This is a genomic window from Klebsiella indica, from assembly GCF_005860775.1.
GTDB lineage: Bacteria > Pseudomonadota > Gammaproteobacteria > Enterobacterales > Enterobacteriaceae > Klebsiella > Klebsiella indica.
In genome coordinates, this window is the sequence record NZ_VCHQ01000018.1 from 1 (window position 1) to 115343 (window position 115343).

The 115343-nt window shown below is 50.7% G+C and carries 102 protein-coding genes, 1 tRNA gene, 4 pseudogenes and 2 riboswitches (1 of these 109 running past the window's edge); of the genes and pseudogenes, 54 read left to right on the forward strand and 53 right to left on the reverse strand.

Translation table 11 applies throughout. The features are described from left to right. Window positions 1-432: 432 nt before the first annotated feature. The 4 genes from htpX to FE839_RS14265 all read right to left on the reverse strand — a co-directional run bounded on the left by htpX (window position 433) and on the right by FE839_RS14265 (window position 5049). Window positions 433-1314 carry a protease HtpX gene (htpX, locus tag FE839_RS14250; protein ID WP_138361461.1) on the reverse strand — a complete coding sequence of 294 codons (882 nt, stop codon included), beginning with the start codon at window positions 1312-1314 and terminating at the stop codon, window positions 433-435. Between the two features lie 412 nt (window positions 1315-1726). Continuing rightward, window positions 1727-3760, reverse strand: a complete 2034-nt coding sequence (gene prc / locus FE839_RS14255; protein WP_138361462.1) for a carboxy terminal-processing peptidase — start codon at window positions 3758-3760, stop codon at window positions 1727-1729. 19 nt (window positions 3761-3779) lie between these two features. Continuing rightward, the gene (gene proQ, locus FE839_RS14260; protein ID WP_138361463.1) at window positions 3780-4454 is read right to left on the reverse strand and encodes an RNA chaperone ProQ; all 675 of its coding nucleotides are present in this window, start codon (window positions 4452-4454) and stop codon (window positions 3780-3782) included. A gap of 97 nt (window positions 4455-4551) precedes the next feature. Beyond that, window positions 4552-5049 carry a GAF domain-containing protein gene (locus FE839_RS14265; protein WP_138361464.1) on the reverse strand — a complete coding sequence of 166 codons (498 nt, stop codon included), beginning with the start codon at window positions 5047-5049 and terminating at the stop codon, window positions 4552-4554. A 132-nt stretch (window positions 5050-5181) separates the two neighbouring features. On the opposite strand from FE839_RS14265, the gene yebS reads away from it, so the two are divergent. The 5 genes from yebS (at window position 5182) to FE839_RS14290 (ending at window position 11221) form a co-directional block, all read left to right on the forward strand. Beyond that, the gene (gene yebS / locus FE839_RS14270; RefSeq protein ID WP_138361465.1) at window positions 5182-6465 is read left to right on the forward strand and encodes a membrane integrity lipid transport subunit YebS; all 1284 of its coding nucleotides are present in this window, start codon (window positions 5182-5184) and stop codon (window positions 6463-6465) included. After that, window positions 6434-9067, forward strand: coding sequence for a PqiB family protein (locus tag FE839_RS14275; protein WP_138361466.1), 2634 nt, complete (start codon window positions 6434-6436; stop codon window positions 9065-9067). The genes yebS and FE839_RS14275 overlap by 32 nt, the downstream gene beginning before the upstream one ends. A gap of 77 nt (window positions 9068-9144) precedes the next feature. Next, window positions 9145-10578, forward strand: coding sequence for a 16S rRNA (cytosine(1407)-C(5))-methyltransferase RsmF (rsmF, locus tag FE839_RS14280; RefSeq protein ID WP_138361467.1), 1434 nt, complete (start codon window positions 9145-9147; stop codon window positions 10576-10578). Window positions 10579-10694: 116 nt separating this feature from the next. After that, window positions 10695-10934, forward strand: a complete 240-nt coding sequence (locus FE839_RS14285; RefSeq protein WP_138361468.1) for a YebV family protein — start codon at window positions 10695-10697, stop codon at window positions 10932-10934. Between the two features lie 95 nt (window positions 10935-11029). Further along, window positions 11030-11221: a YdfD/YebW family protein gene (locus FE839_RS14290; protein WP_138361469.1), complete on the forward strand. Its 192-nt coding sequence runs from the start codon at window positions 11030-11032 to the stop codon at window positions 11219-11221. Here FE839_RS14290 and pphA read toward each other — a convergent pair. After that, window positions 11218-11871 (reverse strand): protein-serine/threonine phosphatase, encoded by a 654-nt coding sequence (pphA, locus tag FE839_RS14295; RefSeq protein WP_138361470.1) that lies wholly within the window; start codon window positions 11869-11871, stop codon window positions 11218-11220. The two genes, FE839_RS14290 and pphA, sit on opposite strands and share 4 nt — an antisense overlap. Before the next feature lie 164 nt (window positions 11872-12035). On the opposite strand from pphA, the gene FE839_RS14300 reads away from it, so the two are divergent. Together FE839_RS14300 and FE839_RS24675 are read left to right on the forward strand one after the other, a co-directional pair. Beyond that, complete coding sequence (locus FE839_RS14300; RefSeq protein WP_138361471.1) at window positions 12036-12980, forward strand: VirK/YbjX family protein; 945 nt, start codon at window positions 12036-12038, stop codon at window positions 12978-12980. 147 nt (window positions 12981-13127) lie between these two features. Continuing rightward, on the forward strand, window positions 13128-13271 hold the full coding sequence (locus FE839_RS24675) for an Ecr family regulatory small membrane protein (RefSeq protein WP_171034888.1): 144 nt from the start codon (window positions 13128-13130) through the stop codon (window positions 13269-13271). A 791-nt stretch (window positions 13272-14062) separates the two neighbouring features. On the opposite strand, the gene FE839_RS14305 is transcribed toward FE839_RS24675, so the two are convergent. The 3 genes from FE839_RS14305 to yobA are packed head-to-tail and all read right to left on the reverse strand — an operon-like array spanning window position 14063 to window position 15666. Beyond that, the gene (locus FE839_RS14305; RefSeq protein WP_171034889.1) at window positions 14063-14401 is read right to left on the reverse strand and encodes a YebY family protein; all 339 of its coding nucleotides are present in this window, start codon (window positions 14399-14401) and stop codon (window positions 14063-14065) included. Between the two features lie 16 nt (window positions 14402-14417). Then, the gene (gene copD / locus FE839_RS14310; protein ID WP_138361473.1) at window positions 14418-15287 is read right to left on the reverse strand and encodes a copper homeostasis membrane protein CopD; all 870 of its coding nucleotides are present in this window, start codon (window positions 15285-15287) and stop codon (window positions 14418-14420) included. A 4-nt stretch (window positions 15288-15291) separates the two neighbouring features. After that, the gene (yobA, locus tag FE839_RS14315; RefSeq protein WP_138361474.1) at window positions 15292-15666 is read right to left on the reverse strand and encodes a CopC domain-containing protein YobA; all 375 of its coding nucleotides are present in this window, start codon (window positions 15664-15666) and stop codon (window positions 15292-15294) included. A gap of 135 nt (window positions 15667-15801) precedes the next feature. On the opposite strand from yobA, the gene FE839_RS14320 reads away from it, so the two are divergent. Both FE839_RS14320 and exoX read left to right on the forward strand, forming a co-directional pair. Continuing rightward, the gene (locus tag FE839_RS14320; protein WP_138361475.1) at window positions 15802-16032 is read left to right on the forward strand and encodes a DNA polymerase III subunit theta; all 231 of its coding nucleotides are present in this window, start codon (window positions 15802-15804) and stop codon (window positions 16030-16032) included. A 78-nt stretch (window positions 16033-16110) separates the two neighbouring features. After that, window positions 16111-16770 carry an exodeoxyribonuclease X gene (gene exoX, locus FE839_RS14325; protein WP_138361476.1) on the forward strand — a complete coding sequence of 220 codons (660 nt, stop codon included), beginning with the start codon at window positions 16111-16113 and terminating at the stop codon, window positions 16768-16770. A 6-nt stretch (window positions 16771-16776) separates the two neighbouring features. Here the strand turns inward: exoX and ptrB are convergent, their stop codons facing one another. The 3 genes from ptrB to FE839_RS14340 all read right to left on the reverse strand — a co-directional run bounded on the left by ptrB (window position 16777) and on the right by FE839_RS14340 (window position 20135). Next, entirely contained in the window at window positions 16777-18837 is a 2061-nt protein-coding gene (gene ptrB, locus FE839_RS14330) for an oligopeptidase B (protein ID WP_138361477.1), read from the reverse strand. Between the two features lie 117 nt (window positions 18838-18954). Beyond that, entirely contained in the window at window positions 18955-19641 is a 687-nt protein-coding gene (locus FE839_RS14335) for a tellurite resistance TerB family protein (protein WP_138361478.1), read from the reverse strand. A gap of 146 nt (window positions 19642-19787) precedes the next feature. Next, window positions 19788-20135 (reverse strand): YebG family protein, encoded by a 348-nt coding sequence (locus FE839_RS14340; RefSeq protein ID WP_138361479.1) that lies wholly within the window; start codon window positions 20133-20135, stop codon window positions 19788-19790. Window positions 20136-20271: 136 nt separating this feature from the next. Here FE839_RS14340 and purT point away from each other — a divergent pair, with 136 nt between their 5' ends. After that, on the forward strand, window positions 20272-21450 hold the full coding sequence (purT, locus tag FE839_RS14345; protein WP_138361480.1) for a formate-dependent phosphoribosylglycinamide formyltransferase: 1179 nt from the start codon (window positions 20272-20274) through the stop codon (window positions 21448-21450). A 120-nt stretch (window positions 21451-21570) separates the two neighbouring features. On the opposite strand, the gene FE839_RS14350 is transcribed toward purT, so the two are convergent. The 3 genes from FE839_RS14350 to zwf all read right to left on the reverse strand — a co-directional run bounded on the left by FE839_RS14350 (window position 21571) and on the right by zwf (window position 25758). Continuing rightward, window positions 21571-22212 (reverse strand): bifunctional 4-hydroxy-2-oxoglutarate aldolase/2-dehydro-3-deoxy-phosphogluconate aldolase, encoded by a 642-nt coding sequence (locus tag FE839_RS14350; protein WP_138361481.1) that lies wholly within the window; start codon window positions 22210-22212, stop codon window positions 21571-21573. Window positions 22213-22249: 37 nt separating this feature from the next. Further along, the gene (gene edd, locus FE839_RS14355; protein ID WP_138361482.1) at window positions 22250-24061 is read right to left on the reverse strand and encodes a phosphogluconate dehydratase; all 1812 of its coding nucleotides are present in this window, start codon (window positions 24059-24061) and stop codon (window positions 22250-22252) included. 221 nt (window positions 24062-24282) lie between these two features. Continuing rightward, on the reverse strand, window positions 24283-25758 hold the full coding sequence (zwf, locus tag FE839_RS14360; protein ID WP_138361483.1) for a glucose-6-phosphate dehydrogenase: 1476 nt from the start codon (window positions 25756-25758) through the stop codon (window positions 24283-24285). A gap of 319 nt (window positions 25759-26077) precedes the next feature. Between zwf and FE839_RS14365 the strand changes: the two genes are divergently transcribed. Further along, complete coding sequence (locus tag FE839_RS14365; protein ID WP_171034890.1) at window positions 26078-26983, forward strand: MurR/RpiR family transcriptional regulator; 906 nt, start codon at window positions 26078-26080, stop codon at window positions 26981-26983. Between the two features lie 125 nt (window positions 26984-27108). After that, a complete protein-coding gene (gene pyk / locus FE839_RS14370) occupies window positions 27109-28551 on the forward strand; it encodes a pyruvate kinase (RefSeq protein ID WP_138361484.1) in 1443 nt (480 codons plus the stop codon). Window positions 28552-28624: 73 nt separating this feature from the next. On the opposite strand, the gene FE839_RS14375 is transcribed toward pyk, so the two are convergent. Beyond that, entirely contained in the window at window positions 28625-29959 is a 1335-nt protein-coding gene (locus FE839_RS14375) for a 2-hydroxycarboxylate transporter family protein (protein WP_138361485.1), read from the reverse strand. A gap of 424 nt (window positions 29960-30383) precedes the next feature. Between FE839_RS14375 and FE839_RS14380 the strand changes: the two genes are divergently transcribed. The 3 genes from FE839_RS14380 (at window position 30384) to dcuR (ending at window position 33861) form a co-directional block, all read left to right on the forward strand. Further along, window positions 30384-31331, forward strand: a complete 948-nt coding sequence (locus tag FE839_RS14380) for an AEC family transporter (protein WP_138361486.1) — start codon at window positions 30384-30386, stop codon at window positions 31329-31331. A 66-nt stretch (window positions 31332-31397) separates the two neighbouring features. Beyond that, window positions 31398-33083, forward strand: coding sequence for an NAD-dependent malic enzyme (locus FE839_RS14385; protein WP_138361487.1), 1686 nt, complete (start codon window positions 31398-31400; stop codon window positions 33081-33083). 61 nt (window positions 33084-33144) lie between these two features. Then, window positions 33145-33861: a two-component system response regulator DcuR gene (gene dcuR, locus FE839_RS14390; RefSeq protein WP_138361488.1), complete on the forward strand. Its 717-nt coding sequence runs from the start codon at window positions 33145-33147 to the stop codon at window positions 33859-33861. Between the two features lie 49 nt (window positions 33862-33910). Here dcuR and lpxM read toward each other — a convergent pair whose 3' ends face one another. From lpxM to znuA, 3 genes are all read right to left on the reverse strand, one after another. Beyond that, a complete protein-coding gene (gene lpxM / locus FE839_RS14395; RefSeq protein WP_138361489.1) occupies window positions 33911-34885 on the reverse strand; it encodes a lauroyl-Kdo(2)-lipid IV(A) myristoyltransferase in 975 nt (324 codons plus the stop codon). A 118-nt stretch (window positions 34886-35003) separates the two neighbouring features. Next, on the reverse strand, window positions 35004-36326 hold the full coding sequence (gene mepM / locus FE839_RS14400) for a murein DD-endopeptidase MepM (protein WP_138361490.1): 1323 nt from the start codon (window positions 36324-36326) through the stop codon (window positions 35004-35006). 15 nt (window positions 36327-36341) lie between these two features. Continuing rightward, the gene (gene znuA / locus FE839_RS14405) at window positions 36342-37286 is read right to left on the reverse strand and encodes a zinc ABC transporter substrate-binding protein ZnuA (protein ID WP_138361491.1); all 945 of its coding nucleotides are present in this window, start codon (window positions 37284-37286) and stop codon (window positions 36342-36344) included. 78 nt (window positions 37287-37364) lie between these two features. Between znuA and znuC the strand changes: the two genes are divergently transcribed. After that, window positions 37365-38117 carry a zinc ABC transporter ATP-binding protein ZnuC gene (gene znuC, locus FE839_RS14410; RefSeq protein WP_138361492.1) on the forward strand — a complete coding sequence of 251 codons (753 nt, stop codon included), beginning with the start codon at window positions 37365-37367 and terminating at the stop codon, window positions 38115-38117. Further along, window positions 38117-38902 carry a zinc ABC transporter permease subunit ZnuB gene (gene znuB / locus FE839_RS14415; protein ID WP_138361493.1) on the forward strand — a complete coding sequence of 262 codons (786 nt, stop codon included), beginning with the start codon at window positions 38117-38119 and terminating at the stop codon, window positions 38900-38902. Before znuC ends, znuB begins: the two co-directional genes overlap by 1 nt. Window positions 38903-38949: 47 nt before the next feature. Here znuB and ruvB read toward each other — a convergent pair whose 3' ends face one another. From ruvB to aspS, 6 genes are all read right to left on the reverse strand, one after another. Continuing rightward, a complete protein-coding gene (ruvB, locus tag FE839_RS14420; protein WP_138361494.1) occupies window positions 38950-39960 on the reverse strand; it encodes a Holliday junction branch migration DNA helicase RuvB in 1011 nt (336 codons plus the stop codon). Window positions 39961-39968: 8 nt separating this feature from the next. Further along, window positions 39969-40580, reverse strand: a complete 612-nt coding sequence (gene ruvA, locus FE839_RS14425; RefSeq protein ID WP_138361495.1) for a Holliday junction branch migration protein RuvA — start codon at window positions 40578-40580, stop codon at window positions 39969-39971. Between the two features lie 81 nt (window positions 40581-40661). Then, complete coding sequence (ruvC, locus tag FE839_RS14430) at window positions 40662-41183, reverse strand: crossover junction endodeoxyribonuclease RuvC (RefSeq protein ID WP_138361496.1); 522 nt, start codon at window positions 41181-41183, stop codon at window positions 40662-40664. 154 nt (window positions 41184-41337) lie between these two features. After that, the gene (locus FE839_RS14435) at window positions 41338-42078 is read right to left on the reverse strand and encodes a YebC/PmpR family DNA-binding transcriptional regulator (RefSeq protein WP_138361497.1); all 741 of its coding nucleotides are present in this window, start codon (window positions 42076-42078) and stop codon (window positions 41338-41340) included. 28 nt (window positions 42079-42106) lie between these two features. Continuing rightward, a complete protein-coding gene (gene nudB, locus FE839_RS14440) occupies window positions 42107-42550 on the reverse strand; it encodes a dihydroneopterin triphosphate diphosphatase (RefSeq protein WP_138361498.1) in 444 nt (147 codons plus the stop codon). Between the two features lies 1 nt (window position 42551). Then, window positions 42552-44339: an aspartate--tRNA ligase gene (gene aspS / locus FE839_RS14445; protein ID WP_138361499.1), complete on the reverse strand. Its 1788-nt coding sequence runs from the start codon at window positions 44337-44339 to the stop codon at window positions 42552-42554. 267 nt (window positions 44340-44606) lie between these two features. Between aspS and FE839_RS14450 the strand changes: the two genes are divergently transcribed. From FE839_RS14450 to crcB, 9 genes are all read left to right on the forward strand, one after another. Then, window positions 44607-45173: a hydrolase gene (locus FE839_RS14450; protein WP_138361500.1), complete on the forward strand. Its 567-nt coding sequence runs from the start codon at window positions 44607-44609 to the stop codon at window positions 45171-45173. 458 nt (window positions 45174-45631) lie between these two features. Next, a complete protein-coding gene (locus FE839_RS14455; RefSeq protein WP_138361501.1) occupies window positions 45632-46792 on the forward strand; it encodes a MalY/PatB family protein in 1161 nt (386 codons plus the stop codon). A gap of 11 nt (window positions 46793-46803) precedes the next feature. Beyond that, on the forward strand, window positions 46804-47991 hold the full coding sequence (locus FE839_RS14460) for a M20 metallopeptidase family protein (RefSeq protein ID WP_138361502.1): 1188 nt from the start codon (window positions 46804-46806) through the stop codon (window positions 47989-47991). 13 nt (window positions 47992-48004) lie between these two features. Further along, window positions 48005-49363: a glycoside-pentoside-hexuronide (GPH):cation symporter gene (locus tag FE839_RS14465; RefSeq protein WP_138361503.1), complete on the forward strand. Its 1359-nt coding sequence runs from the start codon at window positions 48005-48007 to the stop codon at window positions 49361-49363. A gap of 208 nt (window positions 49364-49571) precedes the next feature. Continuing rightward, a riboswitch (Fluoride riboswitch) is annotated at window positions 49572-49646 on the forward strand. Between the two features lie 42 nt (window positions 49647-49688). Further along, on the forward strand, window positions 49689-50651 hold the full coding sequence (locus tag FE839_RS14470; protein WP_138361504.1) for a manganese-dependent inorganic pyrophosphatase: 963 nt from the start codon (window positions 49689-49691) through the stop codon (window positions 50649-50651). Window positions 50652-50654: 3 nt separating this feature from the next. Continuing rightward, complete coding sequence (locus tag FE839_RS14475) at window positions 50655-51083, forward strand: adenine nucleotide alpha hydrolase family protein (protein WP_138361505.1); 429 nt, start codon at window positions 50655-50657, stop codon at window positions 51081-51083. 15 nt (window positions 51084-51098) lie between these two features. After that, entirely contained in the window at window positions 51099-52385 is a 1287-nt protein-coding gene (eno, locus tag FE839_RS14480) for a phosphopyruvate hydratase (protein WP_138361506.1), read from the forward strand. Between the two features lie 314 nt (window positions 52386-52699). Then, complete coding sequence (locus FE839_RS14485) at window positions 52700-53386, forward strand: 2,3-bisphosphoglycerate-dependent phosphoglycerate mutase (protein ID WP_138361507.1); 687 nt, start codon at window positions 52700-52702, stop codon at window positions 53384-53386. A gap of 24 nt (window positions 53387-53410) precedes the next feature. Next, complete coding sequence (crcB, locus tag FE839_RS14490; RefSeq protein ID WP_138361508.1) at window positions 53411-53785, forward strand: fluoride efflux transporter CrcB; 375 nt, start codon at window positions 53411-53413, stop codon at window positions 53783-53785. A gap of 48 nt (window positions 53786-53833) precedes the next feature. Here crcB and FE839_RS14495 read toward each other — a convergent pair whose 3' ends face one another. From FE839_RS14495 to nac, 6 genes are all read right to left on the reverse strand, one after another. Then, window positions 53834-55348 (reverse strand): MutS-related protein, encoded by a 1515-nt coding sequence (locus FE839_RS14495; RefSeq protein ID WP_138361509.1) that lies wholly within the window; start codon window positions 55346-55348, stop codon window positions 53834-53836. Next, window positions 55345-56883 carry a MutS-related protein gene (locus FE839_RS14500; protein WP_138361510.1) on the reverse strand — a complete coding sequence of 513 codons (1539 nt, stop codon included), beginning with the start codon at window positions 56881-56883 and terminating at the stop codon, window positions 55345-55347. Before FE839_RS14500 ends, FE839_RS14495 begins: the two co-directional genes overlap by 4 nt. A gap of 262 nt (window positions 56884-57145) precedes the next feature. Then, on the reverse strand, window positions 57146-57565 hold the full coding sequence (locus tag FE839_RS14505; protein ID WP_138361511.1) for a universal stress protein: 420 nt from the start codon (window positions 57563-57565) through the stop codon (window positions 57146-57148). Between the two features lie 74 nt (window positions 57566-57639). Then, window positions 57640-58074, reverse strand: coding sequence for a hypothetical protein (locus tag FE839_RS14510; protein ID WP_138361512.1), 435 nt, complete (start codon window positions 58072-58074; stop codon window positions 57640-57642). Between the two features lie 122 nt (window positions 58075-58196). Beyond that, a riboswitch (Fluoride riboswitch) is annotated at window positions 58197-58259 on the reverse strand. A 235-nt stretch (window positions 58260-58494) separates the two neighbouring features. Further along, window positions 58495-59436 carry a L,D-transpeptidase gene (gene ldtA / locus FE839_RS14515; RefSeq protein ID WP_138361513.1) on the reverse strand — a complete coding sequence of 314 codons (942 nt, stop codon included), beginning with the start codon at window positions 59434-59436 and terminating at the stop codon, window positions 58495-58497. A gap of 554 nt (window positions 59437-59990) precedes the next feature. Next, window positions 59991-60908 carry a nitrogen assimilation transcriptional regulator NAC gene (nac, locus tag FE839_RS14520; protein WP_138361514.1) on the reverse strand — a complete coding sequence of 306 codons (918 nt, stop codon included), beginning with the start codon at window positions 60906-60908 and terminating at the stop codon, window positions 59991-59993. A 330-nt stretch (window positions 60909-61238) separates the two neighbouring features. Here nac and FE839_RS14525 point away from each other — a divergent pair. From FE839_RS14525 to FE839_RS14535, 3 genes and pseudogenes are all read left to right on the forward strand, one after another. Next, window positions 61239-61314: transfer RNA gene (locus tag FE839_RS14525), tRNA-Asn, on the forward strand. Between the two features lie 161 nt (window positions 61315-61475). Next, window positions 61476-62725: pseudogene (locus FE839_RS14530) on the forward strand (tyrosine-type recombinase/integrase). Between the two features lie 495 nt (window positions 62726-63220). Continuing rightward, window positions 63221-63550, forward strand: coding sequence for an NIPSNAP family protein (locus FE839_RS14535; protein WP_171034891.1), 330 nt, complete (start codon window positions 63221-63223; stop codon window positions 63548-63550). 48 nt (window positions 63551-63598) lie between these two features. Here the strand turns inward: FE839_RS14535 and FE839_RS14540 are convergent, their stop codons facing one another. Continuing rightward, window positions 63599-64363, reverse strand: coding sequence for a sulfite exporter TauE/SafE family protein (locus tag FE839_RS14540; RefSeq protein WP_138361516.1), 765 nt, complete (start codon window positions 64361-64363; stop codon window positions 63599-63601). A gap of 125 nt (window positions 64364-64488) precedes the next feature. Beyond that, window positions 64489-65466, reverse strand: a complete 978-nt coding sequence (locus FE839_RS14545) for a hypothetical protein (protein WP_138361517.1) — start codon at window positions 65464-65466, stop codon at window positions 64489-64491. 216 nt (window positions 65467-65682) lie between these two features. Here FE839_RS14545 and FE839_RS14550 point away from each other — a divergent pair, with 216 nt between their 5' ends. Next, a complete protein-coding gene (locus FE839_RS14550) occupies window positions 65683-66552 on the forward strand; it encodes a LysR family transcriptional regulator (protein WP_138361518.1) in 870 nt (289 codons plus the stop codon). A gap of 131 nt (window positions 66553-66683) precedes the next feature. Here FE839_RS14550 and FE839_RS14555 read toward each other — a convergent pair whose 3' ends face one another. Both FE839_RS14555 and FE839_RS14560 read right to left on the reverse strand, forming a co-directional pair. After that, window positions 66684-67112 carry an aspartate/glutamate racemase family protein gene (locus tag FE839_RS14555; protein WP_138361519.1) on the reverse strand — a complete coding sequence of 143 codons (429 nt, stop codon included), beginning with the start codon at window positions 67110-67112 and terminating at the stop codon, window positions 66684-66686. A 55-nt stretch (window positions 67113-67167) separates the two neighbouring features. After that, entirely contained in the window at window positions 67168-67824 is a 657-nt protein-coding gene (locus FE839_RS14560) for a helix-turn-helix domain-containing protein (RefSeq protein WP_138361520.1), read from the reverse strand. Between the two features lie 130 nt (window positions 67825-67954). Between FE839_RS14560 and FE839_RS14565 the strand changes: the two genes are divergently transcribed. The 8 genes and pseudogenes from FE839_RS14565 to FE839_RS24885 all read left to right on the forward strand — a co-directional run. After that, window positions 67955-68872: a carbon-nitrogen hydrolase family protein gene (locus tag FE839_RS14565; RefSeq protein WP_138361521.1), complete on the forward strand. Its 918-nt coding sequence runs from the start codon at window positions 67955-67957 to the stop codon at window positions 68870-68872. Further along, a complete protein-coding gene (locus tag FE839_RS14570) occupies window positions 68865-69656 on the forward strand; it encodes an ABC transporter ATP-binding protein (protein WP_138361522.1) in 792 nt (263 codons plus the stop codon). The genes FE839_RS14565 and FE839_RS14570 overlap by 8 nt, the downstream gene beginning before the upstream one ends. Beyond that, on the forward strand, window positions 69653-70489 hold the full coding sequence (locus tag FE839_RS14575; protein WP_138361523.1) for an ABC transporter permease: 837 nt from the start codon (window positions 69653-69655) through the stop codon (window positions 70487-70489). The genes FE839_RS14570 and FE839_RS14575 overlap by 4 nt, the downstream gene beginning before the upstream one ends. 2 nt (window positions 70490-70491) lie before the next feature. Further along, complete coding sequence (locus FE839_RS14580; RefSeq protein ID WP_138361524.1) at window positions 70492-71502, forward strand: ABC transporter substrate-binding protein; 1011 nt, start codon at window positions 70492-70494, stop codon at window positions 71500-71502. A 9-nt stretch (window positions 71503-71511) separates the two neighbouring features. After that, a complete protein-coding gene (locus FE839_RS14585) occupies window positions 71512-71730 on the forward strand; it encodes a hypothetical protein (RefSeq protein ID WP_138361525.1) in 219 nt (72 codons plus the stop codon). Continuing rightward, on the forward strand, window positions 71727-73097 hold the full coding sequence (locus tag FE839_RS14590) for an amidase (RefSeq protein ID WP_138361526.1): 1371 nt from the start codon (window positions 71727-71729) through the stop codon (window positions 73095-73097). The genes FE839_RS14585 and FE839_RS14590 overlap by 4 nt, the downstream gene beginning before the upstream one ends. Next, window positions 73097-73981 carry a DMT family transporter gene (locus FE839_RS14595; protein WP_138361527.1) on the forward strand — a complete coding sequence of 295 codons (885 nt, stop codon included), beginning with the start codon at window positions 73097-73099 and terminating at the stop codon, window positions 73979-73981. The genes FE839_RS14590 and FE839_RS14595 overlap by 1 nt, the downstream gene beginning before the upstream one ends. Window positions 73982-74126: 145 nt before the next feature. After that, window positions 74127-74301 (forward strand): annotated as a pseudogene (locus tag FE839_RS24885) (flavin reductase); the annotation flags it as partial. Window positions 74302-74588: 287 nt separating this feature from the next. On the opposite strand, the gene FE839_RS25010 reads toward FE839_RS24885, so the two are convergent. Further along, entirely contained in the window at window positions 74589-74711 is a 123-nt protein-coding gene (locus FE839_RS25010) for a hypothetical protein (RefSeq protein ID WP_277753115.1), read from the reverse strand. Between the two features lie 285 nt (window positions 74712-74996). Here FE839_RS25010 and FE839_RS14610 point away from each other — a divergent pair, with 285 nt between their 5' ends. From FE839_RS14610 to FE839_RS14640, 7 genes are all read left to right on the forward strand, one after another. After that, window positions 74997-75338 carry a cupredoxin domain-containing protein gene (locus FE839_RS14610; RefSeq protein WP_138361528.1) on the forward strand — a complete coding sequence of 114 codons (342 nt, stop codon included), beginning with the start codon at window positions 74997-74999 and terminating at the stop codon, window positions 75336-75338. 4 nt (window positions 75339-75342) lie between these two features. Next, window positions 75343-76158, forward strand: a complete 816-nt coding sequence (locus FE839_RS14615; protein WP_138361529.1) for an FTR1 family iron permease — start codon at window positions 75343-75345, stop codon at window positions 76156-76158. Window positions 76159-76173: 15 nt separating this feature from the next. Next, complete coding sequence (locus tag FE839_RS14620; RefSeq protein WP_138361530.1) at window positions 76174-76692, forward strand: iron transporter; 519 nt, start codon at window positions 76174-76176, stop codon at window positions 76690-76692. Window positions 76693-76977: 285 nt separating this feature from the next. After that, a complete protein-coding gene (locus tag FE839_RS14625; protein ID WP_138361531.1) occupies window positions 76978-77925 on the forward strand; it encodes an RnfABCDGE type electron transport complex subunit D in 948 nt (315 codons plus the stop codon). A 305-nt stretch (window positions 77926-78230) separates the two neighbouring features. Then, on the forward strand, window positions 78231-78755 hold the full coding sequence (locus FE839_RS14630) for a phospholipase D family nuclease (RefSeq protein WP_138361532.1): 525 nt from the start codon (window positions 78231-78233) through the stop codon (window positions 78753-78755). Between the two features lie 628 nt (window positions 78756-79383). Beyond that, window positions 79384-80661, forward strand: a complete 1278-nt coding sequence (locus tag FE839_RS14635) for an MFS transporter (protein WP_138361533.1) — start codon at window positions 79384-79386, stop codon at window positions 80659-80661. Next, complete coding sequence (locus tag FE839_RS14640; RefSeq protein WP_138361534.1) at window positions 80658-81959, forward strand: BNR repeat-containing protein; 1302 nt, start codon at window positions 80658-80660, stop codon at window positions 81957-81959. The genes FE839_RS14635 and FE839_RS14640 overlap by 4 nt, the downstream gene beginning before the upstream one ends. Before the next feature lie 25 nt (window positions 81960-81984). On the opposite strand, the gene FE839_RS14645 is transcribed toward FE839_RS14640, so the two are convergent. After that, window positions 81985-82797: a helix-turn-helix domain-containing protein gene (locus tag FE839_RS14645; protein ID WP_138361535.1), complete on the reverse strand. Its 813-nt coding sequence runs from the start codon at window positions 82795-82797 to the stop codon at window positions 81985-81987. A 422-nt stretch (window positions 82798-83219) separates the two neighbouring features. Between FE839_RS14645 and FE839_RS14650 the strand changes: the two genes are divergently transcribed. Next, window positions 83220-84305 (forward strand): porin, encoded by a 1086-nt coding sequence (locus FE839_RS14650; RefSeq protein ID WP_138361536.1) that lies wholly within the window; start codon window positions 83220-83222, stop codon window positions 84303-84305. A 403-nt stretch (window positions 84306-84708) separates the two neighbouring features. On the opposite strand, the gene FE839_RS14655 is transcribed toward FE839_RS14650, so the two are convergent. Together FE839_RS14655 and FE839_RS14660 are read right to left on the reverse strand one after the other, a co-directional pair. Beyond that, on the reverse strand, window positions 84709-84930 hold the full coding sequence (locus tag FE839_RS14655) for an STN domain-containing protein (RefSeq protein ID WP_241675631.1): 222 nt from the start codon (window positions 84928-84930) through the stop codon (window positions 84709-84711). A 655-nt stretch (window positions 84931-85585) separates the two neighbouring features. Next, window positions 85586-86512 (reverse strand): LysR family transcriptional regulator, encoded by a 927-nt coding sequence (locus FE839_RS14660; RefSeq protein WP_138361538.1) that lies wholly within the window; start codon window positions 86510-86512, stop codon window positions 85586-85588. A gap of 102 nt (window positions 86513-86614) precedes the next feature. On the opposite strand from FE839_RS14660, the gene FE839_RS14665 reads away from it, so the two are divergent. Continuing rightward, window positions 86615-87643, forward strand: coding sequence for a zinc-dependent alcohol dehydrogenase family protein (locus tag FE839_RS14665; protein WP_138361539.1), 1029 nt, complete (start codon window positions 86615-86617; stop codon window positions 87641-87643). 111 nt (window positions 87644-87754) lie between these two features. Further along, a complete protein-coding gene (locus FE839_RS14670) occupies window positions 87755-88723 on the forward strand; it encodes a threonine ammonia-lyase (RefSeq protein ID WP_138361540.1) in 969 nt (322 codons plus the stop codon). Between the two features lie 191 nt (window positions 88724-88914). Here the strand turns inward: FE839_RS14670 and FE839_RS25120 are convergent. Then, window positions 88915-89025: pseudogene (locus FE839_RS25120) on the reverse strand (hypothetical protein); the annotation flags it as partial. Window positions 89026-89290: 265 nt separating this feature from the next. On the opposite strand from FE839_RS25120, the gene FE839_RS14680 reads away from it, so the two are divergent. Then, a complete protein-coding gene (locus FE839_RS14680) occupies window positions 89291-90223 on the forward strand; it encodes a nucleoside recognition domain-containing protein (RefSeq protein WP_138361542.1) in 933 nt (310 codons plus the stop codon). On the opposite strand, the gene FE839_RS14685 is transcribed toward FE839_RS14680, so the two are convergent. Then, window positions 90215-91756 (reverse strand): alpha/beta hydrolase, encoded by a 1542-nt coding sequence (locus FE839_RS14685; RefSeq protein WP_138361543.1) that lies wholly within the window; start codon window positions 91754-91756, stop codon window positions 90215-90217. The two genes, FE839_RS14680 and FE839_RS14685, sit on opposite strands and share 9 nt — an antisense overlap. Before the next feature lie 372 nt (window positions 91757-92128). Between FE839_RS14685 and FE839_RS14690 the strand changes: the two genes are divergently transcribed. Next, complete coding sequence (locus FE839_RS14690) at window positions 92129-93583, forward strand: AMP nucleosidase (protein ID WP_138361544.1); 1455 nt, start codon at window positions 92129-92131, stop codon at window positions 93581-93583. Window positions 93584-93879: 296 nt separating this feature from the next. Beyond that, the gene (locus FE839_RS14695; protein ID WP_138361545.1) at window positions 93880-95538 is read left to right on the forward strand and encodes a PucR family transcriptional regulator; all 1659 of its coding nucleotides are present in this window, start codon (window positions 93880-93882) and stop codon (window positions 95536-95538) included. Here the strand turns inward: FE839_RS14695 and FE839_RS14700 are convergent. The 7 genes and pseudogenes from FE839_RS14700 to FE839_RS14730 all read right to left on the reverse strand — a co-directional run bounded on the left by FE839_RS14700 (window position 95468) and on the right by FE839_RS14730 (window position 103670). Next, window positions 95468-96910, reverse strand: a complete 1443-nt coding sequence (locus FE839_RS14700; protein WP_138361546.1) for a sodium:solute symporter family protein — start codon at window positions 96908-96910, stop codon at window positions 95468-95470. The two genes, FE839_RS14695 and FE839_RS14700, sit on opposite strands and share 71 nt — an antisense overlap. Before the next feature lie 123 nt (window positions 96911-97033). Further along, window positions 97034-97984: a carbamate kinase gene (gene arcC, locus FE839_RS14705; protein WP_138361547.1), complete on the reverse strand. Its 951-nt coding sequence runs from the start codon at window positions 97982-97984 to the stop codon at window positions 97034-97036. Between the two features lie 8 nt (window positions 97985-97992). After that, complete coding sequence (locus tag FE839_RS14710; protein ID WP_138361548.1) at window positions 97993-98979, reverse strand: NAD(P)-dependent oxidoreductase; 987 nt, start codon at window positions 98977-98979, stop codon at window positions 97993-97995. A gap of 2 nt (window positions 98980-98981) precedes the next feature. Beyond that, window positions 98982-99836 carry a dimethylarginine dimethylaminohydrolase family protein gene (locus FE839_RS14715; RefSeq protein WP_171034893.1) on the reverse strand — a complete coding sequence of 285 codons (855 nt, stop codon included), beginning with the start codon at window positions 99834-99836 and terminating at the stop codon, window positions 98982-98984. A 23-nt stretch (window positions 99837-99859) separates the two neighbouring features. After that, window positions 99860-101368, reverse strand: a complete 1509-nt coding sequence (locus tag FE839_RS14720; RefSeq protein WP_138361550.1) for a YfcC family protein — start codon at window positions 101366-101368, stop codon at window positions 99860-99862. Window positions 101369-101520: 152 nt separating this feature from the next. Then, window positions 101521-102462: an ornithine carbamoyltransferase gene (gene argF, locus FE839_RS14725; protein WP_241675632.1), complete on the reverse strand. Its 942-nt coding sequence runs from the start codon at window positions 102460-102462 to the stop codon at window positions 101521-101523. A 250-nt stretch (window positions 102463-102712) separates the two neighbouring features. Continuing rightward, window positions 102713-103670, reverse strand: a pseudogene (locus FE839_RS14730) (DDE-type integrase/transposase/recombinase). Between the two features lie 856 nt (window positions 103671-104526). Here FE839_RS14730 and ompC point away from each other — a divergent pair. After that, entirely contained in the window at window positions 104527-105615 is a 1089-nt protein-coding gene (ompC, locus tag FE839_RS14735; protein ID WP_138361551.1) for a porin OmpC, read from the forward strand. Window positions 105616-105667: 52 nt separating this feature from the next. Beyond that, complete coding sequence (locus FE839_RS14740; RefSeq protein ID WP_138361552.1) at window positions 105668-106054, forward strand: GFA family protein; 387 nt, start codon at window positions 105668-105670, stop codon at window positions 106052-106054. 100 nt (window positions 106055-106154) lie between these two features. Here the strand turns inward: FE839_RS14740 and FE839_RS14745 are convergent, their stop codons facing one another. From FE839_RS14745 to FE839_RS14760, 4 genes are all read right to left on the reverse strand, one after another. Beyond that, window positions 106155-109226: an efflux RND transporter permease subunit gene (locus FE839_RS14745; RefSeq protein WP_138361553.1), complete on the reverse strand. Its 3072-nt coding sequence runs from the start codon at window positions 109224-109226 to the stop codon at window positions 106155-106157. Next, window positions 109223-110371, reverse strand: coding sequence for an efflux RND transporter periplasmic adaptor subunit (locus FE839_RS14750; protein ID WP_138361554.1), 1149 nt, complete (start codon window positions 110369-110371; stop codon window positions 109223-109225). The genes FE839_RS14745 and FE839_RS14750 overlap by 4 nt, the downstream gene beginning before the upstream one ends. A gap of 93 nt (window positions 110372-110464) precedes the next feature. Beyond that, on the reverse strand, window positions 110465-111646 hold the full coding sequence (locus tag FE839_RS14755) for a sensor histidine kinase (protein ID WP_138361555.1): 1182 nt from the start codon (window positions 111644-111646) through the stop codon (window positions 110465-110467). Further along, complete coding sequence (locus FE839_RS14760) at window positions 111643-112335, reverse strand: response regulator (RefSeq protein ID WP_138361556.1); 693 nt, start codon at window positions 112333-112335, stop codon at window positions 111643-111645. Before FE839_RS14760 ends, FE839_RS14755 begins: the two co-directional genes overlap by 4 nt. A gap of 128 nt (window positions 112336-112463) precedes the next feature. Between FE839_RS14760 and FE839_RS14765 the strand changes: the two genes are divergently transcribed. Next, window positions 112464-113252 carry a MipA/OmpV family protein gene (locus FE839_RS14765; protein WP_138361580.1) on the forward strand — a complete coding sequence of 263 codons (789 nt, stop codon included), beginning with the start codon at window positions 112464-112466 and terminating at the stop codon, window positions 113250-113252. 113 nt (window positions 113253-113365) lie between these two features. Here the strand turns inward: FE839_RS14765 and FE839_RS14770 are convergent, their stop codons facing one another. Together FE839_RS14770 and FE839_RS14775 are read right to left on the reverse strand one after the other, a co-directional pair. Further along, the gene (locus FE839_RS14770; protein ID WP_138361557.1) at window positions 113366-115339 is read right to left on the reverse strand and encodes a hydantoinase B/oxoprolinase family protein; all 1974 of its coding nucleotides are present in this window, start codon (window positions 115337-115339) and stop codon (window positions 113366-113368) included. After that, on the reverse strand, window positions 115329-115343 hold the 3' end of the coding sequence (locus tag FE839_RS14775; RefSeq protein ID WP_138361558.1) for a hydantoinase/oxoprolinase family protein. 2043 nt of this gene lie beyond the right edge of the window; only the last 15 of its 2058 coding nucleotides appear in the window; the start codon falls outside the window, past its right edge — the gene reads right to left on this strand; it ends in the stop codon at window positions 115329-115331. The genes FE839_RS14770 and FE839_RS14775 overlap by 11 nt, the downstream gene beginning before the upstream one ends.

Sequence of the window (115343 nt, forward strand, 5' to 3'; positions counted from 1 at the left end):
CCCCTGCACCCCCGGCATTGCGCTGAAAACCTGCCGCTCCGCGGTCCGCTCCACTCCGGCTTCATCTGGCGGACCGGACGGGACTCGACGTCCCTGTCTCGACCCGCCCTCTGGCCGCCGTCCTGGCGGCCAGTCCTGGATGCGCGCCTGCGTTCTCGCCAGGTTTCCTTGATGCGCCCAACCCCCATGCGGTGAGTCCGTTATTCGTCAGTGGCTTTTCAGAGGCTGAAAGTCATAAAAAAGTTATATCCTTTATATTTCAGCCCGTATCAGCTCAGTTAGTGAATCAACCGAATCAGATTTTCGTTTAAACCACCGATAATGCGTTTGCCACAGGCAAATAAAACAAAAGATAACACCGATGATTTGCTTAAGTGAACGGCATTAGGCCCGAAAGTTGCGGATTTTAGTGCCTGTTCCCGACGCGAAGCGTTATTTCAGATATTCTCCGCTACGCAGCGCTTCGATACGTTTATCCAGCGGCGGGTGCGTCATAAACAGCTCGCTCATAGATTTCGCTTTACCATTGATGCAAAACGCCATCATACTGCTGGCTTCCTGCGGCTCGTAGCTGGTTTTCAGTCGCTGCAACGCGGCGATCATCTTCTCACGCCCCACCAGTTTTGCTGAACCGGCATCCGCGTGGAACTCACGGTAGCGGGAGAACCACATAGTGATAATGCTGGCCAGAATACCAAATACCAGCTCCAGTACCGTGGCAACCGCGAAGTAGATCAGCGGGTTACCGTTGCTGCTTTCCCCTTCATCACGGTTGCCGCCGAGGAAACCGGCCGCAATCTGCGCGATAACACGCGAGATAAAGATAACGAAGGTGTTTACGATCCCCTGAATCAACGTCATGGTGACCATATCACCATTTGCTACGTGGCTGATTTCGTGGGCAATAACCGCTTCTGCTTCATCACGACTCATATTCTGCAACAGCCCGGTGCTCACGGCGACCAGAGACGCATCGCGACGTGCGCCAGTTGCAAAAGCGTTAATATCTGGCGCATGGTAGATAGCCACCTGCGGCATAGCGATTCCCACCTGCTGTGCCTGCTGTGCGACAGTATTCATTAACCAGCGTTCGGTTTCGTTACGCGGTTGCTCAATAACTTCTCCACCCACCGATTTTAGCGCCATCCATTTCGACATCAGCAGCGAAACGACAGAACCGCCAAAACCAAACAACAGCGCCATGATCAGCAGCCCGGTCATGCTGCTTGACTGAATTCCCGTCAGACTTAGCACCAGCCCGAATACCACCATCACTGCCAGGTTGGTCAGCAGGAAAAGCGCGATTCGCATCATAATTTTCTTTTAACCTCAATTTAACAAAACGCACTATGCGATTACCCACATGGTATGGGTAGAACACCAATTTTCAACTATCAGGGGCGGCTAAGTCACCAGAAAGACACAACTTTACATTTTGTAGCATCTTGCTGACGCCCGGAAGAGAGGTTGACATTTTGTTGAGATTAAGCAAAAAACATCCGGATCATGGTGCGAGCGAAACGCGCGATGCCGTTCACAGGCCACAGATCTACATGGGGAAAAATGCGCTTTTCGCCAAAGCACGGCAAGAAAAAGGATAATTACCCAGGCGAATAAACCGGCGTAAAATCCCGGAGAGCGACTGAACTGACCGACATTGTGCCCACAGGACGCGCAGCAGTGAGTGAAATGAAAACGGGCACAATCACTTGTGCCCGTTGTATGCTTATTTACCGGCTGGCGGTTCCTTTTCCAGATGAGCCAGGTCAAGCGCAATATCAACCGTTTCATCGAGATACGGATCCGGCTCCTGGTAATCCTTCGGTAAATCTTCCAGTTTCTTCAGTAACGGTTTGCCTTCCCGTTTCAAGCGATCGTTAATGCGCGCCAGACGAATCGCATCATCTTCCTCATTCTCCTTTTCACGCTTCGCGTAGTTCAGAGAAACGATGTTGCGGTTGTCTTTCATCGCGTTATAGCGCGCAATATCCTTGATGATGTACTGGAACTCTGGATCTTTCGCGATACGCTGATCGTGGAGCCTCCGCAGTTCCGGCTCAAACGGCGTCAGATCGCCATATTTCACATAGCTTGCGGCGTTGACGCTATCCCACGGCAGCGCGTTATCTTCATACTTCTCGCCGGTTTCGCGTTCTTCGGTACCGGTCGGCATCATAATATCCGGCGTGACGCCCTTACGCTGCGTACTGCCGCCATTGATACGATAGAATTTCTGAATGGTGTACTGTACAGAGCCCAGAGCCGGCCAGTCCGGACGCAGCATCTGATCGTAAATTCGGTTCAGAGAACGATACTGCTGGACGGTCCCCTTGCCGAAGGTCGGCTCACCGACGATCAGCGCGCGACCGTAGTCCTGCATCGCTGCGGCGAAAATTTCAGACGCCGAGGCGCTGAAGCGGTCAACCAGCACAACCAGCGGACCTTTGTAATACACCACACCGTCTGTATCGCTGTCTTCGCGTACCTTACCGTTGTTATCGCGTACCTGAACAATCGGACCGGATGGAATAAACAGGCCGGAAAGCGAAACCGCTTCGGTCAGCGCGCCACCGCCGTTACTGCGCAGGTCGATAACAATGCTGCTGACGTTCTGTTTCTCCAGCTTCTGCAGTTGCACCTTCACGTCATCCGTCAGGCCGACATAGAACCCCGGGATATCCAGCACGCCAACTTTTTCCTTGCCGACGGTTTTGACTGACATTTTCACCGCACGGTCTTCAAGGCGAATACGTTCGCGCGTCAAAGTGATAATACGCGTTTTCGCGCCTTTACCGGCAGGCAGAATTTCCAGACGGACCTTGCTTCCCTTCGGCCCCTTAATCAACGCGACGACATCATCAAGACGCCAGCCAATCACGTCAACGATGCTTTTACCCGGCTGTCCAACGCCAACAATGCGGTCCCCCACACTGAGCGCTTTGCTTTTCGCCGCAGGACCTCCAGCAACCAGAGAGTTGATCACCGTGTAGTCATCATCCATCTGCAACACTGCGCCGATACCTTCCAGAGACAGGCTCATTTCCGTGTTGAACTGCTCGGTATTACGCGGTGAAAGGTAGTTAGTGTGCGGATCGATCTCGCGGGCAAAAGCGGTCATTGCCAGCGAAAAAACGTCTTCGCTGTTGGTTTGCGCCAGACGACGAATGGCAAATTTGTAGCGACGGGTTAAGGTTTCACGAATCTCTTTATCGTTTTTGCCCGCCAGCTTCAGGCTAAGCTGGTCAAACTTCACTTTCGCATCCCACAGCGCGTTCAACTCAGCCTCGTTTTTCGGCCAGGGCGCCTTGCTGCGATCAAGATTGAAGGTGTCATTGCCGGTGAAGTCCATCGGACGCTCCAGCACCTTCAGCGCATACTGATAGCGCTCGAAACGCCGCTTCTGCGCCAGGTTATACAGATCGTAAAAGACATCCAGCTTGCCGCTGCGCAGTTCATCACCGATTTGGTCCTTCCTGGTGGCGAACTGCGCGACATCGCTGGCTAACAGCACATTGTGACTGTAATCAAGCAGATTCAGATAACGATCGAAAATTTTCGCCGAAAAGGCATTATCGAGATCAAACTGGCGGTAGTGAGAACGGGTAAAGCGCGATGTCACGCGCTCGCTCACCGTCGCATGCTGCGGCTCTTCTTTCAGCAAGGGGATTTGATCAATCCGGGTGATATCATCTATGGCGAACGCATGGCCTGCTATAACCAGCAGGCCCGCCAACGCGGTGAGCTTAAAGAATTTGTTCATGCCTGCCCCGGCCTCCGTTTCAGAACACCAGGTGTTCTGCGCGTACAATCATTGACATACCAGAAGTCAGCTGTACACGAACGCCATCTTTGGTGATTTCCAGGACGGTGGCGTCCATTGCATTATTACCGGCTTTCACCTTCAGCGCCTGACCTACGGTCAATACTGACACATCTGATACAGGGGTATGACGCTCTTCACGGGGTGCCCTGGCCACCGCCGGGCGCGGTTTACGCGATTGTTCAGCGCCTTCTTTGCGACGCATCTGAGGACGCGGTTTACGTTGACGGCGAGCGCCCTCTTCTGACTGACCTGCGGCGGCGGCTTCACGTTTTTTCGCCTGCTGGGCCTCACGCTGCGCCTGAACGCGGGCTTTTGCTTCTTCCAGTTGCTGGCGGGCATGAGCGACATGCTGCTCTTCCAGTTCGCCGCAAGGATTGCCGTCGAGATCGACGCGGACAGCGCCGGGTTTAACGCCGTACAGATAACGCCAGCTCGAAGTATAGAGACGCAAAGCAGCGCGAAGTTGGGTTTTACTGAGATTCATCTCTCCGCCAACACGTTCGACGAGATCCTGAAAAATACCGACTTTCAGGGGGCGCGCTTCCCCTTCAGCGCTAAAACACTGAGGAAAACGTTCGGCCAGAAACGCAATGACTTCTTTACTGCTATTCAACTTAGGTTGATTTTCCATGAAATTTCCTGATTACAACGGACGTCGCCAACAAGCCGCAGGCATGAACAGGCGTCATTATAATGACGCCATCGCTAAATGCTACGTTATCCGTTGATTATCCTGCGGCGTGGGTAAATATTTTTTGATAATCAGTCGCAGAAATGCATTTTTCAAGCTGCGCAACCAGTTCGGTAAGCCCCTGTTCATCTTCAGCGGTGAAACGAGAGTAGTCCGTACTATCAATGTCCAGGACGCCGATCACCTGATTACGCACCCGCAGCGGAAAGACGATCTCAGAATTACTGGCGGCATCACAGGCAATGTGTCCGTCAAACGCGTGCACGTCCGCTACGCGCTGCACGCGATTCTGTGCAACCGCAGTACCGCAGACACCGCGGCCAACCGGAATACGCACGCAGGCCAGCTTGCCCTGGAACGGGCCAAGAACCAGCGTATTGCCTTCAAGCAGATAGAAACCCGCCCAGTTCACATTAGCCAGCCGCTCAAACAGCAGCGCGCTGGTATTGGCCATCATCGCCAAAAAACTGCTTTCACCTGCCATTAACGCCTGAAAATCGCGGTTCAGATCCGCGTAAAATTCTGATTTGTTCATTATTTATTCGCTTAGTTGCCTGACTACCTGACACGTACACTCTAATAAAATAAGCTTTAAATGCGTTCATGCTCAAGATGAATTCATTCCTGGGTTAAGATAGAGAGATACACTCATTCACGCACGTTATAAATGCCACTAAAAATATCCCGGATTACGCCAGCGAAAAAGATCGTCGTCCACGCGGTAAGCGAGCCCATTCTGCACGCCCATTACCAGCGCTGCGCGCAGTGCGATCTGCTCTTCCACTTACCGGTCCTTAAAAGGAATCAAAGCGCATGGTGCCCTCGCTGCAACGCTAAAATCCGTGATGGTCGTGACTGGTCGCTCTCCCGGCTGGGTAGCATGGCTATCACCATGCTACTGCTAATGCCTTTTGCCTGGACCGAGCCGCTTCTCCATTTGCACCTGCTTGGTGTCCGTATTGACGCTAACGTACTTCAGGGGATCTGGCAAATGACCAGCCAGGGAGATCCGCTGACGGCAGCGATGGTGCTGTTTTGCGCTATCGTCGCGCCGGTTCTGCTGGTCGTCTCCATCGCTTATCTGTGGCTAGGTAACGTGCTGGGAATGAATCTGCGCCCGGTTTTGCTGATGCTGGAGCGGCTCAAAGAGTGGGTCATGTTAGACATTTATCTGGTCGGCATCGGCGTCGCCGCCATCAAGGTGCAGGATTATGCGTTCCTGCAACCGGGAATCGGGCTTATCGCGTTTATCTCCCTGACGTTGCTCAGTATCCTGACGCTCATTCATCTGAATGTCGAGGAGCTATGGACGCGTTTTTACCCCACTCGCCCGGCGCAGCAGCCGGATAGTCGCTTACAAGTTTGCCCTGGCTGCCATTATACCGGCCATCGCGATAACCGTGGCCGCTGCCGCCGCTGCCATACGCCTCTGCACCACAGGAAACCGCAGAGCCTGCAAAAGAGTTGGGCGGCGCTGCTTGCCTCGATGGTTTTTTTGATTCCGGCGAACCTGCTGCCGATATCGATTATCTACATCAACGGTACCCGCCAGGATGACACTATCATTTCCGGCATTATGTCGCTGGCGAACAACAACATCGCCATCGCTGGCGTGGTTTTTATTGCCAGTATTCTGGTGCCGTTCACTAAAGTTATTGTGTTATTTACGCTACTGCTCAGCATACAATTTAAATGCGAACAGGGGCTACGTACCCGCATCCGGCTATTGCGGCTGATTACCTGGATTGGTCGCTGGTCAATGCTGGATCTTTTTGTCATTGCATTAACCATGTCGCTAATCAATCGCGATCAGCTCCTCGCGTTTACGATGGGGCCCGCCGCGGTCTATTTTGGCGCCGCAGTGATATTAACTATCCTCGCTGTAGAATGGCTGGACAGCCGCTTACTTTGGGACGCACATGAGTCAGGAAACGCCCGCTTCGACGACTGAAGCCAAAATCAAAACTAAACGCCGCATCTCGCCATTCTGGTTACTGCCGGTCATTGCGCTCCTGATTGCCGGTTGGCTCATCTGGACCAGCTACCAAAATCACGGCACGACGATCACCATCGACTTCCAGTCAGCTAATGGTATCGTGCCGGGGCGCACGCCCATCCGCTACCAGGGGGTGGAAGTCGGCACGGTAGAGAATATCTCTCTGAGCAAAGATCTGAGCAAGATCGAAGTTTCAGCCAGCATCAAAGGGGATATGAAAGATGCATTGCGCAAGGATACACAATTCTGGCTGGTGACGCCGAAAGCCTCTCTTGCCGGCGTCTCAGGCCTTGATGCGCTGGTCGGCGGGAACTATATCGGCATGATGCCCGGCCAGGGCGATCCGGAAGATCACTTTGTCGCCCTCGATACCCAGCCGCAATACCACATTAATAACGGCGAGCTGATGATTCACCTCAAGTCGGCGGATTTAGGCGCGTTAACCAGCGGCTCACTGGTCTATTTCCGCAAGATTCCCGTCGGCCGGGTTTATGACTTCGCCATTAATCCCAACAATCAGGGCGTGACGATTGATGTTCTGATTGAACGTCGGTTCACCAATCTGGTGAAAAAAGACAGCCGTTTCTGGAACGTTTCCGGGGTTAAGGCAGACATCAGCTTAAGCGGCGCGAAAGTCCAGTTGGAAAGTCTTTCCGCGCTGGTTAACGGCGCTATTGCCTTTGATTCACCGAATAATTCGCCACAGGCCCAACAAAATAGCGACTACCGGCTATATGACGATCTGGCCCACAGCCAGCGCGGCGTCGTAATTAAACTGGAACTTACCGATGGCGCGGGACTCAAAGCGGGCTCCACGCCGCTGATGTATCAGGGCCTGGAGGTTGGTCTGCTTAGCAAGCTGAATCTGAATGCCGACGGGAAAGTGACCGGTGAAATGACTGTCGACCCGAGCGTCGTCGGACTGCTGCGTGAGAAGACATTGATTCAGATGAAAAAACCGAAAATTTCTCTGGAGAATCCTGATATCAGCGCGCTGTTGACCGGACCGACCTTCGAACTGATTCCCGGTGAAGGCGAGCCGCGCGACCACTTTGTGGTTCTGCCGGCCGATAAATCGCTGCTCGAAGAGCCGAATGTCGCTACGGTGACGCTGAACGCGTCGGAAAGCTATGGTATCAATGTCGGACAGCCGTTGATCCTGCACGGCGTGCAAATCGGTCAGGTGCTGGAACGCGAACTGCACGCCGATGGCGTAACCTTCCAGGTGGCCGTGATGCCGGAATATCGTTCTCTGATTCATGGCGACAGCAAATTCGTGGTCAACAGCCGTATTGATGTCAAAGTTGGCCTCGACGGCGTACAGCTCCTTGGCGCCAGCGCCAGCGAGTGGCTCAACGGCGGCATTCGGATTATTCCGGGCAGTAAAGGGGAGATGCAACGCCACTATCCGCTGTACGCTAATCAGGAAAAAGCGCAGGAAAACAGCCTGAGCGACGTGCCCACCACTACCCTCAGCCTCTCCGCAGAGACGCTGCCGGACATACAGGCAGGCTCCGTGGTGCTGTATCGTAAATTTGCGGTAGGCGAAATCATCAGCGTCCGGCCACGGAAAAACGCCTTTGAGATCGATATCCATATCCAGCCGGAATACCATCATTTGCTGACCAGCAACAGCGTATTCTGGGCCGAAGGCGGCGCCAAAGTTCAGCTTAACGGCAGCGGTCTGACGGTCCAGGCCTCCCCGCTTTCCCGCGCGCTGAAAGGAGCAATCAGTTTTGATAACCTCAGCGGCGCCAGTTCCGGCGCGCGTATCGATAATAAACGCATTCTGTATGCATCGGAAGCCGCCGCCCGTGCGGTCGGCGGACAAATCACCCTGCATGCGTTCGACGCCGGAAAAATGAAGGAAGGTATGCCGATTCGCTATCTGGGGATTGATATCGGCCAGATCCAATCATTGAATTTAATTACCGCCAAAAACGAAGTACAGGCGAAGGCCGTTCTGTACCCGGAATACGTTAATACGTTTGCCCGCGCAGGGACCCGTTTCTCCGTGATTACGCCGCAAATTTCCGCAGCCGGTGTCGAGAATCTCGATACCCTGTTCCAGGCCTATATCAACGTCGAACCCGGCCGTGGCGCACCGAGTCGTGATTTCGAAATTCAGGAAACCACGATTAGCGATTCACGTTATATCGACGGTCTGAGCATTATCGTGGAAGCCCCGGAAGCGGGTTCACTGGGTATCGGTACGCCGGTGCTATTCCGTGGGCTTGAAGTCGGGACGGTGACCGGTCTGACGCTTGGCTCAATGTCGGATCGGGTGATGGTGAAACTGCGCATCAGTAAACGTTATCAGTATCTGGTACGCAACAACTCCGTATTCTGGCTGGCTTCCGGCTATAGCCTCGATTTTGGCCTGATTGGCGGAGTGGTAAAAACCGGAACCTTTAATCAGTTTATTCGCGGCGGTATCGCTTTTGCGACGCCGCCGGGTACGCCGCTGGCGCCGAAAGCACAGGATGGCAAACATTTCCTGCTGCTGGAGAGTGAACCAAAAGAGTGGCGCGAATGGGGTACCGCTCTGCCACGTTAACACCAAAGGCTCCGGTGTCCGATGCCGGAGCCTTTATGGTAAACTGCGTCCCCTTATTTTGTTGTGGTGCGCACCTCGTGGCTCAAAACCCTGTCTATCTCCCTGAAGAATTCCTCGCTCAAATGCGTGCGGCGATGCCAGCGCATCTCTCTTTCGCTGACTTTATCGACGCCTGCCAGCGTCCGCTGCGCCGAAGCATTCGTGTCAATACGCTGAAAATCACCGTCGCTGACTTTTTGCAACGGGTTGCCCCCTACGGCTGGCAACTGACGCCAGTGCCCTGGTGCGAAGAAGGTTTTTGGATCGAACGCGAAGACACTGACGCCGTGCCGCTTGGCAGTACGGCGGAACATCTCAGCGGGCTGTTTTATATTCAGGAAGCCAGCTCCATGCTGCCGGTCGCCGCGCTGTTTGCGGACAATGAAATGCCGCAGCGAGTAATGGACGTCGCCGCCGCGCCGGGGTCCAAAACGACGCAAATTGCCGCACGGATGAACAATGAAGGCGGGATTCTGGCGAATGAATATTCCGCCAGTCGGGTCAAAGTGCTGCATGCCAATATCAGCCGCTGCGGTATCGGCAACGTGGCGCTAACGCATTTTGATGGCCGGGTATTCGGCGCCGCGCTGCCGGAGTGTTTTGACGCTATTCTGCTCGATGCGCCCTGCTCCGGCGAAGGCGTGGTGCGTAAAGATCCCGATGCGCTGAAAAACTGGTCGCCGGAAAGCAACGAGGAAATCGCACGAACCCAGCGTGAACTGATCGATAGCGCATTCCACGCGCTTCGCCCGGGCGGCACGCTGGTCTACTCCACCTGTACCCTGAACCGGCAGGAAAACGAAGATGTGGTCAACGGACTATTAGCCCGCTTCCCGCAGGCCGCGGAAGTGTTGCCGCTCGGTTCGCTGTTCCCGCAGGCTAACGAGGCGCTGACCGAAGAGGGATTCCTGCACGTCTTCCCGCAGATTTTTGACTGCGAAGGCTTCTTTGTCGCCCGACTGCGTAAAACCGCCGCCATCGAACCACTCCCCACTCCCGGCTATAAGGTTGGCAAATTTCCGTTCACCCCGCTGAAAAATCGTGAATCTGCCGCCGTTACCGCCGCTGCCGCCGCTATTGGCCTGCGGTGGGACGCCAGCCATACACTCTGGCAGCGTGATAAAGAAATCTGGCTGTTTCCCCGGGCGCTCGACGCATTATTTGGTAAAGTTCGTTTCTCCCGTATCGGGATTCGTCTTGCCGAAACGCACAATAAAGGCTACCGCTGGCAACATGAAGCGATTATTGCCTTTGCCGCGCCAGCTGCGCCTTTTGAACTGACCCAGGCCGAGGCGGAAGAGTGGTATCGCGGTCGCGACATCTACCCTGAAACGCTCCCGCTGCAGGACGATGTCATTGTCACTTTTCAGGGCGCGCCGCTGGGACTGGCGAAAAAAGTGGGATCGCGTTTAAAAAATAGCTATCCCCGCGAACTGGTCCGCGACGGGAAGCTGTTTAGCGGCAAGTCGTGATGCGGCGCATAAAAACCGCATTTTTTCACTGGCGGTTTTCGCACGTTTGTCTACGCTGAAAAATGTCGGCCCTTGACTGGTCGTACCACAATTCAGCAGATAAACGGGGTTAATTTATGACTAAAACCAGCGTACGTATCGGCGCGTTTGAAATCGATGACGCCGAACTGCATGGCGAACAGCAGGGAGAGCGAACGTTAAGCATTCCCTGTAAATCCGATCCGGATTTATGCATGCAACTTGATGCATGGGACGCAGACACCAGCATACCCGCCATACTTGATGGCGAACATTCCGTCCTCTACCGTAAGCACTATGACCGCCAGTCCGACGCCTGGGTCATGCGCCTTGCCTGATCCAATGAACCCGTCGCCTCAGACGGGTTATTTGTTCCCCCTTAACCTGACATCTCCTACACTTATTCATATGTTTTCTCAGAGATGAGGGCAGAATGTTTGCCTTAGTGCTGTTTATTTGCTACCTGGATGGCGGCTGCGAAAACATCGTCGTGGATGTTTACGATAACGAACGGCAGTGTATCAACGCGATGAACGATCAGCGGATACGCCACGGCGGCTGCTTTCCTGTAGAAGATTTTATTGATCGTTTCTGGCTTCCCGCCCGCGAATACAGCGACTTTTAACCTGCCTGCTGTAGCGCCACCAGGGTTAGCGCCCCACCAAACACCGCCCCGGTGTCAATATAGTGCTGGTTATCATAGTCATAGCGCCGTTTAAGCGGCGTATGACCGAACCAGAAATGGTCCGCGCCGGTCATCGCGTGGTGACGCCCGGCCAGATGGTTGTTAAGGCGTTGCCGATTCCACAATACCTGCAGCTCATCCACCGGCTGCTGCCAGCAATACACCGCTGCCGGATAATCAGCATGGGCAATCACATGCACCTGCTCGCCGCTGTGAAGTTCAATAATCAGCGGCAGACGGCGGCAACGGCCAATCATCTCCGCGAGCCGCCGCCGCTGGTTCGGCGAACTTTGCCTGTACCAGTTTCCGCCGTTCATCTCCCAGAGCATCATGTCGCTGCTCGCCAGCGCCTCCAGCGCCATCTGCTCATGGTTTCCGCGCACCGCGTAAAACCAGCGGCAGCCCAGTAAATTCAGACACTGCGCACTTTGCGGCCCGCGATCGATCAGATCGCCTACCGAGAGAAGCAGATCCTGGTAAGGGTTAAACTTTCGCTCACGCAGCGCAGCAACAAGCGGCGTAAAGCAGCCATGCAGATCGCCGACCAGCCAGATATTACGCCACGCGGAACCGTCAATGCGCTGATACATATTTCATCCTCCTGGCATAATGACGGGGAAATTACTCCACTTCCCGCCGATAATCTTTACACCTCAATCAATTTTAAACGAAAACAAAATATAGTTCGCCAGGACATTAAGCTCATCACGCTATATCCATAGAATACAGGCCAGATAACAACGAGGTATTCACCGTGACGGATAACAGCCTGCATTCAGCTAATGTCGTTGAACGACATCAAAATCTTATTGCCGACCTGGTAATGGGCCGACTGACTCCCGCGCCGATCTGGCTCAAACGTCATTACCGGCTTAAGTTTTTGCTGCGCACGGCTTTATTTTATGCGCCAACGCGCGATATGCTGGATAATTTGTCAGCGCGCGCGGACTTCAACCAGCTCCTCTCCGCCCAGGGAACCTTGCCGGGAAAAGTCCATCGCCAGTATTTGATTCGCGGATTCAGCGCTCGCCAGCGTGCGCAGGCAATCATTAGCCACTATCAGTTTATCGATTCACTCCCCGGTTCACGTCTTGCCTGCGCGATGACCTCGGCAAAAGAGATGCCGCTGCTTATACTCACAGGCAAAGATGATCACCGGTTTACCCTCTCCGCCTCCTCGGCGGGAAAAGCGGAGCGCGAGGGAGAGACGACCCTGTGGCTGCACGATAGCGATCAAACCCTGCTCGCCAGCGCCACCTTCAGCGTTATCCGCCAGCAGGCGCAATGGCAATTGATCATCGGCGGTCTACAGGGCCCGCGCAGTCATATCCCCCATGAGGTCATTAAACGGGCGACTCGCGCCTGCTATGGTCTGTTTCCGAAACGTTTACTGCTGGAGTTCATCTGGCTGCTGGCCGCGCATTGCAACATTCAGCGCATTTACGGGGTGAGCGATAACGGTCACGTTTTCCGTGCGCTACGCTACAGGCTGAGCAAAGGACGCCACTTTCACGCCAGCTACGATGAGTTCTGGCAATCTATTGAGGGTATTGCGGATGGGGATCTGTGCTGGCGTTTACCGCTCCGGCTGGAAAGAAAGAAACTGGAAAATATTGCCAGTAAGAAACGCGCCGAATATCGCCGTCGCTTCCAGTTGCTGGACGATATGGCTTCCCGGATGACGAGGCTCATGGATTAACATGACACGCCAGCGCGCCCCCGCCATCCTTAACAGTGCCTGTTCCACAGGATAAATGCCGTTTGGTGTCGCGGCGTTTGCATCCGTTACGAGGTTTTCGTTACTATCATGACTTCATTGCACGCTTCCCGAGCACCTATTGCCGTTATGAGCAAAACAGAAATCCTCCTTCTGGCTATCCTGTTGACTATTTTAGCCTCTGCGCTCTGGTTTATTCTTAGCAATGAAATCTGGATCCTGGTGAGTTATCTCGAAAGCTGGCTATATCCGACTTTTGTGGCGCCAGAATAAAGGCCCTGTGGCAATTTGTATGCCCGCCGTATCCTGCCGTACCGTTCGGGTAGTAAACACCCTGATGAAATAACCGCATGAAGTGTTAACGCATTTTCCTGTCCGCTGTTTTATTTGTCATACAAATGTGTATACTGAGCGACTTCCGATGTTGGCCCATAAACTTCACCTGCACTATGGGCCTGATTACGTGCAGGTGTTTTCTTTTCTTCTTAACTCTTTTTAGTCAGTTTTTTGTTGCAATGCTGTCCAGGGTTCACTTACAAATTCTCACCTTGCCTCTCCCCGCCGGTAAAACAAAAAGCAACATGAGAAATCACGCCTTTTCGCAGCAAAACTGCGCGTTAATCCGCCAAATCGAAGACCATTAACAAACCACCGAAGGATGGTCTGCTCTCAAGAATTCCCCATGCTCACAGAATATCCGCACTCTCACGGCGCGGAGCAGAGTATGGTCAGACCGAATACGGATATTCGGGTAATATTGTTCAGTTCCAGAAAAGCATTCAAAACATACAGATAAAAAGAGACCGAACACGATTCCTGTATTCGGTCCAGGGAAATGGCTCTTGGGAGAGAGCCGTGCGCTAAAAGTTGGCATTAATGCAGGCTAAGTCGCCTTGCCTTATAAGCGTAGTTTACCGCGTCAGGTTTTCCAGTCCGCGACAAAAGTGGACGAATAATTCCTGACATATGCGCCAGGAGCAACAAAAAAACCGCCCCTCCCGAACAGGGATAATGGCGGTTTTTTGACTGCGAAGACTGCGAATATAGCCAGATGCAAATATCGATCAACAGAGTTTCTGCGCACGCGCAATAAATGGCGTGAGAGGCATTTTGTGTCCTGGTCGCTGCGGATCGTCAATCTGGATCACCGAAATCGGCTGCGCGTTGATCGTGCCCGCTTTCATCTGCTGCTCGGCCACTTCATTCAGCGGATACTGCACCAAAGTGCTGGGGTTAATCGCGAATAGCGCATTGCCCGGACGGCAGGTCAGCATCACCTCTTCCCGATTAAACGCCCAGTTCTCCTTACCCACTTCAAAGCGGCTCACGGTAATCACCTGCGGCGCGGCCAGCGCGGCGCCAGAACTTGCCAGTAACAACATTGTCAGAACGATTTTTTTCATGATTTAACCCGTTAATTCAGTAAGGCTCCCAGGTGGCAAACAGGCTGACGGCAAACAGCGCCAGCGCGCCCAGCGCGATTTCTATCTGCGTTGTACGCACAATGAGCCGCTGCGCCCGCGTTCCGTTTACCGACATCCGGGGCACCAGAACATACCGGTTCCCCAGCGCAATTGCCACCATTGCCGCCACCAGAACACATTTGAACAACAGCATTCGTCCCCAGGGCGACGCGCTGATAAGCCCGCCCTGAATAAACAACGCATTCACCATCCCGCTGACGATGGTACCGGCGACCGCCAGATGCCCATAGCGAGAAAAGCGCATCATGGTCGAAATGGCTAACTGCCGCCAGCGGCCATGTGCCAGGCGCAGACAGTAGAGAAACGGCAGTAAACCGCCAAACCAACTGGCGACAAAAAACAGATGCGCCGCGTGATTTGTCCGCTGGGCGACTCCCCGGAGCCCCTCATTCATCGCCGCATGGCCGACAGCCGCCAACAACAGCAATTGCGCAGCAAGAAGTATCAGCAGCAAACGGGCCGGACGCCGGGGCTTCAGCCACACCACAACCAGCGCCACGAAAGCCAGCAAAATTTGCCACACCCACACGCCGCCGAACTGCGTCCCGGCAACCGCCTGCCAGATAGCAGGCTGCCAGACATCCTGCCAGCCATTGCCCATCAAACCGCCCTGCGCCATCAACATCAGCAACGCCGACAGAGCGTTGATCAGTAACAGATGGCGCATCAGCGGATAGAAACGCCGCATCAGCAAACGACGAAGTGCCGAAGGCGCCCACCACGCACCATAAAGCACACAGCCAAAAGTGACCATCAGCGAGAGGAAATGGATAAAGCGCAGGCAGACATAAATGCCGCTAAGCATGAGGCTATTTCACGCGAAAGGTATAGTGTCCTTTCGTTTTGTGGCCATCCACGGAGACCACGTGCCACTCAACGGTATACTCGCCCGAGGTTAATGTCTGTTCGACAGGCACCGTCAGTTGGGCTTTATTACTGTCGCTGCGGCGCAGTTTGCCAAGGGCGATGGACTTATGCTGCGGCCCGCTAAGGGTAACTCCGCTAAACTGTGTTTCGATCCCTTCTGAAAAGTTCAGCGTCAGCGCCTGCGGTGACGCCTCCACAACGGCCCCGGCCGCCGGAAGCGGTTGTTGCAGATGGGCATGAGCCAGTGCGCCAGCAGCGGTCAGGCCGCCGGCGAGAAATACGGACAGACGCAGCATGCGTCCAGCGATGGTTGGCATAGTCAACATTCCTTTTTGTTATGTATGTAGCACAGAGAATAACCCTGTATAATGATGCAGTCGAGCTAAGCGTATGAGACTTGCCTTTTTGCCGCGTGCTGAGTACTTTTTGCGGCATTATCAGAGGAGAAACCAATGGAAAAGAATCTGGCGAAGATTTCCCAGCATGAGATGGACAAAGTCAATGTCGATCTCGCCGCGGCAGGCGTCGCGTTTAAAGAACGCTACAATATGCCGGTGGTCGCCGATCTCGTCGAAAGAGAGCAGCCCGAAAATCTGCGCGACTGGTTTCGCGAACGTCTGACCGCTCATCGTCTGGCTTCGGTTTCGCTCTCTCGCCTGCCCTATGAACCGAAACAGAAATAATTCCCGTCACTTGCTGGTATCCCGGTTGGCAAGCCCCGCACATTCCATTACGCTGGTTCCTTTGGCCTGGAGCGAGCCATGCTACGCGTAATTGATACAGAAACCTGCGGATTGCAGGGAGGCATCGTTGAAATCGCCTCGGTAGATATTGTCGACGGGCAAATCACCAACCCCATGAGCCACCTGGTTCGCCCCGACCGCCCCATCACCCCGCAGGCAATGGCAATCCATCGTATAACTGAAGAGATGGTCGCGGATAAGCCGTGGATCGAAGAGATTGTGCCGTTATACAGGGGGAGTCAGTGGTATGTCGCGCATAACGCCAGCTTTGACCGCCGGGTATTACCGGAAATGCAGGGCGAGTGGATTTGCACGATGAAGCTGGCCCGCCGCCTGTGGCCAGGAATTAAGTACAGCAACATGGGGTTGTATAAATCGCGCAAGCTCAGCGTCGCCACCCCGCCAGGTCTGCACCACCACCGGGCGCTGTATGACTGCTATATTACCGCCGCTCTGCTGCTTGATATTATCAAAACGTCCGGCTGGTCACCGGACGAGATGGCGGCCATAACCGGCCGCCCGACGCTGCTCTCTACCTTTACCTTCGGTAAGTATCGCGGTAAGCCTGTCTCAGAAGTGGCGGAAAACGATCCCGGCTATTTACGCTGGTTATTCAATAACCTGGATCGAATGAGCCCCGAACTGCGCCTGACGCTTAAGCACTACCTCGGTGAGTAACCCGCCTTATACTTCCGCCATGCCTGGCAGTGTTCCCTGCGCCAGGCCAATGAGAAACGCAAACTCCAGCGCCACGCCTTCGTAACTTTTGAAACGCCCGGATTTACCGCCGTGTCCGGAATCCATATCCGTACACAGCAGCAGCAGATTGTCATCGGTTTTCAGCTCGCGCAATTTTGCCACCCATTTTGCCGGCTCCCAGTATTGAACCTGCGAGTCATGCAAGCCCGTGGTAACCAGCAGATGCGGATACGCCTGCGCCAGGATGCCGTCATAAGGGCTGTAGCTTTTTATATAGCGGTAATACACTTGATCCTGCGGATTACCCCACTCTTCAAACTCACCGGTCGTCAGTGGGATCGACTCATCAAGCATCGTTGTCAACACATCCACAAAGGGAACCTGAGCTACCACGCCATGAAACAGTTCCGGTCGCTGGTTAATCGCCACGCCCATCAACATGCCCCCCGCGCTGCCTCCCATCCCATAGCACAGACGCGGGTCGCCGTAGCCCTGCGCCAGCAGCGCATCGCAGACATCAAGGTAATCGTTGAAGGTATTTTTCTTACACAGAAATTTGCCGTCTTCATACCACTGCTGGCCCAGTTCGCCGCCGCCGCGAATATGGGCGATAGCAAACACAAAACCGCGATCGAGCAAACTTAGCCGACTGGTGCTGAAATCCGCATCCATACTGGCGCCGTAGGAACCATAGCCGTACACCAGCAGCGGACTGCCGCCTTTTCGGAAATGATCATGGCGATAAACCAACGATACCGGAACTTCAACGCCATCGCGGGCAGTGATCCACAGATGCTCGCTGCGATAATGGCTGGCCTCAAACCCTTTCACTTCCTGTTGTTTCAGCACTCGCCGCTCGCCGGTGTTCATATCCAGTTCAAACAGCGTATCCGGCGTCGTCATCGAAGAATATCCGTAGCGCAAACGGGAGGTTTCCGGCTCAGGGTTATAGGCAAGCCAGGTCACATAGGCCGGATCATCAAAAGCAATGCCCTGAGACGCGCTCGTTTTGCGGTTAATCTGTCGCAAGCTGGTAAGTCCACGCTGGCGCTCCTCAACGACCAGCCAGTCGGTAAACAGGGTAAAACCTTCAAGCATCACCTCAGGACGGGGAGGAATTAACGTCTCCCACTGTTGTTCATCGCGCAGCGTACTACGATAAAGGCCGAAGTTTTTACCTTCGCGATTCGATCGCAGATAAAAGGTATGCTGATAGTGATCGAGACTATATTCATGATCTTTACGTCGCGGCAGAAAGCAGATCGGCTCGGCGTCGGCCATTTCAGCATTCAGCAGCAGCACTTCGCTGGTCGTCGCGCTGGCCAGATAAATCACCACAAACTGCTGAGAGGTGGTTTTGTGAACGCTGACATAAAACGTATCGTCCTGTTCTTCATATACCAGAACATCTGAACTGGCAGCCGTTCCGAGGCGATGACGCCAGACCTGATACGGCAGCAGCGTGGTCGGGTGTTTGCGCACATACCACAACGTTTGCGAATCATTACTCCACGCAAAATCAGGGGAGACGTTTTCCAGCACCTCCTGATATTCATCACCGTTGTATAAAGGGTAAAAACGCAGACTATATTGCCGCCGGGAGAGATAATCTTCCGCCACGGCCATGATATTATTGTCGGGTGAAACCCCCAGACCACCCAGTGTGTAAAATTCGCTGCCCGCCGCACGCTGATTGCCGTCCAGCAACACATCCCATTGATCCCACTCTTCTTTCAGCACCGACTGGCGTTGATAAATCGCATACTCGCATCCTGGTTCATACACCTGACGGTAACGATAGCCATTTTTGCTGTAGGGCGCCGACACTTCGCGCTGCGGTATTCGGTCAATAATCTCCTTAAGTACCCTGTTCTGCAGGCTACTTTGCGAGGACATCACTTTTTTACCGTATTCATTTTCCTGCTTCAGATAATCAAGCACATCCGGCTGCGAGCGTTGATCATCACGCAGCCAGTAATAATTATCGATTCGGGTATCGCCATGTAAGGTCATGGCATGGGGGATCCGTTTGGCTTTTGGCGGCATCTACTTAGTCTTCTGCGGCTTATATTAGTTGCCCTTCAGCACGCAGCAAAACACGCTGAAGGATGACAGGTATAAGAGTGGCAAATGTCACCCGCGATGCAAGCAAAACCTGAGGATTTAGTCCTCTATAGCCTGTTTTTGCGCCTGAATGTCCTGCTCAATATCCTTACGGACATCCAGTGGCAGTTTAAGGGCTTCGCCGAGAGCATTCAGATAGCTGCGCTCCATAAAATGGTCAATATCAATGACCGCACAGCTGATGTAGTAAACCTCCAGCGCCTCTTGCTCGCTGTTAATGCTCTCTGCCAGCCGCCGGGGATCAAGTGGCTGAGCCAGCGCCTGGTCGATTAACACCCGTCCCTGAACATCAATATTTGCCGCGCGCAGTTGCTCTTCGATACTTGCCCGCTCACGCTCGTCAATGTGTCCATCGCTTTTGGCCGCAAAGATCAGCGCCATAATCAGCCGTTCACTGCGGGCATCGAGTTCAACGGAGTCTGCTGAGTGCGTCAGCCCGGCGGGCAAAGCGGAATCATCAGGTTCCTGCGGCGAACTGGCGCGCATTTTCTGTTGGTACTTGTTCCACAGCACGGTTCCCGCTACTGCGCCACCGCCAACCAGCAGTGCGCCGGTGCCATATTTCGCCAACAGCTTGCGCGATGATTTACTGGCGACCAGCAAGCCTGCCAGCCCGCCAAGCGCCCCCGGCAGCAGCACATTTTTTCCGCTTGATTGCTCGTCAGATAAAGAAGATCGTCCCTGCTGCCCCAGCAGAGACTGCAGTTGATTTAGCCAGTTCGACATATTTTTCCTCGTTGCGCGATAAGCGATACCATCAGCCTAAACGAGGAGGTGTCAGGAAATGTATGACCAGCTAAAGATGCGCAAATATGATACTGAAAAGCGCATAATCCTCATTTTACCGCCAGAACTCCCTGTGCAAAGGGAACTCAGGCGGCTTTCACTTTACGCGGCTTCACCGGAGCTTCAGATTCAGCGACGGCTTCGCTGTTGTCGCCCTCTTCCGGTCCGGCGTGTTGCCGATCGCTGTGGTCATGGACCTCAGGCAATTTCCCCGAACGCAGAATATGATTCAGAGTCTCTTTACGCTCGGCCAGCCACATCGCCATGCTATCGCGCTGCTCTTCATCAAGGGTAAGCGGACACGCGACCAGCCAGTCGTTAAGGACTTCCGCCAGATCGAGCATTTTGTCATAAGCATCGGCCTCTTTTTTGCTGGCAAAAGACATTTTTTCCTCACCTTCGCGAATTACCACATATTTAATTTCAACCGCCATGATGCAGCCCCTTGTGTACTGTATTTTTATACAGTATAACAAATTTTGCCCCTAATCTCAATCGACGCGCATAAAGACACGCGCAAACGTTTTCGTTTATAATGCGGCGCATGTTTTTTCACTGTGGAAGAGAGTTATGACTGTATTAGGCACGGCGCTGCGCCCTGCGGCAACAAAAGTAATGTTGTTAGGTTCCGGCGAACTGGGTAAAGAAGTGGCCATCGAGTGTCAGCGTCTGGGAATTGAGACCATCGCCGTCGATCGTTACCCTGATGCCCCGGCAATGCAGGTCGCACACCGTTCACATGTCATCAATATGCTGCATGGCGAAACGTTACAGGCGCTGATCGAACAGGAAAAACCCGATTTCATCGTGCCGGAAATCGAGGCCATCGCCACCGATACGCTGGTCATCCTGGAGCAAGCAGGGCAAAAAGTCGTTCCTACCGCGCGCGCGGCGAAACTCACCATGAACCGTGAAGGGATCCGTCGCCTGGCTGCCGAAGAACTCAAGCTGCCCACTTCCGCCTACCGTTTTGCCGACAGTGAGACCGCATTTCGGGAAGCCGTTGCCGGGATCGGTTTGCCGTGCATCGTTAAGCCTGTGATGAGTTCATCAGGCAAAGGCCAAAGCTTTATTCGTTCCGAAGAGCAGTTAACCGAAGCATGGCACTACGCGCAGCAAGGTGGTCGCGCCGGCGCCGGGCGCGTGATTGTCGAAGGCGTAGTCAACTTTGATTTTGAAATCACCCTGCTGACCGTCAGCGCCGTCGATGGCGTGCATTTCTGTGCGCCAGTTGGCCACCGTCAGGAAGATGGCGATTACCGCGAATCCTGGCAGCCGCAGCAGATGAGTGCGCTGGCCTTAGAGCGCGCCCAGGAGATAGCCCGCAAAGTCGTGTTGGCGCTGGGCGGTTATGGTCTGTTTGGCGTTGAGCTGTTTGTTTGCGGCGATGAGGTCATTTTTAGCGAAGTGTCGCCGCGCCCGCACGATACCGGCATGGTCACGTTGATTTCCCAGGATCTGTCTGAGTTCGCCCTCCACGTCCGCGCCTTCCTTGGCCTGCCCGTTGGCGCCATTCGCCAGTACGGCCCGGCGGCCTCGGCGGTGATCCTGCCGCAACTGACCAGCCAGAACGTCACCTTTAGCCATATCCAGGCAGCAGTCGGTGCGGGCCTGCAACTGCGCCTGTTCGGCAAGCCGGAAATTGATGGCTCGCGTCGTTTAGGCGTGACCCTGGCGGTAGCGGACAACGTCGATGAAGCGGTTGCTCGCGCCAAAGCGGCTGCGTCTGCGGTAGTGGTCACGGGATAAATCTCCGCCGCGACAGGCCGGTAATACAGGTCAGTTGCGCAAAGGTTTTGCGGCGCAAACTGATAAAAAAAACCCGGTCACGTTAGCGCAGACCGGGCTTTGCGAGTTAACGCGCGAAGATTACTTCGCGCCTTCTACCGCTTCACGCGCCAGTTTGGTGATACGGTCGAAATCCCCCGCTTCCAGCGCGTCCGCAGGCACCAGCCAGGAGCCGCCGATGCACAGCACGCTGTTCAGCGCCAGATAATCACGGTAGTTTGCCGGAGAGATGCCGCCCGTCGGGCAGAAACGGATGTTGGCGAACGGACCGCCAATCGCCTGCAGCGCTTTCACGCCGCCGTTCGCTTCCGCCGGGAAGAATTTGAACTCTTTCAGACCATACTGCATACCCAGCATCAGTTCGGATACGGTGCTAATCCCTGGGATCAGCGGGATGGTGCCTTCGCCGGTCGCCGCTTTCAGCAGGGATTCGGTGAGCCCCGGGCTGATAGCGAACTGCGCCCCCGCCTCAGTCACCTCTTTCAGTTGTTCAACGTTGGTGACGGTACCGGCGCCAACAATCGCTTCCGGAACGTCTTTGGCAATCGCGCGGATTGCATCTATCGCACAGTCGGTACGCAGGGTCACTTCAAGAACGCGTACGCCGCCCGCAACCAGCGCTTTCGCCATCGGCACAGCGTGTTCCAGTTTTTTCACCACGATGACCGGGACAACCGGGCCGGAGGTGAGGATTGCTTCTGCAGTTGTTTTCCAGTTTTTCATCAGATTTTCTCTCGCCAGATCTACAAATCGAATCATCTTAAAAATTGATGCAGGTTGCGCCCTGTTCTGCTCCGGAGAGTTTCTCACGCAGCGCACCGAACATTTCCCGGCCGGTTCCTACACGCGAACCGCTCAGGTCAGGAATATGCGGCTGGCGCACAGCCAGCTCCGCGTCATCCACCAGCAACGTCAGTTCGCCCGTCTGGCCGTTAACGCGAATGATATCGCCATCGCGCACCTTCGCCAGCAGACCACCATCATACGCTTCAGGCGTCACATGGATTGCTGATGGAACTTTGCCTGATGCGCCGGAGAGTCGACCATCGGTCACCAGCGCAATTTTGAAACGGCGGTCCAATAATACACCAAGTGGCGGCATAAGTTTATGTAATTCTGGCATGCCATTCGCTTTTGGTCCCTGATGACGGACCACCACCACGCAATCTTTGTCCAGTAGCCCGGCTTCAAAGGCCGGCAATACATCATGCTGGCTCTCGAAAACTACCGCAGGCGCTTCAATCACCTGGTTTTCAACCGGCACGGCTGAGGTTTTCATCACCGCTCGACCAAGATTACCGCTCAGCACCTTCGTGCCGCCATGGCGAGAAAATGGTTTTTCAAAGGTGGCGATAACCTGATCGTCCAGCGGCGCTGTCGCTCCTTCGCGCCAGTCAAGCTCGCCATTATTCAGCCACGGCTCCATGGTGTAGCGCGAAAGGCCAAAACCGGCAACGGTATTGACGTCTTCATGCAACAGGCCGCCTTTCAGCAGCTCGCGTACCAATACTGGCACGCCGCCCGCCGCCTGGAAGTGATTGATATCCGCCGGGCCATTCGGGTAGAGACGCGCCAGTAGCGGCACCACGTCAGAGAGGTCAGAGAAATCATCCCAGTTGATAATGATCCCCGCGGCCCGCGCCATGGCGACAAGGTGCATAGTATGATTGGTGGATCCGCCAGTCGCCAGCAACGCGACAATCCCGTTAACGACCACTTTTTCGTCAAACATTTTACCCAGCGGCATCCATTCGTTACCGTTGCCGGTCATGCGGGTCACCTGTCGGGCGGCGGCGGCGGTCAGCGCGTGGCGCAGCGGGGCATCGGGATGCACAAATGATGATCCTGGTAACTGCATCCCCATAAATTCAACCACCATCTGATTGGTATTGGCCGTACCATAAAAGGTACAGGTACCCGGCGCATGGTATGAGGCGGCTTCGGACTCCAGCAGCGCCATGCGATCCACCTTCCCTTCGGCGTAAAGCTGACGAATTCGCACTTTTTCTTTGTTCGCCAGACCGCTGGCCATTGGACCGGATGGAATGAAAATGGATGGCAGATGGCCAAACGACAGCGCCGCCATCGCCAGACCAGGGACAATTTTATCGCAGACCCCAAGATAGAGCGCCCCGTCAAACATATTATGCGACAGGCCAATCGCGGCGGACATGGCAATGACTTCCCGGCTCAGCAGCGACAGTTCCATGCCATCCTGCCCCTGGGTCACGCCATCGCACATCGCCGGGACGCCACCGGCTACCTGGCCGACCGCGTTCGCGGAATGCAGAGCCTGGCGAATAATTTCCGGGTAGTGCTCGTAGGGTTGATGCGCGGACAGCATATCGTTGTAAGAGGTGATAATGGCGATGTTATTGCGCAGCATGCTTTTCAACGAGGCTTTATCATCCGCCTGACAGGCGGCGAAACCGTGGGCCAGGTTGCCGCACGCCAGTTGGGCGCGATGGACGGTATCGGTTTTGGCCTGATTAATCCTGTCGAGGTAGGCCCCGCGGGTCGCGCGCGAGCGTTCAACAACACGATTTGTTACCCGTAACATTTCAGAATTCATAACGGCTCCTCAAATTTTATCTGTCCGATCACAGCGCGTTGGGAAGCTTTTTCGCTAATTAAGGCAACAGTGCTGCGGCTCAGAGGCAAAATATCTGTGAGCAGTGTAATAAAAAAAGCCCCGAGGGTGAATCCTGCGGGGCTTAAAAGATTAAAAATCATGCGACTTAGTGCGGTAGATCATGTTACCGGTAAAATAACCCCACCAGCGTCGCTTTCCGGTTATTCAAACTCATTCCACGAGCGACCGTCGCGGGTGATCATCGCCACGGAGGCGACAGGTCCCCAGGTGCCAGCCTGGTAAGGCTTCGGCGCATCGCGATCGGCCGCCCAGGCTTCAGTAATGGAGTCAACCCACTTCCACGCCTCTTCCACTTCATCACGACGGACAAACAGCGCCTGAATACCGCGCATGGTCTCCAGCAACAAACGCTCATAGGCATCCGCCAGATGCGTTTGGTTAAAGGTTTCCGAGTAGCTCAGATCCAGCTTGGTGATTTGCAGATTATGCTTGTGATCGAGGCCTGGCACCTTGTTAAGCACCTGAATATCAACCCCTTCATCCGGTTGCAGGCGAATGGTCAGCTTGTTCTGCGGCAGCTCTTGCCAGGTCTCTTTGAACAGGTTCAGTTCCGGCGTTTTGAAGTAAACCACGACTTCAGAACATTTGGTCGGCAGGCGTTTGCCGGTACGCAGGTAGAACGGCACGCCCGCCCAGCGCCAGTTATCAATATCGACGCGAATGGCCACAAACGTCTCGGTATGACTGGATTTGTTCGCCCCCTCCTCTTCGAGGTAACCCGGCACTTTTTTCCCTTGCGCAAACCCGGCGGTATACTGACCGCGCACCGTTTTCTCACGCACGTTAGCGCGATCAATACGGCGAAGGGATTTCAGCACCTTCACTTTTTCATCGCGAATGCTGTCGGCGGATAAGTCTGACGGCGGGGACATCGCAATCATGCACAGAATTTGCAGCAGGTGGTTCTGAATCATGTCACGCATCTGCCCGGCCTGATCGAAGTAGCCCCAGCGTCCTTCAATGCCAACTTCTTCCGCCACCGTAATCTCAACGTGATCGATGGTGCGACAATCCCAGTTATTGATGAACAATGAGTTGGCAAAGCGCAGCGCCAGCAGGTTCAGTACCGTCTCTTTCCCCAGGTAGTGGTCAATACGATAGACCTGGCACTCTTCAAAAAACTCTCCCACCTGATCGTTGATCTCACGAGAGCTTTCCAGCGAGGTCCCCAGCGGTTTTTCCATGACCACACGCGCCGGTTTCGCGTTCAACTTTGCTTCCCCCAGCCCTTTGCAAATCGCGCCAAAAGTACCTGGAGGCATGGCGAAATAGTTAACCGTAACGCGATTTTGCTGATCGAGCATTTTTCCCAGACGACTAAACCCTTTGGTGTCATTCACATCAAGGTTACAAAAATCCAGACGTCCACTCAGGGTCGCCCACAAACCTTCATCAATTTTTTCCTTCATGAAGGTTTCCATCGCTTCACGCACCACGCTGGTATAAGCGTCTTTGTCCCAGTCAGCACGCCCAACCCCGATAATGCGGGTGTCAGGGTGAAGCTGGCCTGCTTTTTCAAGCTGATACAGGGAAGGCAGCAATTTACGACGCGCCAGGTCACCCTTCGCGCCAAAAATGACCAGATCGCATGCCTGGGCCGTTTGCGTTACCGCCATGTCATTCTCCTTAGTTGATAGCCTGATGCTTATGCCGGGCTATATTTGTAATTTTCTTTCACTGCATCGTACTGTGTTTACGAAATTCCCGAAACCCTCAGCGCCGCTTCCCGCGGCAAAATCGCACAAGGGGGAAACTACGGCGCAGGACTTCAGGCATATGGCTAATTTTGTTTGTTGTTTCGGCTGATTCTCAGTGAGTAAAATACGACTCTGATCATGTAATGAAAAAAAACAACATATTTTAAGGTCATTCCTCACTGTTTCCGCCGACGGTGGCGTATATTCTTGCTAAAACGCCTGATGATTTCACCCATTAATGAAATCGTTTCCATTAATGAGCACCCAATTAACAATGAATATGCTGGAAAAAATCCAGTCCCGACTGGAAAACCTTAGCAAATCTGAGCGCAAAGTGGCGGAAGTCATTCTTGCGAACCCCACGCAGGCCATTCATTCAAGTATCGCGGCCCTGGCACTGGAGGCCAGCGTCAGCGAACCGACCGTCAACCGGTTTTGTCGCAGTCTGGATACCCGCGGCTTCCCCGATTTCAAACTGCACCTGGCGCAGAGCCTGGCGCACGGCACGCTCTATGTGAATCGCAATGTCGATGAAGACGACAGCGTCGAATCCTATACCGGGAAGATATTTGAGTCCGCTATGGCCAGTTTAGATCAGGTTCACCATTCTCTCGACATGACGGCGATTAATCGCGCCGTTGACCTGCTCACCCAGGCCAAGAAGATCGCTTTTTTTGGTCTGGGGTCTTCCGCCGCCGTCGCACATGATGCGATGAACAAATTTTTCCGCTTTAATGTGCCGGTCATTTACTCCGACGATATTGTCCTGCAGCGCATGAGCTGTATGAATTGTAGTGATAACGATGTGGTGGTGATTATCTCGCACACGGGCAGAACCAAAAGTCTGGTGGAGCTGGCGCAATTGGCCCGCGAAAACGATGCCATGGTCATCGCCCTTACCTCCCCCAATACGCCGCTTTGCCGTGAATCAACCCTGGCGATTACGCTGGATGTTCCGGAGGATACCGACATCTACATGCCAATGGTTTCCCGGCTGGCGCAGTTGACGGTGATCGACGTGCTGGCGACGGGCTTTACCCTGCGCCGGGGCGCAAAATTCAGAGATAACTTGAAGAGGGTCAAGGAAGCGCTTAAGGAATCGCGCTTTGATAAAGAACTCAGTGTACACAGCAATGACCAATAAAAGCAGAAACAACGCAGTATCCTATTACACCGTCGGTAATGTTCAGGTATAGCGGCTTTGCTCGCTGGCGTTACCGAATCCATGTTCACGCAACACCAAAGTTGTTTTAGTCAACGGAGTATTACATGTCCAGAAGGCTTCGCAGAACCAAAATCGTCACCACTTTAGGCCCGGCTACCGATCGTGATAACAACCTGGAAAAGGTTATCGCCGCTGGCGCTAACGTGGTACGTATGAACTTCTCTCACGGAACCGCGGAAGATCACCAGATCCGTGCGGATAAGGTCCGTGAGATTGCGGCAAAACTGGGTCGTCATGTTGCGATTCTCGGTGACCTGCAGGGACCGAAAATTCGCGTATCCACCTTCAAAGAAGGCAAAATTTTCCTCAACGTCGGCGACAAATTCCTGCTCGATGCTAACCTGGGCAAGGGTGAAGGCGATAAAGAGAGAGTGGGCATCGATTATAAAGGACTGCCGGGTGACGTGGTGCCGGGCGATATTCTGCTGCTTGACGACGGCCGCGTACAGTTGAAAGTGCTGGAAGTCCAGGGCATGAAAGTGTTCACCGAAGTTACCGTTGGCGGGCCCTTGTCCAACAATAAGGGGATCAACAAACTGGGCGGCGGTCTCTCCGCCGAAGCGCTGACGGAAAAAGATAAAGCCGACATCATCACGGCCGCAAAAATCGGCGTCGATTACCTGGCTGTTTCCTTCCCACGCTGCGGTGAAGACCTGAATTATGCCCGTCGTCTGGCCCGCGATGCAGGCTGTGATGCAAAAATTGTCGCGAAAGTCGAACGCGCGGAGGCCGTGTGCGATCAGGATGCGATGGATGATGTGATTCTGGCATCCGACGTCGTCATGGTAGCCCGGGGCGACCTCGGCGTAGAAATTGGCGACCCGGAACTGGTCGGTATTCAGAAAACGTTAATCCGCCGCGCTCGTCAACTGAACCGTTCAGTCATTACCGCGACGCAAATGATGGAATCCATGATCACCAACCCGATGCCAACCCGCGCGGAAGTTATGGACGTGGCAAACGCCGTGCTGGATGGCACAGACGCGGTGATGCTTTCCGCGGAAACCGCCGCGGGGCAATATCCATCAGAAACCGTTGCGGCAATGGCCCGTGTCTGCCTTGGGGCAGAAAAAATCCCCAGCCTTAACGTTTCCAAACACCGCCTGGACATTCAGTTCGACAATGTCGAAGAAGCGATTGCCATGTCAGCGATGTACGCGGCTAACCATCTGAAAGGCGTCACCGCTATCATCACTATGACCGAATCAGGCCGTACCGCGCTGATGACATCACGCATCAGTTCCGGTCTGCCAATTTTCGCGCTGTCTCGCCATGAGCGCACGCTGAACCTGACGGCGCTCTACCGCGGCGTGACGCCGGTTTATTTCGATAGCGCAAATGACGGCGTAGCCGCAGCCCATGATGCGGTAAACCTGCTGCGTGATAAAGGCTATCTGGTTACTGGCGATCTGGTCATCGTGACCCAGGGCGATGTCATGAGCACTATCGGCAGCACCAACACCACGCGTATTCTGACCGTCGAGTAAACGTTGCGGTTATCACGTTCCTCACCTGCCCGCGTCACCGCTGGCAGGTGTTTTTTTGCCTGTCCGCATTAATCTATACAAGCCAGCTCAACAAAATCGTCGCGGTAATGACCGTTGACGCACCGCCGATACGGGTTGCAATCTGAGCAAAAGGCATCAACCCCATCCTGTTTGATGCCGACAGGATAGCCACATCACCGGTTCCGCCCAGCCCGCTATGGCAACAGGTCACAATGGCGGCTTCAACCGGATACATATTCAGCCAGGAAGCGATAAAAAAGCCGCTTAACGCCATCGCCATCACGACAGAACCGCAAACCACGACATAACCAACGGAGAAAACGGCCACCACGCTTTCCAGCGGAACATACAGCATCCCGAGACCTATCATTAGCGGCCAGACCAGCGCGGCAGAGACAAATTTGTAGCAGCTGTGTGCCCCCGACTCCATCGACGCCGGGATAACTTTGGTGTATTTACAGAATACCGCAGCCAGAATCATCAGCACCGGTCCGGGTATATGCACCACTTTCTCCAACAGGCCGCCAACGATGAAAAACGCGCAAATCATTAACAGCCCGGCGCCCATCCGCTGGAAGTCGGTAGGCTGCGTACTCTGGTTCTGCGCAAAGACGCTGTTGTCTTCGGGGCTACGAATCAGCATGCCGTTTCCGGAAAGCGAAGGACGACGAATGCCCATACGCGCCAGAAACCCTGCGCAGATAATAGCAAAGATATTGCCCACCACGGCCGCCGGAGCCAGTTGCGCGACATAAACATCTGGCGTTTGTCCAAGAATCGCTGAATAGGCCAGCGACAGCGGCAAGATCCCCTCACCGATACCGCCGCCGATGATCGGCACGATGATAAAGAAGAAAGAGTGGTAGATGCTGTAGCCGAACAAGCGCCCCACCAGCAGTCCGGTTAGAATAGCCGCTCCGGTCCCCACCATCAGCGGCACGAACATGCGTACCATCCCCTGAATCAAAATGGTTCTGTTCATACCCAGAATACTGCCGACCACCAGACAGGCGATGACGAAATAGAGCAGGTTGGCTTCTTTCATCAGCAAATGCACGGTCTCAAGGGTATGCGCCTCAAACATACCGAAATAGACTAATACGGAGGGTGTCATCAGGCACAAAATAGCCGGGCCGCCAACATCTTTGAGCACCGGTACCATCCGGCCCAGGGTAGCCAGTGCGAACCCTAACGTCATAATCACCGCCAGGCCACCGATCATGTTCTTCGGCAGCAAGCCTGCGGTTGCGGAGAGCGTGACAATGGCCGCGATACCGATAAATAGTGTTAACGGAACGGTGCCGACTTCAATATTTGATAAAAAGCGTACTGCTTTCTGCTTCGGCTGTGTTTTATCCATTGGTTGGTTGAATGTATTATTTTCCATATTGTCACCTGAATTATAATGAAGTCACATAAGCGTAAGATACCGACGCAATATTAAAATTGCGCAATAATTAAAGAAAAGAATAAGAAACACAATGTAAATCAAACACGCAAAAACGTTAGCACAATCATTTCAAATTAAACACAGCTCATTGTATTTTTAATACCCACTTTGTGACCTGGTTATAAAACTCACATTAAGTAATTTAATTTATTTTTACGTAGCTAAAGTCACTGTTCAGGAAATATATTAATATCATAAATATAACCTGGCGATTTGATCAAGCCTACTCTATTTGTAATTAAAGTATTTAATGTGAAATTATTTAAACCATGATAATTGTGATGATAATCACCTTTTACATATTATCGCCCCGTTAGATTAAAAAACACAACGAACCCGATAATATACGTCAGGACATTCTATGCCTTCATTGCTATTGCAATCCCTTTTTCCATTGGTATTTATCATGCTACTCGGATGGCTGAGTGGCAAACTTGGCTATACCCGTCGCGAGGATGCATCGGTTCTGGCCACCGTGGTAATTCGCTTTGCTCTCCCCTTTCATCTTTTTATTGGCGCATTAAATACTCATCCCGATAAAATTAAAAACTTCACTTTTATGGCGGTATTAGTCATTGGCCTTATGGGGTCATATTTCCTCACGCTACTGATCTCCCGCTATGTTTTCCGTCATGATATTAAAACCAGCGCAATTCAATCCCTAGTATGCGCTTTCCCCGATATGGCCTATTTTGGCGCCCCTGTTCTCGCTGTACTGGTTGGCCCTGAGGGGTTTCTCGGGGTGCTTATCGGTAACCTGGTCACCAGCATATTTATGATCCCCCTGACCATCATTCTGATTCGGATGGGAGACAAACACAGCCTCGCTGATGAGGAACAGCTCAATGCCGGGCAGCTTATTCTACAAAATCTGTTCAACGCTATCCGTAACCCTATTGTCTGGATCCCAATTACCGGGGTACTGCTCAGTCTTGCGGGCGTACAGTTGCCGCATATGCTTAGTATGCCCATTGAGATGGTGGGAAAAATCGCCGGCGGGCTCTCACTGTTCGCTCTTGGACTGTTATTTTACGGTGAGCGTCCTGCAGTCAATATTCAAACCTGTACCAATATCAGTATTAAAAATCTGATTCAACCGGCGATGATGGCTATAGCCGGCCTGGCTTTCGGTCTAAGCCATAGTCTGATGCAGCAGGTCATTATCATCGGCGCGACGCCTTCCGCCATTGCCGCAGGCATGTTCGCACTCCGCAGCGACACGTATATTGAACCCGCCTCATCCTCCATTTTGCTGGGCACTGCGATCGGCGTCGTCACCGAAGGAATCATGATTTATTTAATTTCCTAATCACTGAAACAAAAATATTCCCCAGAAGCTAAATAATCATTTGAAATGATATTCAGGAGTCGTGAAATGCTAGTCAAAGAAACCTTATATACGCCCTATAACGGTGCTGTTCTGCTGGAAAATCCGTTATTGAATAAAGGTCTCGCTTTTACCGAAGGTGAACGAACAGCGTTCAACCTTCAGGGATTACTCCCCCATAACGTTGAAACCATTGAAGAACAAACAGAACGCGCATGGAAACAATTTTGCCAGTTTAAGCACGATATTGCTCGCCATATCTATCTCAGAAACATCCAGGATACTAACGAAACACTATTCTATAATTTGTTACGTACCCATATGAAAGAAACGCTACCGATCATTTATACCCCGACGGTCGGTGAAGCATGCGAACATTTTTCGGAAATTTACCGCCGGGGTCGCGGTTTGTTTATTTCATGGCCGAACCGTCACAATATTGACGAAATGCTTCAGGGGTTCTCCCGCAATGATATTAACGTCATCGTTGTGACCGACGGCGAACGAATCCTTGGTCTTGGCGACCAGGGTATCGGCGGAATGGGGATCCCGATTGGCAAACTCTCTTTGTATACGGCTTGCGGTGGTATTCATCCGGCCTCAACGCTCCCTATCATGCTTGATGTAGGAACCAACAATACCCAGCATCTCGAAGATCCGCTGTATATGGGCTGGCGTCATCCGCGCATTAGTGACGAACAGTATCTTGAATTTATGGATATGTTTATTTACGCCATTAAGCAACGCTGGCCAAATGTCTTGTTACAGTTCGAAGATTTCGCGCAAAAAAATGCGACCCGCTTACTTAATCGCTATCGTAACCAGCTTTGCTGTTTCAACGATGACATTCAGGGTACCGCTGCCGTCACGTCAGGTACGCTGATCGCTGCGGCCACGGCGGCCGGTACACGCATTCGCGACCAGAGAGTGGTTTTTCTCGGCAGTGGCTCCGCCGGATGCGGCATCGCCGAAAAAATCATTGCGCTGATGGTTGATGACGGGCTGTCAGAACCTGAAGCGCGCAACCGCATTTTCATGGTCGATCGTTTTGGTCTGCTCACTGATGAGATGCCCAATTTACTGGACTTTCAGCAAGATCATGTCACGTCACGGGAAAATATCAGCCACTGGGATAGCGATGCCGCTCATCTCTCGTTGATGGACGTGGTACGTAACGCCCACCCAACGGTACTGATTGGCGTATCAGGCCAGCCGGGACTGTTTAGTGAAGAGATTATTAAAGAGATGTATCGGCACTGCCCGCGCCCCATTATTATGCCGCTCTCTAACCCGACCTCCCGCGCCGAAGCCCAGCCTAAGGATTTACTGGAATGGACCGAGGGGAGCGCGCTAATCGCCACCGGTAGCCCATTTGAGCCGGTTTTTTATGACGGCAAGAGTTATGAAATTGCCCAGTGTAACAATGCTTATATTTTCCCCGGTCTGGGATTAGGTATTCTGGCCAGTAAAGCGGAACGTGTTAGCAATGCCATGCTGAGCGCCTGCAGTAAAACTCTGGCCGCCTGTTCACCTTTAGCCACCGGAGAAACAGGCAGCTTACTGCCTCCGGTAGAGGAGATTGAGATGATTTCCCGGGCCATTGCCACCGCGGTTGCGCACATCGCGATGCAGGAAGGCCTCGCCCCCATGCTAAGCGAGGAGCAACTTGCTGAAAATATCGATAAAACCTTCTGGCACGCCCGTTATACCTCATATAAACGATCGCCATTCTGACAGGCGTTCCAGCGTCAATAGTGCGGGAAGTCCGGCTTCCCGCCAGGTCGAGAAACGTTGCATGATCAATGTATTGATTGTCGATGATGATTCAATGGTGGCTGAACTGAACCGCCTGTTTATCAGTCGCGTCACCGATTTTCACTGCTGCGGCATTGCCCGGTCGGTTCACGAAGCGCAAGCGCTACTCCGCCATTTATCGCAGATCGATCTGGTATTGCTGGATGTCTATATGCAGCACGAGAACGGGCTGGACTTATTGCCCGTTCTGCGCCAGAACTCGCTAAACATTGATGTCATCATGATAACCTCCGCTGCCGATGCATTAACGGTGAATACCGCCCTGCGTTACGGAGTAGTCGATTACTTGATTAAACCATTCCAGTTTCCACGTCTGGAAGAAGCGCTGTTATCATGGCGCAAAAAACGCGACTTAAAGCGTGGGAAACCCTGCTACGTTCAAGCGGATATTGATCGCCTGCTGCGCGGTGGGGTCCGGTATCAGGACAGCGCCCGCCGTTTACCGAAAGGGCTCACGCCGCAAACGCTTCGTCTGGTGTGTCAATGGATTGATGCCCATCAGGAGAGTAATTTTTCAACCAACGAACTGGCTGCGGCGTTACAAATATCGCGGGTTTCGTGCCGAAAATATCTCATTTGGCTGGAGCAGATAAACATTCTCTACGTCAGCAATCACTACGGCCTGACCGGCCGCCCGGAGTATCGCTACCAACTGGTCGCCGAACATCTGACGTTGCTCAAACACTATAGCCAATGAACCGGATGACCCATTGGCCAGCGTATGCAATCCTGACCGTCTGCCCGAACTACTTCTTTTTCGGATACAGTTCCTTACGCTTGTACGGCTCCATTTCTCCGGGCTTACGGGTTTTCAACAACTTGAGGATCCAGGTGTACTGCTCGGTATGCGGCTTAACAAAAATCTCCACCTCTTCATTCATTCGCCGGGCGATGGTGTTATCGTCAGCGTCCAGCAAATCATCCATCGGCGGACGCACCAGCACCGTCAGACGATGCGTTTTGCCATCATAGACCGGAAACAATGGCACAACACGGGCGCGACACACTTTCATTAAACGACCAATCGCTGGTAACGTCGCTTTATAGGTAGCAAAAAAATCAACAAATTCGCTGTGCTCTGCGCCATGATCCTGATCCGGCAGATAGTAGCCCCAGTACCCCTGACGCACCGACTGAATAAACGGTTTAATGCCATCGTTACGCGCATGCATTCGCCCGCCAAAACGACGCCGCACGGTATTCCAGACATAATCAAATACCGGATTGCCCTGATTATGGAACATCGCCGCCATTTTTTGCCCGCCGGCAGCCATTAGCATCGCCGGAATATCCACGCCCCAGGCATGGGGAACCAGAAAGATCACCTTCTCGTTATTCCGCTGCATTTCATCAATGATCTCTTTACCCTGCCAGTCGACGCGGGAAAGAATGCGCTGCGGATCGCGCAGGCCAAGTTCCGCCATCATTACCATTGCCTGCGGCGCGGAAGCATACATTTCATCAATAATTTGTTCACGCTCCTGCTCGCTCTTTTCCGGGAAACAGTACAGCAGGTTAATCTGCGCACGACGGCGCGAACTCTTTGCTAACCTGCCAACAAAACGCCCCAGTTTGCCGAGGATCGGATCGCGGAAAGAGGCGGGCGTCAGGGCAATACCGGCAAACGCCAAAACGCCTGACCATGCTCCCCAGTAACGCGGCAGTAAAAAGGATTTTTCAAATTTTGGAATAAACTCACTATTATTTTTTTTCGTTTCCATGCCCAATCCGCGAAAGTTTCGCTCAGTATAAATAATGGGGTTAGTTTAACGATACGTTGGATAACGCACAAAAGAAAAAGCCGGTGCGCTCATGGCACCGGCCTTAACTGGCGGGAGATTAGTCAAAACGCAGTTGCGGCATCACTTGTTTTACCTGCGCCAGGTAATCGGTCCGCTCAGCGCCGCTAAGCCCTTCGGTACGCGGCAGCTTCACCGTCAGCGGATTCACCGCCTGCTGGTTAACCCAGACCTCATAATGCAGATGCGGGCCCGTGGAACGCCCCGTGTTGCCCGACAGCGCGATGCGATCGCCGCGTTTCACCTTCTGCCCCGGCTTCACCAGCAGTTTACGCAGGTGCATATAGCGGGTGGTATAGGTGCGCCCATGACGGATGGCAATGTAATAACCTGCCGCACCGCTACGTTTGGCCACCACCACTTCGCCATCCCCCACCGACAGCACCGGCGTCCCCTGCGGCATCGCAAAATCGACGCCACGATGCGGGGCAATGCGCCCGGTGACCGGATTCAGCCGACGCGGGTTAAAGTTGGACGACACGCGGAACTGGCGCGCGGTGGGGAAGCGCAGAAAACCCTTCGCCAGGCCGTTACCGTTGCGGTCATAGAATTTGCCATCCTCAGCGCGGATCGCATAGTAGTCTTTCCCGCCTGAGCGCAGGCGCACGCCAAGCAGCTGGCTTTGCTCGCGTTTACCGTCCAGCATCTCACGCGATAACAGTGCGGAAAACTCATCGCCTTTTTTCAGCTTACGGAAGTCCATCTGCCACTGCATGGCTTTGATCACCGCGCTGATTTCAGTGCTGGTCAGGCCCGCATCGCGCGCGCTGGCGATAAAGCTGCCGCCAACGGTCCCTTTCAGCACGCTGTTGACCCAATCGCCTTTTTGCAGCTCGCTGCTCATTTTGAAACCATTGGCAACCCGGTTATAAGTCCGGGTTTCACGGCGCGACATCTCCCAGGTCAGACTTTGCAAATCGCCATCCGCCGTCAGAGTCCATGAAAGCTGTTGACCTATTTTCAGGTTACGCAGATCTTTATCCACCGAGGAGAGTTGCGCAATATCCCCCATATCAATACCGTATTGATTAAGGATGCTGCTGAGCGTATCCCCGGCCGACACGACATACTCATGACCGCCGGAATCGGTATCCGCTTTATCATCCAGCTCATCCTGCGGGATGCTTTCCTCTTCCTGAGGCGCCTGATCGATAGGCTCAGAGGCTTCCGGCAGCAAAGAACGAATGTCGCTTTGCTCCAGTTCAATTGTTTTGCTGATGGGGGCCGAATCGGGATGGTGGTAGATGTAGGGTCGCCAGACAGCGACCGCTAAAGTTAGAACGCTAAGCGACCCCAGCATAACGCGGTGAGGTCGTGGCAGATTATTAAATGCCTGAGTGACAGCGCGGGCTATCTGTTGCACGTATTCACTTCCTCGTTAATCTCCTTTCAGGCAACTTGAATACTGATTCGCCATCTGGCTCAGAAACTGCGGATAACTCTCTTTACCCAGCTTAATTCCGATACCCAGTGGATCCAGGGTTCCCATGCGCACGGATGTCCCCCTGGCAACAGCTTCTATAACCGCTGGCCTGAACTGTGGCTCAGCAAAAACGCAAGTTGCTTTTTGCTCAACCAGCTGTGTTCTGATTTCGTGTAAACGCTGTGCACCAGGCTGGATTTCAGGGTTGACAGTAAAGTGACCCAATGAGGTCAAACCGTAATGCTTTTCAAAGTAGCCGTAGGCGTCATGAAAAACGAAATATCCCTTCCCTTTCAGTGGTGCCAGCCCGGTAGCAACCTGTTTGTCGGTAGCGGCTAATTTTGCCTCAAAATCCTTCAGGTTGGCGTTAAGTTTGTCTCGACTCTGCGGCATAAGTTCCAATAATTTATCGTGGATTGCAACCGCGGTAAGCCGCGCTATCTCTGGGGAAAGCCATAAATGCATGTTATAGATACCATGATGGTGATCATCGTCACTGTTTTCCCCCGCGCCATGATCGTGACCATGATGATCGTCGTCGTCATCGTCCCCTTTCATGAGTAACGGTTTCACGCTCCCCAGCTCGGCAATCGTCACTTTTTTATTGGGTGCAATGCCTTGCGTTGACTTGTCCATAAAGGCTTCCATCTCTGGGCCGATCCAGACCACTAAGTCTGCGTTCTGTAAGCGTTTTGCATCTGATGGACGCAGTGAATAATCATGTGCTGATGCCCCATCAGGCAGCAAAACCTGGGTATCCGTTACCCCATCTGTAATAGCTGAAGCGATAAACCCCAGAGGTTTGAGCGAGGCGACCACCGCGGCGTTTGCCGACGGCATTGTTGCGAATACAAAAGCGGCGCTAAATCCAGCGCAAAGAAGCGTATTTTTATGTAACATAATGCGTCTAATCATCGTAATGAATATGAAAGATGTGATATTATAACATTCACTAGCTTGTGCAACCCCTAATTTGATATGACAAATCTTGTAACACTGGAAAACGTCGCGGTGGTCTATGGCCAAAGGCGCGTGCTGTCTGACATTTCGCTCACACTAAAGCCAGGCAAAATTTTAACCCTGCTGGGCCCGAATGGCGCCGGTAAATCGACCCTTGTACGGGTCGTTCTTGGGCTGGTAGCACCAACCGAAGGTATTATCAAACGCGAGGGGCGCCTGCGTATCGGCTATGTCCCGCAAAAACTGCATCTTGACGCCACGATGCCGCTGACCGTCAGCCGCTTTATGCGCCTGCGTCCCGGTACTCACAAACGGGATATTCTGCCCGCGCTGAAACGCGTACAGGCAGGACACCTGATTGACGCCCCCATGCAAAAGCTTTCCGGTGGAGAAACCCAGCGCGTATTGCTGGCGCGCGCTTTGCTCAATCAACCACAGTTACTGGTGCTCGATGAGCCGACCCAGGGTGTTGATGTTAACGGCCAGGTGGCGCTGTACGGCCTCATTAATCAGCTACGCCAGGAACTGGATTGCGCGGTGCTGATGGTTTCCCATGACCTGCACCTGGTCATGGCGAAAACGGATGAAGTGCTGTGTCTGAACCAACATATCTGCTGTTCCGGCACGCCGGAAGTGGTCTCCATGCATCCGGAATTTATCTCTATGTTCGGCCAGCGCGGCGCGGAACAACTGGGGATTTATCGCCATCATCATAATCACCGCCACGACCTGCAGGGGCGGATTGTATTGCGTCGGGGAAATGACCGTTAATGATTGAATTACTCCTTCCAGGCTGGTTAGCCGGGATGATGCTCGCCTGCGCGGCTGGCCCGCTGGGTTCGTTTGTCGTCTGGCGTCGCATGTCCTATTTCGGCGATACCCTGGCTCACGCCTCGCTGCTCGGCGTCGCTTTTGGTTTGCTGCTGAACGTCAATCCTTTTTATGCTGTTATCGTCGTAACTCTGCTGCTGGCCGGCGGGCTGGTATGGCTGGAAAAGCGTCCCCATCTGGCGGTCGATACATTGCTCGGCATCATGGCACATAGCGCCCTGTCCCTGGGTCTGGTGGTGGTCAGCCTGATGTCAAACGTGCGCGTCGATCTGATGGCCTATCTGTTTGGCGACCTGCTGGCCGTCACGCCGGCAGATTTGGTTTCAATCACTATTGGCGTGGTGACGGTGCTGGCAATTCTGTTCTGGCAATGGCGCAATTTGCTGTCAATGACTATCAGCCCGGATCTGGCCTTTGTTGATGGCGTGAAGCTACAACGGGTGAAACTGCTATTGATGCTGGTCACTGCGCTGACAATCGGCGTCGCGATGAAATTTGTCGGGGCGCTGATTATCACGTCGCTGCTAATTATTCCCGCCGCGACGGCTCGCCGTTTCGCCCGCACGCCGGAGCAAATGGCGGGTGTGGCGGTTGGCGTGGGGATGATTGCGGTAACCGGCGGCCTGACCTTCTCGGCGTTCTACGACACGCCAGCGGGCCCTTCAGTGGTACTGTGCGCCGCGCTGCTGTTTATACTCAGTATGAGCAAGAAAGCGGCAGCCTGACTGGCTGCCATGACGACGCCCTGTCCGGGCCATCGCCCGGCAGGCAATTACGGCATTTCCGGTGGCGAGATGCCGAAATGAGTCCAGGCTCTCGCCGTCGCCATCCGCCCGCGCGGCGTACGCTGCAAAAAACCCTGCTGGATGAGATACGGCTCCAGCACATCTTCAATGGTTTCCCGCTCTTCGCCGATTGCTGCCGCGAGGTTATCCAGCCCTACCGGCCCGCCGAAGAATTTATCGATGACGGCCAACAGCAGTTTACGATCCATATAATCGAAACCTTCCGCATCCACGTTGAGCATATCCAGCGCCTGAGCGGCAATATCTTCCGAGATACGCCCATCATAGCGAACTTCGGCAAAATCCCGCACCCTACGTAGCAGACGGTTTGCGATTCGCGGCGTCCCTCGCGAGCGGCGCGCAACTTCCAGCGCCCCCGCTTCGCTCATCTCCAGCCCCATATAACGGGCGCTGCGGCTGACAATATGCTGCAGATCAGGGATCTGGTAAAATTCAAGGCGCTGCACAATGCCGAAGCGATCGCGCAGCGGCGACGTCAGCGAGCCTGCGCGAGTGGTGGCGCCAATCAGGGTAAACGGCGGCAGGTCGATTTTTATCGAACGCGCCGCCGGCCCTTCGCCGATCATAATATCCAGTTGGTAATCTTCCATTGCCGGATACAGCACTTCTTCGACTACCGGTGAAAGGCGGTGGATCTCATCGATAAACAGCACATCGTGCGGTTCAAGGTTGGTTAACATCGCGGCCAGATCGCCCGCCTTTTCCAGCACCGGGCCAGAGGTGGTACGCAGGTTGACGCCCATTTCATTGGCGACAATGTTCGCCAGCGTCGTTTTCCCCAGCCCCGGAGGACCAAAAATCAGCAAATGATCAAGCGCATCGCCACGCAGCTTCGCCGCCTGGATAAAGATCTCCATTTGCGAACGAACGTGTGGCTGGCCCACGTACTCTTCCAGCAATTTGGGACGGATGGCGCGGTCAGCCGCCTCTTCATACCCGGTGCTGTCCGCCGATACCAGCCTGTCTGCTTCAATCATCCCTTACCTCACAACGCGGCGCGGAGCGCTTCGCGAATTAGCGTTTCACTGTTGGCATCCGGGCGCGCAATTTTACTGACCATCCGGCTGGCCTCCTGTGGTTTATAGCCCAGCGCCACCAGCGCCGCAACCGCTTCCTGTTCCGCATCATCATCTGTCGGCCCGGCAGGCGATGTCAGTACCAGATCAACGGCCGGGGTGAACAGATCGCCGTGTAACCCTTTAAAACGATCCTTCATTTCGACAATCAAGCGTTCTGCGGTTTTCTTACCGATCCCCGGTAATTTTACCAGCGCCGCCAGTTCTTCCCGTTCAACGGCGTTGACGAACTGTTGCGCTGACATCCCCGAGAGGATCGCCAGCGCCAGTTTCGGACCAACGCCGTTGGTCTTAATCAGCTCTTTAAACAGCGTCCTCTCCTGTTTGTTATTGAAACCGAACAGCTGTTGAGCATCTTCACGAACGATAAAGTGGGTAAAAATTATCGCTTCTTTGCCCACATCCGGCAGCTCATAGATGCAAGTCATCGGCATATGAACTTCATAGCCTACACCGCCGGTTTCAAGTAAAACCAGCGGGGGTTGTTTTTCGAGAATAATGCCTCTGAGTCTGCCTATCACATGGAGCTCCTGAATGAAGAACTGAAAGTCTAATGCGGTATCATAAAAAAAGGCTGGATAGATATCCAGCCTGATTTGACGTTATCGTAGCCGCCCGCGAGCAAGGATCAAGCTGCTTTCGCTGACCTGCGTCGCATTCTGGCTAACGTGGCAGTGGGTGATGGCAATCGCCAACGCGTCTGCCGCATCCGCCTGCGGGTTTGCCGGCAGCTTAAGCAATCTCCGCACCATATGCTGCACCTGGCTTTTTTCCGCGCTGCCAATGCCGACAACGGTCTGCTTCACCTGCCTGGCCGCGTATTCAAACACCGGCAGCCCCTGATTGGTCGCGGCGACAATCGCCACGCCGCGAGCCTGCCCGAGCTTCAGTGCAGAATCGGCGTTCTTCGCCATAAATACTTGTTCGATGGCGAAATAGTCAGGCCGGAACTGAGTGATAATTTCCGTCACACCCGCGTAGATAAGCTTCAGGCGCGACGGTAAATCATCGACTTTCGTGCGAATACAGCCGCTGCCCAGATAGCTTAACTGCCGTCCCACCTGGCGGATAACGCCGTAGCCCGTGACGCGCGACCCCGGGTCAATACCGAGAATAATGGTCATCACGCGCCTCCGGTCATAACTAACCCGTGAGACCCTAAAGATTTCAGTTCACAGCCAGGCGGCCACGCAGCGCATCCCCGGGAGCGTAGATTCACTACGTGACCGGGGTAAGCGAGGAGAGCCAACACCGCTGTGGGCTGAAAGATTACGGGTATCACAGGGTTGCGGCGACCTCATCAGAGATCTCACCGTTGTGATAAACTTCCTGCACGTCGTCACAATCTTCCAGCATATCGATCAGGCGCAGCAGTTTCGGCGCTGTCTCCGCATCCATATCCGCTTTTGTTGACGGGATCATCGACACTTCCGCCGCGTCCGCTTTCAGGCCAGCGGCCTCCAGTGCGTCGCGGACGGCGCCCATCTCTTCCCATGCGGTGTATACATCAATTGCACCGTCGTCATAGGTCACGATATCTTCTGCACCCGCTTCCAGCGCCGCTTCCATAATGACATCTTCGTCGCCAGCTTCGAAGGAGATAACCCCTTTTTTGCTGAACAGATAGGCAACGGAACCATCAGTCCCCAGATTGCCGCCTGTTTTGCTGAACGCGTGACGCACTTCGGCAACGGTACGGTTACGGTTGTCAGACAGGCATTCAACCATCACCGCCGTACCGCCTGGACCGTAACCTTCATAAATGATGGTTTCCATGTTGGCGTCATCATCACCGCCAACGCCACGGGCGATAGCGCGGTTCAGCGTATCGCGCGTCATGTTGTTGGACAGCGCTTTATCAATCGCCGCGCGCAGACGCGGGTTGGAACCCGCGTCGCCGCCGCCCAGACGCGCAGCAGTGACCAGCTCACGAATAATTTTAGTGAAAATCTTACCGCGCTTGGCATCCTGTGCCGCTTTGCGATGTTTGGTATTGGCCCATTTACTATGACCTGCCATAAAAAACTCTCCAAAAAAGCGCGCCTTTTCAGGCGGCGTTAATTACAAATTCTTCAATCGCCTGCCGGTTGCTCCAGGACTTGGTCAACATGGCGGCTTCCGGGGCATCAACCCAGCGATAGTCCAGATGTTCCGTAAAGACAATCTGGCGTTCATGGGGAAGCGCAAGGCGGAACCAGAATTCCGTATTGCGCTCAACGCCCGGCGCATAGCGATGACGTAAATGAGAAAATATCTCGAATTCTACCGTACGCTGACAGTCGATCAGAGACAGTCGCTCGCAGGCAACGTCAATGGCAACCTCTTCCTTTACTTCACGTGCGGCAGCCTGCGATGCGGTTTCACCCGCTTCCAGACTGCCGGTTACCGACTGCCAGAAAGCGGGATCATCGCGACGCTGCAACATCAGCACCCGCTTCGTATCCTCGGCATAAATCACCACCAGCACGGAAACGGGAAGCTTGAATGACATCTTACTTATTCTCCGGAGACGCTTTTGCCTCTTTCGCCACAACCTGAATACCCAGCTCGCCCAGCGACGCCGGGTTAGCGAAGCTTGGCGCTTCAGTCATCAGACAGGCCGCGGCGGTGGTTTTCGGGAACGCGATGACATCACGAATATTATCGGTGCCGGTCAGCAGCATGGTCAAACGGTCAAGACCAAATGCCAGACCCGCATGCGGCGGTGTACCGTATTTCAGCGCATCCAACAGGAAACCAAATTTCTCACGCTGCTCTTGCTCATTAATACCCAGAATGCCAAATACGGCCTGCTGCATCTCGCTATTGTGAATACGCACGGAACCACCGCCGACTTCATAACCGTTGATAACCATATCGTAAGCATTAGCCACCGCCTCTTCTGGTGAGGCTTTCAGCTCTGCGGCGGTTAGATCTTTCGGCGAAGTGAAGGGATGGTGCATCGCCGTCAGGCCACCTTCGCCATCATCTTCAAACATCGGGAAGTCGATAACCCACAGCGGCGCCCATTTTGCTTCATCGGTCAGTTTCAGATCATTGCCCAGCTTCAGACGCAGCGCGCCCAGCGCATCAGCAACGATTTTTTTATTATCCGCGCCGAAGAAAATCATATCGCCATCTTGTGCGCCGGTGCGCTCAAGGATCGCGGCAACGATTTCAGCGTTAAGGAATTTCGCCACCGGACTATTGATACCTTCGAGGCCTTTCGCACGCTCAACCACTTTAATATAGGCTAGCCCTTTCGCACCGTAGATCTGCACGAACTTGCCATACTCATCAATTTGTTTACGGGTCAGAGCGGCGCCACCGGGAACGCGCAGCGCAGCAACGCGGCCTTTGACGTCGTTAGCAGGACCAGCGAAGACGGCGAATTCCACCGCTTTCACCAGATCGGCTACGTCCACCAGCTCCATCGGGTTACGCAGGTCTGGTTTGTCGGAACCATAGCGACGCTCGGCCTCGGCAAAAGTCATGATCGGGAAATTTCCCAGATCCACGCCTTTCACTTCCAGCCACAAATTACGCACCAGATCTTCCATCACTTCACGCACCTGAGGGGCGGTCATAAAGGAGGTTTCAACATCAATCTGGGTGAATTCCGGCTGACGGTCCGCACGCAAGTCTTCATCGCGGAAGCATTTTACAATCTGATAGTAACGGTCAAAACCAGACATCATCAGCAGTTGTTTAAACAACTGAGGAGACTGCGGCAGCGCGTAGAATTTACCCTTATGAACGCGTGATGGCACCAGATAGTCGCGCGCGCCTTCCGGCGTGGCTTTCGTCAGCATCGGCGTTTCGATGTCGAGGAAGCCGTGGTCGTCCATAAAGCGGCGCACAAAGCTGGTGATTCTGGCGCGCGTCTTCAGGCGCTGAGCCATCTCCGGACGACGCAGATCCAGGTAGCGATATTTCAGACGCGCTTCTTCAGTATTGACGTGATTAGGATCCAGCGGCAGCGCTTCGGCACGGTTAATAATCGTCAGGTCTGAAGCCAATACTTCAATAGCGCCGGTGGCCATATCGCTATTGACGTTTTTTTCGTCACGCGCACGCACGGTGCCGGTGACCTGGATGCAGAACTCATTACGCAGTTCGGAGGCCAGCTTTAATGCATCCGCACGATCCGGATCGAAAAACACCTGCACGATGCCTTCGCGGTCACGCATATCGATAAAGATAAGGCTACCAAGATCACGACGACGGTTGACCCAACCACACAGAGTCACTTGCTGCCCTACGTGGGACAGACTGAGCTGTCCGCAATATTCTGTACGCATGAGATATCCCTTAACTTAGCCGCAGGCGGATTGTTGCCTGCCTTGCAGGCGACGAGGTCGCAGCTTTAGCTGATGTCACAACTGAATGAAAAAAGGCGGCTATTATACTGGAAATAATGCCGCACGATAAGCCCGGCACAGCCTGTACGTTGCTTTGCTGTACGCTTATTGCCCACACACATAAACGTTAACAAAATTTGTTACCCGCCGACAGGAGGAACAACGGTATGGTAACGGCCTGACAGCAAGCGAACATAGGGGGATTTCATGTTAGAACTTAATGCAAAAAACACCGCGCTGGTCGTTATCGATCTGCAGGAAGGTATTTTACCTTTCGCCGGCGGCCCACATCATGCCGATGAGGTGGTTGCCCGGGCAGCAGCACTGGCGAAAAAATGCCGCCAGCGAGATACCCCTGTGATAATGGTTCGCGTCGGCTGGTCGGCTGATTTCGCCGAAGCGCTAAAACAACCGGTTGATGCGCAGAGCGGCGCCCACGCCCTGCCGGATAACTGGTGGACCTACCCGCGCGCGCTGGAAAAAGAGGCAAGCGATATTGAAGTGACAAAACGCCAGTGGGGGGCCTTCTATGGCACCGATCTTGAGCTACAGCTTCGTCGCCGCGGTATCGACACCATTATTCTGTGCGGTATCTCCACCAATATCGGCGTCGAGTCTACGGCGCGCAATGCCTGGGAGCTGGGCTTCAATCTGATCATTGTTGAAGACGCCTGCAGCGCGGCCACTGCCGAGCAGCACCAGAGCAGCATGACATATATTTTCCCGCGTATCGCCCGCGTGCGCAGCACCGAGGACGTTCTCGCCGCGTTATAATATCTTCACCAATAATTCGAGACATATCCCAAAACGGTTAATCATACTGAACAGCGCACGCGCTGTTCAGGGAACAGCAGCGATCTTTTCCTGTCCCGCAACATGCAATTATTCATGTCATATATTCAACTCTAATAAATTAGTCGTTATATACCCGTCATACTTCAAGTTGCATGTGCGTTGGCTTTCCTCGTTCACCCCAGTCACGTACTGGGGTACGCTCCCGGGGATTCACTGCGTCGCCGCCTTCCTGCAACTCGAATAATTTAGGGTATAAATATTTTAATCGTTAATATTTGAAAAATATTTTTAAATAAATATTTTTTAAATACCCTTCATTGTGATTAATATCACATAAACCAATTTTCATAATAACGTTAAAAGAAACCAGAATAACGACCAATTCTGCGACATAGTATCCTGGCCAGATTACATATCAGATAATCTGGAGTTATATAATGCATGAATATAATTTTAGCGAAATCATTCATCGTTATGATACTTATAGTGCAAAATGGCATAACTATGATAGAGATGTCATCTCTTTATCGATTGCTGATATGGATTTTGCCACTCCAGCATTTATCACTGCAGCACTTATACAATTTGCGCAAAAGAAAATTTATGGTTATACGTTATTGAGTGATGACTGGAATAAAATCACCTCAGACTGGTTTAAACGGCATTATAACTGGCATGTTAACCCCGATCATATTTTATTTTGCCCCCGAATCATTCAGGCCATATCGCTTTACATACAAAACTATACGCATGCCGGAGACAAAATAACCCTATTATCGCCAGCCTATGACCCCATTCGCCATTCAGTTTCGGCAAATCAAAGAACATTGTTAGAAAGCCCTCTAATTTACTCAAACAATCGCTATCTAATTGACTTTGACGATCTTGAAAATAAATTCAGCGTATCAGTGTGTTTTATTCTGCTATCACCACACAATCCAACAGGCACCGTCTGGTCAACACAAGATCTGAGAAAAATAGCGAAACTTGCCGAACAATACCAGGTTTTCGTTATTTCGGATGATGTACATGCCGATTTTAACTTTACTGAACAAAAACATCAAAGCATATCATCAGTGAGTGAGTTCGTTGAACACAACTCATTTATTTGCACGTCGCCATCAAAAACATTCAATATGGCAGGATTAGAAGTCGCCAATATTGTTATTGCTAATGAAAAGCATCGCAATAAATTTAAAAACTGCTTAATTGCTTCTGGCATTCACAATCCAAATTATTTTTCCGTGCCTGCTTTTATCGCTGCCTATACTCAAGGCGACTTCTGGTTAACAGAAGTAAAGAAACAGCTGCAGCATAATAAAATCTGGGTGATAAGCGCGTGTAAAAAATATTTTCCAGAATGGCATATCACCGACAGTCAAGGAACCTATATGTTATGGGTAAACTATCAAAAAATGAATATTACTGAATCACAGTTAAAATACTGGTTTATCAATTTAGCCAAAGTTGAGATGAGTTTTGGCCGTGACTTTGGCTACACCGGGAATGGGTTCTTTAGAATCAATATCGCGACCCCGCTCTCCCTGCTCAAAGAAGCATTTGAGCGACTTATTCAAACTAATCCTTATCACCATTAAAGGAGTGCGCCATGCCTGCTTTTATATCGATAATCAATGATTCTGTTACTGAAATCTATCCTGAAGTGGTTCAGTGGCGAAGACATTTCCACCAGTATCCGGAGCTCTCATTTAAAGAATATAAGACGGCTGAATTTATTTACCAAAAACTATTGGCATTAAACTGTTTTGAGATTGAGAGGCCGCTTGAAACGGCTGTTGTTGCTACACTAAAAGGTTCCGCTCCGGGTAAAGCGATTGCTTTACGTGCTGATATTGATGCTCTTCCCGTTAACGAAGAAAATGATGTTGATTACTGTTCGGTCAACAAAGGGATAATGCACGCCTGTGCTCATGATGGCCATGCCGCAGCATTACTCGGTGTGGCATATATTTTAGCCAGGTATAAACACCTGATTCAGGGTTCGATAAAACTGATATTTCAACCTGCTGAAGAAATTGGTTCCGGTGCAATCAGATTAATTGATAAAGGTATTTTAAATGGGCTGGACTATCTATTTGGCATACATATATGGTCACCGCTTGAGTTGGGGAAAATAGGTATTTGCTATGGGCCAATGATGGCCGCTGGCGACTTTTTTAAAATTGAAATAAAAGGTAAAGGGGGTCATGGCGCGATACCACAAGAAGCCATTGACCCGGTGGTCATTGGTTCTGAAATAGTTTTAGCATTACAATCCATTGTTTCCCGTAAAATTAATCCGATTAGAACCGGTCTAATCTCAGTGACTAAATTTGACGCCAGTTCATCATATAACACTATCCCCGAAACAGTTAATTTAGGCGGTACATTGCGTTCATTAGATATGGAGACAATGGAGCAACTCTATCGAGGAATTGAAAAACTTAGTCAACAAATTGCCCAGGCACATGGCGCTACCGTTTCTGTCAGCTTTGATAGTCGTCCAAATGCAGCTCCGCTGGTTAATAATATTGCAGTAACCCAAATGGTTGAAGAAGCGTTAATCGAAGGTATTGGACAAAACCATTGCCAACGTACCGATCCAACCTTAGCCGGCGAAGATTTTTCCCAATATACCAAACATGGTATTCCCGCTTGTTTTTTATTTATTGGCACTCGGGCTGAAAACTCTGACTACCCTCATCACCACCCCCGATTTAATATTCAAGAAGAATCAATGCTATTTTCAATGAAAGCTTTCCTTAACATTATTCGCAAAATAGCGATGACACAATAAGAGGCTTAGCAACATGCATAATAATCAAAAAATACCTTTATATGAAAAAATCAGTTATGGGTTAGGCGATACTGCATGTAACCTAATTTATATGGTGGTAACCACTTATCTTACTTTCTATTTCACTGATGTTTATGGAATTAGCGTAACAGTTGTTGGGGTATTAATGCTGGCGGTACGCTTTCTCGATATGATAGATAGTCCAGTATTAGGCATTTTAATTGATAAAACCAATACCCGCTGGGGAAAATCCAGGCCCTGGATTTTATGGTTTTGCATACCCTTTGCCGCATCCTGTATCATGCTCTTTTGGGGGCCAGACTTAAGCGCAACCGGAAAAATGATTTACGCATTCGCTGCTTATGTCATGGTTAGCGTATTTTATTCATGCGTAAATAATCCACTATCGACCATGTTACCAAGCTTAACGAGCGATCAGCAAGAAAGAACAGTGGCTAATACTTTCCGTATGCTGGGCGGACAATTTGGTGGCCTTATCGTTAATATGACACTCCTGCCTTTAGTTGCATTTTTGGGTGCCGGGGATATGCAAAAAGGATTTTTTGCCACTCTCTGCCTTTATGCAGTAGTGGGTGTGGCCTTGTTACTAATTACATTCTTTAACACTCGCGAAAGAGTAGAAACATCATCGAGTAAACAGTCCTTACCTTTTAAGGAGGGTATTAAATCTATCAAAGGGAATACGCCCTGGCTGATGGCTCTATTATTAACAATTTTCTGTTATATCTGTTATACACAGCGTTCGACTGCTGCCATCTATTATTTGACTTATTATATTGGGCAACCAGATGTTGTGCCAATTGTAAACTCATTAGCGATGTGTAGTATTTTAGGTTTATTCATGGTGCCATTTTTAACCCGCCATTTCGATAAGCGCTGGGTAATCCTGGTAGGTTATGCTGTATTTGCATTGGGGCAGTTTATTATATTCTTAGGTGATAAAAACCTTTGGATTATCTATTTTGGAACTGTTTTTGGTGCTATAGGCAAAGGATTTACTTCAGGTTTATTATTTGTCATGATTGCCGATACTGTTGATTTTGGCGAGTGGAAATCAGGGATTCGGGCGCAAGGATTATTAGTCTCAACCGCTGCCGGCATTGGTATCAAACTAGGCGCCGGGCTTGGCGGAGCCATTCCGATGTGGATTTTAGCTTCCGGTGGTTATGTTGCCAATCAACCACAAAGCCAGGAGTCAATGAATGCAATTGTCGCAAGTTATATTTGGGTACCTATTGCTTTTGCACTTATATGCGTGCTGATCTTATTATTCTTTAAATATGAAAAACCCTTTAATGAAATCATCGCGGATCTCAATGAACGAAATAAAAACAAACAACCCGCACAGTGATAGCTGTGTGCATTAACACATATTCGATCTGACAGTTACCGGTTAGTATACTGGTGTCTGTCAGATTATCTCTGGCTTATGTTTTGCACAGAGCAATAGCGGTAAACGCATCACGTGAGACGCAAATCATTCTTCCGCCTTTCGCTACCATGCTTTTACTGGCCTGACGCAATAAATATTGCGTTCAGGAGCAACCTCAGATATGCTCGATCCATAAGGTGATGGTGTTCCACCTTTCCCAACCGCCGGTTCATTCGAACCGGATGATGACGCCTGATATACAACTGTTGCTGTTTTTCTATACGCAGGTATGTCAGGTGTTCATATGCAAAACTTAACCACTATTTCCGTACTTCCGGCTACACCCACCGTTGAAAGCGATTCTTTCATTCGCGTTTTTGGTCATCGCAATCCTGACAGCGACACGATCTGCAGCGCACTGGTTGTTGCCGACTGGCTCAACTACCGCGGTCAACTCTCGCGGCCTTATCGCCTCGGTGAAATCACACCGGAAACCCAATACATACTGCAAGCGGCAGGCGTCACGCAGCCCGAATTGCTCACTGAAGATTTGACGGATAAAACGGTCTGGCTGGTCGATTTCACCGATGTTGAACAGGGACCGCCCACACTGACGGACAGCAACGTTATCGGCATCATTGACCACCATCGGCTCGGAACTATTATTACCAGAAATCCGCCAGATGTCTGGATCCGCGCGGTCGGCTGCTGTGGGACGGTAATTCTACATATCCTGAGCATAGAGAGCCCTATGCCGCTTACTGCGGCGCAGGCTATACTGCTTATGGGCGCAATTCTCAGCGACACTGTCGCACTTAGCGGTCCAACCACCACCGCCGAAGATCGAAAAGCCGTTGCCATGTTACGGGAAATCGCAGGTGTGGATTATGACAAATTCGTTGCCGGGCTACTTACCGCCAAAACAGATTTAACCGGTCAATCGGCTTTCGTACTGCTTCATCGCGATGCCAAGAATTATCAAATCCACGGTATCTCTTTGCTGTTATCGCAGATCGAGGTTCACGACATGGCCGATATTACTCCCCACCTTGCTGCCCTGCAGCAGGAGATTGACCACAGTTGTCAACATAGCGATCTGGATATGGTTGTGCTGATGGTAACGGACATTACGCACCATAATTCCATGCTGTATTTTTCAGATAACAGTCTGACAGGCGCACGTCAGGTCTTTTTGCCCGGCATGACAAGCAGAAAAAAAGAGATTCTGCCCTGGCTTACGCAACGTTTTGTATCAACTAAGAGGTGAGGTATGCAAATCTACCGGCACGCATTGGTACTTGTTCAGAATGAAACCGATGGTCAGCTACTGCTCCAGCATGCCGAATGTCTGGCAAAAGAAACGGGAACCCTTATTACGGTCGGTCATATCAGTACTGATTATCGGGAAATGGATTTCACGAGTGATTCACTCACCAGGGACCTTCAGGCGCGCGAGATTATCGACGCAAAAGCCATGCTGAGTCGCCTGGTGGAATCCTGCAGTATTGATATTGAAGTCAGATCCATTGTCACTATCCATCGTTTCAAAGATGTTGAGGCTATTATCCAGCGAGAGAACATCGATCTGGTTATGCTGGGGCATAAAAATCGTCTATTTGGTGAATACTCATCGTTCTCTTTTGAATTTATCAATCATCTTTCTATTGATGTACTGATTAAACATATATCCACTCCTTAAAATAAGGTCATTTATATGAGCTATGAAATCGAACGTGTGCTCGCAAGAGAAATTCTGGACTCCCGGGGAAATCCGACCGTAGAAGTGGAAGTGATCTCGGTTGATGGTCATGTTGCTCGGGCGTCAGTTCCTTCCGGTGCCAGTACCGGTTCACGCGAAGCTATTGAACTTCGTGACGGCGATAAACAACGTTTTGGCGGCAAAGGAGTACTTGATGCCGTCCGCAGCATCAATACTGAGATTCATGATGCTCTGCAGGGCTATGACGTACGCCGCCAGAAGGATATTGATAACGCGCTGATTGCCCTCGATGGAACGGAAAATAAAGGCCGGATTGGCGCCAATGCCATTCTTGGCGTATCGCTGGCGGTAGCACGTCTGGCTGCTCAACTGTCCGGCATTCCGCTTTACCGCTATCTGGGTGGCATTGGCGCTAACCTTCTGCCTGTCCCCTGCATGAATATCATTAATGGCGGTGTCCATGCTCGCTGGCAAGGCGCCGATTTCCAGGAGTTTATGATCGCACCATGGGGAGCCAGCTCCGTACGCGAAGCTATCCGTTGGGGAAGCGAGGTATACCAGAATCTGCGTCAGGTTTTACTCGAAAAAGGCCTGTCTACGGGTGTCGGTGATGAAGGCGGGTTCGCGCCAACGGTCAGTTCCAACCGACAGCCGCTGGAATTGATTGTCGAAGCCATTAAGAAGGCAGGTTACAGGCCCGGTGAAGATATTGTGATTTGTGTCGATCCGGCATCCAGTGAGTTTTACAAAGATGGTAAATACATACTTCGTACCGAAAAAACACAGCTGAGTGCGGAAGAAATGACCCGTTACTATGAGCAATTAGTGAGTGAATTCCCGATTGCCCTGATTGAAGACGGTCTGGCGGAGGATGACTGGGCTGGCTGGAAAGTCCTGCACAGTGTACTCGGTGATAAAGTCGAATTGGTTGGTGATGATATCTTTGTCACCAATGTGAAATATATTCAGCGTGGTATTGATGAAAACCTGGCGAATGCCGCGTTGATTAAACTCAATCAAATCGGCACGCTGAGTGAAACCATTGAAGCAGTCCAGTTGTGCAAAGATAACAACTGGGGAACCTTTATCTCGCACCGCAGCGGGGAAACCATTGACAGCTTTATTGCCGATATGACAGTTGGTCTACGCGCCGGACATCTGAAAACCGGTGCCCCCAGTCGTGGAGAGCGCATAGAGAAATATAACCAGCTAATGCGTATTGAAGATGAACTGGGCAATGCTGCCATCTTTGCCGGTAAATCCGCCTTTAAAAAACGCTAATCCTGTACATGCCTTCCGTACCGATGGTACGGAAGGTGATGGAGGACATCTTCTGTGAATCTCAGAATACTTTTTATATCGACAGTCGTCGGTATCCTGGTTACGTACCTGGTTTTTCTGATATCAGATCTCGTTTTTGGTGTGGTTACGGATGATACCGAAACCATCGTTATTGCTTTATTTATCGGTAGCTGCGCGCATTTTCTGGTCCGTTATTTCCTGAATAAGACGGAAAATAAGCCGAAATACTGAATATAGCGATAACAAATTTCAGTTAAATAACTGACGGTTGCCAATTACCACAGGTTTCTGATATGGGAAAAATTGTCTTACTCCGGCATGGAGAAAGTATCTGGAACCAGCAAAACCTTTTTACAGGCTGGACAGATGTTCCATTATCCCTGAAGGGAATGGAGGAAGCACGGCATGCTGCCAGGCTGATAAAACAGACGGGCATTGAAATAGATGCCGCCTTTACATCTGTTCTTAGCCGCGCTGTCTATTCCCTGTGGCTGGTGATGGAAACACTGGATCGGCTTTGGCTACCGGTGAACAAATCATGGCGCCTGAATGAACGCCATTATGGCGCTCTCCAGGGAATGAACAAAGATGAAGCCGCACATCGATTTGGCGAAAAGCTGGTTTATCATTGGCGCCGAAGTTACCACGGGATCCCGCCGCCATTGACTGGCGATCCGCGTCGCCTTCATCAGGAACCACGTTATCGCCATATCGCGTTGTCAGACCTTCCCGGTGGAGAAAGTCTGGAAATGACCCAGCGCAGAGTGCTGCCCTACTGGCAACACGCCATCGCGCCGCGGGTGATCAGCGGTGAGAGCATATTACTGGTCGGCCACGCTAATATGCTCAGAGCATTGACCATGTTTCTCGAAAAAACGGATGAGAATGAGATTGTCGACCTGACTATCCCGACGGGGATCCCGGTCTTATATGAAATGAACGGAAGTAACATTATTGGTGGACGTAGCGCCCTGATCTGAGGCTCTTTTTGCTCGTGAGGTTGTATGTACAAATCGTTATTTGCAGTTATTATTGGTGGTTCCATCGGTTGTGTAATCCGCTGGATTTTGTCAATGCGTTTTAATAGCGCATTTCCGAATCTCCCGCCGGGAACGTTGCTGGTTAATCTGATCGGTGGCTTTATTATTGGACTGGCACTGGCCTTTTTTATCAGACAACCGCAGCTTGACCCTTCATGGAAGTTTTTTATCACCACCGGATTGTGTGGCGGAATGACAACGTTTTCCACGTTTTCTGCTGAAGTCGTGGTGCTATTGCAGAATGGTAATTATTCGTGGGCTGTCATTTCGGTATTGACGCATGTTATCGGCTCATTACTGATGACCGCTGCCGGCTTTTTTGTTATGACCCTGATCTAACTACGGCACCTCCGTACGACAATTTCGCTGCGGAGGCTCCAGACGGGATTAACTCACTGACGGCATATCCCGGGTAAATACTTCCTCGAACAGATCTTCACCATAGCTGGTATCCAGTGGTACCCCCTCTGTGAGCCTGAAGGTTCGTTCACCACCATCTCGTCTTTCGGCACACAAATAAATGGCATCCTGATGATGCTCCTTGTAGTAGGTACAAGCAAATTCTGAACTGTGGGTGACCAAAAATAGTTTCACTTTACATTCTGCCAGCGCGGCCACAATCCCTCTGATAATATCAGCCCCTTCCCGGCTATTGGTTGCTGAAAAAGACTCATTGAACAGGACCAAATCATCCTTTTCGAGCAGATCGATAATATCGCGCATACGTCTGAGCTCTTCATCAAGTTTTCCGCTGATCATATGACTGTCTTCTTCACATTTATAATGAGTAAAAATATGACGGCAAATATCGGTACAAAAAGATTCAGACGTAACAAACATGCCACTTTGCATCATCACCTGAGCCAGGCCAAGACTCCGTAAGAAAGTCGATTTTCCGCCTTGATTAGCGCCGGTAATAATAAACGTATTTTTATTATCAGCCTTTAAAGTATTCGCAATAACTGTTTTATCAGCGGTCAACACCAGACAGATGTCATACAAGGAATCAAAAGACAGATAACGTTCACATTTATAAGCAGGAACCGGGAAACACTGCGGAATATGACGCATATTTAATGTTTCCGACAAATTAATACAGGCTATATAGAATCCAAGTTCCGTGCGCAATGATTTAAAAAAGTTGAGCAAATGAGCTGTGGATTGCGCCATTGCTCTGGCAACCAGAACCAGTCCCTCATCCTGTAAATTACTCAGCGCCCTGAAACCATTTTCATCCCGTGGTGCTATCTGCACCGTATAATGCTCAGGTTTTCTGACAAAAAGCCGCCTGAACCATCCTTTTTCTTGGCGATTAGGTTGCCTGAGCACATAGTCCTCTCCCCGATTGCCCTCACCTGGACGTGCACTGATCAATATTCCTTTTTTGAAACTCATTTTTTTGAGATGTTCTTCTATCATTGCCAGATATTCTTCATTTAACTCCTGAATAATCATCGCAAATAATCTGGCCATGCCAGTAGATGCGAAATGGGAAAGATTTGCTTCTGCTATGCACCTGACTTTTCGCAAACTGACCAGTAAATATCTGGTAAAGGAAATAGACTGATGAAGTACCGCCGAAGGATAATGCCCAAAAACGCCATAATGAAGATTATCTTTTTCCTTTGACAGACATTCAACCACCACGCTGTAAAAATCACGGATAATATCAGGATGACTCAGACAATCCTTCAGAATAGCCTGTCGGTATTCAATGTCTGGAACTTCGCATAACAATTGTGAGATAGCTTTTTTAACTACTGAATATAAAAAATCATCTCCCGCAGACAGTGACTGTAATAGAACATTAAGTTCAAGATCTTTCATCATGATATTGAAATGTTCAGGAAAACTATCATCGACAATAAAATCCTTATTTTTATACATCAGATACGTTTTCATGCATTTAACCTCGCTTTTATTTTTTCATATGTCAGCCCGTATTTCTGTACAAGCGTTACTGAACAGGCCTTACCATTGGCGGGTTGCTTAATAATTTTATAGGTACGCGTAGCTTTATCTTCATCCTCAACCGTACTCATCATGCTGACAATGGCGCGATCGATAAGGGTGAGTTCATCGATAAATGTCACACAGACACAAAGCGCGTCCAGTCGCAAGATTTTTTCGATAATCTGGGTGCCTAGATATATTGCATCGTGCGAGGTAGTCGATGTAAAAATCTCATTCATAATAATGAGACTTTTTGCTGTAGCCTGGTCAAGGATGGCCTTTATACGAACCAAATCATCATATAATTTACCTCTAAGATTATGGATATCTTCACTTTTCTCAAAATGCGTAAAGATATGATCGATAAGATTTAAATGTGCTTCTTCTGCCGGAACATATAAACCCAGTAACGCCAGATAATGAAGTTGACCGATCATTCTGGCGAATGTTGTTTTACCGCCCTGGTTGGGGCCAGAAACGACAATAATGCGTTCACGTCCCTGTAACCTAAAGCTATTACAGACCATACTGACCTTTTTCTCTATAAGAGTATTAGCAAGGGCCAGATCAAATGCCGTATTAGCAAAAACATCCTGATTATGTTGATTAATCTGTGGAATGCAAAATGACAATCCTGCGACCTGAAACTTACGAATATATTCCACACTCGAAAGGTAAAACTGTATTTCACGTTCGAAAACCTTTAGCACCACAGATTGGTAATTTTCATTAGATTTAATAAAGGCATCAAGTTCTTCAAATATAGTCGGAAAGAGTCTGGTGACACAATCCAGAATCCTCGCTTCAACATCATTCATGATGCCATCGTGACTTTTAAAGTCCACGTCTACGTTGACATTGCGCTGTTTGAATTTTGAGAAAACATTGAGAACTTGATCACTGTAATTTGTTTCATTCGTATAATGCTCAACCGATWTCGTGTCACCTTTAATATTCAGATTGTACTGAATACCACTAAGCGAATGACTAATTTTTCGCGCCGTCGCGTATAACTCGATGAAACTATTGCTAGTAGTGTATTGTTTAAGATAGTTTTTAAAATTTGTCATTCCACAAGAGTTCAACGAGGCTGTAGTCAGTTGTTCATCCAGTACCGCCACCGCCTTACAATAAAGCAAAACACACTCAAGTTCCCAGCGCCTCTGTTGAAAATGATAGTATTTATATTCCTTTTTACCTGCTATTTCTCTGATTTTCCTCATCATTCCAGAAAAATCCATAAGGGTGTTATAAAGAGAGTTTTCGATCACATCCTGGATAATATCCTGACGGTAATAGATATCCTCCAGGTACCGTAGTGGGGTATAAAAATAGGGTGCTAAATCGTACTCATCTCGCCCATGAATAATAGCACTGACTATTTGATCAAGATTGAGATCAATAAAATACTCAGGTGTATCGTGAGCGAGTTGATGTTTTTGATTTCCACTAAGTGATGCATACAAAATGCTATAAAACTCCATAATTCTCTCTCCTGACAGATATCTGACGCATCTTAAGTAATTTACTACATACTATTGAAAAAATAATACTTGCCGTGTGCTATACTTCTTTTTTCATTATTAATGATGGAGACAAACATGGGTTATGTCATTATAACGTTAATTCTTTGTATCCTCGGTATTATTTGTGTGTTTGCGTTTTCATTATGGTCGCAACACCGGATATCACGCAGGAAACATGTAAAGAAATAACCATCGATAAAACCTGTTTTTTTTCTGGTTGTCATTTTCTGATTACCGTCACAGGGCAGCATGCGTGATCGACAACCTGTCGGGCCACCGATCCCAATACCCAGTGAGCAAAATGTGTGTTCCCCCTGTGCCCAACAACAATATGGTCAACGCCATGTCCGTCAGCGTAACGAAGTATCTGTTCAGCCGGATGTCCTACTGCCACATGGTATTTGACCTCTTTTTTTAGCTCTGGATATTGTTTTTTCTGACGTCTCATCAACTGATTAAAATAAGACTGAGTCCGATTGATAAAATCCTGCATTTCCAGCGCACCAGCAAATTCAGACATTTGACAAACCGCAATAATATGCAGTTCACAGTTAAAATGGTGTACCAGCTCAAAAGCAAAATTCATTGCCTCTTTCGCAGATTCTGAACCATCGTAGGCGATTAAAATTTTATTAATCATAATGCAGCCCTCATCAAGCACAATGTCAATGTCAGGCTTCTACTGAAATGTCTTCATTTTCATGCCTATTCCATTTATTGCGGTATTGCCCACATTTTTTCTGTAAACAGACAACATGGCCCCAAAAATTGACAAGCACTCAACATTGGCATGACCGAGCGACCACTGCGCATGGCGACTTGTGTAAAATATTGCATTTTATCTATCCGTGGATACGCGCGCCACACAGGTACAGCAGCAGCCAGACTCTGTTTCATCAGTGTGCGAATCGCTAGTACATCGCAGAAAAAGCTTGCCAATAAAACGAGACCAGCGCCGAACAAACATTTGTCCTGAGAGACATTCTTCTTCAGCATAGCCTCTCCTGTTCGAGGACCGACAGATTGCCGGTCAACACAGAAAACCATTGTTTCGAAGGGTCTGGTGGTTATAGATATACGCATAAACAACAGGGAAACGATAAACGCCGACTCCAGCCACCACGCTGGTTGAAACCAGATGTCGATCATATGCCTCCTGCTTACAGCGCCACAGGAAATGCGGATAACTTGATCAAAAACAGATACGGAAGAATATTGCAGCATAGTGACCTCCTACACAGATTCACGTTTTTCCCAATGAGGAAAAACCTGGATGTGTAGGCATCATCAGCCTGGAAGGCGGTTAACGGAGGAATGCCATCTCCTGATGAAAAATTTAGCAGTGAAAACGATAATTCACCAGTCAATATTAAACTTTCTATCTACTAATTATTTCAAAAACGACCTCCCAGGCTTACGAAAGCAATAAATTTGCACATCAGATACGGAGAGGCTGTGTAACAGTAAAGCCCGCCACACGAATCACCTCTCCGGCAGGGGAATCTGTTTGACTGGCGGCCATGGCCCTGTGACGACGACACAAAACGGCTCGGCTATACCAGACTAAAGCTAAAATCCGCTACCAGCAGGCAGGGGCAACGATGCGATCTCCACCGGCATACCAGAGCGGCGCTCAAGCGCCTGGCTGACGCGATCGATATCGACCCCTTCCCCTTTTATAAATGCCTGAATGGCTGGTGTTATGGGGAGCGGAACCTTCCTGCCGGACTCATACTCCGCACGATTACGCGACAATGGCTCGTGGACCTCAACCCAGCGGCTACCGTCCGGTTCAACCGTGTATTTCACCGGTTGATCGATGATTTGTACGCGCGTGCCCACCGGAACAGTATCAAATAGATATTTGATATCATCATTACGTAAGCGAATACAGCCCTGACTGACACGCAGGCCAATGCCGAAACTGGCGTTAGTACCATGGATAGCGTAGAGCCTGCCGATATAAATTGCATATAGCCCCATCGGATTATCTGGCCCGGCCGGAACAAAAGCGGGCAGACTTTCACCTCGTCTGGCATATTCACGGCGAGTATTGGCCGTCGGAGTCCAGGTCGGCGCTTCCTGCTTGCGCTCCACCGCGGTAACCCAGTTACGCGGCGTTTCACGCCCCGCCTGACCAATACCAATCGGCAGAACCTCTACCGTTGCGCCATCAGGTGGATAATAGTAGAGGCGCATTTCCGCAACGTTAATCACAATGCCGCTGCGTACCGTGGCGGGCAGAATAAGCTGTCGGGGCACCACCAGCGTGGAGCCCGGTTTCGGCAAAAAGACATCGACCCCAGGGTTGGCCTCCAGCATATTACTCAGTCCCTGGCCATACTGAGCAGAAAATGTTTCCAGGGGCTGAGTGTTGCTTTGCGGAATAGTGATGATCAAGGGAGTGCCAACCAGGCGACTTCCTTCCGGAGGTAACGGGTAGCTCACCGCCAGAACGCTCGGGCAGGTAAAGATCATAATAAGCACGTAAAACCGTTTCACTCGTCGCACTCTTTCCCTTCCTCTGTGGCGACAACCGTGAATAAATTATAGCTGCGTTTATTATTTCATTTCTGATTTAGCCCCTGATAACGCATTCCCGTCGCCAGATAAAACGGTTAATGATGTTGAATAGCACGGACACTGGACGCGAAAGGATGAGGACAAAGACCGGTTCATGCGACAGGCGGGCACCCAATTGGTCAACAACGAATTTGCTCAACCAGAGGCTGAGCCATGGTGAGAAACAGAAATTCGCTTATATACCTTCAATGAGCAGAGAAAAAAGATAACGGAAATCAACGACAAATCCGCCAAAAGCGGATTTGTACGCCTCTCGCAGCCGCGAAAACCGGAATAAGACCCGATATTATTACCAACGCATTGGCAACCAGCGGGCTGACGACTTCCGTCAGGCAATAATCCTGACGGGCCGCGGTACGAATAATATTGAATTTACCAGAAATAACCCTTTCACCTGCGCCACCAGGCCGCCTGTATCTTCTATTGTTGACAGTCTGTTATTCCTGCTGATCAACAATAAAAATTCCATCCCGAAATATGGCTTAGCTCACTAACAATAATTCACGATTTTCCAGCGATGGTCGGCTCACCAGCGACATCAAAATCTCTTTCACCGCCTGCGCCTGCGGCGACAAACTACCGCGAGCCGACATATTGAGGGACAGCGACAGACTCATGGAAGGCGTGCTGATTCGCGCCATCCAGCCATTAGCTGCACCGCACAGCGAACGGGCGGCAGACTCCGGCAGAACAGTGACCCCCATACCGCTGGCAATTGCCGCGGTTAAAGTGGTGATCGATTCAATTTCACCAATAATTTTTGCCGACAGCCGCCGTAGGGTGAAAGCTTCGGTAACCCGTGCGCGAACGGCACTATAATCGCGCGGCAGGAACAGATTCATCTCCGCCACCGCTGTCAGATCCACACTTTGCCCCGGGCAATTCCGCGTACCAACCAGGTAGAGGTCCTCTTTCAGCAATGGCTGACTGATGATCCCAGCGACAGGCGAACGTTCATAGAGCACCGCCATATCCAGCTGGCCGTCAATCAGCTTATCGTTGAGGATCGTGCCGCTGCTTTCCTGCAAATACACCATGACTTCAGGAAGTTCATTACGCACGGTTTGCAATAATGGCATAGTAATTGCTGACGCAGCCGTCCCCGGGGCCAGGCCAATAGACACCTGGCCGCTTAGTGTCTGACCAACGTTATTAACCGCCAGTTGCGCCTGCTCACACTGCCGCAGAATAGTGCGTGCGTGAGTATAGAGGATTTTACCTGCCTCGGTTGGCGTGACACCGCGTTTAGTTCGGATCAACAGTTGCTGGTCCAACTCACCTTCCAGGGTCGCAACCTGCTGGCTTAATGCCGGTTGTGCGATGTGCAAGACTTCAGCGGCCTGGGTCAGACTGCCGATATCGACGATTTTTACAAAATACTTCAGTCGTCTTAAGTTCATTTTGCCTCCTGTAAGGAACACCAGTACCATCACCAGTCGTTTAGATGCAGAAGGTTTTGCAATTTACTTGCCAGCTTTTAACTTATGATGCAAATACCTCTGCAAGCCGCATAATAAGGGATACTGATAGCAAACCGTGATTTTGTTGCCCGGTAAGCGGATTGTGGTATGCCCCATTAGAGGTATAAATGCACCATAGCGGTGCACAAAACCGCGCAATGATGAAAAAATAAACGTCCTGCTGAAATAGTCAGCAAACGAACCAGGTTCGCTTATTCAGCCTTTGACAAGGTTAGGCGCCATCGTTAATATGCGCCTCGTTCACACGATTCCTCTGTAGTTCAGTCGGTAGAACGGCGGACTGTTAATCCGTATGTCACTGGTTCGAGTCCAGTCAGAGGAGCCAAATTCCTGTTTTCATGCATCCTTACGAATCCCTATCTAATTAAGATTCAATGGGTTAGCGTGGAAAGTCTTCCCGATGCATTTTCAGTTTTCCCTCCGCATCGGGAGAATTTGGTGGTCAGATTTGGGGTCAGGTTAGTTCGATAATGGAGTGACCCCCAAATGTCCCTTACCGACTCAAAAATCCGCAACTTAAAACCATCCGCAAAACCCTTCAAAGTTTCTGATTCTCACGGTCTGTACCTGCTGGTTAATCCAGGCGGTTCACGTCTCTGGTATCTCAAATATCGTATTAATAGAAAAGAATCTCGTCTCGGCTTGGGTTCCTATCCCGCAGTATCTTTGGCCGATGCTCGACAGCAGCGTGAAGGTATCCGCAAGATGCTGGCGCTGAACATCAATCCCACAAAGCAACGTGCCGCTGAACGCGGAGCCTGCACACCGGAGAAGTTGTTTAAAGCCGTGGCGCTGGCGTGGCATAAAAGCAATAAGAAATGGTCGCAGAACACTGCCGACCGTCTGCTTGCCAGCCTGAACAGGCATATCTGCCCGTTACGGAGCTTAAACCCCGGCATTTCATTGACCTGCTGAAAGGGATTGAGGAAAAAGGCCTGCTTGAAGTTGCGTCCCGCACGCGGCAGCACCTCAGCAATATCATGCGTCATGCAGTTCATCAGGGGTTAATCGACAGCAACCCGGCGGCAAACCTTAACGGTGTGACGGCTCCTCCCGTCAGACGGCATTATCCTGCCCTGCCCCTGGAGCGGCTGCCTGAACTGATTGAACGCATTGAGGCATATCACCAGGGACGGGAACTCACCCGGCTGGCTGTCCTGCTGACGCTGCATCTGTTCATCCGTTCCAGTGAACTGCGCTTTGCCCGCTGCTCAGAGATTGATTTCAGACACCGGCTCTGGACCATACCCGCCACACGTGAAGCTATTACCGGTGTGCGTTATTCCGGGCGTGGTGCCAAAATGCGCACGCCGCATATTGTTCCCCTCTCAGAACAGGCCATCGCCATTCTGAAACGGATTAAGGAAATATCCGATGCTTATGAACTGGTCTTCCCCGGCGACCATAACCCGTACAGGCCGATGAGCGAAAACGCGGTCAATAAAGCACTGCGCCTGATGGGATACAACACGAAACAGGATATCTGCGGTCATGGCTTTCGGGCAATGGCATGCAGTGCCCTGATGGAATCCGGTTTATGGTCGCAGGATGCGGTGGAACGCCAGATGAGTCATCAGGAGCGCAACACCGTGCGTCTGGCTTACATTCATAAGGCTGAGCATCTGGAAGCCCGTAAGGCGATGATGCAGTGGTGGTCAGATTATCTGAATACGTGCTGTGAATATTACGTCCCGCCCTATATTCAGTGCCGGGAAAAGCGCGATACCGCCGCCTGAATTTGTTCTTCGGGATAGCGGTTCTTGTTCATCGGCACCATCTTCGTTCAGAAGAGTCATTATCATGCCGGAATTCTGTTTCTAAATGGAGCAGGATTTCGGGTAAGGGTCAAGCTTATTAGCCAGTTACAGGGAAAGGCTATGCCAGTCAGATGAGCCAAATTTAGAAGAACCTGCTTTTGTAGCAGGTTGCCGCGATGACCGTCTGAATGCGCTCCGCTGACCAGACAGGTGACTCATCTCTGCCCCGGACCAGTGCCGAAGCTTTGTTTCTGTGTATGAAAACCTCTCGTTGCGCCTGGCCGTTTCTGGTGCTATGTATTGAGGGGCAGTTGTTCAATGGGCACAGGACACAAACTAACCGGTATTTCGGTGGCACGGGTCTACTCAGGGCTGAATTCGTCTGATTACAGTCTGCTCCATCAGGCCCTGATATCACATGCAGCCACCCTGACTCCCGTTACAGGCAAATGCAGAATTACGAGGACAGGTATAATGATTAATCAGCTTCGTCTTTATACAATAAACCCGGATTTACGTGATAAATTTCTGGCAAGATTTGAAAAACACGCTGCCAGAATCATGAGAGATAAGTATGGTTTTAATATACTGGCTATGTGGTTATCCGGTGAAAGTGCCAGACTCCGGTTTATATACCTGCTTTCATGGACAGACAAAACAGCCATGAACAACTCATGGGCAGAATTTATGGCAGATGAAGAATGGCGCACGATTAAAAAACAATTCTGGGAAACCACGCCTGAACCCGTGTTATCTATAGAGGATATTGTGCTGGAAGCGGCTGGGTTTTCATCTCCATTATAAACATTAATGAAACAATCTGTACAGTATGAAAATTACTTTCAGACTGATTCAGAGAATGGAAACCCCCATACGTCCGATGAGAAACAGTAATAGTATCAGGAAAAAAACTCTGATAAACCCACTGCCATACCGCAAGGCTAAAAATACGCCCGTAATCGCCCCTGCAACATTACAAATACCGACTATACCTCCGGTTATCCACAACACATTTCCTGACGGCACAAAAAAAAGCAGTGCAGCAGTAAAAGTCCCAAGATTTATTAATTTGGCTGATGCAGAAGCATTCAGAAAATCAAAACCAAAATATTTAACAAAGGCAAACAATAAAAGACTTCCGCTGCCTGCTCCGAATATACCATCATAGAATCCGATAAAAGCGCCTAACACTATCCCCAACAGTATCTCTTTCAGACCAATCCTGATATCAGTATGTAGTCGTCCCAGATCTTTTTTTATGAACGTATAGACTGCCATAATAATAAGGACTACAAAAACCAGATATTCCATAAACTCTCGTGGTATAAGAGAGACAGTGTATGCGCCAGCGAATGAAAAAACAAATGCAGCGCCCATTGTCGGAATAATAAGCTTCCATATAATCTTTACCCTGCGGAGATAACCTGAGACAGAAAATGCGTTCCCGAGCAGAACTGCCAGTTTGTTGGTGCCAAAAATAGTTGCCAGACTGGAGCCAGGTAGCGCATGAATAAGCGCAGGAATTTGAACAAGCCCTCCACCACCAACAGCAGCATCGATCAGACCACCACAGAAAGCGAAGCCTCCCAGAGCAAAAAGAGAAATATCAACATTCATAACTTATTACAGTCCCCCGCAAAAGCAATAAAGACATATTTTAAACTTATTTCTCTTGTAACACCTGAGGCATCATTACCTGCCCCATAACAGGCAACGAACAATAGGATAGCCAGTTCCGTATTTCAGTGAGTCAGAACGTTTTGTAATGCAGAAAAAGCCACGCCAACTCTCCTGTTATAATCAAGCATGACATGTTTAAGTCGTTCTGTATCGAATGACAGCCCCGCGATACGGCCAAAGGCTTGTAACGCGGCCAGCGCATGCAAGCCATGCCTGTTTTCCACCTCCCCGGCATGGCCCATGACATAACCTTTGGCGTTACGCAGAGTTTTAGTGTCCTCATTTAACGACGCATTGAAGGACAATAATTTCCCCTCTATAAACTGAGCAAGAAAATTGTATTCGCGTCCGTTCCAGAGTTCAGAAGCGACAGAGACCATCATGGCATCCATGACAGACTGCAGATATTCAGGAGAACGCATTGCAGACTTATGTTTTGCAATGCCAGTATTGTAGAGGAAATCAGAGAATTCATTACACTCATTGATTTTATATTGATCATCAACCCAGGCTGCGGCCCTGAAAGCATTTGTCATATATTTATACATTCCGTCATGCCCCTTCTGGCCAAGTCCAAAGTCATCTTTTGTTACTTCATGCATATGAGCCAGAACGTTATGATAGATAGCCTGATCTTCATGTGAAATATAAAGTGCATCAGCGGACAGGCGCATGATTATTTTTCCGGATACCAGGCTTGTCGTTTTGTGCGTTTCATTCCAGCCGTTAAAGAAGCTGAGGACACCGGGATCAACTTTATCCTTTTGCAGAAAGGCAAAAGAAGTCCCTTCCGCATAAGCCTGTGCCTCCTGGGTTATCTCATGACAAAGAACTTCATACATCATATTCTGAATGTCTTTGACATGATCAATATACACGGGCACGGGTGACCTGCGAACATCTCCGGCTATCCAGCGACCAGGAATTTTTAACATTGCGATATGTTCAGGCAAACCATCGATGAATATCTCACCCAGTTCCTGCATAGAATAAGATTTTTTCGATATGTCATCACAGCCTTGCAAAGATAAGGAAGTCATATATTCACCTCTGTTATTCACGGACTGAAAGTATTTAAAGACTCCTGAACCATTCATTGGTAAATGAATGAAAAATTGACTATTTCCGGTTTTCATTACGGCGTTTAAAAAATAATGTCTGATTCCACCTGCTCCTGGCATTGTAGGATGATTGATTAACACACTACAACTGACTTATAGTGAGTTAATTATTCACTTTTAGTGAGGTGTGAAGGGATGGATTTATCTCAGCTGAAAATGTTTAAAACCGTCGCCGAGCAGGGTAGCATTGCCAGAGCATCCGAAATACTGCACTGCGTTCCTTCAAATATCACAAACAGAATCAAGCTCCTGGAAACGGAACTGGGTGTTTCTCTTTTCATCCGCAAGGGGCGCGGCCTGGTCATCACACCTTCGGGAGAAATACTGCTTGAGTACGCCAGCAAAATACTGACTTACTGCCAGGAAGCCCGCCGGGCACTTGAGCCCTCATCAGAACCTGCCGGGATCCTACGGATCGGAGCGATTGAATCTGCCGCAACAGGACGGCTACCAATGGTTCTCTCAAAATTCCACCAGAACTATCCTGCAGTCCAGGTGCAGTTCTGTACAGGGACATGGCAACAGTTAGTCAGTGATGTCGCCGGGCATAAACTCGATTGTGCTGTTATCGCGACAAAAGATGACCATCCGGATATCACTTATGTGAATGCTCACCAGGAATCACTGGTATTCATTGCCTCTCCTTTTACGGGAGAGATCTCTGCCCCTCAGGACCTGAAAGGTAAACGGATTTATATGTGGCCGCACGGGTGTCCTTACCGACAGGCCCTGGAGCGTTGGGTCAATCAGCATCAGGTCACGGTCGATATCACCAGCATTGCAAGCTACGGAACTATTCTTGGATGTGTCAGCTCCGGAGCCGGTGTCTCGCTGGTACCTGCTGGCTTTTTTGAGCAGTTCAAAAGAACAGGTAATATCAGGGGGTATACTTTTAACGAGTTATTTCCCGTACAAAATTACTTTATAAAAAATAGCAGAATAGACCTTCATCACTCACGTAATGCGTTTGAAACGTTATTGCGTGCTGAATTAAACGATGTATGACTTTTTTATGGCCATAATCAGCACATCACACCGCGAGAACGTGGCCGTAGCGTGTTTCGCAGCTCTAAAACACCTGATGGTGTAATACAATAAATTTTAACGAGGATCAATAATCACTGAATATGAACCAGTTAACGTGCCGTACCAGAATCATTTTTTTCCTCAATCAGTCGTCTGTAGTGCCTTATTGTCGCTCGGGAGAGGCTTGTCGCGGTATCCATGATGGCAAAGTTAAAAGAATTCCTCGATATCAGTGGGCTAAGATCTGTACATGCAATAAGAACAGCATCGGCCTGAGTGCTCCCCACCATCGACATTAAATTATGCCATCTGGCCTGAACCTCCGGGTCCCTGAAGCCTTTTGCTTTTACTAACCCAATTAACGATGTGGTTGTGGAACGAAGCTCCTGCGAATCAATCACCTCTCTGCCTGAATCTCTTATCCGTTGCTGATAAAAACCGGCTTCATGCGTTGGCCCGGTGGCAAGTATTGCGACTTTACCTGCTTCTGCTGGCAAGGATTCAAGCGCACTGTCAGTGAAGTGGTCAACAAAGCACATGTTACAGTATCATCGATTGTAAAAAATTCCTGTTTTAGATTTGGTTGCTCAGTTCTCAATTTGCTTCAGGAAAATCCAATTTCTCCGTCAGACAAATCGATAACAGGCTAGCGCTTTCGCTGCTTTCCCGTACAAAGGTGTGCGGCATGGTACTGTCAATGTAGGCGCTATCGCCTTTTTCCAGCGTCAGCGGTGTGTACAGTTGGGTATGCAGGCTGACTTTGCCAGATAACACATAGATAAACTCTTCACCCTCATGCTGCGACCATGCGCTCTGCGGTGGGATCTCTCGGGTGCCGATCTCCATCACCACCGGTGTCATGCCCTTCATCAGCAGCTCAGCTGAATGCACCTCATAATCAAACCAAGGGTTGCTGAACTTCAACCCTTTTCCAGACAGGGTCGAGGTTCGTCGGCCATGGATGGTCGGAATCATCACCGCCTGCCGCTGCGGCGGTAACTCTTCAGCAAACAGCTCCGCCAGAGAATAGTCAAAGGCTCCGGCGATTTTTGCGATGGTATCGAATGAGGCCGATACCTGTCCCTTTTCGATTTTGGAGAGCGTGGAAATCGACACGCTACTCAGCTCTGCTACCTGCTCCAGGGTTAACTCGCGCGTCAGACGTAACGTTTTTATGCGCTGACCAAAATCCATCTCACTAGTCTGGGCCGCCCCTAGCCCGGTTTTTTCATGTTGTCTTGGCGTTTTCATCAGCGTCTTTTCCCTATTCGCGTGACCTTGAGATGTAGTTTCTCACATACGATAAAAATTTTCACATAAGAAAAAAATATTAGCGAAAAGCTCTCCTTCATCGCAGTTTAAGAAAAAAGTCGGAGGAATTATGAGCCAGATCACAATCGCCAGCATAACCTTACCCGCTTATTATGATAAAGCCCGCAACCTCAGCAATCTGCTGAAGTGGATGAAACGCGCTGCTGATAGCAGTGCGGATCTGGTGGTATTTCCTGAACAGGTGTTGCAAGGCTATCTGCCCGACACGCTGAGCTGGAATGGTGATGTGGTCAGTTGGCAGATGGCGCAGGCAGAAGTCATCCCTCACGGCGAAAGCGTCCGGGCGCTACTGACAAAGGCACACAGCCTGAATATTCATGTTGTGTTCGGCATGACGGAACATCACCCACAGCATGACGAGGTGCTGTTCAACAGCGCGGTGCTGGCGGGGCCGGATGGTCTGATCGGTGTCTATCGCAAGGTGCATCAGCCAGGGGACGAAAAGCATGTTTATTATCCCGGCAGTGATTTCCCGGTATTTGACACCGCGCTCGGTCGTATCGGCATGCTAATTTGCTACGATAAAGTTTTCCCTGAGAGCACCCGTGAGCTGGCGCTGAAAGGGGCAGACATCATGATTATGCCTACGGCCTGGGGTTATAGCGGCGATGGTAGCCTCGGCGATGCCGATCCCATGGTCGACAGTTACACCCTGTTTGGCCGCATACGTGCACTGGAAAATCAATGCTGGATGATCGAATCCAATCTGTGCGGTCAGCACGGCAATCTGCATTACCATGGTCACAGCCGTATCATCAATCCTCGCGGCAACATCATTGCCGACAGCGGTAGCGAAGAAGGAATGGCCCTCGCCACTGTTGATGTGCGTGCCGACATTCGTGCCGCGCGCAGCACTGATTATCTCGGTTACTTCTTCCTGAAAGATTACGTTCCGGTCAGCGCACCCGCATCGCCGCTGACCGTTTTTAACCGTCACGCTCAGCCTTTGGGAGAGAGCTATGAGTAAAGTGCTGGAAGCGGTGGGAATACATAAAAACTATCCCGCGCCGAACGGGGATGTCACTGTGCTTCGTAACCTCAATTTCCACGCTAATCGTGAAGAGTTTGTGTCCTTTGTCGGGCCGAGCGGCTGCGGCAAGTCGACACTGTTCAATATCATCACCGGACTATTGATGCCAGACAGTGGCAGCATCCTACTGAAAAACCGCGAAACTACCGGTACACCATCGCCGGAATTGGGTTACGTGCTGCAAAAGGATCTGCTATTTCCCTGGCGTACCGTGGTGGACAACGTGATCCTCGGTCTGGAAGTACGTGGCACGCCAAAGGCCCAGGCCCGTGAACGCGCCCGGGTGCTGTTTGACCTTTATCATATGCAAGGTTACGAACAAAAGTACCCGTCTCAGCTCTCCGGCGGCATGCGCCAGCGCGTCGCACTGATGCGCACTATGGTTACCAACCCGGAAATCATCCTGATGGATGAAGCCTACAAAGCGCTCGATTATCCGTTGAAGATCTCGCTGGAGAGTGAACTGCTCGCGGTGGTGAAGCAGCAACATAAGACGGTAATTTTCATTACCCACGATATTGAAGAGGCGGTCACGCTCTCTGACCGGGTATATGTGATGAAAGCCCGTCCAGGCGAGATTGTGCAGGAGATTGAGGTCGATCTTGGTACTGACAGCCTCTCCATTCCTGAGCGCCGACTGTCGCCACGCTTTAACGATTATTACGAGCAGATCTGGCGCAGTATCGGCGCACAACCAACCACTGCAGGAGCAGCATCATGAGCGCCCTCTCCTCTCGTCCTGCGGTCGCCAGCCACGGTGGTCGCACGCCACACGAAGCCTTTTTCCGCACCCTCAATGCGCGGCGCTATACCTTGCTGGCTTTGCAAGTGCTGATTGTTGTTTGTCTGCTGGGTGGCTGGGAACTCGGCGTGCACAGCGGCGGTATCAACCCTTTCCTGTTCTCCAGCCCGTCACGGGTGTGGGAGGTGCTGGTCACACGTTTCCAGTCGGGTGAAATGCTGACCGACATCCGTGTTACCGCCAGTGAAACGCTGATTGGTTTCGTGGTCGGGGCGGTAGGGGGTTCCGTACTTGGCCTGCTGCTGTGGTATTCGCGTTTTATCTCCGATCTCGCCGCGCCCTTTATCGCCGCCATTGGGGCCATCCCGGTTCTGGCGATTGCACCGATCACCATCATCTGGTTCGGTACCGACATGCTGTCCAAAGTGGTTATCGTCGCGTTCTCCTGCGTGGTGGTTTCGCTGACCACCTCCTATAAAGGCGCGTTGCGTACCGATCCGGATCTGATCAACCTGCTGCGTTCGTTCAACGCTGGTCGCGGCACCATTTTTATCAAGCTGGTGGTGCCCTCTGCAATGCTGTGGGTTCTGTCGGGTTTACGCCTCAACGTTGGCTTTGCGCTGGTAGGCGCGATTGTCGGCGAGTACATCTCTTCGGATAACGGTGTGGGTCATATGATCCTGCTGGGCAGTTCCAACTTCGGTATGAACACTGTACTGGCTGGCATCGTGCTGGTCATGCTGATGATGCTCTGTTTTAACGCTCTGGTTGCTTTTATTGAACGCCTCATTCTCTCCTGGGACAGGAAATAATCATGAAAACTTTTCGTCTTCGCCGTGTATGTGTCGCTCTCTCGTTGTTCACTCTGGCATCATCAGCTTTCGCTGCTGAAACGCCGGTCCGTATCAACCAGGCCTTTCAGTCATTACTTTACCTGCCGCTGTATGTCGCGCAGGAGCAGGGATTCTTTAAAAAGCAGGGTGTAAATGTGAAGATCAGCACCGGCGGTGGTGGTGCGCAGTCATGGGCTGCGGTAATTGGCGGCACGGCAGATTTTTCCATTCAGGATCCGGTGTTTGTGCCGAAATCACGGGAGAATGGTGGTAACGGCGTGGTCGTGGCCGGGGTGCAGAATGCCCCCACAATCTTTGTCTTCGGCAAAGACAGCACCCCGCTCCAGAACAATCTCGCGCATCTGTCAGGAAAACGCGTGGTGACCAGCCCGCAACCTGATACCACCTGGGCGTTTATGAGTTATCTGATCAAACAGCAGAACCTGAAAGACGTGAAGCTGGTACATGTGGCGATTGGTAACGAGATCCCGGCGGTGGCTGCAGGTCGTGCCGATTATGCGCTGGCGGCAGAACCGCAGGTCACTATGGCCGAGCAACAGAACGGCTTGCACGTTGTGTACTCCTTCTCGGCCGCGCAATCCTGGTATCCGTTCGCCTTCTCCAGCCTGACCACCACCCAAGCCTATATCGACAAAAACCCGCAATCAGCGCAAGCGGTAGTGACCGCATTTGAGCAAGCATCTCGCTTTATTTACAAGCATCCAGAAGAAGCGGTGACTATCGCCCATAAATACTTCCCGTCATTGCCAGTTGAAGTGGTGCAGAAAGCGGTACAACGCGAGATTGATGCCAAAGGGTATCCGGAAAACGTTCTGGTTTCTCAGCAGGCATGGGACAACAACATGAACATCGCGCTGTACGCGAAAAACATTAAAGCCTATCCCTCCGATGCCACCTCGTACCAGAACAACGTCAATACGGTGCTGGCAACCAAAGCCAAAGCGGTGGTTGACGCCATGGGCGATCAATAAGGAGCTGGTATGAATGATCCTGTCGCCCTGCGCCTCGCGTTAATTCAACATGCCTGCCCGGTGGAAGCCGGGTCCCTAACCTCATTACTGGAGGATAGTGAAAGGCGAGCGGCGAGTGTTTCGGCATTTGCTACCCGGCATTTTACGCCGACCCTGCTGCCCGCAACGGCCTGGGTGTCTCCTCTGCATGCACCTGTCGCCACACTGATAAAAACGGAGGCGCAATGAATCTGCTTGATAACTCGATGCTGATGATCGGTCAACAATTACGTACCCGTCAGCTCAGTGTTCCCGAACTGGTCACCGCCTGCCTGACACGCGAGCGTGCCACCCGGGATCTGAATGCCTTTACCGAGGTGTATGAAGACAAAGCGCTTGCCCTGGCGGAAGCCAGCCAGAAGTTGCTGGATCAAGGATACGATATGGGGCCGTTGCATGGTATTCCGTTGGCAATCAAAGCGAATATTGACCTTGCGGGTGAAGAAATGCACGCCGGCAGCAAAATTCTGAGCGGGTCGATTGCCCAACAGGACGCTGAAGTCGTGGGCCGCCTGAAACAGGCTGGTGCCATCATCATTGGCAGCACCAATATGCATGAATTTGCCTGGGGTGGCACCACTGCAAATCCGCATTACGGTGCGTGCAGTAATCCATGGGATGAATCACGTATTCCGGCAGGCTCCAGCGGCGGATCGGGGGTTGCCGCCGCGGTGCGCAGTGCCATTGGCACGCTCGGAACGGATACTGGCGGCTCGATTCGCCTGCCCTCATCAATGAACGGCATTACCGGACTTCGGCCAGGTGTGGGGCGCCTCTCCACCCAAGGAATATTTCCGTTGGCTACCAGCCTCGACACCGTCGGACCACTGGCACGTTACGCCGAAGAGTGTGAGCTGATGTTTAATGTGATGCTTGGCGTATCGGCCTCCACGTTGGCACCGCTGCCGCAGTTACGTGGTTTGCGTATTGGACTGTTACCGGAGGGCGAGATTGAAGTTCAACCCGGAGTCGACAGAGCCTACCAGTCGATGATCCGCTGGCTGACGGAAGCGGGTGCCGAGTGCAAAACCATCAATCTGATGGGCCTGGAACAAGCGGTAAATGCGCTGATGCTGATCAACCTTGCGGAACCCGCCGCGTTGCACACCGCCTGGTTGCAGGAGCGTCCGCAGGACTACGGCGATGATGTGCGCAAGCTGTTGCAGGCCGGGCTGGGCATCACGGCAGTAGAGTATCTTCAGGCGCAGCGTTTCCGTACCGGTATCCGACTGCAACTGATGCAACAACTTCAGTATGTTGACATGATTATGGTGCCGACGCTGCCCTTTACGGCACCGCCCAAAGATGTACATGAGGTACAGATTGGCGATCGTCACGACAACGTGCTTACCGGGAATATGCGCTACAACGCGCTCGCCAGTCTCTCCGCGCTGCCTGCCGTCAGTTTACCTGCCGGTTTTGACGAAAGCGGATTGCCGACAGGGATGCAGTTTATCGGCGCTGATGGCAGCGAAACACGTCTGCTGGCGCTGGCACGGCTGTTCCAGCAGCAGCATGACTATCATCTGCAGAAGCCAGCCCGGCTGGCGGAGTGATGGCACCCGGAACACGCGATGTGCTGATCCTGCTGTTGATCGTCTGTGGCTGGGCGTTTAATGTGATAGCCATGAAGTTTGGCCTGATGGAGCTGCCGCCATTGTTTATGCTGGCGCTGCGTTTTCTGTTAGTGGCGCTGTTGCTGGTGCCGTTTCATCCCGTGACGCGGCAGCAACTGCCCTGGCTGGTATTGTTGGCATTCACTTTTGGTTTTATTCACTTCGGATTAATGGTGCTCGGCATGCGCAGCACTGATGCAGGCAGCACCGCCGTGTTGATCCAGATGGGCACACCGTTTGCCATGATTCTTGCTGCGGTGTGGCTAAAAGAAACCCTGACACTGCGGCGCATCTTTGGAGTGTTGCTGGCACTGAGCGGGGTTATTGTCCTTGCAGGTAGTCCTTCTCTGGCATCCTGGCGGAGTGTGTTTCTGCTGCTTATCAGCGCCTCCGGCTGGTCCGTCACCACCATGCTAGTAAAGCTTGCGCCACCAATTAAGCCGATGGCGATGACCGGCTGGTTGTCGCTGTTTGCTTTACCGATGGTGGCACTGGCATCCGCGTTGCTTGAGACCAATCAGTTACCCTTGCTGTTGGCTGCGGGTTGGCGTGGCTGGCTCGGCGTGATTTATAGTGTGCTGGGATCTTCGCTGCTGGCCTATTCCTTATGGTATGGCTTACTGAAACGCTACCCCGCCAGCCAATTGTTGCCGTGGTCACTGCTTAGTCCTGCACTGGCGATGATGATGGGGGTATGGGTATTTAGTGAGCGACTTGATCACGCCAAGCTCGGTGGGGCTGCGCTGATTGTGGGTGGGATATTGTTTGCTATTCTGCCTCAAAGGGCTTTGCGGATTAGGTTGTCTGATAAGCAGCGAGTTTAAATCTGCGCAAACCAACAGTTACTTCCGCTCCCTTGTTCAGATAAATAAAAGCCAATGCGCCAGTGGGTGCGATGTTTGTCGAGGAAAATGTAAAATGACTCAGGTCGTTACCTTATTTTTCCGCCAACGGTGACACGAAGACACAATGCCCCCCTATTTCACCTCAGCCGAGCTTAAAAAGACCTACCGCTTGATAAATCATGGGCCAGCCACACTGGTATCTGCCATCCATGATGGCATTGAAAACGTTATGGCTACATCCTGGTTTTGTGGTCTGGATTTCACACCTGCCAAACTGACAGTAGTGCTGGATAAATCCTCCCATAGCAGTGTGGACAACTTTGCCCGCCATATTCGCCAACATCTTGACCAGCAAGGTTTTCACGATGTAGCAGTGGTGGCGCCGATAAACTGTTTTAAAGCCACGCGTATTGATCCTGACGATCCCCGGGTCGGCTGGAGTCTCGTCTCCATTCGGCGTTCAACTGGAAAGGAAGCCGCAGTGCTGCCAAATTTCGGTGGCAGCTTACCCAATGCCTGCTTTCTTGATACGTTTGATGTGCCCATATTGTGACTACCCCACTCGTATCCGACACGTTCCCAGCATTCACCCGATGAGCATCTGCTCGCCGATATCGCCTGCGAAGCGCTGCAAATCATGACTGGTCTGTATTGGGATCTGGCTGAGCAGGGCCGGAAGGTCATGATCGATCGGCAAGGCTGACATCATGGAGGCCCTGTGCACAACACTGAGATTCACTACTTTATGGCTGTGACCACCAGCTCGTTCAGCGCCGCCAACCAGCAACTGTTTGTCGCCAGTGCCATCTATTACGAAACGGTAAATTTCAGTGCAAACACTTACGCCGGACCTTTTATACGAGGCAATACAGTTTATTACATTTGATGGCGTGTTGTTACACATGCTGTTGCAAAGAAACAGTAATTGGTTTGATAATGATTTCTCTTTTCATTTAAATGCTATTTATCCATTTGCAGCACGGTATATCCGGCAATGAAAATACAGTTAACCAGAGTAGTCCTGTCCGCCTGCTTATTATTTGCAGGAACAACGGAGGCTGCAGATCGTGTGATTCTGACGTTAATGTTAACCAATAATGGCTTTTCCCCCGCGACATTAACGGCAAAACCAGGGCAACGACTCATGATACGGATGACGAATCAAACACAACGTGTAGCTGAACTGGAAAGCTATGACATGAAGTTTGAAAAAATAGCGACCCCAGGCAATACCATCACTGTTTTCGCCGGGCCACTTCAGAGCGGTAAATATAAATTTTTCGATGACTACAGCACCACAGGTGTGAGCGGTTGGTTAACTGTTAGCGGGAATTAATCTTATGCTGGCGACACTTTTAATCGTTTTTCGGGAAGTGCTGGAAGCAGGTTTAGTTATTTCTATTATTCTCGCCGCCTGTAAAGGGGTGACAATTAAAATGCAGGTGATAACCGGTATTCTGGCCGGGATCTGCGGAGCTGTGTTGCTGGCATTATTTACTAACCAACTGGAAAACATGCTCTATGGTATTGGGCAGGAAGTTTTTAATGCGGTTATCCTTCTCCTTGCCGTTGTGATGCTTTCCTGGCAAGTATTGTGGATGTCAATTAAAGGGAAGCAACTGGCAAACGAGAGTCGCAGCGAAGCGGAGAAAATTCTGGCGCGCGGAGGCCGTTATTTTGCTATCACGGTTATTGTCGCAATAGCAGTATTACGGGAAGGTTCAGAGATTGTGTTATTTCTTTATAGCCTGTCACTGTCCTCTGGTATTTCTCACACCAGTATGCTGGCGGGTGGCATTGCAGGTATTGTCTGCGGCGCGCTGGTATCATGGGCGCTGTATTCTGGCCTGATACTGATCCCGTTACGTTATATTTTTATGGTGAGTAATTTTGTTCTGGTGATTATTGCCGCAGGCCTCGCCAGCCAGGCCGTGGGAATACTGGCCAGTGTTGACATATTGCCTGATCTGGGCGCTCAGGTCTGGAATAGCGCATTTCTGTTGTCTGATAACAGTTGGGCGGGGAACCTTGCGCGCACTATTTTTGGCTACACAGCCACTCCGATGGGGATCCAGATTTGTTCGTGGGTATTGGTTTTTGTCGTGGTTTACACACTACGTTTTTATTTAAAACGCAAATATTCAGTCACTCAATAAACAGGAGTTAGCGCTATGCAGAAGAAAATTATCGGCTGTGTGATGATAGCCGGGGGCATGATGGCAGGCAGTGCTTATGCAAAAGAGTACCCTGTCGGAGGACCTGTGTATAAAGATGGAATGGAAATAGCTTCCTCTTATCTGCTGAATATTGAAACATCGCCCATGCCGACTTCAATGGTGATGGGGAAAGATGTCGTGCATCTGGAAACAGATGTTCATGCGACTCAGGATAATAAATGGGGATATCCGCCTGATGCATGGATACCTTATTTGACCATCGATTATGTTGTTCAGAAAGTCGGAGACAGTAATTATATGGAATTTGGCCAGATGCTGCCGATGTCTGCTAAAGATGGCTCTCATTATGCGCATTCAGTACAAATGGCTGGTCCAGGGACATATAAAGTCTTTATTAAATACACGCCGCCAGATGAAAAAGGATATGCCCGGCATATTGATAAAGAGACGGGCCTGGGCCCCTGGTTTAAACCCTTTGTTGAGACATTTACTTTTAAATATCCCCAGGCGTAATAACACGGTGTGATTCAGGAGAAAGGTATTCCTGTCAGGCGTCTGCTGCATTAGTCCTGTTTCATATCCTGTATCGGAAGTATTCGGTATCTGATTATCTACCGTTCATACTTCAGCTTGCAGATGTGTTGGTTTTCCTCGCCCCCCCGGCCGCTGACGACAATCGGCTCCCGGGGATTTCTGCATTGCATACGTCCTGCAAGGCGCATTATTTGGGGTATATAGCGATATTTTCTCTCGAATGAACATACAAATTATGCCTGATGTGGCAAGGTCTGAAATAAAATGCGCAATAAGAACCTCATTATTTTCATTGTGTCAATTACACCCGCATTGTTAAGTGGGTTTATTAATCTTTTTTTAATACAGGCGCAACATGGGGAGCCTCCTGTTCATTACCTGGTCACGTCTGTATTACCTTTTCTTGGCGCAATCGTCTCCGGCGCATTGCTATTTATCCTGGCCACGCACTGTTTTAACAGCTCTCACCCGCCGCAGACGCTGATCTATTGTGTTTTTATTATCGCGGCAATAACGCCGTTGACAACGCCACCCTGGCTGGTGTTGCTGGCAACCTTCGCCGGGTTTATTTTATCGTGTAAATCAGTCAACATCGGTGGGCTGACGCATTCGATTAATGCGGCAATTGCTGCCCGTTTTATTGTCTTTCTCTGCCATCTGCCACAGACCGATAATACGCTTTGGCAGCAGCATATTGAGGGTTATTCAGGTGCGACGCCGCTCCAGATGCAGCGTATATGTGCATTCTCACACCATCTCTGTCCTGCTGTGTCGCTCAAAACAGTACTACTGGGGACATGGAATGGCGCGCCCGGCGAAACGTCGAAAATTGCGATTCTGGCTGGCGCGCTGTTGTTGTTGTGGTGCGGGTCGCTACGGTTGCGCCCGATTATCTTCGGCCTGCTGGGGTTTACGATGACCTGGTCATTCTTCCGCGCCGATACAAATTTCTGGCAGGTTATCGGCCAACAGATGCTGATGGGAAGTTTTCTGTTTGCATTAATCTTTATGCTGCGCAACCGTTTTCTGAATCAACTGAGTCCTGGGTATCAATATGCGCATGCGTTCATTTTTGGTGTATTGTGCGTGTTGTTCAGACGGTATGGCCCGTTTGCCGAGGGAACCTTGCTGTCATTGATTGCTGCTCAGATAATTATCGCGGTGTGTTATGGTTTGCACCGTCAGTTGCCGGGTCGCAGGGTATCAATTTAGTTCTCAGCATGAGGGAGAATGGCCTCTTGCTTGTTGATCTGCCAGGCAGGGCTCTACCTGTCGGGATATCAACTTTCTGGACTGATTAAAATCAATTCGTTATTTAGCCATATACTCTGTTTTCCGGTTTATACCCGTCATACTTTACGTTGCTTATGTGCTGGCAATAACGGGCGCCATTCCCGGACCGCCCCCTTCGTGAACAGCGCAATCGCTGTACAAAACGGTTAACAGTTTTGTTCTGCAACGCGAATTATTTAGGGTATATACTCTTGACGAACCGCAGCAACCGGAGTGAAAGCACGATGCGTAAGCTCATTTTTGCCCTGACCTTTGCGATGGTCATGCCCGTTATGGCGGGGCAGCCGCCAGAAATTGTGGTAGGCTTTTCACCCTCCACTTCTCATGATGCGCAGAACAACGTTTTAAGCATCATTAACAGCGCCCGACACAGCCTTGACGTGGCAGCCTACCTGTTCACCAGCAAACCAATCGCGATAGCACTGCTAAATGCCAGGCAGCGCGGTGTGTCGGTACGAGTTGTGGCGGATAAAAAAGCCAACAGCGATCGGTATACGGCAGCAACATTTCTGGCCAATCACCATATCCCGGTACGTCTTGACGGACATTACGCCACCATGCATAACAAATTTATTGTCGCCGACCGCCGGTCGGTAGAAACCGGCTCCTTTAACTACACCATCAGTGCAGACAAACACAACGCTGAAAATGCTTTGTTGATCCGCAATGCCCCCGAACTGGCGGCAAAATATCAGCAGGAATTTAACCGCCTCTGGAACGAATCCAGACCACTTAACCATCATGACTGATCTTCCCTCAGGGCCGCATTGGCTTGCGGCCATTTATCATCTGCTCATGCCTTTTCCCCGCATCGGGTGGGTTATTGAATCATCTCCCACGGATGTCTGGTCTGCTTAATGAGGTCCTCAGCAGAAGCTCGCCGTATCAAAATGGAGACGTGGAAGAGCGATATTCACGAAGGAACGGAAGCTACCCCTGATTCATCGTCCGAAATAGACCTTCGCCAATGGAAGCAGAAACAGGCGATCGTGTAATTGATTGTTTATCGTACAGGTGGGCCTGCCATGACTAAATGTTTATCACTGCGCAAAACGGTACTTACACCGGCCGTGAATCTCTCCTCCTCACCACTGTAAAAAGCTATTTATCTCACGATAAGCATCTGTGGTTTTCATGGCTGACGGTCCAGGTATCAAGCGATAAGAAACCCAACGAGCGGCGACACAATTACAAGCGCGTAGGCGACCATCCCTTTTTCACAAAAACGCCAGCCACTGACAATTTTTGTCATAAATCTTCAAATCACAATGACGTCATTCACAGAGCACGCAGCAGGCGGATTACAGCCGACTCCCTCTCCCTATACTCGCTACTGTTATTACTTACCTGAGCCCTGAAACTTAATGCGGAGTAGTTATGAATAGCAGCACAGCATCATTACAAAAAATAAGGCAATTCGATCTTCCGGTCGCCATACTGCTGGTATTATTGGGTTGCGTACTTTTCTTTTTTTCTTTTGACAGACAAATCGTTTCGATACTGAAAACCACCCTGATGCATCAAATGAATGTCAGCAATACCGATTATTCATTACTGATCACCGCATTTATGATACCTTATACCATCATGTATTTCTTCTCCGGTGTGCTGGTCGACAGATATGGCAGTCGATTTGTTATTACGGGGTTGATGGTATTAATGGCGACCGCCACATTAATTACCGGACTTGCAACTTCACTGACTGGTTTGTTAGCCGGACGGGTATTATTAGGTATTGCTGAATCCGGTGTCGTACCGGCATTAACCCTGGCGGTATTTACCTGGTTTAAAGCAGAACAGCGGGCCTTTGCCTTTCAGTTAACAAATATTATCCAGTCCCTTGGGCTTATTATTGCACCGCCCTTTGTCGCCTGGGTCACCCTTTCTACCGGTTGGCGTTGGGCGTTCTTTATTCCGGCCATCGCCGGGGTGGTTATTGGATTCTTGTGGTTTATGGCCAGTCGTCGCTCACCGGTTGCCGTAGACAATGCACCGGTTAGGCCTGACGAGACCCACATCACAATGGCTCAACGCTACAGGCTGGTACTCACTTCTAAACCTATCTGGGTACTGATTTTCGCCCGTCTGTTGACCGATCCATTCTGGTTTTTCTATCAGTACTGGCAGGTTGGATTTATGCAAGAAAAGCTAGGGCTCTCATTATCCCGTGTGGGGGAATTAATGTGGTTCCCACCGCTTGCCGCCGTATTTGGCGTACTTCTGGTGTGCAAAATTTCAGACCGTCTGGTGGCGCGTGGCATTGAGCCAACACGTGCGCGACTGATTATTATCTGGTCGGTCACCTGTCTTTCTCCACTGGTCTTCCTTTTACCTTCTGTCACCAATGACATTGCCGCAACGGGTATTATGACGGTTATCAATTTTATGTGTACGGCCTGGCTAAGCATGGCAACCATTATGATGGGCGGCCTTGCCCCAAGAATAGCCATTGCCACCGCTATTGGCATTATGAGTGCATTAGGTGGAATCAGTTCCATTATTTTCAATGGGTTTGTAGGGACAATTATTGACCACTTTGGTTATTCCGTACCGATTTATGCCGGCGCACTACTTCATCCCCTGGGAGCCATTATTCTTGCAATCTATTTTTTATCCAAAAAAAACACCTTAGTCCATCAGGAGCGTAGTTTATGAAACAAGATGTTATTCCCTCGCTAATTGGTGAGGCATGTGCAGATTTTACCGTTCTGTACTGTCTGGTTACGCATGAGGAATATTTGTTTGCCGCATGGTATGACCCGTCCCACCGTATAACCATTGGCTGTCGGGCACCGTTCGCTGAAGAATGGGAGACGTTCCAGCCGGAGGGCTTCTGGATTGAGGAGCGACATCGCTTCTCAAATATAACGGATTATGATTCACACAATTATCTGACACTGGCTATTGATGCTGAAGGTTATATTCATTTGGCCGGTAACATGCATGTCGATCCGTTAATTTATTATCGCTCACAAAAGCCGCTGGATATCTGCTCAATACAACCTGTGTTATCAATGGTGGGCGAGCGCGAAAATCGAGCCACCTATCCACTCTTTTTTAAAGACAGCAACGGACGATTGCTGTTTCGCTACCGGGATGGATGCAGCGGCAACGGCGATGATATATACAACCGCTGGGATGACCAGAGTAAAACCTGGGGCCGGTTGCTGGACACGCCGCTACTCAATGGTGACGGGGAACGTAATGGTTATGCCAGACCACCGGTAGTCGGGCCAGATGGTTACTGGCACATGATCTGGATGTGGAGAGAAACGCCCCATTGTGAAACCAACAACAATTTGTCCTATGCCCGCAGTCGGGATCTGCTGCACTGGGAAACCTCTGCTGGCAAGCCACTGACATTACCCATTTCCCGTTCAACAGGAGAAATTGTCGACCCTGCCGCACCGGAAGAGGGTCTGATCAATATGGTTCAGGAAGTGGGATTTGATAATCAGGGGCGTCCTGTGCTGATTTTCCATCGCTACGACGAACAGGGTTATTCCCAGGCCTGGCTCGCAAGGCCTGACGGTAAAGGTACGTGGCTGAAAAAACAAATCAGCCGATGGGATTTCCGCTGGGATTTCAAAGGCCCAGGCTCCATCCCCCCTGATGTGATCCTCTGTCCTCCGCGTCCGGTGGGGCATTCCCGACTGGAAGTTGAATGGCAGACAGCAAACGCTGGCCGGGGGATATGGATAATCGATGAAGAAACACTGCAGGTCATTGCTGATAAAGCAGTTTACCGGGCCATGTGCACTACGCAACGCCAGCCCCGACAGCATATTCACCCTGACGCGGTGGTTCAACTGGTTGCCGCTCTGGACAGCGACGGGCACGAACAACACCGCTACTGGCTACGCTGGGAAACGCTACCCATCTTCCGCGACGTTCCCCACCCTGTTGAAGTGGGTGCTACGCAACTGGAGTTGATTGATACCGGTATTGAGTAAGATGGAAACCCGTCCTTACGACGGGTTACTGACATTGATTCGGCGAAATACCGAACTGCTTACGAAACAGACGGGAAAAATAGCTAATATCCGTAAAACCACAATGTATCGCAACTTCTGAGACGGTCATCTGAGAAAACTGCAGGCAATATTTTGCCTGCAGCAGTTTGAGAAGAGAAAGATATTGCTGTGGGGAAATTCCGGTATATTCGGCAAAACCACGTTGCAGAGTACGACGGGATATCGCAAACATCTGACATAATCCATCAATATTCAGTGGTCGATCCCAGTGGTTATTTAACCAGATGATTATCTGGCTAATACGATCATCACTGGAGCTAAAATCGTGTGTTTTGTATCGCCATTCGCTGAGAATATGCAGCGCCTCAAGAAAAACCATCTCTTTATGACTCTCGGCAAAAAATTTATCCATAAACGCCCCCTCTTGATGAGCTGAAAGACGGCTAATGACATGTTTCATTATCCGCATATCTATTTGCCAGATATTTGTCTCATCCTCTGCGGGAAGTAAATGGTCTATCCCTTTGATAATATTAAACTGATCGCGCCCCAGATACAGGAGATTTACCTGGTTTAAATTATTCATATTCTCAAAGAGATGGTAGTCCTGTCGATTTAGATAGCAAAGTGTCCCGGCGGTCAACAAATACGGCTTTTCATTGATAACATGTACGCCGCTCCCACTCTCCACCAAAAAAAGCTCACAATATTCATGGGTATGTTCACGACTGATACTTTTCTCTGGCTGCCAGAAATGGAATACCACCTTTTCCATAGGATGGTGGAAATGAGTATCCCTTGGAAGAACAAGTGTCATAACAAACCCTCTTTAGTCCCCGCGTCCCGGGCCTAACAGATAAGAAGTACATTTTATAATCTATGACCTTATGAGGCAGGATAAATTGATTTGCATCACGAATATGAAACATCATTTTATTTCATGGGATAATGCGTTTCTATAACATTATTGATAGTACAATTGACAGTGTACATAAATGCCATCCCCATGCATTTCCTGTCATAATAGTACAAATGGTATTGATATGTTTCACAGTCACATCGCCAGGGCCTTTCCACTATTTTACCCTTCGATAAAATCACACTTCGACAGCAACAGGTAGTATTAACACATTTTGTAAAATTAGTTCTGACAGTCCATCCAATGTTGGCTTAAACGCAACAACGTTGTGTCATGGTGAATTTAAAACACCCCATAACATTAATTCTGGAATAATAGAGATGATAATCAGAAAATTAACCCTGGCGGGCATGATATTCAGCATTTCCTTTCCGTTGTTTGCAGCTGAAATATACAATAAAGACGGTAATCAGCTACAACTTACGGGCGCTGTGCATGCGCGACATTATTTTAGTGATGATACGTCGTTGAACGGAGACAACACGTTTATTCGTTTCGGATTTAAAGGGCAAACACGAATTAATGAATGGTTATCAGGTTATGCCCAGTGGGAAGTTAACGTTCAGGCTAACCATACTGAATCTGGCAGCGATGCTCAAACCGGGAATGCCACGCGTCTGGCATACGCGGGGCTGAATGCGGGCACATTCGGTTCCCTCGATTATGGTCGTAACTGGGGCGTTGATTATGATCTGGCATCCTATACAGACTATGCGCCGATTTTTAACAATCTGACCTTTAGTGCGGGCGATAATTTTATGACCGGCAGGGGGACAGGATTATTGACATGGCGTAATCACGATACATTTGGTCTGATTGACGGTCTTGATTTTGCTGTCCAGTACCAGGGCGCTAACGACAGTTTAGAAACAACAGGCAGTAGTCGTTCAGCCATAAAACAGAACGGAGAAGGGTACGGGATGTCGCTGACATGGCATGCCACAGATGAAATCAGTATCGTTGGTGCTGGCTCATCATCTCGGCGTACGGCGGCTCAACAGGCGCTATCACTGGGTAAAGGCGAGTATGCTGATATGTGGGGGGGCGGTATTAAATACGCCGGTAAACAACTCTATCTGGCGACCATTTATGCGGAAACCCATAATCTGACGCCAATAAAATCACTGGGTTTTGCCAATAAAACCCGCGACTGGGAAGCGGTAGCCGGATATCAATTTAATAACGGAATCAGGCCTCAGGTAGGTTATTTTTGGTCACGTGCGTTTGACATTGAAAACACAGGAAATGTAGATTTAATTCGCTATCTTGATTTAGCCATGATGTATTACTTTAATGACAACATGGTCACTTATGTCGACTACAAAATAAACATGCTCGACAATAACCAACAATTTGGTATCACCAATGATGATGTGATTGGTTTTGGTTTAACGTATCACTTCTGATTGCCCCATTAAAAGCTGAGAAGGATCTTCGGCTTTTTTCACCGTATTGTACGAAAAAGAGGGAATATTCGCTGCGGCGTGATGAACCTTATCAGATTCTCTCCCGCACCAAATGCCCGCTTTGATGGGAGGCCGTTCGGCGTGCCGGGTGACATTCTTCATGCGTCCCGGGCAGGTAGTATTTGCCATCAGAGAATGGCCTCGTCCCTCCCGGGCAACCGTTCATGCCCGGCTGGCCATTTTTCCGGAGAGTCCGGCCCCACCGTTAGCATCATCTGAGCGCCACAGTCTGTTTGCGCTACTCATGCCCCTCTCACCAGAGTAGCTCAATACTGAGCATACCAGGACAGACAACAGAATAAAATTTACTGCGTTGCCCATACCTTAACCTCTGCCGCGCCGTTTACCTGACGGTCATGGAATCAGCCTGCTGTTCAGTCACTTTCAACGCCGTTCCGGCGATTGCCTCATGGAGCGCCTCACGGATTGTCATCCGACCTTTAACCGGGTTTACCCTCACCGACGCCGTCCGGCTGAGATCCGTCCGGATAAAACACCCGGTTCCGTGCGCCAGCGCCTGGGCGGTTTCATCAAAGCGATAAAAATGGATATCGTAATCCGCCATAGCGTCGCATTTTCCCTGTGGAAAATGAACGTTCGGTGAAGTGCTGCATGCAATAATGAAAAAAGCCATGCTGGTACTTAAAATCTTCCAATAAACGGACCGCAAGGTTGATTCTATTACATTCACTCTGTTGACTCCTTCAGCAACGTCACGTAAAGATAGCGATGACAAAATCGTTAATCTACTATTTCAGCGAACCATTTTTATTTGAAATTTACCTGAAACAGAAAAGTTGTCAGGCCATAAATCATCCATCGTACTGACGACAAGCGGGTCCTGGCCCATGCAAGCCGATAAGACTGGGGAAACAACAGGTAACATTTTATCTTATTTAACAATTAATTATGTTAAGCATTGGCCTATGACAAAAATGCATCAGGAAATCTGGCACCTTTTCCCCATTCTTGCCCCATAATCAAAGGAAGAGGGTTCCCCCTCAAGATGTCGATACGCAATCAGGTTGTTCTCAGTGGATAACGTTCTATCACCATAAGCTGGAAAGTCGCCTTCCGGACCTGAGTAAATACCCCCGCATTTTTCTACCCCCCAATTTTTTGGCAATGGTGCAACGGTAAAAATTAACATTCACGCTCTCTGCCCCCATCCAGCGTGTTCTGACAAGAGCGCTTCGCGCTTGATCATATTCCAGCGTCCATCACAAATGGTTCCGGGAGAACGCCTTACCAAGATCCGCATACAATCTATCCACTACCACCCGGATCCGGGGGGAGAGATTTCTGGAAACGGGCCATAGCGCCGTAACTGGGGCATCATGTTCGGGAGTCTTAACCGGTATTATCCTCAGTTCTCCTTTAGCGATTTCGTCTCCGGCCAACCAAGTTGACAGAAAGGCAATCCCCATCCCCCTGACCGCCGCATCCCTCAATGCCTCCCCGTGGCTGACAATGTAACGGATAGTGGGTTCAAGCAGGACCATGTGACCATTTTCATCCAGCACTTTCCAGGGCAAGACTCTGCCGTCCCTTGAAAAGCCAAGACAAGCATGTGAAAGCAACTCTTCTGCGCAGCCAGGCAATCCATAGCGATTAATGTATGCTGGCGAAGCACAAATGACAGAGCGCTGAGTGGCGATTTTTCGCCCGGCAAGACTGGCAGAGTTACCTGTATCACCGAGCCGTACAGCAAGATCGATATTTTCCTCGATAAGGTCGACCCGGCGATCGGTAAAAGTGATATCCAGTCTGAGCGCCGGATACTCAGCACACAGTGTAGCAAGGACAGGCATGACACAAATCCGGCCATATGAGACGGGGAGACTGATGCGCAGCGTACCTGAAACCACCTTTTTGCGCGACGCCAGAAGAGATTCTGTTTCATCAAGCTCATCCATAACTCTGAGGCAGCTCCGGTAATACAATTCTCCCTCTTCGGTCAGGCTGATGCTGCGGGTGGTCCGGTTCAGCAGTTTAACACCGAGCCGTTGTTCAAGTCGGGCAACATGTTTACCGGTTGCCGATTTTGATACCCCCATCCGGACTGCGGCAGCGGTAAAGCTACCTGTCTCCACCGTATGCACAAAAGCAGCCATGCTGAGTAACTGAGAATGCAGGATGAATGCCATCCGATTGTCTCCATTTGAGAGGAAATATGATTCATTTATATCGCAATACACGCCGTATTGTTGTCAATAAGATGATTTTCACCACTTACTGGAGAAATCACTATGGCTCAAATGATGAAACGCTGGCAGTTGTCGTCGTTCGGCACTGAAAACCTTCACCTGACTGAAGTCCCTTTACCGAAACCGGGATATAACGAGTTGTTGGTTAAAATCTCTGCGGTCTCCCTTAACTACCGGGATAAACTGGTGCTGGAGGGGAAACTGTTGCCAGACCTGCCGGAAATGCCTTTCACGCCCGTTTCAGATATGGCGGGTAGGATTGTCGCAACAGGCCCCGGCGTGACCCGTTTCCGTACCGGGGACCGGGTCACCGGAAATTTCTGGACGCAGTGGCTGGATGGTGATGCACCGGATGATATGGTCAGGCACGGCCGATCGCTGGGTGGTCCGCTCCCCGGAATGCTGGCTGAATATGTCATACTCGACGAAGATATTGCTGTCGCTTCTCCTGACTCACTGAGTGACGAGGAGGTCTCCACTCTCCCGGTTGCAGCCCTGACGGCCTGGTTCGCGCTTGTAGAAACAGGAAAACTCAAACAGGGGCAGCGAGTGCTGGTCCAGGGAACCGGCGGCGTGGCACTGGCAGGGCTCCAGTTGGCTCAGGCTCTGGGTGCGGAAGTCACCGTCATTTCGCGTAGTGAAGAAAAACTACAGCGCGCAAAGGCGCTCGGGGCATCAGGTCTGGTTAATACCCGCCTGACGCCAGAATGGGCATTGCGGGCTACTGAGTTGTCCGGGGGACGCGGATTTGACCATATCCTGGAGCTTATCGGCGGTGACAACCTGCGCCAGTCTGCAGAAGCCCTTGCACCGGGAGGGCGGATTGCTCAGATTGGTTTTCTTAAAGGCGGTGAGATGATTCTTCCTGCCGTGCCATTGATGCTTAAAAGAGCAAATATTCAGGGGATTACCGTGGGCCACCGACGCGCCCTTGAAGAGCTATGTCAGGCTGTTGACCACCATCAAATCAAACCGGTGATTGATAAAATCTACGATTTCTTCGATGCGAGAGCCGCCTTCACGCATCTGGAGAGAGGACCGTTCGGGAAAATCGTCATCCGCATCAGTTGATGATTTAGCATATAAATAGAAAAGGCGACTCTCATCTGGCCTGGGGGGGACATTGCCCCCTCATTTCCTGATGCTCTTTTAACCCGTTCGCATTCAATAAGAGACATACTGATGACCACTTACCTTACCCTGTCTTCAATTATTACCGCGGCTGAAAGGATTAAAAATGCCGTCATTCGTACCCCTACGGTTTTGTCACCGGGATTATCCGATATGCTGGGAAGAAAGGTGTTTCTCAAACTGGAAAATTTGCAGACTGGCGGCTCTTTTAAACCCCGGGGCGTGCTGAACCTGCTTTCCGCTTTCACTGGCAACCTGAAAGAGGGCTGTTTCGCTACCGTCAGTGGCGGCAACTTTGGTATCGCAGTAGCAGAAGCCGCAAAAGCGCTTGATGTAAATGTGACCGTCATTATGCCCAAAACGGCCCCGGCCTCATCAGTTGAAAAAATACGCCATTCGGGTAGCACAGTGCTTATTGAGGCAGATGTCAGTTCCGCGTTTGAACGGGCCAGGAAACTTGCAGAACAGGGATATCATGTTATCGATGACTGTAGCGACACTCTGGTCGCAGAAGGATATGGAACCCTTGCACTCGAACTTATTGCTGACTGCCCTTCATTAACCGATGTATTTGTTGCGGTGGGCGGTGGAGCCATGCTGGCTGGCATCGCAACGGTACTGAAATCCCGTAATCCTGACATCCGCATATGGGGAGTGGAAACCGAGGGGGCCAGTTCGATGTACCACGCGTTGACGGCGGGAAGGCCAGTTAACGTGGACATCACCTCCACCCTTTCAACTCTGGGCGTTCCTCGGATCGATCCTCTGATGCTGGAACACGCTCAACGCTACCTTGAAAAGGTCATCCTTGTGTCGGATAGCGATGCTATACAAGGCATGATTTCTTTTGGCGAGAAAGCCAGACAATGGGTTGAACCTGCAACCGGGACACTTATTCCGGCCGCGCGCGCCGTTATCCCCACACTTCCCCGGAACGCGGTTATTGGACTTATCGTATGCGGGGGGAACGTGACATACCCGGAGATGCAGGTATGGACAAAACACGCAGGTATCAAGTAACAATAAAGATATAAAAATGTCATCGGTGATTTTCCCGGGGCACGAATTGTCAGCAATCAGAGCCGACGTCCCGAACGTCGGCTCTGGATTTTGTCCGTGTCATGCCACCAGGCATATCTCAGACCGTGCGCCATCTCCGGGTCAACGGCTTTTCAACTTCCACAATCAGGAACATCATAAAACCGATAATGCGGATCCATCATCCCGGCAATCCCCAGCAAAATAACGCCCTGCTGCAAATCCTGATGGGTGAGTTCCGTTTGCCCGTCAGCGGCCGGTTTCCACGCCGCCACCATTCGTAAATAAACAGCGTTACCCACACTATCCGCAGACACCCTCGCATCGTTTTATCCTCAAAGAAAATCACCCTCTGTCATTCTGTCTGGAAGCAAAAACAGGCTTTGCAAATATCCGCAGGTAAAATTTCCCCATCAGATTCAGCTTATTGCCAGTACAGTTAGTGCCCCCTTCCAGGACAGAGAGATCCCCTGTAACGATTTCATTTCCTCTCCTCCGTGATTATGATGGCGGTAATTATCCTTTCTGTTCGCAGTGATTGAGAAATAGATGGACTTCATCAGCATTATTATGTCGGCGGGAAAAAGCTCCGTCGATGTGGCGCTTTACACGCTGCTGCCAATCATGGTTGTCATGCTCATCGTAATGAAATATCTGGAAGTACGCGGGGTGCTGGACGTCATCGTACGCTGGCTCGCGCCGCTGCTGAAGCCGTTCGGCTTAACCGGGATGAGCGCGTTTGCTCTGATCCAGATGAATTTCGTCAGCTTTGCCGCCCCGCTGGCGACGCTGGCCATTATGGATAAACGCGGTGCGTCGGATCGACAGATGGCGGCTACGCTGGCGATGCTTTTCGCCATGGGGCAAGGTAACGTTTTCTATCCGTTAACGCCATTTGGCCTGCACTGGCTGGCCTCTATTGTCATTTCGATCGCTGGCGGGCTGTGTGCCGCCGCGGTAACCTGGCATATTACCGGTCGCAAGCTGTCTACGATTGAGAATCCCCGGTCAGAAGCGCTCCCCAACGCCGAGCAAAATAATCGGGGGATTATCGCCGTGATCAACAGTGCCGGTTCCGACGCCATTCGACTGGCGCTTGGTGCGGTGCCAATGCTGATTTTGTCGCTGGCTATCGTGGGCGTTATGCAAGCCGCAGGCGTGATTGAGATGCTCCAGCACCTCCTGCTGCCGCTGCTGTTGTGGCTGAATATTCCCGTTAACTTCGTGCTACCGGCGCTGGTCAAGTGTGTTGCCGGGGGAACGGCTTATTTTGGCGTGATTTCTGAACTCATTCAGCAGGGTAAGGTGACCGTGAGCCAGATTAACGCCTCCGCCGGGCTGTTAGTTCAGACGTTCGATCTCCCTGGCATCGGCATCTTCCTGGGCGTCAGCTCGCGTTTCGTACGCCTGTTCCGTTTCGCCGCAACCGGCGCCATCGCCGGAATTATCATCCGCACGATTATGCACCTCACGCTATTCTGATCCTGCCGCCTGCGCACGGAGGCAGGCCGCGACGTCAGCCTGAAAGCTACAGGCAATATGATGGTCAACCCGGGCCATCATCCACGGGAAAAACGGATTGGAGGTGACGCGCATCAGCGTATCCAGCCCGATACTCAGGGTCGACGTTTCCCCGCGCAAAGAAATCGTGCCAATGCTGATCCCGTAGCGATTTTTCTCCACCGGTTCCCGGCCATAGAGCGAATCGCTCAGCGGGAACGGCACCGCGACGTGCGACAATGAATACATATCCTGCGGCCAGGTAATATGCAGCGGCGTCACGGTTTCCGTCCGCGTGCCGGCAAGCGTTGTGCGGGCCACCGTATCATCGGTGTCAGCCGCGGCATTGGTGATAATCGTCGTTGCATAGGGCCGTGGCGCCGACGGTAGTAAGCTGCTCACCGCCGAATAAAGCGAGGGACGGAATAGCGCACGAAGGTTCGCCGCCTGATTAATATCAAAAATCACCAGTTCGCTGCCGTTATCCGGCAAATAGCGATAAAGCGAATCCACCACCGCGCGGGTGCTTACCGTTGAATCCATCACCGACTGAAAAGTTAACACCGGCGCTAATTCAGCCAGCCGTTTGTTCTGCGACGCTTTCACGATCTGCTGCTGCAACGCCTGAGACAACAGCCACGACTGCCTCGCCGCTTTGACCGGAAACGAATTGTATTTATAGGGATTGAATTCCGGGACAATATTAAGCCATGCGGCGCGGGCAAAGGCCGGAAAAATCGAGGGCAGGCCCGCAATCCCGGCAAAACGGGCAAACGCGGTGACGCCAATCATCGGCGACAGCAAAATTATCTGCTGAGGTCGGCGCAACGATTTATCATCCAGACTATCAAGCGCGTATTTCAGCGCCAGCGCCCCGCCGTTAGAGTAACCAATTATGTGCAATGGCACATCGGGCCCCGTCAGTCGCGTCGCTTCCCGTACCGCCAGACGGGTAGTCGCTATCCACTCATTCCGGTCAACGGCGGTCAGCGCGCCAGGTGCGGTACCGTGCCCCGGCAACCTCGGCGCCACGGCAACAAATCCCTGCTGCTGATAACGCTGCGCCAGGTACCGTACGCTGTAAGGCGAATCCGTCAGGCCATGGAGCAGCACCGCCGCGCCGCGCGGCTTGCCCTGCGGCAACAGAATAAAAGAACGATTCCAGTTGGGATGAAACTTATCCGGATAGACCAGGCTTTGCGCATAAAAACGGTTAATCGTCGTTTTTTCATCATCATTCAGCGCATCGGTGATCGTGCTTTTCAGATCGCGGAAAATCGCCCCCTCCCGCGCCAGATATTGCGCAAAGGTGGCATGATCTATCTCGCTGGCCGTCATTTCATCTGCGGTCCAGGTATGCCAACGGTGTAGCGCGGGGCCACGCTGTGACTCGTAAATACGCCCAATAAAAAAGACCACCACCACGACCAGCAGGCCCATGAAACATTTTTTCGCCAAAGAGACCATTCTCACGCCCGACTTATTGAGAATCCGGGTAAAGCGCATCATTGCCATATTTTTGTCCGAACTCTCTCTTTTGCACACCCGATTGGCAAATTACGCCGCCCGACACCGATCCTGCAATTCACTTTTTAAACATAGAATAAACCAACCGCCCGTTGTGACGGTCAGAAAAGGGAACCAACATTCATTCTCTCGGGTGTAACGGATCTGCGCTAAACAAACCGCGCGGCGGGGTTAAAAAGAGACCATCCGCGACAAACACGGCCGCCATGGGCGTCGCTGAGGCGCAGTCATCGCCCTCCCCTGCGCCAACTGATTCTAATTTCAGTACTTTTCCTGTTGAAACGGTGAAATTCTCCACCGTCTTTTCCAGTCTGTGACATACTAAGCACAACGTCGGCAGAGCAAAACAAGGAGTAAGTCATGAACCAAAATGCCGCCAGGCTGACCCCAGAACAAGCCCTTACGCAACTTGAAACGCTGTATGAAAAATCGGTCAATGCGCTGCGTAAAGCCATCGGCGAATATATTACTCATAATACGCTCCCTGATGATAGCGCACGCGCGGAAGGGTTGTTCGTGTATCCGCAACTGTCAGTCACATGGGATGGCGCTGAACATAAAGCGTCAAAAACCCGCGCCTGGGGTCGCTTTACCCACACCGGTTGCTACACCACCACTATCACTAATCCCACACTTTTTCGCGCCTATTTGCTGGAGCAGCTCACCCTGTTGTATCAGGATTATGACGCCTGCATCACCGTCGGATTATCGCAGCATGAAATTCCCTATCCGTATGTCATTGATGGTTCTGAATTAACACTTGATCGTTCCATGAGTGCCGGGTTGACCCGGTTTTTCCCGACCACAGAGCTTTCGCAAATTGGCGATGAAACCGCCGACGGCCTGTTCCATTCGACCGCGTTCTATCCGCTTTCGCACTTCGACGCCCGCCGTGTGGATTTCTCTCTGGCCCGGTTGCGCCACTATACCGGCACCCCGGTTGACCATTTCCAGCCGTACGTGCTGTTTACCAATTACACCCGTTACGTCGATGAGTTCGTACGCTGGGGCTGTAGCCAAATTCTCGATCCCGATAGCCCTTATATTGCCTTATCCTGCGCGGGCGGGATCTGGATCACTGCGGATACAGAAGCCCCGGAAGAAGCCATTTCCGATCTCGCATGGAAGAAGCACCAGATGCCGGCCTGGCACCTGATCACCAAAGATGGTCAGGGGATCACATTGATTAATATCGGCGTAGGGCCTGCGAACGCCAAAAATATCTGCGATCATCTGGCGGTGTTGCGCCCGGACGTCTGGCTGATGATTGGCCACTGCGGCGGTCTGCGAGAAAGCCAGACCATCGGCGACTATGTGCTGGCTCACGCCTATCTGCGCGACGACCATGTGCTGGACGCGGTGCTGCCGCCGGATATCCCGATTCCGAGCATCGCCGAAGTCCAGCGTGCGCTTTATGACGCCACGAAACAGGTCAGCGGCATGCCGGGTGAAGAAGTTAAACAACGGCTACGCACCGGGACAGTGGTCACTACCGACGATCGTAACTGGGAACTGCGCTATTCCGCCTCAGCGCTGCGTTTTAATCTCAGCCGCGCGGTGGCCATCGATATGGAGAGCGCCACCATTGCCGCTCAGGGTTATCGCTTCCGCGTCCCCTACGGCACTCTGCTGTGCGTATCCGATAAACCGCTGCACGGTGAAATTAAACTGCCGGGCCAGGCCAACCGGTTCTATGAAGGGGCCATTTCCGAGCATTTACAGATTGGTATCCGGGCGATTGACCTGCTGCGCGCCGAAGGCGACCATATGCACTCGCGCAAACTGAGAACCTTCAACGAGCCGCCATTTCGCTAATCTCCGGCCCATTTCGCGGCAGATAAAACATCGGGTGCCATCCGGTACCCGAACTCAGCATCGCATGTTTCGTCACTCTGGCCTTGCATGCGGCTTTGGCCGCTGCCGATGGGCTATTGCGTTCTTTCGTGTTTGCATCAGAAAAATACCCAATGGCTAATAACCAACATATTCCACAAAAATACATACAAGACTCTTGTATAATATGTTCCTATTGTATTATCTAAATTTTATTACAATATTTTAACACTAAGGAATATCTGCGTCTGGCATCAGTGATTCAACAGGAGTTCATTATGTTTGTTATTCAGGATGTACTCATGATTGGTAGTTTAAACGGAATACAAATCAGAGCCGGGGCTAGCGGCTTTCAGCGTGCAGTAACCACGGTGACAATAATGGATATACCGGAGATTGCAGATTGGCTTAAAGGTGGCGAAGTAGTTATTTCTGGCGTGCTATTTGAACAGTGTTTTTCCAAAGAAATGGTTGATACACTACTGGCAAAAAATGTTGCTGGTATTATTACCAAAGAGAAATTCACACTAAGAATTTCACCAGACATTTTCTCGTGGTGTGATGAGGTTGGATTCCCGATCATGTTAATTCCGGCAAATTATAGTTGGGAAGAAGTAATGAATCCTATACTCAATGCCATTATTCGTAAGCCTTATCATATCATTGAGGAAAGTCAAAAAGTTCACTCTCTGCTGATGAATGCCATGATCGATGGTGTTTCGCTACCGGAAATGTGCTGCCGCTTCCGCTCTGCTACTGGCCTGAGCCACGCAATTACCGATAGTGACCTTTATTTGATCGGTGCATCCGACGATATTAACTGGAAAAACCATACCAGAGAGCTAAGTATTAATCAGCTCAAACCGTCAGCGTTGCATATGCAGACTATGGATAATACCAGAATACAAACTTTTTGTTATTGGGGTAAAATATTGTCCATCCCAGGGAAACAACTATTATTCTACCCTGTCATCCTGAATCATATAAAATATGGCTATATTATTATCTTGCTCGATGATAACGTTGTCGAAATACCGGCCGACGAAACTGTCCGCATCCAACAATATGGTTTATTTGTCGCGTTACATGTAACAAAAATGAGTGAAATAAGTAACGCTACCCGACGCTTTAATCAGCTTATTATGGACCGATTACTTTCGGAAGATAAATTATCTCAACACAGCATTGAAACCATGTTGGCTCCAACAGGTAAGAAAATTCACCGTCAGTATATTGTTGCCAATCTGTTGTATAGTAATTCTGATGGTATTAGATCTATTGAATTACAGAACAATCGATTAAATCAGTTTCATGACATTCTGAAAAAACAAATTAGTAACAGCGATCACATTATTACATTCGAAAAGTTCAACTCACAAATAGTCTTAATCCCCTGGCCGAATGATGCTCTTGAATCTCTGATAGCCGATATTCGCAAACTGTTCATTCTTACCACCGGCTATGCAAAAATTTATATTGGCATCAGTGAACCTGTAGCCCTGAAAAATATTCGCATGGGGTTTACTCAAGCACAACGAACCGCACAATTTTTGTCATCAACAGCCAGCATCGTACCTTATTACAAGTATCAGGACCTCGGAGTGCTTCGTTTCTTTATCGACAGACAAGAGTATATTTCTGGTTATTTTCTCAAGGAAATGTATGAGACCTACATCAAACCGCTACTTGACTATGATAAAGAACATCACAGCCATCTATTTGATACATTAACAACATGGATTAATAACGATTGTTCAAAAACCAAAACCGAAAAACAACTCTTCATTCATAAAAACACCCTGATTGCTCGGTTTAATACCATCAATAAAATTCTTAACTGCAATATCAACAAGGCAGAAGATCTCTTCAATGTTCAACTGGCGATGAAGATTCATTTGGCTCTACAGCTTGGTCACTTTGATAAAAGCGTGATTTAATTTTATGTTTACTCGCTATATTAATGGCAACATAGATAATTAATCCCGACAGCATTCCATACAGAATAGGGAAAACTGAAGAGGTTCCTAAATGGATAAAGAGAAAAGTCACAACTACGAAGCTACCTCCCAGTGACCAAAGACCGGCCTTGGGACTAAAACGCGTAAGAATAAAACTGGCCAACAACGGAATAAATACACAGCCAGATAGATAGCCATAGCAAATTTTAATTCCCACCAGTACATCGCGGATCCATAGTGCGCAAATCATAACGACAATTCCGATAATAGCAGCAAACAACCTTGTTGCCCAAATGGCCTTTTTTTCAGTTGGTTCTTTATCCAAATAGCTATGGTAGATATCATTATAGAGAATAGTTGATGATGCCAGAATAGTGCCGCTGGCAACAGACATTGTTGCAGCCATTGCCGCTGCGAGTACAATTCCCTTTATACCCGAAGGAAGAAAGTCTATAACTCCCTGCACAAACGCGTTTTGTGGATCGCTAAGTGAGGGTTGAATAATGCAAACACACATGCCGATAATCACTGTTGCAAAAGCATAAACAATACTATAAATCCCTGCACAGAGGGTCCCAGCCCTGGCAACGTAATTGTTTTTAGCCGTAAAAATTCGCTGCCAGATATCCTGACCAATAATAATTCCGGGAACATATAGAACTAGATAGAGCACAATATCTTCTATGCCAATACTGGTAATTGAAAAGTGGGACGGCGGCAAGTTATTGACAAACACATTCCACCCTCCCACCGCCGAAATACTGAAAACCGGTGCAAGAATAATAAAACCAACGGTTTTTATTGCAAATTGAATAACATCTGTTAGGGTCACAGACCACATTCCACCGATAAACGTATAGATAATAACAATCCCTCCGCCTGCAACCATTGATAATGTAAAATTTGTTTGCAGTGTACCACTAATAATTTCACCAATAGCGATTACCTGCACTACACTTAGCGTAATAGTATAAATTAACGTTAGCAGAGTACTGAATAATTTAGCCACATAACCATAGTTTTCCTCAACGATTTCGTTAATACTCAGCGCTTTTAGTTTTGCCAGCTTCGACGAAACCAGTAATCCTGTAACAATAAGCCCGATGCCAATACTCAGATTCAACCAGATGCCTCCGACACCAAACTCATAACCGAGGCGCACGCTGCCCACCGTTGAACCACCGCCTAATGCCAGAGCAGCCATACAACTAAAAAATATCGGCAAAGAAAGTCGTCTGCCGGCAACAAGAAAATCTTCTTTAGAACGAGCAAATTTTAGCGACAATAATCCCACGATGGCAATTCCGAGCAGATAGACAATAATAAACAGATAATCAACCATTGTTAGCATAACTGTTTCCCTTTATCTCTGGCCTCAGTAAATCCCTTAATCTATTTTCCTATAACTCATAATTAAAAAAAGTGAAGCACAAAACACTTTTATTATTCAGCAGTGAGATCACTCGATGTTTTATCAGGAAAACTCGACTGTGGTACCTGTTTTTCCCTCTAATGCCTGTAATGCCTTGTCGAGTGAGGTAATAATTGCCCGTCGTTTCGGATATCTATGTACAAACTTTAGTGCTGCCTGTATCTTTGGCAACATGCTCCCCGGAGAAAAATGACCTTCCTTGATATATCGATTTGCTCGTACTAATGTTAATCGGGAAAGATCCCGCTGCTGTGGCGTATTGAAATTTATTGCAACTCTCTCAACTTCGGTGAGTATGAGTAATATGTCTGCATTAAGCTCTTCAGCCAATAGTTCTGCAGCAAAATCTTTATCTATAACAGCAGCCACCCCTTCCAGAGAGCCATCAGTATTTTCAATAACCGGGATACCACCGCCACCGCATGTTATTACTATGGCGGTTTCTGCCATTTTTTTTATCGCATTAATTTCGACGATTCGTTGCGGTAGCGGAGAACCCACGACTCTGCGACAACCCCGTCCGGCATCCTCGCGCATAATATAACCTTTCTCACGAGTGAGAACTTCAGCCTCATGCTGGCTATAAAATGGTCCAATAGGTTTGGATGGCACAAGAAATGCCGGGTCGTTCCGAGCAACTAAAACTTGTGTCGCCAGAGTGACAACTTCCGTTTTACAACCCCGTTGGTTGAGTGCATACCTAAGCGATTGCTGTAAATGGTAGCCAATATACCCCTGCGACATAGCACCGCATACATCGAATGGCATTGGCGGTACAACGTCTTTCGCAGCTTCACAGGCAAGAATAATTCGCCCTATTTGCGGGCCATTACCATGCACGAGGATTATATCATAACCCTGCAGCCTGATATCAGCGATACGCTCACAGGTCTGTTTAATCACGGATAATTGGGCCTCGGCAGTAGGCGCGCTATCCTTAGACTGCAAAGCATTCCCCCCCAGCGCAATAACTATTTTTAGTTTCTCCAGCATGCTTCCCCCTAAACCTCATTAACCAGCCGAAACACATCCATGCAGTGCCCTGTCAAAAAATTAACGATGTTGTCACAGGAAATTCGCTGAAGCTCGGTCATTGATTGGGTTGAATAAAATGCTGAATGCGGAGTGATAATCACGTTAGCCCGTCGGGCTAACGGATGCCCGGCAAGCTGCGGCGTTTCATCATTTAACACATCCAGCCCTACTCCACGAACTAACCCCCTATCCAGGGCCTCTGCCAGCGCGGCTTCATCGACGCTTAACCCCCGCCCCAGATTCAGGAAAATAGGGTTACGCCGCATTTGCGCAAACTCTTTGATTGTGAAGTAGGCAACATTGGTATTTCCCAGATTCATATGGTTAGTAATCACATCAGCTTTCTGCCAGATATCCTCTGGAGTAACCATTTCTACCCCAATAGAACACGCTCGTTCTGGGGTGACCGCAGGATCGACAGCAATTATCCGCATACCCAATGCTTTAGCGAGACGGGCTACCTGACTACCGATTTTGCCCAAACCGAAAATACCAAGGGTTTGCATCTCAATACGCTCCGGTCTGCGTGGAAAGTCATACCGCCAGCAGTAGTTTTGCTCAATATCATAAGTGTAGGATTTGAGATTCTTGTTCAATGCAAGCATCAACGCAATGGTGTGCTCGGCGACGTCCCTGGTACAGTACTCTGCCACCGGACATATCCCCACACCATGAGCGGTCGCGGCGCTAAGATCGACATTGTCATAACCTGTAGCGTTAATAGACACCACACGCAAATTTTTCGCTCTTGAAAAAAACTGAGCATCAAGGCGAATAAAAGCTGTCAGAAGAGCATCAGCATCAGAAAGCAGGCTAATAAATTCATCACGTTTTTCATCTGTATATTCGTAGATGATAATTTCCGCATCAGGTAATCCCGCCGTCAATATAGTGATTTCGTTGTCATGCAGAGGCATCATGGAATCTTTATAGTCACTTATTACTATCTTCATGCTTAGGCCTCTCTTATTACCGGAAAAGTCATGCAATGCGGCCCGCCACCTGCCTTCAGAATCTGGCAGAGGTCAACTTCAATCACATCAATCCCCAACGCCTTCATTCTGGAGTTAACAGTGACGTTATTTCTAATTGCCATTACTTTTCCCTGTCCCAATGCCTGAACGTTACAACCGTGCCTGAAAACCTGTTCGCTCTCTACCGGAATCACCGTGAAATTACGGCGCCTTAACATTTGCAAGAAGTTATAGGGAAGTTCATGCACCGCAGCCAGACACACTTTTTCAGCAACGATATTAAATACCATGTCCAGATGCAGGTTAGCAGGCGGGCAAGGTACACCAACGACCGTATAACCAAACTTTTCGAGTTGCTCGCGTAAATTAGCGACGCCTGCTTCATCAGTACGATCCACCAGACCAAACGCTAATGTGTGCTCGTCAATCATCCAGAAATCACCGCCTTCAAAACAACCGGCATTGCAACGCGCAATGACCGGAACGCCCTGCTCTTTTAATTTGGCTTCATACACAACAGTTTCCGGCTGACGGGCTGGGTGACGAAAACGACCAATAATCGCGCCTTCTTTGACGCAAGCGCCAAAATCACGGGCAAAGGTTTGCACTTCCATGCTTTTGTCGGGGGTCATTTCCACCACTTCAACACCATTGTCTCTATAGGCGCTAACCAGTTCTCGCCACTCCCGGACCATCAGATCGTTTTGCTCCGTTTCCCCTTTTTCCATCCAGGTCTTGGTAATTTCATTGATCGCATTAAATACATAATATTGAGGGGAACACACTAGCACTTTTTTTAATGTATCAGTTGCATTAGATACAAATACCTGAGACATAATATTAACTCCTTTTTAAATAATCAGAATGAAACTCCACCAATCAAAAATGTACAGGAAATCATGAGCAACAATATCATAAATTTCCAGTTGCTTTTTACCCATTGTCCGTAGCCAATATGTGCAGCCTGAGTGCAGGTCATCACCACAATCGACGTTGGCATAATCATTTTCACTAATCCGAGAGCGATAAGATAAATATCAACCATAATTTCTTCTTTCACGCCTGCAAATACGGCCAGAGGCACCATAATTGGCATCGTAGCAGCAGCTAATCCCGTGGAGCTAGGAATGAATGAAGCGATGACCAGGTAAAAAAGCAGACATACCACAACAAAGACAATTGGGTGCAGGCTACTGAGCGTAACTTCACCAAAGTGCAAAATCGTCGGTGTAATAGATCCATCATTCATAATAACCTGAATACCCCGCGCCAGAGGTACGATAAAGGCCGTGGATACCAGAGTCGCTGCACCTTTAATGATCACATCAATAATCTTATCGATATTCATCCTCATTATATACCCGGAGATAATCGTAGATATGATTAACATCGCATTAATTTCATTAAAAAACCATTGACCAAGAGGCACCATATCTTTGCCAAGAAGAGTTCCCAACCAGGGAATATTCACTAACCACGCGGTAAAGGTTTCAAAAAACGTCCAGTTCGGGTTTAAAGAGGACCATGGAATCAAAGAAACAATCATAATACTGAAGGTCGCGCAAAAGATTGTCAGAACTTTTTTTTGTGCATTCGTCAAAGATGTCTCAGTATTCTCTGCCAAAGGAAACTCTTTCAGATCCTGTTCCCGACGAAAATGCTGTGGAGATTTATGCGGCTCCTTTTTGACCTTGTCCGCATAGCGGCAAATATATATAGAAACCACGCCAATAAAAACAATAAACATTAACATTCGCATGATAATGCCATTACCTGGACTAATTCCAGCGATACTGGAAGCAATTCCCACAGCAAATGGATTGACAATCGATGCCAGACAGCCAGCCTGGGTTCCCAGGACAACAATCATTACAGCAACCATCGTATCCAATCCTAATGCCAGCACAATGGGAAGGAACATCATTAAGTATACAAAACCTTCTTCATACGCCCCCTGAACGGTACCAAAGATCCCCATTACCAGCACGAGTAGTGAAATCAAAACGTGGTAATTCTGCTGGTTCTTAATTGCGATTCGTTTAAGGGCTATTTTTATTGCCCCTGATTCATCCATCATTTCCAGAAAACTGCCGAACAGCATGATATTTAATGAAATAGCTATAGCACCTGTCACTGATTGGTTGCCGATCATACCAATAATCGGTGCCATAAAAATATTCCATAACCCCTGAGGATTTGCGACCGATTGTGTATAAGTTCCGGATATTGCACGACCAGCCTCATCTAACTGATATTTTCCGCCTGGGATAAACCAGGTTAATATGGCAACAATAGCAATAATAAAGAAAATGATGACATAAGCATTGGGCGATTTTAATTTTTTTTCGGTTTCATCTATTGCAGACATACAATGATTCCTTATTATTATAGCCAGCAATTTTGCTTTCATAGCATGAATAATCGCTGGCTGTAAGGTTACCGTGAACATTATTTATAAAAAAGTCATACACGGAAAATCATTCAGATTGCGAAGAAAATTCCCGAACAATAATCGTGTAACTACAACGCAACAGCTGCGAGGATACCTTTGATGGAATGCATACGATTCTCACCCTGATCCCACACGACGGATTGTTCGCACTCCATAACTTCGTCGGTAACATCGATACCTCGATATGCCGGCAGGCAGTGCATAAAAATAGCATCCGATTTTGCTTTTCTCATCGCCTCCATGGTGACCTGATACGGCTGGAATGCTTTCTTCAACGCTTCAATCTCATCAGGTGCTTGTCCCATACTGTAATGTGACATGCCGTAGACAATATCTGCATCCTTCAACGCAGCGTCAAAATCATCTGTAAAGACAATATTGGCCCCGCTTACCGCTGCACGTTTGCGGGTCTCTTCGAGGATATTTGCGTCTGGGTGTAAACTCGCCGGACAGGCGATAGACATGTCAATTCCCAGCGTGGCACAGGCTATCATCGTAGTGTAACAAACGTTATAGAGATTACCGGCATAACAAAGTTTCAATCCAGGGTAATCGCGCTTTTTCTCTTTAATCGTCATCAGATCGGCAATACCCTGTGTCGGATGGGCCATCGTTGTCAGACCATTGATAACAGGGGTATCCATCCATTGAGCATATTGTTCTACAATTTCATGACCGAAAGTACGAATGAACAAGCCATCATAGTAACGGTCAAACATGCGTGCTGTATCTTTCAGCGGTTCACCACGTCCGCTTTGAAGTTCATCTGGACGTAAATAAACTGCCGTTATTCCCAAGTCTGCTGCCGCCCGCTGAAAGGCATTCCGCGTTCGCGTTGAGTTCTTCTCAAATAATGCAGCCCACACCTGCCCTTTTAGATACTCATGCGGCTCACGAGCTACCCATTTGCGCTTAAACTCAAGCGACAGATCTACTACAAATTCAATTTCCTCACGCTGCATATCCTTAAATGCCAAATAATCTTTACCTCTTAATTTATTTCTCATCATCTATCCTGCCTATATGTCAGTTTTGGGTTATTGCATTACCGTATAAGCGCCTTCAGGGCTACCATAGATGATCCCCTGCTGGATTGGCAATTGGCAATAAGTACGTTTTTGGCGGGGATAAATCAGACTTATATACAATTTATCAACCAGACATACCACGGTAATATTATGCCCTTCAGCCTGGATATAATTTATAATAGATTATTAGGTTTCCGGTAAATTCAGATTGTCAACGAGTAGCTCTCCATTTTCACATGGGAAAATAAGTAAAATCAGATAAACCAAGAATATACTGTATCGGTCTGAATTTATTCAGCTCCATATTCTTCCATTCATGATTAGGGAGCCATTTTCACTGAGCGTCGCATTCCTGTAGCTTATTCAGTGAATAAAACAGATGGTGCCTCAACCAGTTATAACAGGCTGTGCGGTTATAGCGTTCAATATAAGCATTCTACTATGGTTTTCCCGACTGAATAAACTGAATAAAATTGAGGATAACATTTTGTCGTTCAGTCCACATTATCAGTGTGTTATCTGAGCATTCCGATCCGTTGTCGCAACGAATTGATGTAAGTTTTATTTTTTATTCAATCAGTTGCATCATAATTCTGGCTACCCGGCTGAATAAAAGAGAAAATCAACATCTGTTGCCAGTGCTTCCCGATTGAAATCGTCTATAATACTCAACAGCCGAACTGAGTGGCCATCTGATAACTGGTGGTGCATAAAGTCCATTGACCAGCTCTTGTTACTACCATCAAGGACACTCCGTTGGTTCAGGCTTTTCATATTTCAGCCGTTTTTTGAGTTTTATCTGCATATTCAGCGATAGTTTGCTGTAAATATGGTAAATTCTTTTATAGTTCCAGATAAAACCTTTCACATTACGAGATACAGATAACACAGACCAAGCTCCAGTTACGCTGACTGTCTGTGATGCGTATCAGCCAGTTAGCAATCAGCTAATTTTCCTGGCTCAGTAAACATCTATACCGGTCGCTGACGATAAAAATCTGACTGCCCAAACTGATACTGCTCCCCGGTACACTATCGTATGCTGTGCATCCGCTTCCTGACTGATCGCTATTTGCAAAATAGGCGCTACTTATACCATGTTGATGGCACATCTCCGGAACAGCTATTCCAGCTTCAGTCTGTTTAAGGACAGCAATGCTCTGACTGTCAGTGAAGCGTGAACGCTTCATCGAAATTCCCCTGTATTCAGGTTAGGAGAGAATTCAACTTATACCTGCATTGGGTTTTCTGGAGGGATGACCAAAGCTGGTTATCCTTATCGACATGACAAGAAAGTGAGGGAACGCATAGAAAGATCGCAATACGAATAAGAATTTACCGAAACACGAACCGTATTATCATTTCGCCTCGCACCCCAATAACGCCAGTATCGACTGGTCATCATCATTAACCAATAGTGCAATACGAATTTTGATGCCGAAGAAGAAAAAGTGATTTGGGTCACATTAATCACTCTTCCCTGAAATATGACTTTGTATCACCTTCCCGTCTGAGGCGAAGAAATGATACGGATGTCGATACCACGCAATAGGCCCCGTTGCTTTCCCCTCCAGAAAATGAATAAGAAAAATTCCGCCAGCGGAAAGTTGATGTATTTTATGCCAATTAATCAAATACTCTGCTAATTGAGATACGAGCAGTATTGACCATTACCGCATGAGCTTTCGCTTCAGACATCAGAAACGTGACCGGTGAACACCAACGACCAGAATGATCATTTTGCCCTCTCCCTCCGCTAAATTGCTTTTTTTGATAAAAATAAACCCAGAAAGTTGCTATGTTTTTTTTGCAGTACATATAACCCTAATATTATGCAAGCATTCCTTGTTTGCCCGGTAGCCACTGCCGGGCTTTTTTTATCGTATATTGTCCAGATGATTGATAAATTGACAAATTGATGAACGACTTTTTCTGGTAAAAATAATTGTCACAATTGCAATATCTTGACACACAGGATTCTGTAAGCATGCCGTGAATCCATAAGCAGAAAGTAGTGGTTATCTAAATCAATAAAAGGTACAAACAATGGATATTAAAAAAATAGCCGTAGTTATTACTGGGCTTATTATGTCTGGTTCCGCCGTCTCTGCTGAAGTATATAACCAAAACGGAAATAAACTGGACTTTTACGGAAAGGTAAAAGCGCAGCACTATTTCTCGGATGATAAAAACCAGGATGGTGATCAGACCTATGTTCGTATCGGCATTAAAGGTGAAACCCAGATCAACGATCTCATGACCGGGTATGCCCAATGGGAATACCAGTTCCAGGGTAACAATGATGAAGGGACCGGGGCAACCGGCGGGGATAAAACCCGTATGGCTTTTGCCGGGTTGAATTTCTCTGAGTTTGGTTCTGTGGACTATGGTCGTAATTATGGTGTCGCGTATGATATTAGCAGCTGGACGGATATGCTGCCGGAGTTCGGCGCTGATACCTCGACGCAAACAGACGTCTTTATGACTGGCCGTGCTACCGGGGTTGCCACCTATCGAAACAGGGACTTTTTTGGCCTGGTGGATGGGCTTAACTTCGCTTTGCAATATCAGGGCAAAGCGGACGACAGCGATCGTTCTGTCCAGAAACAACATGGCGATGGTTTTGGTATTTCTGCTTCGTATGAGTATGCCGGGATTAGTGCCGGTGCATCTTATACCGCTTCAGACAGAAGTAATGAACAGGTCGAAAAAGGGAAAACGTCCGCCTTATACGCTTCCGGGGATAAAGCGGAGTTGTGGAACGTCGGTTTGAAATATGATGCTAATAATATTTACCTGGCTGCCACCTATGCTGAAACCAGGAACATGACCAGTTTTGGTGATGATTATATTGCTGAGAAGACACAAAACTATGAAGTCGTCGCACAATATCAGTTCGATTTTGGCCTCCGTCCGTCAATTGCGTATTTGAAATCTAAAGGCAAAGATTTCAGGAGTTATGGCGACCAGGACTTAGTTGAATATGTGGATGTTGGCACCTATTATTACTTCAACAAAAATATGTCGGCATATGTTGATTATAAAATCAACCTGCTTGACGATAACAACTTCACCAGAACAGCCAACATCAGCACCGATAATATTGTTGGCGTAGGCTTAACATATCTGTTTTAAACTAAGCTAATCGGATTGCCAGTTCCCGTGAACTGGCAATTTTGGAGGCATAATGGAAAATTACAGAGGAGAATGTTTTTGCGGGAGCGTTCATATCTCAATCAAACTCGGTTATCTGAACATATACTCCTGCTACTGCCATGAGTGCCAGAAACATACTGGCGGGGTATTTATGTTTGTTAAGGCAAAAAAACGCCCTGATGTGTATCCCGGTACGGAAAGTCTGAAATCATTTTACACAGCGTCTCATGGATATAGATTTTTCTGCGCCGAATGTGGCGGATTACTATTCATTCAAGGGAATAACGAAGCTGATTTTTTAATTCCTGTCTCTGTTCTGGATTTCACCGCCGAACAAAAATGCCGCATGATGTTGATCGATGAGCTGCAGCATCATTTAAGACCAACATTCTTCCGTTTGTATGGCAGATTTTTGTGATATCCCCGTCATACTTCAAGTTGTATCTGCGCGGACTTTGTTACCAGGCTCATCCATAAGCCTTGCCCTGACGGGTCGCCGCGTGATTCGGCCAACGGACTCATCCCTTGCGGGTTCCGCTCATCGGCTGCATCACCAGGCTCATCGCCGCAGGCAGAACCGTCAGCGTGACCAGCGTCGCCACCAGCAACCCGCCGATAATGGCATACGCCATCGGCCCCCAGAAAACTTCCGTTGAAATCGGGATCATACCCAGTATCGCGGCACAGGCCGTGAGCAAGATTGGCCTGGCCCGGTGTTCTGCCGCAACGATAATCGCCGCCTCGTAGTCCATACCTTTGAGAATATTGCTGTCCACTTCGCTGATCAGAATGACTGCGTTACGAATGATTATGCCTGCCAGCGCAATAATACCCAGTAATGCCACAAATCCCATCGGCGTACCGGTCGGCAGCATCGCCAGCACAATGCCGATGAGCCCAAAGGGTGCCATCAGCAGGGCCAGCAGCATGCGTGAGAAACGCTGCAGCTGTATCATCAACAATACCAGCATGACAAGCAGCGTCACCGGCAGCACGGCGTACACCGAATTGTTGCCTTTATTTGATTCCGCGACCGTACCCCCCTCCTCTATCTGATAACCTGGCGGCAGCGAGGCGCGTATCCGGTCGACGACCGGCTTCAGCTGTTGTGACACCGACTCCGCCCGCATCCCCGGCGCCAGATCGGTCTGTACGGTAATATAGGGCAGCCGTTGACGCCGCCAGATAACCGGGTCATCCACTCCCCATACCAGCGTCGCCACCTGGCTGAGCGGAATTTTCTCTCCCCGGTCATTGGTCAGCAACATATCAGACAGCGTCGAGATATCCTGACGCGCCTTATTATTCCCCCGCAGCACGACATCGATCAGACGGTTACGGTCACGTACCGTGGTTACGGTGGTGCCCGACCAGACAGTATTGAGCATCTGCGAAATACTCTGCGACGAAACACCGGCTGCCCGGGCAGCCGTCTGGTTAACCTTGAGGGTGATAACCCGCTCCGGCTCACCCGCTGTGAGGTTTACCTCGCGCGTGAGCGGACTGTCGCCCAGGGCCGATGCCAGGGAATGGGCTATCGCCTGAACGCGCCCGTAATCCGGTCCGGTGATGCGGTATTTCACCGGCCAGCCAACCGGCGGGCCCAGTTCCAGCGGCGAAACGCGGCTAGTGATGTCGCTAAACTGCCGGGCCAGCAGATCTTCGAGCTGCTTACGGAGACGATCGCGGGCCCGGAGATTTTTCGCCACCACCACCAGTTGGGCCGTATTTTCATTATCCAGCAGAACATCCATCGGCAGATAGAAACGTATTGCTCCGGAGCCGATGTAGCTGGAAAAATGGTCCACATTCGGGTTATGGATTAATGCCTGTTCCAGACGTGCGGTCTGTCGCCCGGTTTCCGTTTGCGAAGCGTTTGCCGGCAATGTCAGGCTGACCAGCAGTTCCGGCCTGTCAGACGTGGGGAAGAATTCCCCCTGCATAAAAGTGGTGCCATAGGCGGCCAGCGCCAGCAGGCCAATCGCCGTTCCGAGCGTCAATAGTCGGTGACGCAGCACGGCAAGCAGCAGGCGATGATATCCGCGCCGCAGCCTGCCCGGGCTGCCGTTTACATGGCGGTTGTTCAGTTTTTCCGGCAAGATCCAGACCCCGGTCAGCGGGGAGAACAGGATGGCGACTCCCCATGAACAGAGCAGTGCGATCAGCATCACCGCGAAGAGGGTAAAACAGTATTCACCGGCGCTCGAAGCCGCAAAGCCGACCGGAATAAATCCGGCGATCATCACCAGCGTGCCGGTGAGCATCGGAAAAGCGGTGGTTTCAAAAGCGTACGTCGCCGCCTTCCACCGGGAGTCTCCGGCTTCCAGGCGAGAAACCATCGTTTCCACGGTAATCATCGCATCATCGACCAGTAATCCCAGCGCGATAATCAGTGCCCCCAGTGAAATACGCTGCAGGCCAATACCCGCGAACATCATGCAGGTAAAGGTCATGGCCAGCACCAGTGGTATGGCGGCGGCCACCACCAGACCCGCCCGCATACCCAGTGAGACAAACGACACGGCCAGCACAATAATGATCGCCTCAATCAGCACCCTGACGAATCCGCTGACCGCCTGCGCGACCACGGCGGACTGGTCCGCCACTTTCACCATCTCAATACCGTGCGGCAACTGCTGGCCGATCGCGCCCATACGCTCATTGAGGGCGCGGCCAAAGTCGGTCATATTACCGGTCGCGGCCATGGAGATCGCCAGCCCGATAGCTGGCTCGCCGTTTACCCGGAAGAGCGGCGTCGGCGGCTCCGCCGGTTCGCGCCGGATAGTGGCAATGTCGGTTAGCGGAATATAGCGCCCATTGATATGCAGCGTCACCGCGCGCAGGCTCTCCTCCGAAGTCAGCGCGCCGCTGACCCGCAGAGCCACATTCTCTCTGTCGGTACGCAGAATACCGGACGGCACAACATCGTTTTGTTCCTTCAGCGCGTCACTGACCTGCTGAAGATCAAGTCCCATACCGGCAAGTTTGCGCGGAGAAAAGGCAATGACCATCTGCTCTTCCTGCACGCCGATAAGCGTGATTTTGCCGATGTCCGGCAACGACATCAGACTGCGGCGGATATCCTCAACATGGTCGCGTAGTTCACGGGAAGTAAACCCCTCAGCGGTGAAACCGTAAATGGTACCGTAGGTATCATCAAATTCATCATTCACGGCAGGCCCCTGCACGCCAGAGGGCAGCGAGGATGCAATATCCTGCATTTTTTTACGCACCTGATACCAGATCCCGGCCACCTGACCGGGCGGGGTATCGTCACGCAGATTGACAAAAATTACCGACTGACCGGCGTGCGTGTCACTCTCCACATAATCCAGATAGGGGATTTCCTGCAGTTTTTTCTCCAGCGTATCGGTTACCAGATTAACCGTATCCTGGATGTTAGCGCCGGGCCATTGCGCCGATACCACCGCGGTTTTAATGGTAAAGGCAGGGTCTTCATTACGCGGTAATTGTTCATAACTCATGATGCCGGTGGCCATCACCAGCAGCATAAAGAAAGTCATAAGCTGCTGATGGTTCAGCGCCCAGGCCGACAGATTGAAGGCGTGCTTCAGGGATCCCTGGCTCATTCACGCCCCTCCCCGAAGATCACTTTTTCACCCTGACGAAGTTTGCTGACGCCAGCCGTGACCACCGCCTCTCCCGGATGGACACCTGACGTCACCAGAATGCCGGTTGCGGTATAGCCGCCGAGCGTCACCGGTCGCAGCTGCAATTGCTGACTGGTCCTGTCGACCACGAACACCGCGGGCTTGCCATTCTCCCTGGTCAGGGCCGAGGCCGGAAGCAACATCATGGCCGGTCCGCTGCCGGGTAATTCGACGTTGACGCTGGCGCCCAGCGCCATCGCCGGAGGAGGATTATCAAGGGTGATGCGAACGCGCCACGTCCGCGTCTGCGGATCCGCCTGCGGGCTGATATCGCGGAGGCGGCCGCTGGCGCGGATCGCCGGATCGGCGATTAACGCTACGCTGAATGTACCGCTATTGTGGGAAAACACCTGCGGATCCGCCACGTCTATAATGGCATCTCGTCCGTTGCTGGCCGCCAGCGTCACTACCGTCTGCCCGGCGCTGACCACCTGTCCCGGTTCCGCGCTCACCCCGGTCACGATGCCGGCTGACGGCGCAATCAGATGCGTCCAGTTCAGATTTTCCCTGGCCGTATTCAATGCGGCTTCGGCGCTCTGACGCCTTGAGACTGCCGTCTGCCAGTCCGAGCGGGCCGAATCCAGCTGCACGCGGGCAATGGCCCCGGAAGGCATCAGCGCACTCATTCGCCGTAGATTAAGCGCAGCCAGGCGCTCTGCGGCCCGGGCGCTGTCCAGATCGGCGCGAGCGCTGTCGAGCTGATTCTGAAAAGTGCCACTCTCCAGCGTGCCGAGCGTCTCGCCAGCCGTCACCGGGTCACCCACATCAACCGGGCGCGTCAGCAAACGTCCGTCAAGGCGAAACCCGAGCGTTACCTCATCGTGCGGACGGATTTCACCGGTCTGAGTGAAAATGCTGCTCCGTGAGGGTGGCGGCGCCAGAATAGTTCTGACCGGCCGCGGCGCAGGTGGCGTCTTTTGTGGCTTATCGCCGCAGGCGGTTAAAACCAGGATAACCGGCAGCGCCAACATACCGTAACAGAGCGATGCCGGAAGGTGCGGTGTAGAGAGGAGGCGAAATATCTGTCGCAGGCAGTCGGACAGACCGGGAAAATTTTTCGTCATGACGGCGCTCCTTAACAAAGTCACGGTCATTAAACCGAAACAGTGTCAGGATTGATCCCTGCATTCTGTCAGGAAACTGTCAGGACGCCAGGTTTATTCCCGCGCCTTTCCACCGGGCAGCGTAATAATAATAACCAGCCCGCCGCTTTCTCCCTGTCTGGCTTGAATACCGCCGCCGTGTGCCGCGCAGATCCCTCTGGCTATGGACAACCCCAGGCCGCTGCCGCCAGAGTGCCGCGCCCGCGAAGACTCTCCCCGGGTGAAGCGCTCAAACATCGCCGGCAGAAACTCTGCCGGTACGCCCGGCCCGTGGTCACGGAAAATCATCTCGCATCCTGCCGACGTCTTGCGGGCCACGGCCGTCAGCACGCCCCCCTCTGCCGCATAGCGCAGGGCGTTTTCCATCACAATCGTGACCACCTGTCCCAGCCGAACCGGATCAACCTCGCACAGGCACGGAGCCTGCGAGGCAACGGTGATAACCATACCCACGCTCTGCGCCTGTGGACTCAGCCAGATAGCCCGTTCACGCAGCAGCGCGGTAAGGTCGGTTACCGATTTATGCAGGCTAAGTTGACCGGCGTCGGCCAGCGACAACAAGTGCAGTTCATCCGTTAACTGGCGAAGGAGCTGCAGTTGCTTCATCACCATCGCCAGTTGCTTCGGTTCCGGAAGGAACACGCCGTCCATCATCCCCTGCAGACGACCAATGGCCGCCGTCAACGGCGAGCGAAGCTCATGGGCCATCGCCACGTGGGAAGCCCGCAGTTCCCGCTCGTAGCGGGCCAGTTGCATCATCATGGCATTGAAATCCTGGGTAAACCGCGCCATTTCCAGCGGCGTGTTATCCACCGGCGCCGCCCGGGCGGTAAAATCGCCTTTGGAGACCGACCCGGCAGCCGTAGCCAGGTGGCTGAACTGGACGGACAGCGGCCTGGCGGCGCGCAGCCCCAGCACCACAATGAAAGGAATGATGACCACCACCAGGATGCCCACCGTCAGCCAGTCCGCGGAAGCGATTGAGGGATCGGAATAACTGATCCCCCACCACGCATCGACAATTTCATGAAAGCGGGCCGGATTGGTTTCCGGATGCAGACGTAGAAGCGCAAACTCGGCGCGCAAGGCCGGTGGCATATGGTGCTGTATCCACAGGCTCTCCACGGCGAAACGCAGCCACATGCACAGCGCAATCACCACCACGGAACCGACAGCCAGCGCCAGAATTCGCACGCAAATCCAGCGCCACAGGGTCTGCTGCTGTAATGTCTTCATGGCTGACGGAACCGGTAGCCTACGCCCCGGACGTTCACCAGCACATGATGAATACCGGCCGTTTCCAGTTTTTTACGCAGGTTATAGACGTGAGTGTCGACCGCTCTTTCCAGCGCATCGCTTTCGGGCAGGCAGCGCTCCAGTAGCTCCTGACGTGAAAATGGGCGCACTGGCGCCGCCATCAGCGTCGAAAGCAGGCTGAACTCTGTCGGGGTGAGTTCCAGCGCCTGCCCTTCTCCGTCTGCTGAACGGATCATCGCCGTCATCATCGCCGTGTTGACCTCCAGGCCCTGCCAGCGTAAAGCACGAACCTCAGGCTCCTGGGTCGCCCTTCTCAGCACGGCCTGCACCCTTGCCACGACTTCGCCCGGGTTATAGGGTTTGACCACATAATCATCGGCGCCGTAGCGCAGGGCGCCGATTTTATCCGGCGCATCTCCCATCGCTGTCACCATAATAACGGGGATATTGCCTTTGCGCCGTATGGCTGCCAGAACTTCGGTGCCATTCATCCCCGGCAGCATGACGTCAAGAAGAATAAGATCCGGAGTGAGTCGCTGGCTCATTTCCAGGCCTGAAGGACCGTCGCCCGCCACCCACACTTCATAGTTTTCACGTCGCAGATAGGCGTCGAGTACATCCGCCGCATCCGCATCATCTTCAATAATCAGTATTCGTTTTCCTGACATTGCTGGCACCCTGACCGTTTCTTCATAAAGCCCTGACAGTTTACTGACACTGCCTCTCTATACTCACCTGGCATTTACGGCCACCGCGGCTCACGGTCCGTTAACGATTCAGGTGTGGAGGAATGATGATGATAACCAGAAAAATAGTGTTGTACATGGTGTGTTTTACCCTGACCGGCACAGCCACTGTCGTCCAGGCTGATGAGAGCGATCCCGCGCAGCCCACTTTTTCACTGGGGCTGGCCGGACAAAGCCTGCCCCGTTATAGCGGTTCCGATCAGCGCCACTGGCAGGTGGTTCCCCTGATCCAGGGGCGTGACGGCGCATTTTTTGTCGATAGCCAAAAGGGGCTGGGTTACGACCTGCAGAGTGAAAATGGCTTTTACCTGGAACATACGCTGGGTTATAGCCTTGGGCGTGCGGATCGGAATTCGGACTGGCGCGACGGGAGCAACAAACTTAAAGGCATGGGAAACATAAAAGCGACGATCAATACCGCCTTCGCTCTGGGCTGGACGATCGCCCCCTGGTTGACGGTGGAAGGCAAAGCGACGCTCCCCCTGAGCGACAGTCAGGGCGTGAACTATCAGGCTTCCGCCACGCTGATTCCCCTACAGAGTGATACCGATACTGTCGCCCTGAGCGCTGCGGCGCTGTTTGGCGACAATCGCTATATGAACACCTTCTACGGCGTCAGCGCCCGGCAAAGTCGCGGCACAGGCTATGCGCAATATCATGCCGCCGGAGGGTTTTACGGGACAGACACCAGTCTGACCTGGAACCACCAGTTCACTCCTCACTGGAGCGCCCTGGTCAGCGCTGATTACGTCTGGCTGGATAAACATGCAGAAAACAGCCCGATTGTGTTTCGTCGTAACAACACGTCAGCGACCCTCGGCGTGCTCTATACTTTTTGATCCCGTTTGTTAGTCAGCGGCTGGCCTCTTCCACGCCGCAAATATGCTGATTTCCCCCCGGCGCAGCCCGGATACCTGATCTGCGCCGCATTTTCCTTTCGCAAAATAATGAGTTACGATCTCATCGCCGGATAGCGTTGGCGTAACGCGGCGAAGATTCTCGACATTTGCTCGCCGGGCACCTGATTTTGGTTTACTTCCGCCGCCACAGCTTTAAACACCTGATGTTTAAGAAAATGACGCCATCCTGTGGGTGCCTCAGCCAGAAATCGTGTCAGCAATTGGTAGCGTTCCGGGGTCCATACCGCTTCAAATGCCGTTCGCGCCACGCCAAAGTCAAAGTGACTGTCCGCTCGCTGTCTCAGCGCTTTGCGTAAGCATGCTGTCCCGACATCATCGATATCCTCGCCATTGATAACCACACCGTACTGTGTGCGGGCAGCATCAACGCTGACAAATCCACAGCGCACATCCTGCAGCACCGCCTGAGCACCACGCTCAACGGGCAGGCCATATCCCCCCGCGCCGGGCCCCCGAACCTCAACAATATCGCCTGGCTGGCAGCGAATGACATCGGTGTTACCGTGTTCGATCACCTCACCATCACGCCAGGTACGGAAGTGTGACAAGCCCCCCGCCGCGCCCCCCAGCACGCCCGGTGAAGCAAATACCGAGCGATTGCGGTTGCGGGCGGTAACCAGCGTATCCGGCGCAAAAATCTCGAAAACCATTTCCGTGGCCAGGCCGCCGCGATAGCGCCCGGCGCCGGCGCTGTCAGGCACCAGACCATAGCGATGAAACTGAATAGGGACTTCGGCTTCGTTGATTTCAATCGGCGTGTTTTTCAGGAATGCGGATAAGCCGCCGGAACCGTCCGGGCCATCATGGCGCGGCGTACCGCCCGCACCACCGCCTACTGGCCCCAGAGACGCCACCACGCTGCGGTTTGCCGCATCGCTGGTACGAATGTTCATAATGGAGTTTCCCCCTGGCGAATTCGCGGGCAGACGTTCAGGTATCGCCTGCGAAAACACGCCGATAGTGGCTATCTGCGACAGCGCGCAGGTCAGGGAACGCATCCCTACTGCGGCTGGCGCTTCGCAGTTCATGACCGTTCCAGGAGGCAGGATAGCGCGCGTAGGCCGTAGCGTACCGGCATTCAGCAGCAGGTTTCGATCCAACGTCGACAGGACATAAGTGACCCCTACCAGCGCCAGCGGGTGCCGTTCACGTCCGCCTGTCGGCATGTTCAGCGAAGAGGCCAGTTGCGGATCGCTTCCGGTGTAATCCAGCTCCAGCGTTTCGCCCTGCACCCGCAGCGTGATGGCTACCCGGCAGGGGAAGCCTCCTTCGCCATCTTCATCCGCAAAGTCGGCATAAAAATATTCGCCGTCGGGAATGGTGGCAATAATGCTACGCGCCTGACGTTCGGCATAATCAAGGATACCGTCGATCCCCTGGCGAAAATCCTCCACGCCAAAACGGGCAAGAATGTCATGAATTTTACGTTCCCCGACATTCACTGAGGCCAGTTGCGCTTTGAAATCGCCCCAGTTCTGATCCGGAACGCGTACGTTAAGCCGCATAATGCGCGCCACTTCGTCGTTCAGCTCGCCATTGCGCACAATTTTCAGCGGCGGAATGCGTATGCCTTCCTGCACGATATCGGTAAGGGAACGCGAGAGCGATGCCGGTACCGCCCCGCCAACGTCAGTGTTATGAATATGACCAACAACGAAGCAGACGATCTCTCCCTGATGAAACACCGGTTTCCAGATATGAATATCAGGCGTATGGGTCGCCACATTACCGGCATACGAGTCGTTGGTGATGCAGATATCCCCTTCATCATACTGGTCGATCAGCGCCAGCACCGGGCCGTAATCAATACCGCTGTACCAGGGCGCCCCAAAGCGACGCGGTGAAGCGAAGGCCAGCCCGTCCGGGCTGACAATCTGGCATGAGAAGTCTTCGGTTTCTTTAACAAACGTCGAGTGTGCGGTTCGCATCAGGGTAAACGCCATCGCATCGGCGGCAGCCGCGCAATAGTTAGCGAGAATTTGCAGGTTACGTCCGTCAATCGCCATCTTG

What these genes read in the sequence shown, in the direction of transcription:
- FE839_RS14590 (WP_138361526.1), top strand. Translation starts at nt 71,727, where the DNA reads ATGAATCTGCTTGATAACTCGATGCTGATGATCGGTCAACAATTACGT.
- FE839_RS14755 (WP_138361555.1), bottom strand. Translation starts at nt 111,646, where the DNA reads ATGAAGACATTACAGCAGCAGACCCTGTGGCGCTGGATTTGCGTGCGA.
- FE839_RS14550 (WP_138361518.1), top strand. Translation starts at nt 65,683, where the DNA reads ATGGATTTATCTCAGCTGAAAATGTTTAAAACCGTCGCCGAGCAGGGT.
- FE839_RS14535 (WP_171034891.1), top strand. Translation starts at nt 63,221, where the DNA reads ATGATTAATCAGCTTCGTCTTTATACAATAAACCCGGATTTACGTGAT.
- FE839_RS14305 (WP_171034889.1), bottom strand. Translation starts at nt 14,401, where the DNA reads ATGAAAAAAATCGTTCTGACAATGTTGTTACTGGCAAGTTCTGGCGCC.
- FE839_RS14275 (WP_138361466.1), top strand. Translation starts at nt 6,434, where the DNA reads ATGAGTCAGGAAACGCCCGCTTCGACGACTGAAGCCAAAATCAAAACT.
- FE839_RS14625 (WP_138361531.1), top strand. Translation starts at nt 76,978, where the DNA reads ATGCGCAATAAGAACCTCATTATTTTCATTGTGTCAATTACACCCGCA.
- FE839_RS14655 (WP_241675631.1), bottom strand. Translation starts at nt 84,930, where the DNA reads ATGGCGGATTACGATATCCATTTTTATCGCTTTGATGAAACCGCCCAG.
- FE839_RS14580 (WP_138361524.1), top strand. Translation starts at nt 70,492, where the DNA reads ATGAAAACTTTTCGTCTTCGCCGTGTATGTGTCGCTCTCTCGTTGTTC.
- FE839_RS14455 (WP_138361501.1), top strand. Translation starts at nt 45,632, where the DNA reads ATGCATGAATATAATTTTAGCGAAATCATTCATCGTTATGATACTTAT.
- proQ (WP_138361463.1), bottom strand. Translation starts at nt 4,454, where the DNA reads ATGGAAAATCAACCTAAGTTGAATAGCAGTAAAGAAGTCATTGCGTTT.
- FE839_RS14450 (WP_138361500.1), top strand. Translation starts at nt 44,607, where the DNA reads ATGTTAGAACTTAATGCAAAAAACACCGCGCTGGTCGTTATCGATCTG.
- argF (WP_241675632.1), bottom strand. Translation starts at nt 102,462, where the DNA reads ATGATGAGAAATAAATTAAGAGGTAAAGATTATTTGGCATTTAAGGAT.
- FE839_RS14555 (WP_138361519.1), bottom strand. Translation starts at nt 67,112, where the DNA reads ATGTGCTTTGTTGACCACTTCACTGACAGTGCGCTTGAATCCTTGCCA.
- FE839_RS14770 (WP_138361557.1), bottom strand. Translation starts at nt 115,339, where the DNA reads ATGGCGATTGACGGACGTAACCTGCAAATTCTCGCTAACTATTGCGCG.
- FE839_RS14670 (WP_138361540.1), top strand. Translation starts at nt 87,755, where the DNA reads ATGACCACTTACCTTACCCTGTCTTCAATTATTACCGCGGCTGAAAGG.
- FE839_RS14365 (WP_171034890.1), top strand. Translation starts at nt 26,078, where the DNA reads ATGAAATCGTTTCCATTAATGAGCACCCAATTAACAATGAATATGCTG.
- FE839_RS14715 (WP_171034893.1), bottom strand. Translation starts at nt 99,836, where the DNA reads ATGTCTCAGGTATTTGTATCTAATGCAACTGATACATTAAAAAAAGTG.
- FE839_RS14695 (WP_138361545.1), top strand. Translation starts at nt 93,880, where the DNA reads ATGTTTGTTATTCAGGATGTACTCATGATTGGTAGTTTAAACGGAATA.
- yebS (WP_138361465.1), top strand. Translation starts at nt 5,182, where the DNA reads ATGCCACTAAAAATATCCCGGATTACGCCAGCGAAAAAGATCGTCGTC.
- FE839_RS14585 (WP_138361525.1), top strand. Translation starts at nt 71,512, where the DNA reads ATGAATGATCCTGTCGCCCTGCGCCTCGCGTTAATTCAACATGCCTGC.
- prc (WP_138361462.1), bottom strand. Translation starts at nt 3,760, where the DNA reads ATGAACAAATTCTTTAAGCTCACCGCGTTGGCGGGCCTGCTGGTTATA.
- FE839_RS14615 (WP_138361529.1), top strand. Translation starts at nt 75,343, where the DNA reads ATGCTGGCGACACTTTTAATCGTTTTTCGGGAAGTGCTGGAAGCAGGT.
- zwf (WP_138361483.1), bottom strand. Translation starts at nt 25,758, where the DNA reads ATGGCGGTAACGCAAACGGCCCAGGCATGCGATCTGGTCATTTTTGGC.
- FE839_RS14505 (WP_138361511.1), bottom strand. Translation starts at nt 57,565, where the DNA reads ATGATTAATAAAATTTTAATCGCCTACGATGGTTCAGAATCTGCGAAA.
- FE839_RS14685 (WP_138361543.1), bottom strand. Translation starts at nt 91,756, where the DNA reads ATGGCAATGATGCGCTTTACCCGGATTCTCAATAAGTCGGGCGTGAGA.
- ruvB (WP_138361494.1), bottom strand. Translation starts at nt 39,960, where the DNA reads ATGATTGAAGCAGACAGGCTGGTATCGGCGGACAGCACCGGGTATGAA.
- ruvC (WP_138361496.1), bottom strand. Translation starts at nt 41,183, where the DNA reads ATGACCATTATTCTCGGTATTGACCCGGGGTCGCGCGTCACGGGCTAC.
- FE839_RS14645 (WP_138361535.1), bottom strand. Translation starts at nt 82,797, where the DNA reads ATGACACTTGTTCTTCCAAGGGATACTCATTTCCACCATCCTATGGAA.
- htpX (WP_138361461.1), bottom strand. Translation starts at nt 1,314, where the DNA reads ATGATGCGAATCGCGCTTTTCCTGCTGACCAACCTGGCAGTGATGGTG.
- exoX (WP_138361476.1), top strand. Translation starts at nt 16,111, where the DNA reads ATGCTACGCGTAATTGATACAGAAACCTGCGGATTGCAGGGAGGCATC.
- purT (WP_138361480.1), top strand. Translation starts at nt 20,272, where the DNA reads ATGACTGTATTAGGCACGGCGCTGCGCCCTGCGGCAACAAAAGTAATG.
- FE839_RS14320 (WP_138361475.1), top strand. Translation starts at nt 15,802, where the DNA reads ATGGAAAAGAATCTGGCGAAGATTTCCCAGCATGAGATGGACAAAGTC.
- FE839_RS14760 (WP_138361556.1), bottom strand. Translation starts at nt 112,335, where the DNA reads ATGTCAGGAAAACGAATACTGATTATTGAAGATGATGCGGATGCGGCG.
- FE839_RS14350 (WP_138361481.1), bottom strand. Translation starts at nt 22,212, where the DNA reads ATGAAAAACTGGAAAACAACTGCAGAAGCAATCCTCACCTCCGGCCCG.
- FE839_RS14710 (WP_138361548.1), bottom strand. Translation starts at nt 98,979, where the DNA reads ATGAAGATAGTAATAAGTGACTATAAAGATTCCATGATGCCTCTGCAT.
- FE839_RS25010 (WP_277753115.1), bottom strand. Translation starts at nt 74,711, where the DNA reads ATGATGTCAGCCTTGCCGATCGATCATGACCTTCCGGCCCTGCTCAGC.
- pphA (WP_138361470.1), bottom strand. Translation starts at nt 11,871, where the DNA reads ATGTATCAGCGCATTGACGGTTCCGCGTGGCGTAATATCTGGCTGGTC.
- FE839_RS14745 (WP_138361553.1), bottom strand. Translation starts at nt 109,226, where the DNA reads ATGAGCCAGGGATCCCTGAAGCACGCCTTCAATCTGTCGGCCTGGGCG.
- FE839_RS14385 (WP_138361487.1), top strand. Translation starts at nt 31,398, where the DNA reads ATGCTAGTCAAAGAAACCTTATATACGCCCTATAACGGTGCTGTTCTG.
- eno (WP_138361506.1), top strand. Translation starts at nt 51,099, where the DNA reads ATGAGCTATGAAATCGAACGTGTGCTCGCAAGAGAAATTCTGGACTCC.
- ptrB (WP_138361477.1), bottom strand. Translation starts at nt 18,837, where the DNA reads ATGCCGCCAAAAGCCAAACGGATCCCCCATGCCATGACCTTACATGGC.
- znuB (WP_138361493.1), top strand. Translation starts at nt 38,117, where the DNA reads ATGATTGAATTACTCCTTCCAGGCTGGTTAGCCGGGATGATGCTCGCC.
- dcuR (WP_138361488.1), top strand. Translation starts at nt 33,145, where the DNA reads ATGATCAATGTATTGATTGTCGATGATGATTCAATGGTGGCTGAACTG.
- FE839_RS14265 (WP_138361464.1), bottom strand. Translation starts at nt 5,049, where the DNA reads ATGAACAAATCAGAATTTTACGCGGATCTGAACCGCGATTTTCAGGCG.
- yobA (WP_138361474.1), bottom strand. Translation starts at nt 15,666, where the DNA reads ATGCCAACCATCGCTGGACGCATGCTGCGTCTGTCCGTATTTCTCGCC.
- FE839_RS24675 (WP_171034888.1), top strand. Translation starts at nt 13,128, where the DNA reads ATGAGCAAAACAGAAATCCTCCTTCTGGCTATCCTGTTGACTATTTTA.
- FE839_RS14540 (WP_138361516.1), bottom strand. Translation starts at nt 64,363, where the DNA reads ATGAATGTTGATATTTCTCTTTTTGCTCTGGGAGGCTTCGCTTTCTGT.
- FE839_RS14510 (WP_138361512.1), bottom strand. Translation starts at nt 58,074, where the DNA reads ATGATCGACATCTGGTTTCAACCAGCGTGGTGGCTGGAGTCGGCGTTT.
- FE839_RS14545 (WP_138361517.1), bottom strand. Translation starts at nt 65,466, where the DNA reads ATGACTTCCTTATCTTTGCAAGGCTGTGATGACATATCGAAAAAATCT.
- FE839_RS14470 (WP_138361504.1), top strand. Translation starts at nt 49,689, where the DNA reads ATGCAAAACTTAACCACTATTTCCGTACTTCCGGCTACACCCACCGTT.
- FE839_RS14690 (WP_138361544.1), top strand. Translation starts at nt 92,129, where the DNA reads ATGAACCAAAATGCCGCCAGGCTGACCCCAGAACAAGCCCTTACGCAA.
- FE839_RS14700 (WP_138361546.1), bottom strand. Translation starts at nt 96,910, where the DNA reads ATGCTAACAATGGTTGATTATCTGTTTATTATTGTCTATCTGCTCGGA.
- FE839_RS14630 (WP_138361532.1), top strand. Translation starts at nt 78,231, where the DNA reads ATGCGTAAGCTCATTTTTGCCCTGACCTTTGCGATGGTCATGCCCGTT.
- FE839_RS14335 (WP_138361478.1), bottom strand. Translation starts at nt 19,641, where the DNA reads ATGTCGAACTGGCTAAATCAACTGCAGTCTCTGCTGGGGCAGCAGGGA.
- FE839_RS14565 (WP_138361521.1), top strand. Translation starts at nt 67,955, where the DNA reads ATGAGCCAGATCACAATCGCCAGCATAACCTTACCCGCTTATTATGAT.
- FE839_RS14475 (WP_138361505.1), top strand. Translation starts at nt 50,655, where the DNA reads ATGCAAATCTACCGGCACGCATTGGTACTTGTTCAGAATGAAACCGAT.
- FE839_RS14575 (WP_138361523.1), top strand. Translation starts at nt 69,653, where the DNA reads ATGAGCGCCCTCTCCTCTCGTCCTGCGGTCGCCAGCCACGGTGGTCGC.
- FE839_RS14740 (WP_138361552.1), top strand. Translation starts at nt 105,668, where the DNA reads ATGGAAAATTACAGAGGAGAATGTTTTTGCGGGAGCGTTCATATCTCA.
- FE839_RS14570 (WP_138361522.1), top strand. Translation starts at nt 68,865, where the DNA reads ATGAGTAAAGTGCTGGAAGCGGTGGGAATACATAAAAACTATCCCGCG.
- FE839_RS14765 (WP_138361580.1), top strand. Translation starts at nt 112,464, where the DNA reads ATGATAACCAGAAAAATAGTGTTGTACATGGTGTGTTTTACCCTGACC.
- FE839_RS14495 (WP_138361509.1), bottom strand. Translation starts at nt 55,348, where the DNA reads ATGAAAACGTATCTGATGTATAAAAATAAGGATTTTATTGTCGATGAT.
- FE839_RS14460 (WP_138361502.1), top strand. Translation starts at nt 46,804, where the DNA reads ATGCCTGCTTTTATATCGATAATCAATGATTCTGTTACTGAAATCTAT.
- crcB (WP_138361508.1), top strand. Translation starts at nt 53,411, where the DNA reads ATGTACAAATCGTTATTTGCAGTTATTATTGGTGGTTCCATCGGTTGT.
- nac (WP_138361514.1), bottom strand. Translation starts at nt 60,908, where the DNA reads ATGAACTTAAGACGACTGAAGTATTTTGTAAAAATCGTCGATATCGGC.
- ompC (WP_138361551.1), top strand. Translation starts at nt 104,527, where the DNA reads ATGGATATTAAAAAAATAGCCGTAGTTATTACTGGGCTTATTATGTCT.
- FE839_RS14750 (WP_138361554.1), bottom strand. Translation starts at nt 110,371, where the DNA reads ATGACGAAAAATTTTCCCGGTCTGTCCGACTGCCTGCGACAGATATTT.
- FE839_RS14650 (WP_138361536.1), top strand. Translation starts at nt 83,220, where the DNA reads ATGATAATCAGAAAATTAACCCTGGCGGGCATGATATTCAGCATTTCC.
- FE839_RS14285 (WP_138361468.1), top strand. Translation starts at nt 10,695, where the DNA reads ATGACTAAAACCAGCGTACGTATCGGCGCGTTTGAAATCGATGACGCC.
- FE839_RS14610 (WP_138361528.1), top strand. Translation starts at nt 74,997, where the DNA reads ATGAAAATACAGTTAACCAGAGTAGTCCTGTCCGCCTGCTTATTATTT.
- edd (WP_138361482.1), bottom strand. Translation starts at nt 24,061, where the DNA reads ATGAATTCTGAAATGTTACGGGTAACAAATCGTGTTGTTGAACGCTCG.
- pyk (WP_138361484.1), top strand. Translation starts at nt 27,109, where the DNA reads ATGTCCAGAAGGCTTCGCAGAACCAAAATCGTCACCACTTTAGGCCCG.
- FE839_RS14375 (WP_138361485.1), bottom strand. Translation starts at nt 29,959, where the DNA reads ATGGAAAATAATACATTCAACCAACCAATGGATAAAACACAGCCGAAG.
- FE839_RS14380 (WP_138361486.1), top strand. Translation starts at nt 30,384, where the DNA reads ATGCCTTCATTGCTATTGCAATCCCTTTTTCCATTGGTATTTATCATG.
- FE839_RS14635 (WP_138361533.1), top strand. Translation starts at nt 79,384, where the DNA reads ATGAATAGCAGCACAGCATCATTACAAAAAATAAGGCAATTCGATCTT.
- aspS (WP_138361499.1), bottom strand. Translation starts at nt 44,339, where the DNA reads ATGCGTACAGAATATTGCGGACAGCTCAGTCTGTCCCACGTAGGGCAG.
- FE839_RS14465 (WP_138361503.1), top strand. Translation starts at nt 48,005, where the DNA reads ATGCATAATAATCAAAAAATACCTTTATATGAAAAAATCAGTTATGGG.
- FE839_RS14660 (WP_138361538.1), bottom strand. Translation starts at nt 86,512, where the DNA reads ATGGCATTCATCCTGCATTCTCAGTTACTCAGCATGGCTGCTTTTGTG.
- lpxM (WP_138361489.1), bottom strand. Translation starts at nt 34,885, where the DNA reads ATGGAAACGAAAAAAAATAATAGTGAGTTTATTCCAAAATTTGAAAAA.
- FE839_RS14640 (WP_138361534.1), top strand. Translation starts at nt 80,658, where the DNA reads ATGAAACAAGATGTTATTCCCTCGCTAATTGGTGAGGCATGTGCAGAT.
- FE839_RS14560 (WP_138361520.1), bottom strand. Translation starts at nt 67,824, where the DNA reads ATGAAAACGCCAAGACAACATGAAAAAACCGGGCTAGGGGCGGCCCAG.
- FE839_RS14680 (WP_138361542.1), top strand. Translation starts at nt 89,291, where the DNA reads ATGGACTTCATCAGCATTATTATGTCGGCGGGAAAAAGCTCCGTCGAT.
- FE839_RS14620 (WP_138361530.1), top strand. Translation starts at nt 76,174, where the DNA reads ATGCAGAAGAAAATTATCGGCTGTGTGATGATAGCCGGGGGCATGATG.
- znuC (WP_138361492.1), top strand. Translation starts at nt 37,365, where the DNA reads ATGACAAATCTTGTAACACTGGAAAACGTCGCGGTGGTCTATGGCCAA.
- FE839_RS14595 (WP_138361527.1), top strand. Translation starts at nt 73,097, where the DNA reads ATGGCACCCGGAACACGCGATGTGCTGATCCTGCTGTTGATCGTCTGT.
- FE839_RS14720 (WP_138361550.1), bottom strand. Translation starts at nt 101,368, where the DNA reads ATGTCTGCAATAGATGAAACCGAAAAAAAATTAAAATCGCCCAATGCT.
- FE839_RS14435 (WP_138361497.1), bottom strand. Translation starts at nt 42,078, where the DNA reads ATGGCAGGTCATAGTAAATGGGCCAATACCAAACATCGCAAAGCGGCA.
- FE839_RS14665 (WP_138361539.1), top strand. Translation starts at nt 86,615, where the DNA reads ATGGCTCAAATGATGAAACGCTGGCAGTTGTCGTCGTTCGGCACTGAA.
- FE839_RS14290 (WP_138361469.1), top strand. Translation starts at nt 11,030, where the DNA reads ATGTTTGCCTTAGTGCTGTTTATTTGCTACCTGGATGGCGGCTGCGAA.
- FE839_RS14485 (WP_138361507.1), top strand. Translation starts at nt 52,700, where the DNA reads ATGGGAAAAATTGTCTTACTCCGGCATGGAGAAAGTATCTGGAACCAG.
- copD (WP_138361473.1), bottom strand. Translation starts at nt 15,287, where the DNA reads ATGCTTAGCGGCATTTATGTCTGCCTGCGCTTTATCCATTTCCTCTCG.
- arcC (WP_138361547.1), bottom strand. Translation starts at nt 97,984, where the DNA reads ATGCTGGAGAAACTAAAAATAGTTATTGCGCTGGGGGGGAATGCTTTG.
- FE839_RS14340 (WP_138361479.1), bottom strand. Translation starts at nt 20,135, where the DNA reads ATGGCGGTTGAAATTAAATATGTGGTAATTCGCGAAGGTGAGGAAAAA.
- nudB (WP_138361498.1), bottom strand. Translation starts at nt 42,550, where the DNA reads ATGTCATTCAAGCTTCCCGTTTCCGTGCTGGTGGTGATTTATGCCGAG.
- znuA (WP_138361491.1), bottom strand. Translation starts at nt 37,286, where the DNA reads ATGTTACATAAAAATACGCTTCTTTGCGCTGGATTTAGCGCCGCTTTT.